The organism is Mycolicibacterium aichiense (assembly GCF_010726245.1).
GTDB lineage: Bacteria > Actinomycetota > Actinomycetes > Mycobacteriales > Mycobacteriaceae > Mycobacterium > Mycobacterium aichiense.
Genome location: NZ_AP022561.1, coordinates 5,019,080 through 5,131,550, shown reverse-complemented (window position 1 = coordinate 5,131,550; position 112,471 = coordinate 5,019,080). Strand labels below are relative to the sequence as shown.

At 66.7% G+C, this 112,471-nt stretch carries 117 protein-coding genes and 1 riboswitch (2 of these 118 cut by a window edge); of the genes, 66 read left to right on the top strand and 51 right to left on the bottom strand.

What is annotated here, in order from left to right; all coding sequences use genetic code 11:
• The 3 genes from G6N32_RS24790 to thiC form a co-directional block, all read right to left on the bottom strand.
• Nucleotides 1-468: the 5' portion of an alpha/beta hydrolase family protein gene (locus G6N32_RS24790; RefSeq protein WP_115318475.1), read on the bottom strand. The gene continues 153 nt to the left of window position 1, outside the view; 468 of the gene's 621 nt are visible here — the first part of the coding sequence; its start codon is at nt 466-468; its stop codon lies off the left edge, out of view.
• Nucleotides 465-1,301, bottom strand: a complete 837-nt coding sequence (thiD, locus tag G6N32_RS24785; RefSeq protein ID WP_115318476.1) for a bifunctional hydroxymethylpyrimidine kinase/phosphomethylpyrimidine kinase — start codon at nt 1,299-1,301, stop codon at nt 465-467. Before thiD ends, G6N32_RS24790 begins: the two co-directional genes overlap by 4 nt.
• Nucleotides 1,298-2,863, bottom strand: coding sequence for a phosphomethylpyrimidine synthase ThiC (gene thiC, locus G6N32_RS24780; protein WP_115318477.1), 1,566 nt, complete (start codon nt 2,861-2,863; stop codon nt 1,298-1,300). Before thiC ends, thiD begins: the two co-directional genes overlap by 4 nt.
• Nucleotides 2,855-2,965: riboswitch (TPP riboswitch) on the bottom strand. Its footprint overlaps the gene before it by 9 nt.
• Nucleotides 2,966-3,099: 134 nt before the next feature.
• Here thiC and G6N32_RS24775 point away from each other — a divergent pair.
• Both G6N32_RS24775 and G6N32_RS24770 read left to right on the top strand, forming a co-directional pair.
• On the top strand, nt 3,100-3,951 hold the full coding sequence (locus G6N32_RS24775; protein WP_115319039.1) for a hypothetical protein: 852 nt from the start codon (nt 3,100-3,102) through the stop codon (nt 3,949-3,951).
• 226 nt (nt 3,952-4,177) lie between these two features.
• Complete coding sequence (locus G6N32_RS24770; RefSeq protein ID WP_115319040.1) at nt 4,178-5,884, top strand: MFS transporter; 1,707 nt, start codon at nt 4,178-4,180, stop codon at nt 5,882-5,884.
• Here the strand turns inward: G6N32_RS24770 and G6N32_RS24765 are convergent.
• The 3 genes from G6N32_RS24765 to G6N32_RS24755 form a co-directional block, all read right to left on the bottom strand.
• Complete coding sequence (locus tag G6N32_RS24765) at nt 5,841-6,221, bottom strand: hypothetical protein (protein ID WP_147291985.1); 381 nt, start codon at nt 6,219-6,221, stop codon at nt 5,841-5,843. The two genes, G6N32_RS24770 and G6N32_RS24765, sit on opposite strands and share 44 nt — an antisense overlap.
• 58 nt (nt 6,222-6,279) lie before the next feature.
• Nucleotides 6,280-6,564 (bottom strand): hypothetical protein, encoded by a 285-nt coding sequence (locus G6N32_RS24760; protein WP_147291986.1) that lies wholly within the window; start codon nt 6,562-6,564, stop codon nt 6,280-6,282.
• 108 nt (nt 6,565-6,672) lie between these two features.
• Nucleotides 6,673-8,130 carry an ICP22 family protein gene (locus tag G6N32_RS24755; protein ID WP_115318479.1) on the bottom strand — a complete coding sequence of 486 codons (1,458 nt, stop codon included), beginning with the start codon at nt 8,128-8,130 and terminating at the stop codon, nt 6,673-6,675.
• Between the two features lie 152 nt (nt 8,131-8,282).
• Between G6N32_RS24755 and G6N32_RS24750 the strand changes: the two genes are divergently transcribed.
• Entirely contained in the window at nt 8,283-9,302 is a 1,020-nt protein-coding gene (locus G6N32_RS24750) for an NADP-dependent oxidoreductase (protein ID WP_115318480.1), read from the top strand.
• Here the strand turns inward: G6N32_RS24750 and G6N32_RS24745 are convergent.
• Genes G6N32_RS24745 through G6N32_RS24735 form a run of 3 tightly spaced genes read right to left on the bottom strand, consistent with a single transcriptional unit; the run spans nt 9,299 to nt 11,633 of the window.
• Entirely contained in the window at nt 9,299-10,111 is an 813-nt protein-coding gene (locus G6N32_RS24745; protein WP_115319041.1) for an exodeoxyribonuclease III, read from the bottom strand. The two genes, G6N32_RS24750 and G6N32_RS24745, sit on opposite strands and share 4 nt — an antisense overlap.
• 18 nt (nt 10,112-10,129) lie before the next feature.
• Nucleotides 10,130-11,035 (bottom strand): N-acetylglutamate synthase, CG3035 family, encoded by a 906-nt coding sequence (locus G6N32_RS24740; protein ID WP_115318481.1) that lies wholly within the window; start codon nt 11,033-11,035, stop codon nt 10,130-10,132.
• 4 nt (nt 11,036-11,039) lie between these two features.
• The gene (locus tag G6N32_RS24735) at nt 11,040-11,633 is read right to left on the bottom strand and encodes a peptide deformylase (protein ID WP_115318482.1); all 594 of its coding nucleotides are present in this window, start codon (nt 11,631-11,633) and stop codon (nt 11,040-11,042) included.
• A gap of 125 nt (nt 11,634-11,758) precedes the next feature.
• On the opposite strand from G6N32_RS24735, the gene G6N32_RS24730 reads away from it, so the two are divergent.
• The 7 genes from G6N32_RS24730 (at nt 11,759) to G6N32_RS24700 (ending at nt 16,067) form a co-directional block, all read left to right on the top strand.
• Nucleotides 11,759-12,067: a nucleoid-associated protein NapA gene (locus G6N32_RS24730; RefSeq protein WP_047328743.1), complete on the top strand. Its 309-nt coding sequence runs from the start codon at nt 11,759-11,761 to the stop codon at nt 12,065-12,067.
• Between the two features lie 40 nt (nt 12,068-12,107).
• A complete protein-coding gene (locus G6N32_RS24725; RefSeq protein ID WP_115318483.1) occupies nt 12,108-12,569 on the top strand; it encodes a LytR C-terminal domain-containing protein in 462 nt (153 codons plus the stop codon).
• Between the two features lie 10 nt (nt 12,570-12,579).
• Nucleotides 12,580-13,326 carry a superoxide dismutase[Cu-Zn] gene (gene sodC, locus G6N32_RS24720; protein WP_115318484.1) on the top strand — a complete coding sequence of 249 codons (747 nt, stop codon included), beginning with the start codon at nt 12,580-12,582 and terminating at the stop codon, nt 13,324-13,326.
• Nucleotides 13,307-14,455, top strand: coding sequence for a glutamate--cysteine ligase (locus tag G6N32_RS24715; protein WP_115318485.1), 1,149 nt, complete (start codon nt 13,307-13,309; stop codon nt 14,453-14,455). The genes sodC and G6N32_RS24715 overlap by 20 nt, the downstream gene beginning before the upstream one ends.
• Before the next feature lie 68 nt (nt 14,456-14,523).
• The gene (locus G6N32_RS24710; RefSeq protein WP_147291988.1) at nt 14,524-14,859 is read left to right on the top strand and encodes a hypothetical protein; all 336 of its coding nucleotides are present in this window, start codon (nt 14,524-14,526) and stop codon (nt 14,857-14,859) included.
• Between the two features lie 2 nt (nt 14,860-14,861).
• Entirely contained in the window at nt 14,862-15,509 is a 648-nt protein-coding gene (locus G6N32_RS24705) for an LON peptidase substrate-binding domain-containing protein (protein ID WP_115318486.1), read from the top strand.
• A 45-nt stretch (nt 15,510-15,554) separates the two neighbouring features.
• Nucleotides 15,555-16,067, top strand: coding sequence for a DinB family protein (locus tag G6N32_RS24700; protein ID WP_163789432.1), 513 nt, complete (start codon nt 15,555-15,557; stop codon nt 16,065-16,067).
• A 33-nt stretch (nt 16,068-16,100) separates the two neighbouring features.
• Here the strand turns inward: G6N32_RS24700 and G6N32_RS24695 are convergent, their stop codons facing one another.
• Complete coding sequence (locus tag G6N32_RS24695) at nt 16,101-17,000, bottom strand: LysR family transcriptional regulator (RefSeq protein WP_115318487.1); 900 nt, start codon at nt 16,998-17,000, stop codon at nt 16,101-16,103.
• 103 nt (nt 17,001-17,103) lie between these two features.
• Between G6N32_RS24695 and G6N32_RS24690 the strand changes: the two genes are divergently transcribed.
• The gene (locus tag G6N32_RS24690; RefSeq protein ID WP_115318488.1) at nt 17,104-18,066 is read left to right on the top strand and encodes a TIGR03564 family F420-dependent LLM class oxidoreductase; all 963 of its coding nucleotides are present in this window, start codon (nt 17,104-17,106) and stop codon (nt 18,064-18,066) included.
• Between the two features lie 14 nt (nt 18,067-18,080).
• On the opposite strand, the gene G6N32_RS24685 is transcribed toward G6N32_RS24690, so the two are convergent.
• From G6N32_RS24685 to G6N32_RS24650, 8 genes are all read right to left on the bottom strand, one after another.
• Nucleotides 18,081-18,986 carry an SAM-dependent methyltransferase gene (locus G6N32_RS24685; RefSeq protein WP_115318489.1) on the bottom strand — a complete coding sequence of 302 codons (906 nt, stop codon included), beginning with the start codon at nt 18,984-18,986 and terminating at the stop codon, nt 18,081-18,083.
• Nucleotides 18,983-19,333 (bottom strand): monovalent cation/H(+) antiporter subunit G, encoded by a 351-nt coding sequence (gene mnhG, locus G6N32_RS24680; protein WP_115318490.1) that lies wholly within the window; start codon nt 19,331-19,333, stop codon nt 18,983-18,985. Before mnhG ends, G6N32_RS24685 begins: the two co-directional genes overlap by 4 nt.
• A complete protein-coding gene (locus G6N32_RS24675; protein ID WP_115318491.1) occupies nt 19,330-19,605 on the bottom strand; it encodes a monovalent cation/H+ antiporter complex subunit F in 276 nt (91 codons plus the stop codon). Before G6N32_RS24675 ends, mnhG begins: the two co-directional genes overlap by 4 nt.
• On the bottom strand, nt 19,602-20,147 hold the full coding sequence (locus tag G6N32_RS24670) for a Na+/H+ antiporter subunit E (RefSeq protein WP_115318492.1): 546 nt from the start codon (nt 20,145-20,147) through the stop codon (nt 19,602-19,604). Before G6N32_RS24670 ends, G6N32_RS24675 begins: the two co-directional genes overlap by 4 nt.
• A complete protein-coding gene (locus G6N32_RS24665) occupies nt 20,144-21,745 on the bottom strand; it encodes a Na+/H+ antiporter subunit D (protein WP_115318493.1) in 1,602 nt (533 codons plus the stop codon). The genes G6N32_RS24670 and G6N32_RS24665 overlap by 4 nt, the downstream gene beginning before the upstream one ends.
• A 31-nt stretch (nt 21,746-21,776) precedes the next feature.
• On the bottom strand, nt 21,777-22,247 hold the full coding sequence (locus G6N32_RS24660) for a Na(+)/H(+) antiporter subunit C (protein WP_115318494.1): 471 nt from the start codon (nt 22,245-22,247) through the stop codon (nt 21,777-21,779).
• The gene (locus tag G6N32_RS24655; protein WP_115318495.1) at nt 22,244-25,144 is read right to left on the bottom strand and encodes a Na+/H+ antiporter subunit A; all 2,901 of its coding nucleotides are present in this window, start codon (nt 25,142-25,144) and stop codon (nt 22,244-22,246) included. Before G6N32_RS24655 ends, G6N32_RS24660 begins: the two co-directional genes overlap by 4 nt.
• A gap of 169 nt (nt 25,145-25,313) precedes the next feature.
• Nucleotides 25,314-25,706, bottom strand: a complete 393-nt coding sequence (locus G6N32_RS24650) for a hypothetical protein (protein ID WP_115318496.1) — start codon at nt 25,704-25,706, stop codon at nt 25,314-25,316.
• A 21-nt stretch (nt 25,707-25,727) separates the two neighbouring features.
• On the opposite strand from G6N32_RS24650, the gene G6N32_RS24645 reads away from it, so the two are divergent.
• Nucleotides 25,728-26,330, top strand: a complete 603-nt coding sequence (locus G6N32_RS24645; RefSeq protein ID WP_115318497.1) for a TetR/AcrR family transcriptional regulator — start codon at nt 25,728-25,730, stop codon at nt 26,328-26,330.
• Here G6N32_RS24645 and G6N32_RS24640 read toward each other — a convergent pair.
• Both G6N32_RS24640 and G6N32_RS24635 read right to left on the bottom strand, forming a co-directional pair.
• Nucleotides 26,327-26,719, bottom strand: a complete 393-nt coding sequence (locus G6N32_RS24640) for a hypothetical protein (protein ID WP_115318498.1) — start codon at nt 26,717-26,719, stop codon at nt 26,327-26,329. The genes G6N32_RS24645 and G6N32_RS24640 overlap by 4 nt on opposite strands.
• 119 nt (nt 26,720-26,838) lie before the next feature.
• Nucleotides 26,839-27,252 carry a DUF1707 domain-containing protein gene (locus G6N32_RS24635; RefSeq protein ID WP_115318499.1) on the bottom strand — a complete coding sequence of 138 codons (414 nt, stop codon included), beginning with the start codon at nt 27,250-27,252 and terminating at the stop codon, nt 26,839-26,841.
• A gap of 58 nt (nt 27,253-27,310) precedes the next feature.
• Here G6N32_RS24635 and G6N32_RS24630 point away from each other — a divergent pair, with 58 nt between their 5' ends.
• Nucleotides 27,311-27,760, top strand: a complete 450-nt coding sequence (locus tag G6N32_RS24630; RefSeq protein WP_115318500.1) for an SRPBCC family protein — start codon at nt 27,311-27,313, stop codon at nt 27,758-27,760.
• A 15-nt stretch (nt 27,761-27,775) separates the two neighbouring features.
• Here G6N32_RS24630 and G6N32_RS24625 read toward each other — a convergent pair whose 3' ends face one another.
• From G6N32_RS24625 to G6N32_RS24605, 5 genes are read right to left on the bottom strand one after another with little or no spacing between them, the layout of a single operon-like run.
• Nucleotides 27,776-29,953, bottom strand: coding sequence for an AAA family ATPase (locus G6N32_RS24625; RefSeq protein ID WP_115318501.1), 2,178 nt, complete (start codon nt 29,951-29,953; stop codon nt 27,776-27,778).
• Nucleotide 29,954: 1 nt separating this feature from the next.
• Nucleotides 29,955-30,770, bottom strand: a complete 816-nt coding sequence (locus G6N32_RS24620; protein ID WP_083118378.1) for a CDP-alcohol phosphatidyltransferase family protein — start codon at nt 30,768-30,770, stop codon at nt 29,955-29,957.
• 20 nt (nt 30,771-30,790) lie between these two features.
• Complete coding sequence (locus G6N32_RS24615) at nt 30,791-31,504, bottom strand: phosphatidylserine decarboxylase (RefSeq protein WP_115318502.1); 714 nt, start codon at nt 31,502-31,504, stop codon at nt 30,791-30,793.
• A 44-nt stretch (nt 31,505-31,548) separates the two neighbouring features.
• Complete coding sequence (gene moeA, locus G6N32_RS24610; protein ID WP_115318503.1) at nt 31,549-32,745, bottom strand: molybdopterin molybdotransferase MoeA; 1,197 nt, start codon at nt 32,743-32,745, stop codon at nt 31,549-31,551.
• Nucleotides 32,745-33,668 carry an SDR family NAD(P)-dependent oxidoreductase gene (locus tag G6N32_RS24605; RefSeq protein ID WP_115318504.1) on the bottom strand — a complete coding sequence of 308 codons (924 nt, stop codon included), beginning with the start codon at nt 33,666-33,668 and terminating at the stop codon, nt 32,745-32,747. The genes moeA and G6N32_RS24605 overlap by 1 nt, the downstream gene beginning before the upstream one ends.
• A gap of 57 nt (nt 33,669-33,725) precedes the next feature.
• Between G6N32_RS24605 and G6N32_RS24600 the strand changes: the two genes are divergently transcribed.
• The 10 genes from G6N32_RS24600 to G6N32_RS24555 all read left to right on the top strand — a co-directional run bounded on the left by G6N32_RS24600 (nt 33,726) and on the right by G6N32_RS24555 (nt 46,681).
• Complete coding sequence (locus tag G6N32_RS24600) at nt 33,726-34,538, top strand: HAD-IIA family hydrolase (RefSeq protein ID WP_115318505.1); 813 nt, start codon at nt 33,726-33,728, stop codon at nt 34,536-34,538.
• Nucleotides 34,539-34,660: 122 nt separating this feature from the next.
• Nucleotides 34,661-35,140, top strand: a complete 480-nt coding sequence (locus G6N32_RS24595) for an SRPBCC family protein (RefSeq protein ID WP_115318506.1) — start codon at nt 34,661-34,663, stop codon at nt 35,138-35,140.
• 295 nt (nt 35,141-35,435) lie between these two features.
• Nucleotides 35,436-38,138 (top strand): phosphoenolpyruvate synthase, encoded by a 2,703-nt coding sequence (locus tag G6N32_RS24590; RefSeq protein WP_232077314.1) that lies wholly within the window; start codon nt 35,436-35,438, stop codon nt 38,136-38,138.
• Nucleotides 38,135-41,455 (top strand): AMP-binding protein, encoded by a 3,321-nt coding sequence (locus G6N32_RS24585; RefSeq protein WP_115318507.1) that lies wholly within the window; start codon nt 38,135-38,137, stop codon nt 41,453-41,455. The genes G6N32_RS24590 and G6N32_RS24585 overlap by 4 nt, the downstream gene beginning before the upstream one ends.
• Nucleotides 41,452-41,697: an acyl carrier protein gene (locus tag G6N32_RS24580; protein ID WP_115318508.1), complete on the top strand. Its 246-nt coding sequence runs from the start codon at nt 41,452-41,454 to the stop codon at nt 41,695-41,697. Before G6N32_RS24585 ends, G6N32_RS24580 begins: the two co-directional genes overlap by 4 nt.
• The gene (locus tag G6N32_RS24575; RefSeq protein ID WP_115318509.1) at nt 41,694-42,743 is read left to right on the top strand and encodes an SDR family oxidoreductase; all 1,050 of its coding nucleotides are present in this window, start codon (nt 41,694-41,696) and stop codon (nt 42,741-42,743) included. Before G6N32_RS24580 ends, G6N32_RS24575 begins: the two co-directional genes overlap by 4 nt.
• Nucleotides 42,740-43,561: a nucleoside-diphosphate kinase gene (locus G6N32_RS24570; protein ID WP_115318510.1), complete on the top strand. Its 822-nt coding sequence runs from the start codon at nt 42,740-42,742 to the stop codon at nt 43,559-43,561. The genes G6N32_RS24575 and G6N32_RS24570 overlap by 4 nt, the downstream gene beginning before the upstream one ends.
• On the top strand, nt 43,558-44,475 hold the full coding sequence (locus tag G6N32_RS24565; RefSeq protein ID WP_115318511.1) for an AfsA-related hotdog domain-containing protein: 918 nt from the start codon (nt 43,558-43,560) through the stop codon (nt 44,473-44,475). The genes G6N32_RS24570 and G6N32_RS24565 overlap by 4 nt, the downstream gene beginning before the upstream one ends.
• On the top strand, nt 44,472-45,383 hold the full coding sequence (locus tag G6N32_RS24560; RefSeq protein WP_115318512.1) for a UbiA family prenyltransferase: 912 nt from the start codon (nt 44,472-44,474) through the stop codon (nt 45,381-45,383). Before G6N32_RS24565 ends, G6N32_RS24560 begins: the two co-directional genes overlap by 4 nt.
• Before the next feature lie 14 nt (nt 45,384-45,397).
• Nucleotides 45,398-46,681 (top strand): glycosyltransferase, encoded by a 1,284-nt coding sequence (locus G6N32_RS24555; RefSeq protein ID WP_115318513.1) that lies wholly within the window; start codon nt 45,398-45,400, stop codon nt 46,679-46,681.
• Here G6N32_RS24555 and G6N32_RS24550 read toward each other — a convergent pair.
• The 4 genes from G6N32_RS24550 to G6N32_RS24535 all read right to left on the bottom strand — a co-directional run bounded on the left by G6N32_RS24550 (nt 46,678) and on the right by G6N32_RS24535 (nt 51,204).
• Nucleotides 46,678-48,015, bottom strand: coding sequence for a cytochrome P450 (locus G6N32_RS24550; protein WP_115318514.1), 1,338 nt, complete (start codon nt 48,013-48,015; stop codon nt 46,678-46,680). The two genes, G6N32_RS24555 and G6N32_RS24550, sit on opposite strands and share 4 nt — an antisense overlap.
• Before the next feature lie 18 nt (nt 48,016-48,033).
• Complete coding sequence (locus G6N32_RS24545) at nt 48,034-49,728, bottom strand: DEAD/DEAH box helicase (protein ID WP_115318515.1); 1,695 nt, start codon at nt 49,726-49,728, stop codon at nt 48,034-48,036.
• A gap of 74 nt (nt 49,729-49,802) precedes the next feature.
• Nucleotides 49,803-50,291 carry a cupin domain-containing protein gene (locus G6N32_RS24540; RefSeq protein WP_115318516.1) on the bottom strand — a complete coding sequence of 163 codons (489 nt, stop codon included), beginning with the start codon at nt 50,289-50,291 and terminating at the stop codon, nt 49,803-49,805.
• 16 nt (nt 50,292-50,307) lie between these two features.
• Entirely contained in the window at nt 50,308-51,204 is an 897-nt protein-coding gene (locus G6N32_RS24535) for an SDR family NAD(P)-dependent oxidoreductase (RefSeq protein WP_115318517.1), read from the bottom strand.
• Nucleotides 51,205-51,306: 102 nt separating this feature from the next.
• Here G6N32_RS24535 and G6N32_RS24530 point away from each other — a divergent pair, with 102 nt between their 5' ends.
• The 3 genes from G6N32_RS24530 (at nt 51,307) to G6N32_RS24520 (ending at nt 54,653) form a co-directional block, all read left to right on the top strand.
• Nucleotides 51,307-51,864, top strand: a complete 558-nt coding sequence (locus G6N32_RS24530) for a TetR/AcrR family transcriptional regulator (protein WP_115318518.1) — start codon at nt 51,307-51,309, stop codon at nt 51,862-51,864.
• 189 nt (nt 51,865-52,053) lie between these two features.
• Nucleotides 52,054-53,679: a chaperonin GroEL gene (gene groL / locus G6N32_RS24525; RefSeq protein WP_115318519.1), complete on the top strand. Its 1,626-nt coding sequence runs from the start codon at nt 52,054-52,056 to the stop codon at nt 53,677-53,679.
• 140 nt (nt 53,680-53,819) lie between these two features.
• The gene (locus G6N32_RS24520) at nt 53,820-54,653 is read left to right on the top strand and encodes a DUF559 domain-containing protein (RefSeq protein WP_115319044.1); all 834 of its coding nucleotides are present in this window, start codon (nt 53,820-53,822) and stop codon (nt 54,651-54,653) included.
• 65 nt (nt 54,654-54,718) lie between these two features.
• On the opposite strand, the gene G6N32_RS24515 is transcribed toward G6N32_RS24520, so the two are convergent.
• Complete coding sequence (locus G6N32_RS24515) at nt 54,719-55,087, bottom strand: pyridoxamine 5'-phosphate oxidase family protein (RefSeq protein WP_115318520.1); 369 nt, start codon at nt 55,085-55,087, stop codon at nt 54,719-54,721.
• A gap of 73 nt (nt 55,088-55,160) precedes the next feature.
• Here G6N32_RS24515 and G6N32_RS24510 point away from each other — a divergent pair, with 73 nt between their 5' ends.
• Complete coding sequence (locus tag G6N32_RS24510; protein WP_115318521.1) at nt 55,161-55,985, top strand: SDR family NAD(P)-dependent oxidoreductase; 825 nt, start codon at nt 55,161-55,163, stop codon at nt 55,983-55,985.
• On the opposite strand, the gene G6N32_RS24505 is transcribed toward G6N32_RS24510, so the two are convergent.
• Both G6N32_RS24505 and G6N32_RS24500 read right to left on the bottom strand, forming a co-directional pair.
• On the bottom strand, nt 55,974-56,534 hold the full coding sequence (locus G6N32_RS24505; protein WP_115318522.1) for a carboxymuconolactone decarboxylase family protein: 561 nt from the start codon (nt 56,532-56,534) through the stop codon (nt 55,974-55,976). The two genes, G6N32_RS24510 and G6N32_RS24505, sit on opposite strands and share 12 nt — an antisense overlap.
• Nucleotides 56,531-58,261 (bottom strand): N-acyl-D-amino-acid deacylase family protein, encoded by a 1,731-nt coding sequence (locus G6N32_RS24500; RefSeq protein WP_115318523.1) that lies wholly within the window; start codon nt 58,259-58,261, stop codon nt 56,531-56,533. Before G6N32_RS24500 ends, G6N32_RS24505 begins: the two co-directional genes overlap by 4 nt.
• A 41-nt stretch (nt 58,262-58,302) precedes the next feature.
• On the opposite strand from G6N32_RS24500, the gene G6N32_RS24495 reads away from it, so the two are divergent.
• Genes G6N32_RS24495 through G6N32_RS24475 form a run of 5 tightly spaced genes read left to right on the top strand, consistent with a single transcriptional unit; the run spans nt 58,303 to nt 61,556 of the window.
• Complete coding sequence (locus G6N32_RS24495; protein ID WP_102805252.1) at nt 58,303-58,713, top strand: VOC family protein; 411 nt, start codon at nt 58,303-58,305, stop codon at nt 58,711-58,713.
• Nucleotides 58,714-58,724: 11 nt separating this feature from the next.
• Nucleotides 58,725-59,249, top strand: a complete 525-nt coding sequence (locus G6N32_RS24490; RefSeq protein ID WP_272871117.1) for a mycothiol transferase — start codon at nt 58,725-58,727, stop codon at nt 59,247-59,249.
• A 44-nt stretch (nt 59,250-59,293) separates the two neighbouring features.
• Complete coding sequence (locus G6N32_RS24485) at nt 59,294-59,812, top strand: phosphatase PAP2 family protein (RefSeq protein ID WP_115318524.1); 519 nt, start codon at nt 59,294-59,296, stop codon at nt 59,810-59,812.
• Nucleotides 59,813-59,830: 18 nt separating this feature from the next.
• The gene (ppk2, locus tag G6N32_RS24480; RefSeq protein WP_115318525.1) at nt 59,831-60,688 is read left to right on the top strand and encodes a polyphosphate kinase 2; all 858 of its coding nucleotides are present in this window, start codon (nt 59,831-59,833) and stop codon (nt 60,686-60,688) included.
• Between the two features lie 28 nt (nt 60,689-60,716).
• Complete coding sequence (locus G6N32_RS24475) at nt 60,717-61,556, top strand: hypothetical protein (protein WP_115318526.1); 840 nt, start codon at nt 60,717-60,719, stop codon at nt 61,554-61,556.
• On the opposite strand, the gene G6N32_RS24470 is transcribed toward G6N32_RS24475, so the two are convergent.
• From G6N32_RS24470 to G6N32_RS24445, 6 genes are all read right to left on the bottom strand, one after another.
• Nucleotides 61,553-62,260, bottom strand: a complete 708-nt coding sequence (locus tag G6N32_RS24470) for a hypothetical protein (protein ID WP_115318527.1) — start codon at nt 62,258-62,260, stop codon at nt 61,553-61,555. The two genes, G6N32_RS24475 and G6N32_RS24470, sit on opposite strands and share 4 nt — an antisense overlap.
• A 692-nt stretch (nt 62,261-62,952) precedes the next feature.
• On the bottom strand, nt 62,953-64,455 hold the full coding sequence (locus G6N32_RS24465) for a putative alpha/beta hydrolase (protein ID WP_115318528.1): 1,503 nt from the start codon (nt 64,453-64,455) through the stop codon (nt 62,953-62,955).
• Nucleotides 64,452-64,751 (bottom strand): DUF2563 family protein, encoded by a 300-nt coding sequence (locus G6N32_RS24460; RefSeq protein ID WP_115318529.1) that lies wholly within the window; start codon nt 64,749-64,751, stop codon nt 64,452-64,454. Before G6N32_RS24460 ends, G6N32_RS24465 begins: the two co-directional genes overlap by 4 nt.
• 70 nt (nt 64,752-64,821) lie before the next feature.
• Nucleotides 64,822-66,816, bottom strand: coding sequence for a prolyl oligopeptidase family serine peptidase (locus G6N32_RS24455; protein WP_115318530.1), 1,995 nt, complete (start codon nt 66,814-66,816; stop codon nt 64,822-64,824).
• 24 nt (nt 66,817-66,840) lie between these two features.
• Nucleotides 66,841-68,673: a flavin-containing monooxygenase gene (locus G6N32_RS24450; protein ID WP_172507239.1), complete on the bottom strand. Its 1,833-nt coding sequence runs from the start codon at nt 68,671-68,673 to the stop codon at nt 66,841-66,843.
• Nucleotides 68,674-68,729: 56 nt separating this feature from the next.
• A complete protein-coding gene (locus G6N32_RS24445) occupies nt 68,730-70,028 on the bottom strand; it encodes an NAD(P)/FAD-dependent oxidoreductase (protein ID WP_163789430.1) in 1,299 nt (432 codons plus the stop codon).
• A 94-nt stretch (nt 70,029-70,122) separates the two neighbouring features.
• Here G6N32_RS24445 and G6N32_RS24440 point away from each other — a divergent pair, with 94 nt between their 5' ends.
• The 10 genes from G6N32_RS24440 to G6N32_RS24395 all read left to right on the top strand — a co-directional run bounded on the left by G6N32_RS24440 (nt 70,123) and on the right by G6N32_RS24395 (nt 78,236).
• On the top strand, nt 70,123-71,175 hold the full coding sequence (locus G6N32_RS24440) for a 2,3-butanediol dehydrogenase (RefSeq protein WP_115318532.1): 1,053 nt from the start codon (nt 70,123-70,125) through the stop codon (nt 71,173-71,175).
• Nucleotides 71,172-71,951: an acetoin reductase gene (locus tag G6N32_RS24435; protein WP_115318533.1), complete on the top strand. Its 780-nt coding sequence runs from the start codon at nt 71,172-71,174 to the stop codon at nt 71,949-71,951. The genes G6N32_RS24440 and G6N32_RS24435 overlap by 4 nt, the downstream gene beginning before the upstream one ends.
• 23 nt (nt 71,952-71,974) lie before the next feature.
• Nucleotides 71,975-73,264 carry a GAF domain-containing protein gene (locus G6N32_RS24430; protein ID WP_115318534.1) on the top strand — a complete coding sequence of 430 codons (1,290 nt, stop codon included), beginning with the start codon at nt 71,975-71,977 and terminating at the stop codon, nt 73,262-73,264.
• A 10-nt stretch (nt 73,265-73,274) separates the two neighbouring features.
• The gene (gene adh / locus G6N32_RS24425) at nt 73,275-74,798 is read left to right on the top strand and encodes an aldehyde dehydrogenase (RefSeq protein ID WP_115318535.1); all 1,524 of its coding nucleotides are present in this window, start codon (nt 73,275-73,277) and stop codon (nt 74,796-74,798) included.
• Entirely contained in the window at nt 74,798-75,349 is a 552-nt protein-coding gene (locus G6N32_RS24420) for a DUF779 domain-containing protein (protein WP_115318536.1), read from the top strand. Before adh ends, G6N32_RS24420 begins: the two co-directional genes overlap by 1 nt.
• 29 nt (nt 75,350-75,378) lie before the next feature.
• Nucleotides 75,379-75,657: a putative holin gene (locus G6N32_RS24415; RefSeq protein ID WP_115318537.1), complete on the top strand. Its 279-nt coding sequence runs from the start codon at nt 75,379-75,381 to the stop codon at nt 75,655-75,657.
• Entirely contained in the window at nt 75,650-76,204 is a 555-nt protein-coding gene (locus tag G6N32_RS24410) for a hypothetical protein (protein WP_115318538.1), read from the top strand. The genes G6N32_RS24415 and G6N32_RS24410 overlap by 8 nt, the downstream gene beginning before the upstream one ends.
• A gap of 4 nt (nt 76,205-76,208) precedes the next feature.
• Nucleotides 76,209-77,603: a dihydrolipoyl dehydrogenase gene (gene lpdA / locus G6N32_RS24405; RefSeq protein ID WP_115318539.1), complete on the top strand. Its 1,395-nt coding sequence runs from the start codon at nt 76,209-76,211 to the stop codon at nt 77,601-77,603.
• Nucleotides 77,600-77,869, top strand: a complete 270-nt coding sequence (locus G6N32_RS24400; RefSeq protein WP_163789428.1) for a hypothetical protein — start codon at nt 77,600-77,602, stop codon at nt 77,867-77,869. Before lpdA ends, G6N32_RS24400 begins: the two co-directional genes overlap by 4 nt.
• A gap of 94 nt (nt 77,870-77,963) precedes the next feature.
• On the top strand, nt 77,964-78,236 hold the full coding sequence (locus tag G6N32_RS24395) for a hypothetical protein (RefSeq protein ID WP_115318541.1): 273 nt from the start codon (nt 77,964-77,966) through the stop codon (nt 78,234-78,236).
• A gap of 5 nt (nt 78,237-78,241) precedes the next feature.
• Here the strand turns inward: G6N32_RS24395 and G6N32_RS24390 are convergent, their stop codons facing one another.
• Both G6N32_RS24390 and ramB read right to left on the bottom strand, forming a co-directional pair.
• On the bottom strand, nt 78,242-78,778 hold the full coding sequence (locus G6N32_RS24390; RefSeq protein ID WP_115318542.1) for a carboxymuconolactone decarboxylase family protein: 537 nt from the start codon (nt 78,776-78,778) through the stop codon (nt 78,242-78,244).
• The gene (ramB, locus tag G6N32_RS24385) at nt 78,778-80,202 is read right to left on the bottom strand and encodes an acetate metabolism transcriptional regulator RamB (RefSeq protein ID WP_115318543.1); all 1,425 of its coding nucleotides are present in this window, start codon (nt 80,200-80,202) and stop codon (nt 78,778-78,780) included. Before ramB ends, G6N32_RS24390 begins: the two co-directional genes overlap by 1 nt.
• Nucleotides 80,203-80,325: 123 nt before the next feature.
• Here ramB and G6N32_RS24380 point away from each other — a divergent pair, with 123 nt between their 5' ends.
• The 4 genes from G6N32_RS24380 to G6N32_RS24365 all read left to right on the top strand — a co-directional run bounded on the left by G6N32_RS24380 (nt 80,326) and on the right by G6N32_RS24365 (nt 84,651).
• Nucleotides 80,326-81,141 carry an acyl-[acyl-carrier-protein] thioesterase gene (locus G6N32_RS24380; protein ID WP_115318544.1) on the top strand — a complete coding sequence of 272 codons (816 nt, stop codon included), beginning with the start codon at nt 80,326-80,328 and terminating at the stop codon, nt 81,139-81,141.
• A 272-nt stretch (nt 81,142-81,413) separates the two neighbouring features.
• Nucleotides 81,414-82,700: an isocitrate lyase gene (aceA, locus tag G6N32_RS24375; protein WP_115319047.1), complete on the top strand. Its 1,287-nt coding sequence runs from the start codon at nt 81,414-81,416 to the stop codon at nt 82,698-82,700.
• 73 nt (nt 82,701-82,773) lie between these two features.
• Complete coding sequence (locus tag G6N32_RS24370) at nt 82,774-83,640, top strand: 3-hydroxybutyryl-CoA dehydrogenase (protein WP_115318545.1); 867 nt, start codon at nt 82,774-82,776, stop codon at nt 83,638-83,640.
• A 135-nt stretch (nt 83,641-83,775) separates the two neighbouring features.
• Nucleotides 83,776-84,651: a cyclopropane mycolic acid synthase family methyltransferase gene (locus G6N32_RS24365; RefSeq protein WP_115318546.1), complete on the top strand. Its 876-nt coding sequence runs from the start codon at nt 83,776-83,778 to the stop codon at nt 84,649-84,651.
• A gap of 13 nt (nt 84,652-84,664) precedes the next feature.
• Here G6N32_RS24365 and G6N32_RS24360 read toward each other — a convergent pair whose 3' ends face one another.
• Both G6N32_RS24360 and G6N32_RS24355 read right to left on the bottom strand, forming a co-directional pair.
• Nucleotides 84,665-85,522: a polyphosphate kinase 2 family protein gene (locus G6N32_RS24360; protein ID WP_115318547.1), complete on the bottom strand. Its 858-nt coding sequence runs from the start codon at nt 85,520-85,522 to the stop codon at nt 84,665-84,667.
• A gap of 22 nt (nt 85,523-85,544) precedes the next feature.
• Nucleotides 85,545-86,945 carry an ICP22 family protein gene (locus G6N32_RS24355; protein ID WP_115318548.1) on the bottom strand — a complete coding sequence of 467 codons (1,401 nt, stop codon included), beginning with the start codon at nt 86,943-86,945 and terminating at the stop codon, nt 85,545-85,547.
• A gap of 197 nt (nt 86,946-87,142) precedes the next feature.
• Between G6N32_RS24355 and G6N32_RS24350 the strand changes: the two genes are divergently transcribed.
• Nucleotides 87,143-88,057, top strand: a complete 915-nt coding sequence (locus G6N32_RS24350; protein ID WP_115318549.1) for a DUF4344 domain-containing metallopeptidase — start codon at nt 87,143-87,145, stop codon at nt 88,055-88,057.
• Here G6N32_RS24350 and G6N32_RS24345 read toward each other — a convergent pair.
• Nucleotides 88,050-88,748 (bottom strand): TetR/AcrR family transcriptional regulator, encoded by a 699-nt coding sequence (locus tag G6N32_RS24345; RefSeq protein ID WP_115318550.1) that lies wholly within the window; start codon nt 88,746-88,748, stop codon nt 88,050-88,052. The two genes, G6N32_RS24350 and G6N32_RS24345, sit on opposite strands and share 8 nt — an antisense overlap.
• A 110-nt stretch (nt 88,749-88,858) precedes the next feature.
• Between G6N32_RS24345 and G6N32_RS24340 the strand changes: the two genes are divergently transcribed.
• The 6 genes from G6N32_RS24340 to deoC all read left to right on the top strand — a co-directional run bounded on the left by G6N32_RS24340 (nt 88,859) and on the right by deoC (nt 92,785).
• Nucleotides 88,859-90,193: a DUF445 domain-containing protein gene (locus G6N32_RS24340; protein WP_232077311.1), complete on the top strand. Its 1,335-nt coding sequence runs from the start codon at nt 88,859-88,861 to the stop codon at nt 90,191-90,193.
• 92 nt (nt 90,194-90,285) lie between these two features.
• Nucleotides 90,286-90,678, top strand: coding sequence for a helix-turn-helix domain-containing protein (locus G6N32_RS24335; protein ID WP_036343176.1), 393 nt, complete (start codon nt 90,286-90,288; stop codon nt 90,676-90,678).
• Between the two features lie 64 nt (nt 90,679-90,742).
• Nucleotides 90,743-91,357: a heparin-binding hemagglutinin gene (locus tag G6N32_RS24330; RefSeq protein WP_115318551.1), complete on the top strand. Its 615-nt coding sequence runs from the start codon at nt 90,743-90,745 to the stop codon at nt 91,355-91,357.
• Between the two features lie 53 nt (nt 91,358-91,410).
• Nucleotides 91,411-91,686, top strand: coding sequence for a DUF2516 family protein (locus G6N32_RS24325; RefSeq protein WP_172507268.1), 276 nt, complete (start codon nt 91,411-91,413; stop codon nt 91,684-91,686).
• Nucleotides 91,687-91,709: 23 nt separating this feature from the next.
• Nucleotides 91,710-92,102, top strand: a complete 393-nt coding sequence (locus tag G6N32_RS24320; protein ID WP_115319050.1) for a DUF2599 domain-containing protein — start codon at nt 91,710-91,712, stop codon at nt 92,100-92,102.
• Entirely contained in the window at nt 92,102-92,785 is a 684-nt protein-coding gene (deoC, locus tag G6N32_RS24315) for a deoxyribose-phosphate aldolase (RefSeq protein WP_163789426.1), read from the top strand. The genes G6N32_RS24320 and deoC overlap by 1 nt, the downstream gene beginning before the upstream one ends.
• Before the next feature lie 3 nt (nt 92,786-92,788).
• Here deoC and G6N32_RS24310 read toward each other — a convergent pair whose 3' ends face one another.
• From G6N32_RS24310 to G6N32_RS24290, 5 genes are read right to left on the bottom strand one after another with little or no spacing between them, the layout of a single operon-like run.
• Entirely contained in the window at nt 92,789-93,724 is a 936-nt protein-coding gene (locus G6N32_RS24310; protein ID WP_410432202.1) for an LmeA family phospholipid-binding protein, read from the bottom strand.
• Nucleotides 93,721-94,542 carry a carbon-nitrogen hydrolase family protein gene (locus G6N32_RS24305; protein WP_115318553.1) on the bottom strand — a complete coding sequence of 274 codons (822 nt, stop codon included), beginning with the start codon at nt 94,540-94,542 and terminating at the stop codon, nt 93,721-93,723. Before G6N32_RS24305 ends, G6N32_RS24310 begins: the two co-directional genes overlap by 4 nt.
• A gap of 4 nt (nt 94,543-94,546) precedes the next feature.
• A complete protein-coding gene (locus G6N32_RS24300; RefSeq protein ID WP_115318554.1) occupies nt 94,547-95,368 on the bottom strand; it encodes a class I SAM-dependent methyltransferase in 822 nt (273 codons plus the stop codon).
• The gene (locus G6N32_RS24295; protein WP_115318555.1) at nt 95,325-95,837 is read right to left on the bottom strand and encodes a DUF2505 domain-containing protein; all 513 of its coding nucleotides are present in this window, start codon (nt 95,835-95,837) and stop codon (nt 95,325-95,327) included. The genes G6N32_RS24300 and G6N32_RS24295 overlap by 44 nt, the downstream gene beginning before the upstream one ends.
• A 22-nt stretch (nt 95,838-95,859) precedes the next feature.
• The gene (locus G6N32_RS24290; RefSeq protein WP_115318556.1) at nt 95,860-96,366 is read right to left on the bottom strand and encodes a DUF2505 domain-containing protein; all 507 of its coding nucleotides are present in this window, start codon (nt 96,364-96,366) and stop codon (nt 95,860-95,862) included.
• A gap of 5 nt (nt 96,367-96,371) precedes the next feature.
• On the opposite strand from G6N32_RS24290, the gene G6N32_RS24285 reads away from it, so the two are divergent.
• From G6N32_RS24285 to G6N32_RS24275, 3 genes are all read left to right on the top strand, one after another.
• On the top strand, nt 96,372-97,460 hold the full coding sequence (locus G6N32_RS24285) for a UDP-N-acetylmuramate dehydrogenase (RefSeq protein WP_115318557.1): 1,089 nt from the start codon (nt 96,372-96,374) through the stop codon (nt 97,458-97,460).
• A gap of 119 nt (nt 97,461-97,579) precedes the next feature.
• The gene (locus G6N32_RS24280; protein ID WP_115318558.1) at nt 97,580-98,536 is read left to right on the top strand and encodes a hypothetical protein; all 957 of its coding nucleotides are present in this window, start codon (nt 97,580-97,582) and stop codon (nt 98,534-98,536) included.
• Between the two features lie 75 nt (nt 98,537-98,611).
• Complete coding sequence (locus G6N32_RS24275; RefSeq protein ID WP_115318559.1) at nt 98,612-99,985, top strand: L,D-transpeptidase; 1,374 nt, start codon at nt 98,612-98,614, stop codon at nt 99,983-99,985.
• Here G6N32_RS24275 and G6N32_RS24270 read toward each other — a convergent pair.
• Nucleotides 99,969-100,718, bottom strand: coding sequence for an SDR family NAD(P)-dependent oxidoreductase (locus tag G6N32_RS24270; protein ID WP_115318560.1), 750 nt, complete (start codon nt 100,716-100,718; stop codon nt 99,969-99,971). The two genes, G6N32_RS24275 and G6N32_RS24270, sit on opposite strands and share 17 nt — an antisense overlap.
• Before the next feature lie 195 nt (nt 100,719-100,913).
• Here G6N32_RS24270 and G6N32_RS24265 point away from each other — a divergent pair, with 195 nt between their 5' ends.
• The 6 genes from G6N32_RS24265 (at nt 100,914) to G6N32_RS24240 (ending at nt 106,949) form a co-directional block, all read left to right on the top strand.
• Complete coding sequence (locus G6N32_RS24265) at nt 100,914-102,245, top strand: ROK family protein (protein WP_232077308.1); 1,332 nt, start codon at nt 100,914-100,916, stop codon at nt 102,243-102,245.
• A 52-nt stretch (nt 102,246-102,297) separates the two neighbouring features.
• Nucleotides 102,298-103,593: a D-inositol-3-phosphate glycosyltransferase gene (gene mshA, locus G6N32_RS24260; protein WP_115319052.1), complete on the top strand. Its 1,296-nt coding sequence runs from the start codon at nt 102,298-102,300 to the stop codon at nt 103,591-103,593.
• Complete coding sequence (locus G6N32_RS24255; RefSeq protein ID WP_115318561.1) at nt 103,590-104,156, top strand: type III secretion system chaperone family protein; 567 nt, start codon at nt 103,590-103,592, stop codon at nt 104,154-104,156. The genes mshA and G6N32_RS24255 overlap by 4 nt, the downstream gene beginning before the upstream one ends.
• A 24-nt stretch (nt 104,157-104,180) precedes the next feature.
• Nucleotides 104,181-104,927 carry a phosphoglyceromutase gene (locus G6N32_RS24250; RefSeq protein ID WP_115318562.1) on the top strand — a complete coding sequence of 249 codons (747 nt, stop codon included), beginning with the start codon at nt 104,181-104,183 and terminating at the stop codon, nt 104,925-104,927.
• Between the two features lie 133 nt (nt 104,928-105,060).
• Nucleotides 105,061-106,266, top strand: a complete 1,206-nt coding sequence (locus G6N32_RS24245; RefSeq protein WP_115318563.1) for a sensor histidine kinase — start codon at nt 105,061-105,063, stop codon at nt 106,264-106,266.
• A complete protein-coding gene (locus G6N32_RS24240; RefSeq protein WP_083118180.1) occupies nt 106,263-106,949 on the top strand; it encodes a winged helix-turn-helix domain-containing protein in 687 nt (228 codons plus the stop codon). The genes G6N32_RS24245 and G6N32_RS24240 overlap by 4 nt, the downstream gene beginning before the upstream one ends.
• 28 nt (nt 106,950-106,977) lie before the next feature.
• Here G6N32_RS24240 and G6N32_RS24235 read toward each other — a convergent pair whose 3' ends face one another.
• Together G6N32_RS24235 and G6N32_RS24230 are read right to left on the bottom strand one after the other, a co-directional pair.
• On the bottom strand, nt 106,978-108,525 hold the full coding sequence (locus tag G6N32_RS24235; RefSeq protein ID WP_115318564.1) for a sugar transferase: 1,548 nt from the start codon (nt 108,523-108,525) through the stop codon (nt 106,978-106,980).
• Between the two features lie 181 nt (nt 108,526-108,706).
• Entirely contained in the window at nt 108,707-109,528 is an 822-nt protein-coding gene (locus tag G6N32_RS24230) for a DUF3109 family protein (protein WP_410432206.1), read from the bottom strand.
• A 51-nt stretch (nt 109,529-109,579) separates the two neighbouring features.
• Here G6N32_RS24230 and G6N32_RS24225 point away from each other — a divergent pair, with 51 nt between their 5' ends.
• The 4 genes in view from G6N32_RS24225 to G6N32_RS24210 are tightly spaced (at most 15 nt apart) and all read left to right on the top strand, a layout consistent with a single transcriptional unit that may run on beyond the window.
• Nucleotides 109,580-110,593 carry a Ppx/GppA family phosphatase gene (locus G6N32_RS24225; protein WP_163789424.1) on the top strand — a complete coding sequence of 338 codons (1,014 nt, stop codon included), beginning with the start codon at nt 109,580-109,582 and terminating at the stop codon, nt 110,591-110,593.
• Nucleotides 110,590-111,600, top strand: coding sequence for an Rv0497 family membrane protein (locus tag G6N32_RS24220; protein WP_115318567.1), 1,011 nt, complete (start codon nt 110,590-110,592; stop codon nt 111,598-111,600). The genes G6N32_RS24225 and G6N32_RS24220 overlap by 4 nt, the downstream gene beginning before the upstream one ends.
• A gap of 7 nt (nt 111,601-111,607) precedes the next feature.
• Nucleotides 111,608-112,453: a sugar phosphate isomerase/epimerase family protein gene (locus G6N32_RS24215; protein ID WP_115318568.1), complete on the top strand. Its 846-nt coding sequence runs from the start codon at nt 111,608-111,610 to the stop codon at nt 112,451-112,453.
• A gap of 15 nt (nt 112,454-112,468) precedes the next feature.
• Nucleotides 112,469-112,471: the start of a thioesterase family protein gene (locus G6N32_RS24210; RefSeq protein ID WP_115318569.1), read on the top strand. The gene runs 795 nt beyond the window's last position; 3 of the gene's 798 nt are visible here — the first part of the coding sequence; its start codon is at nt 112,469-112,471; the stop codon falls past the right edge of the window.

The following is a 112,471-nucleotide window of genomic DNA, read 5'->3' as shown; positions in this document are numbered from 1 at the left end:
CGGGTCGGCGGTGCCGTGGGTGAACACCGTCGGCGCGGTGATGTCGCCGAAGTGCTCGGTGCGCAACCGGTCCGGCTTGCCGGGCGGATGCAGGGGGTAGGAGAACGGGGTCAGCACATCGACGAGGCCGGGATTCTCGGCGACGACCATCGAGGTCTGTCGACCCCCGTAGGAATGTCCACCTGCCAGCAGCGGACCGGCAGCCAGCGATCGGGCCAGCGTGAGTGCATCGACGATGCCGGCCCGGTCGCCGCCCGCCGACCCCGACGGCGGGCCCTTCGGGCGGCGCCGGCGGTAGGGCAGGTTGTACCGGATCGAGAGCCAGCCGCGGGCGGCCCACTCGTCGCAGATCCGGATCAGCAGAGGTGACTCCCGGCTGCCGCCGGCACCGTGGGTCAGCACCACGACACCGGCCGGGGTGCCCTCCGGTTCGTGTGCGACGCCGGCGATCTCGTCGAGGTCGGTCATGACTGCAGTCGCCACAGCGCCGACACCGGGCCGTGGCCGCTACCAAGGGGATAGGCCGCGCGGAGGCACTCCGTGACCCACGCTTTGCCGAATGCCACCGCCTCGGGCATCGAGTACCCGTGAGCCAGCGCGCACGCGGTGGCCGCCCCCAACGTGTCACCGGCGCCGTGGTCGTGGCCGGTGTCCACCCGCGGGGCGTCGAACTCGTGGAAATCGGTGCCGTCGTACAGCAGGTCCGGACTGTGCGTCGATCCCCGCAGATGGCCGCCCTTGACCAGCGCCCACTGCGGGCCGAGTGCGTGCAGCGCCTTGGCGGCATCGCGCTGGGTCTGCTCGTCGACGACGTCGATACCGACCAGCAACCGCACCTCGTCAAGATTGGGGGTGACCAGACTGGCCAGCGGAAAGAGCTGGCTGCGCAGGGTCTCCAATGCCGACGGGTGCAGCAGCGGGTCGCCGTGCATCGAGGCGCAGACCGGGTCGACGACGAACGGCGTGGTACCCGCCAGGCCGAGGTCGCGCCACGTGCCCGCCACCGATTCGATGATCTGCGACGAGGCCAGCATGCCGGTCTTGGCGGCCTGCACGCCGATGTCGGTGACCACTGCTGAGATCTGACCGGCGATCACGTCGGTCGGAATTTCGTGAAACCCCTTGACACCCAATGAGTTCTGTACCGTTACCGCAGTCACGGCGACCAGTGAGTGCACCCCGAGCAGAGCGAAGGTGCGCATATCGGCCTGGATGCCCGCACCGCCACCGGAGTCAGAGCCTGCGATGGTCATGACGCGAAGCGGCGTCTGGCCGGGCGGGGTCAGGGGGAGCACATTCACGGCACTGAGTTTTCCAGAGGGATGTACACCCGGTTGCCGTGTGCGGCGAACTCCTCGGATTTGGTGTCCATGGCGTCGCGAATGTCCTGCGTGATGCGCATCGAGCAGAACTTCGGCCCGCACATCGAGCAGAAGTGTGCGGTCTTGGCGGGCTCGGCGGGCAGGGTCTCGTCGTGGAACTCGCGGGCGGTGTCGGGGTCCAGGGACAGAGCGAACTGGTCGTGCCAGCGGAAATCGAACCGGGCCCGCGACAGCGCGTCGTCGCGTTCCTGCGCACGTGGGTGGCCCTTCGCCAGATCGGCGGCATGGGCGGCGATCTTGTAGGCGATCACGCCGTCCTTGACGTCCTTGCGGTTCGGCAGGCCGAGGTGTTCCTTCGGTGTGACGTAACACAGCATCGCGGTCCCGGCTTGGGCGATGATCGCCGCGCCGATCGCCGACGTGATGTGGTCATAGCCCGGCGCGATGTCGGTGGCCAGCGGACCGAGCGTGTAGAACGGCGCCTCTTCGCACAGCTCCTCTTCGAGGCGCACGTTCTCGACGATCTTGTGCATCGGCACATGGCCGGGGCCTTCGATCATCACCTGTACCCCAGCGGCTTTCGCGATCTTCGTCAGCTCCCCCAGGGTGGCTAGTTCGGCGAATTGAGCCGCGTCATTGGCGTCGGCTATCGAACCCGGGCGCAAGCCGTCACCAAGGGAGAACGTGACGTCGTAGCGCGCGAGGATCGCGCACAGTTCCTCAAAGTTGGTGTACAGGAACGATTCTTGATGATGAGCCAAGCACCAGGCGGCCATGATCGCGCCGCCGCGACTGACGATTCCGGTGACGCGCTCGACCGTCAGCGGGATGTGGCGCAACAGCACGCCGGCGTGCACGGTCATGTAGTCGACGCCCTGCTCGCACTGCTCGATCACGGTGTCGCGGTAGATCTCCCACGTCATCCGGGTCGGATCACCCTTGACCTTCTCCAGCGCCTGGTAGATCGGCACCGTGCCGACCGGAACGGGGGAGTTGCGCAGGATCCACTCCCGGGTGGTGTGGATGTCGGCGCCGGTGGACAGGTCCATGATGGTGTCGGCGCCCCACCGGGTGGCCCACACCATCTTGTCGACCTCCTCGGCGATCGACGAGGTGACTGCCGAATTACCGATGTTGGCATTGACTTTCACGGCGAAGGCCTTGCCGATGATCATCGGCTCGCTCTCCGGATGGCGGTGGTTGGCGGGGATCACCGCCCGTCCGCGTGCCACCTCGTCGCGCACGAGTTCGGCGTCGACGCCCTCCCGCGCGGCGATGAAGGCCATCTCAGCGGTGATCTCACCGGCCCGGGCGCGCTGTAGTTGGGTGCCGCGATCGGTGACGATTCCGGGCCGGGCGGGCAAGCCGGCATGCACGTCGATCACCGCGTCGCCGTCGGTGTAGGGACCCGAGGTGTCGTAGAGGTCCAGGTGTTCGTCGTTCGACAGGTTCACCCGGCGAAACGGAACGCCGTCGCGATAGATCTTCGTGCTACCGGCGATCGGGCCGGTGGTGACGGTGGGATTGACAACAGCACTCATTACACATCTCCCTACGCCGGCATTACCCGGACAGGTTCTACGGTCGACGGCCGCTCAGCCGTCCTCTCAGCGCACTCGTTGTGCGCTCCCGTGTGGTTGGTTTCCGTCGCCAACGCTAGCAGTCAACGGTGGGGGTGAGCTGATCGAGTTTCACGTTTGGCAGCGGTCTCCTCGAACTTTGGCTGCGAAACGTGAAATTCGACGGCGGTGTCGGTGCCCGATGGCATGCTCCCGCGATGGCCGAGCGGGAGGTGTTTCTTGCCCGGGAGGCGCTGGCGGATGGCCGGCTCACCAGGAGTGAGCTGGCCCGCTGGTACCAACCGTTGTTCCGCGGTGTGTACATGCCGAAGGGCGATGTCACTCTGTGGGACCGGGCAAAGGCGGCATGGTTGGCGACCGGCCGCCAAGCAGTGATCACCGGCGTCGCCGCGTCCGGTCTCTACGGCTCGAGTTGGGTCGACGCAGACACACCCATCGAGTTGATATCGCCGCGACATGCGCGGCCGCAACGGGGTCTGGTTGTCCGTCAGGAGTCGCTCGCACCGGACGAGGTCACCAAAGTTTCGGGCATTCCCGTCGTGGCGCGCGCACGCGCGGCCTTTGATCTCGGCCGGCATCTGCGGCGCGGCGAAGCCATCGCCAGGATGGATGCGCTCATGCGAAACCAGGTTTTCTCGGCCGAAGATGTGCTCATCCTCGCCAAGCGGTATCCCGGTGTGCGCGGACTGAGGCAGTTGGGCAGCGTGCTGCCCCTGGTGGATGGTGGGGCGGCCTCGCCGCAGGAGACGCGGCTTCGGTTGCTCTACATCGACTCCGGGCTCCCGCGTCCCACAACGCAGGTCCCGGTGTTCGACGGCTGGCGGGCGGTCCGGGTTCTGGACCTGGGCTGGGAGGAATTCCGGGTCGGCTCGGAGTACGACGGCGACGTACATCGCACGGACCGTCGGGCATACGTGAAGGACCTGCGGCTGCGCCCGAAGGTGGAAAGCCTCGGATGGGCGGTCGACCACGTGATCAAGGAGGACCGCGACGACGAGATTGTCGGCCGGGCCACCAAGCTCTTGAGATCCCGCGGCTGGAGGCCATGACGGGACCGCGCCGAGTTTCACGTTTTGCAGCGGTCTCCTCGAACTTTGGCTGCGAAACGTGAAATTCGACGGATTGGCTCTCGATGATTTGTATAGCTAACATATGCGTTATTGCGCCGGAGGGCGCCCATTGCTTTTTGCTGGACGATTGCACACGAAACGAGATTTGCCCGTGACGACCGAGCTTGACCCGGCCCTGGCCGAGACCGACCGGCGCCGCCGCCGGATGGACCACGACCACCCGCACTACAAGTGGGTGGTCCTGTCCAACACGACGCTGGGCATCCTGCTGGCGTCGATCAACGCCTCGATTGTCCTGATCTCCCTGCCCGCGATCTTCCGCGGTATCGGCCTGAACCCGCTGGCTCCCGGCAACGTCAGCTATCTGCTGTGGATGCTGATGGGCTACCTGGTGGTGACCGCGGTTCTGGTGGTGCCGTTCGGCCGGCTCGGCGACATGTTCGGCCGGGTGCGGATCTACAACATCGGCTTCGTCGTGTTCACCCTGGCGGCCATCGCGCTGTCGTTCGATCCGTTCCACCTCGACGGCGGCGCGATCTGGCTGATCGCCTGGCGAGTGGTCCAGGGTGTCGGCGGCGCGATGCTGATGTCGTCGTCGTCGGCCATCCTCACCGACGCCTTCCCGGCCAATCAGCGCGGCATGGCGCTGGGCGTCAACATGGTTGCCGCCGTTGCCGGTTCGTTCCTGGGGCTACTCATCGGCGGCGTGCTCTCCGAGGTGCACTGGCAGGCGATCTTCTGGGTGGGTGTGCCGATCGGCGTCATCGGCACTCTCTGGAGCGTGCGCTCGCTGAAAGAACTGGGTGTGCGCAACCCCGGCCGGATCGACTGGGCCGGCACCGTCACCTTCGGTGTGGGCTTGACGGTCTTGCTGATCGGCATCACCTATGGCATCCAGCCCTACGGCGATTCGACGACCGGGTGGACGAGCCCGATGGTGCTGGGCTCGATCATCGGCGGCCTGGCGCTGCTGGTGGTGTTCTGCTTCATCGAGCTGCGGGTGTCACAGCCGATGGTCGACATCAGGCTGTTCCGGTCGGCGGCCTTCGGCATGGGCAACCTCGCCGGGCTGATGTCCTCGGTCGGCCGCGGTGGCCTGCAGTTCATGTTGATCATCTGGTTGCAGGGCATCTGGCTTCCGTTGCACGGCTACAGCTTCGAATCGACCCCGTTATGGGCGGGCATCTATCTGTTGCCCGCGACTTTCGGCTTCCTCGCCGCCGCACCGATCGCCGGATCGCTCGCCGACCGGTTCGGCGCCCGGCCGTTCACCGTCGGCGGCATGCTCTTGATGGCAGCCACTTTCGTTGCCTTGCTTCTGATTCCGGTCAACTTCAACTACTGGGTGTTCGCTGTTCTGGTGTTCCTCAACGGCATCGGCGGTGGCATCTTCACCGCACCCAACACCGCGGCCATCATGTCGAGCGTCCCCGCCTCGCAGCGCGGGGCCGCCTCCGGGGTGCGCTCGACGTTCTTCAATGCGGGCAACTCGCTGTCGATCGGGATTTTCTTCTCGCTGATGATCGTCGGGTTGGCCCACACCCTGCCCACCGCCATGAGCCAGGGCCTTATGGCGCAGGGTATTTCGCCCGACGTCGCCCACGACGTGGCCAACCTGCCGCCGGTCGGCAGCCTGTTCGCGGCGTTCCTGGGGTACAATCCGATCGGCGAGCTCCTGGCGCCCTACAACGCGCTGCACCAGCCCGGCGTCAATACCGAAGTGCTGACCGGGCAGACGTTCTTCCCGAACCTGATCACCGAACCGTTCCACTCCGGCTTGGTGGTGGTGTTCGGCGCCGCCGCGCTGATGATGGTGATCGGCGCGATCGCCTCGATGTTCAACCCGGGCCGCTACGGCGTCGCCGAGGTCACCGAAGACCAGGCGCCCGCGACGACGACGACGACCGAGTAGCCGGCGGCGGGGCGGTACCTTCGGCGACCCAGCGATGCAACCGTCCCGCGGTGCGCCACATTGCGGCTTGAAGTTCGGCAGGCCCGACTTCGGCCTGCGCGCATGCGGTCAGGCGGTCGGAGATCCTGGATAAGGTCAACGCGCCCATCCGGGCGGTGCGGTCCCGCGAGGCGCGCATGCTCTGCGCAATCGCCTCCCGGAACTCGAGCAGATCGCCGACCGTTCTGGACCCGCCGGTCGGCCGCTGCCGTCGATACTCTTCGATGAGCGCGTCGATACAGGTCAACGCCTGATGCGCAGTGCTTTTCGGGATCGGGATGCTGAGGTCCGAGCTCACTCTGTGAGCCCAGCACACCCGCTCTAACGGACCGTGACGAGCCGAGAACGGCTACGAATCACGAATCCGAACGGCCGACCAAGATGAGGTCACGAAGCGCGAACGCCGGGACCGCGAGTTCATCGGAGAGCTGGGCCGCGAAGGAGCGGGCGATGCGAGGACCGTCGCGCTGTTCGTCGAAGTCACCGGTCAGGTCGACGGCGATTCGGCAGCCAAACGTGTCGCTGGCCTCCACCACGTTGATGCCCTGAACGCCGGCGGGCACCGCAAGCCTCCCGGCGGCCGCACGAACGTGTTCCACCGTCGCTGCCCAATCGACGTACACCGACACAAACGACCCCATCTCGACCATGGTTGTGCCGGTAAGCGACGGTCGCCACTCGAATCGCCGAATGTTCACTCACCGGTTACCCGGGCCGGTTCCCTTGCTCCAATGCTGCGGCGTGGCCTATCACCCGTCGTGGGAGATGTCCACATTCTCCGGCTGGTCGCCGGACCGTCGCCGGCGGACCACCACGACGGTGATTGCGACGCCCGCGAGGACCACCACCGCTGCGATCCCGCCGCCGATCAGTAGCGTGCGGTTCTGGTGTTGCTGAGCCTGTGCCGGGGACGCCTGTTGCCCGGCAACGAGTTTGATGTCGTAGCCGGGTAGTGGGTCCTGAGCCGGTGGGTCGACCCCTGGCAGTAACTGGGTCCGGGAGATCTGGAACAACGCCTCGCCGTGCTCGTCCTTCGACCATTGCCCCCATGCCGGAATCTCGCCGTCGAGAAGAACTCGCGTGGAATCGCCGACGGCGGGGTCCTTACCCAGGTCCGTCAACGTGCGAACCCGGAACGGCGCGGAGGTGCCCTGGTCGAATGTCACTTGGACAAGGGCGTTCTTGATGATGTTCAGCGGTGCAGGTTTCTGCGGGGGCGCCTGCCCGGGCGCCGGCTTGAAACCGCCGCCGGAGAAGCTGCCGACCGAGATGTTGGTCGGCGGGGCTGAACCGGCTTCAGTCGAGGCGGTGAAGCTGTACACCCCGGGCCCTGGGGTGTCGATCACGGCACGCTGCAACGGCGGGACCGTGAATGTCTTTGGTGCGCCGCCAGAGTCGTACACCACCCGCAGCGGAGCCTGATATGGGTTGATGAAGACCGGGCGGTAGTACCGGTCGTAGGAAGTCCAGCGCGAGTTCCATTTCTTGACCGGACTGTTCAGCCGCCCACCCCTGGATCGGGCCGGGCGTGGAACCGCGGACTTCACCTTGTTCGCGTAGGAACGGGCACCTCTGGTGGTGGTCCTCGGGCCGACGACCCTACCGCGCCGCGCGGTGGTGGCATCGTCGCGCGGGACGTCAGCGGTGTCCGGCTGGGGCTCGGCGTCGGGCTCGTCGTCCGGGTCTGCGGTGGGACTCGGGCCGTCGTCATCCGTGCTGTGGGTCTCCGGAACGGAGGGCTCCGGGGTTTCGGTGCCGGACGGCTCCTGGGGGCCGCTGTCCGGGTGCTCGCCGTCGGGGTGCTCGTCCTCGGGGTGCTCGTCCTCGGTACCAGGTTCCTCACCCGTGGGCTGCGGCGCCTGCTCGGGCTCCTGCTGATCTTCTCCGGGCGAGTCCGGCGCGTCCTCGTCGGCGGGGTCGTCCACCTCAGGCGCATCGTCCATGCCGCCGTCGTCGACCTCGCCCGGGTCGTCGAAATCCACGCCGCCCTCATCGTAGGCGCCGCCGTCGTCATAACCGCCGCCGTCGTATCCGCCGCCGTCGTCGTAGCTACTGCCGCCGTCGCCATCGTCCGGGTCGGCGGAACTGACCGGGATGCCCGCGAACAACGTCGACATCGACAGGGCGACGGCTGCGGTGAAAGCTGCAGGCCTGTAACAGAACATTGCGGTTGCGCGGCGCACCGAGACCTCTCCTTTGAACGCCACGGAGCGGCCGTGGCACTGCCATCAAATCATCCTGGCCGCGATGATGGAACGTCTTCGTCGTTTGCTGGGCAGTGGTGGCGTGTCATGACACCGCATCGCGACTGTCCCAACTGGCCTCCGAATCGGTGCGGCCTTGGGTAGCTTCGGAGACCGTGCCCGCGCTGACGAACCGCCAGATCCTCCTTCGCCGCCGCCCCTCGGGCCTGGTGCAATCCACCGACACCGAGCTGGTCACCACACACGCACCCGATCTCGCCGAGGGGGAGGCGCTGCTGCGCACCACCTACGTTGGCCTGGATGCGGCGGTCCGCACCTGGCTGGACGACCAGCCGAGCTATCTGCCGCCGGTGCAGCTCGGCGAGGTCATCCGTGCCGCCGGCATCGGGGAGGTGGTGGAATCACGGTGCGACGCGTTCGCCGTCGGCGACATCGTCACCACGCTGACCGGTTTTCAGGACTACGCCGTCATCCGCGACGACCTGTTCAGCACACCCATCCCGGGTGAGACCGATCAGCTCGCGATCATGAGCGTGTACGGACCCACCGGTGCCACGGCCTATTTCGGGATGACCGACATCGGCCGTCCGAAAGAGGGCGAGACGGTCGTGGTGTCGGCTGCGGCCGGTGCCACCGGTTCGGTGGCCGGGCAGATCGCCAAGATCGCCGGCGCCCGCGTGGTCGGTATCGCCGGCGGCCCGGACAAGTGCCGGGCGGTGGTCGAGGACTTCGGATTCGACGCCTGCATCGACTACAAGAACGACGACATCGCTGCCTCACTGAAACAGCACTGCCCCAAGGGTGTTGACGTCTACTTCGACAATGTCGGCGGCCCGATCCTCAACGCGGTCCTCGGTCGACTGGCGCCAAGGGCTCGCGTGGTGCTGTGCGGTGTCATCTCCAGCTACCTCACCGGTGAGCATCCGGGGCCGGCCAACTACGTCAACCTGCTGGCCAAGACCGCCTCGATGCAGGGTTTCAATGCCCTGGACATGTGGGGCCGCTTCGATGAAGCCTTCGCCGATCTGCGCCGCTGGGAATCCGAGGGCAAGCTGGTGCACCGCGAAACCGTATTCGACGGCCTGGAAACGTGCGTCGACGCACTCAATGGGCTGTTCACCGGCGCCAACATCGGCAAGATGCTGGTGAAGGTCAGCGAACCATCGAGCGGCTAACGGCTCAGATCGACCAGCACCGGTGCGTGGTCGCTGGGGGAGGGATCGCCCTTCTTGCCCGGCCGGCGTTCGTCTTTCACGATCTCGGCGTGGGTCACCCGTTCGGCCAACGCCGGTGAGCCCAGGATGAAGTCGATGCGCATGCCGCGACGCTTCTGGAACGCCAGCTGGGTGTAATCCCAGTAGGTGTAGACACCGGGGCCGGGAGTGAACGGGCGCACCACGTCGGTGAACCTCGTCTCGACGATGTCGTTGAACGCCTTGCGCTCCGCATCCGACACGTGGGTGGCGCCGTCGAACACGGAGATGTCCCAGACGTCCTCGTCCGTTGGCGCGATGTTCCAGTCGCCGACCAGGGCGATCGGCGCCTGCGGGTCGTCGTGCAGCCACGATTCCGCCGTATTGCGGAGAGCGGCAAGCCATTCCAACTTGTACTGATAGTGCGGATCGGCCAGGGTGCGGCCATTGGGCACATACAGGCTCCACACCCGCACGCCGCCGCAGGTAGCCGCCAAGGCGCGGGCCTCGGCCTTGGCGTCGGCGTCCTGACCCCACGAGGGCTGGCCGTCGAAGCCGACCTCGACGTCGTCGAACCCGACGCGGGAGGCGATGGCCACCCCGTTCCACTGGTTGAACCCGCAATGCACCACCTCGTATCCGGCTTCGAGGAACGGCATGGTGGGGAACTGGTCGTCGGAGCACTTGGTCTCCTGCATGGCCAGTACATCGACGTCGGCGCGGCCGAGCCAGTCGGTGACCCGGTCCACCCTCGCGCGAATCGAATTCACGTTCCAGGTGGCCAGGCGCAAGACGTCGGCGGACATGGCCTACAGCGTACGGGGGCTCAACGACCGGGCATCGACGTAGCGGTGGTGATGATGCAGCCGAAAACCCAGCGAGTGATACAACGTGATCGCGCCCGAGTTGTCGCTCAGCACCTGCACGTAGGCCCGGTCGGCGCCGCGCTGCGCGCCCCAGTCGAGCAGGGCCAGGCACAGCCGGCGGGCATGCCCGCGCCTGCGGTGCGCGGAGTCGACATGCACGGCCGAGATGCCCAGCCAGCGGGTGCCGTCCGGCGCGGTGGTGATCGCGCCCCGACCCACCGCGGCGCCGGCCGTCGAGGCGAAGACGACCTCGCCGTCGACGACCGCCGTCAGCACGTCGGGCGGCACGTCGCGCTCGTAGCAGGCCAGCCAGGCCGCATCCGGGCTCGGCGCAAAGGTCACCGCCTCGTCTGTCTCGGTGGCGGTGACGTCGGTGACCATCACGCGGGTGTGCTTGATGCCGTCAACCCGAATCGGCAGCAGCCGCTCCGGCAGCGCGAGCCACGGCTCCAGGCCGCGCTGCGCGTACCACTCGACGATCGCGGGCAGCGCGGTGATGTTCGACGAGAAGTCTAGTGGTACAGCCGAGTTGGCGCGGCTGGTGTAGCCGCCCGCGGCCCGCAGCAGCCAGCCGTCGTGCCAGCTCTGCTCGGTGCCCGGCCATCCCAGCGCGGCCGCGTGCTCGAGGTTGCGGATCTCGGAGGTCCGTACGGGAACCACGCTGAGCTCCCGTACCGCGACCACGTCAGCGCGGCGGACCTCCACCACTCCGTCGGACTTGGTGCGCACCACGATCAGCGGTTCCTGCGCCAGCAGCTCACCGATCACGTCGGACATCGTGGGAGCGGTGCCCGCGGGCAGGCGGTAGCGGATGCTCACCCGGCTGCCGACCGGCGGCAAACTGGTCATCGGGTCAATGGCCGAACGGGTCGGGCACCTCACCGGGCGTCCACGACAGGCCGGGCACCCCCCAGCCGTTCTTCTTCACCGTCTTCTTCGCCGCGCGCGCATGCCTGCCGATCAGGTGGTCGACGTAGAGGAACCCGTCGAGGTGGCCGGTCTCGTGCTGCAGCATGCGGGCGAACAGGTCATGACCCTCCAGGGTGACCGGGTTGCCGTCGGCGTCCAGACCGGTGACTCGCGCCCACTTCGCCCGGCCCCGGGGAAACGACTCGCCGGGCACCGACAGGCAGCCCTCGTCGTCGTTGTCCGGGTCGGGCATGGTCTCGGGAATCTCCGAGGTCTCCAGCACGGGATTGATCACCACTCCGCGGTGGCGCGTGGTCTTGCCGCGTTCGTCGGCACAGTCGTAGACGAACAGCCGCTTGCCTACGCCGATCTGGTTGGCCGCCAGCCCGACTCCGTTGGCCGCGTCCATCGTGTCGTACATGTCTGCGATCAGATCGGCCAGATCGGAGGGCAGCGAACCGTCGTCAGCGACCGGCACGGGCTGCGTCGGCGTGTGCAGAACAGGATCACCCAGAATCACGATTGGTCTAACCGCCATGACCGGCAAGCTTAGTCAGCCGACGCGCGGGCTTGGCTGCCGTCCCAACCGAGACAACCGTGATTGAATGAGCGCCGAGCACAGGGAAGTCATTTGCAGGTCTTCGAAAGGGTCTACAGATCGAAATGGACGGCGCCATGGCACGGGCCGAGCGGTCCAATGACGACGCTGACCTCCCCGATGGGTTGACTCGCCGCGAATACGACGTCCTGGCTTTCGAGCGGCAATGGTGGAAGTACGCCGGCGCCAAAGAAGAGGCCATCAAGGAACTCTTCTCGATGTCGGCCACCCGCTACTACCAGGTGCTCAACGCTCTGGTAGACCGCCCCGAGGCGCTGGCCGCCGATCCGATGCTGGTCAAGCGGCTGCGCCGGCTTCGGGCGAGCCGGCAGAAGGCGCGTGCGGCGCGCCGACTCGGCTTCGAGGTCCCCTGATTTTTCTCCCGGGGCGCACCCGCTGGTTACAGTGGGCGCGATGAACGACCGCGTACCTGATTCCGCCGGGCTCCCCCTGCGCGCCATGGTCATGGTGCTGCTGTTCCTCGGGGTGATCTTCCTGCTGGTCGGCTTCCAAGCCATGGGCTCGGGCAATGACAACAGCAACGACGACACGTCGGTGCGGACGGTCACCACGACGACGTCCAAGACCTCGGCCGCGCCGGCGCCCAAGGCCGACGTGCGGGTTTTCAACGTCGGTGAAGGTGAAGGCGCCGCAAGCCGGATCGGTGACCGGCTGCGCGAAGCCGGGTGGAATGTCACCGAGACCAGCAACCTGCAGGTACCGCCGCTACCCGCGACCACGGTGTATTACGGCACCACCGACGGGGAGCAGGCCGCCGCGGAGGCGGTGGCCAAGGTGCTCAACGCGCCGGTGGCCCCGAGAATCCCGGAAATCGCCGAGCAGCCACCGGGCGTGATCGTTTTGGTGACCGGATAGGCTTCGGCTCATGGTCACGACCGTCAGCCCGCTGAGAACTGCCGCCGCCATCCTGTTCGTCGCTCCCGTCGCCGTATTGAGCGCGTGCAGCCCGAACGAACCGATCGCCTCGCAGCCCGGAACCACACCCCCGGTGTGGACCGGATCCCCGGCGCCCGCCGCCGCGGGCGAAGGCTCCCACGGCACCAGCCACGGTGAGGACACCCACGCCGCTCCGCAAGCGTCCGCGTCCAGCGCCGACACGCTGACCGCGCAGATCAAGGCCCCCGACGGCACCCAGGTCGCCGCGGCGACCTTCGAGTTCCAGGACGGCTTCGCGACGGTCACTGTGCAGACGACCGGAACCGGCAAGCTGGCGCCGGGCTTCCACGGGCTGCACCTGCACTCGTTCGCCAAGTGCGAAGCCAACTCCGTTGCTCCGACGGGTGGCGCGCCCGGTGACTTCCTCTCCGCGGGCGGCCACTTCCAGGCCAACGGTCACAGCGGACACCCCGCCAGCGGTGACCTCGCCTCGCTGCAGGTGCGTGAGGACGGCTCGGCGATGCTGGTGACCACGACCAACGCCTTCACCAAGCAGGATCTGCTGGGCGGCAACGGTACCGCGATCATCATTCACGCCGACGCCGACAACTTCGCCAACATCCCGCCGGAGCGCTACCAGCAGATCCAGGGCGGCGCGCCCGGCCCGGATGAAGCAACGATGGCCACCGGTGACGCCGGCAAGCGGGTGGCGTGCGGTGTCGTCGGCACCGGCTAAGACTCCTTCGGAGAAGCCCGGCCGGATCGACTTCGCCGGGTCACCCCGGCCGACACTCGGCGTCGAGTGGGAGTTCGCGCTGATCGATGCGGCCACCCGTGACCTCAGCAATGAGGCGGCCGAGGTGATCGCCGATGTCGGCGAGAGCCCGCACGTCCATAAAGAGCTGCTGCGCAACACCATCGAGGTCGTGACCGGTGTCTGTGACACCGTCGACGAGGCGATGGTCGACCTCAAGGGCACCCTACGCAGTGCGCGGGACATCGTGCACGGACGGGGCATGGAGCTGTTCTGCGCGGGCACCCACCCGTTCGCGTCGTGGTCGACACAGAAACTCACGGACGCGCCGCGCTACGCCGAGCTGATCAAGCGGACCCAGTGGTGGGGACGGCAGATGCTCATCTGGGGTGTGCACGTGCACATCGGGGTGTCGTCGGCGCACAAGGTGATGCCGATCATCTCCTCACTGCTCAACCAGTACCCGCATCTGCTGGCGCTGTCGGCCTCGTCGCCGTTCTGGGCCGGCGACGACACCGGGTACGCCAGCAACCGGGCGATGATGTTTCAGCAGTTGCCGACCGCGGGCCTGCCCTTCCAATTCCAGACCTGGCGGCAGTTCGAGCGGTTCGTGCACGACCAGAAGAAGACCGGCATCATCGACCACATCAACGAAGTCCGTTGGGACATCCGGCCGTCGCCGCATCTGGGCACCATCGAGGTGCGGGTGTTCGACGGGGTGTCCAATCTGCGGGAGCTCGCGGCGCTGGTGGCGCTGACGCATTGCCTGGTGGTCGACTTGGACCGCAGGCTGGAAGCCGGCGAGCAGCTGCCGGTGATGCCGCCGTGGCACGTGCAGGAGAACAAGTGGCGCGCCGCTCGGTACGGTCTGGACGCCATCATCATCCTCGATGCCGACAGCAATGAACGGCTGGTCACCGAGGACCTGGACGACCTGCTGACCCGGCTGCAGCCGGTGGCCGAATCACTGCACTGCGCAGACGAATTGGCAGCGGTCGCCGACATTCCGCGACGCGGCGCGTCCTATCAGCGCCAGCACCGGGTGGCCGAGCGCAGCGGCGGCGATCTGCGCGCGGTGGTTGACTCGTTGGTCGGGGAGCTGGACATCTAGCCCGCGTCACGACGATGCGGGCCGCACGCCCGAGGAGGAGTGGTGCAATGGACCCGAGGGAGGCGCCGATGAGGATGAGACGACTGGGACTCGCGGTGGTGGCGACGGCTGTCGTCCTGACCGGCGGCGGTTGCGCCAAAGCGATCACCGGGACCCCGGTGGCCACGCCCGGTGAGGCGGGCAAGGGCATGGTGCCGGCCGATCTGCTCACCACGACGTGCCGGGAATTTTTGACCATGGACACCGTCACCCGGCGCGAAGTGATCGTGGCGATCGGGAAAAGCGGAAATCAGCTGGTCTCGATGAACCCGCAACTGTGGGCGGGAGTGGCCAGCGCGCTGTGCGGATTCGTCGACCCCAGCGCGCCGGTCAAGGACGTGGTCATGGGGCAGGGCATCCGGTAGTCATGACCGTACAGCCGATGTTCCCGCTGCAGTCGGCGCTGCTGCCCGGAGAACCGTTGCCGCTGCGGATCTTCGAGCCGCGCTACTCGCAGCTGGTGCGAGACTGCCTGGAGATGACCGATCCCGCATTCGGAGTCGTGATGATCACCCGCGGCCTGGAGGTCGGTGGCGGTGATGTCCGCGGCGACGTGGGGGCGCTGGCCCGCATCACCGAATACGCCGACCACGGGATGGGCCAATATCAACTCGGCACCGTCATCGGTGAACGAATCCGGGTGCGTGAGTGGCGCAGCGACGACCCGTACCCGCGCGCTGACATCGAGGTCTGGCCCGACGAGCCGGGCCCTCCGGTCACGCACGAACGCATCGGTGAGATCGTCGATGCGATGCTGGCACTGTTCGAGCGGATCGTCAGCGCGCGGGGCGCGCGGTTGCGGCCCGATGCGCTCGCGGTAGAGCCCGAGGTCGCCGACGATCCGTCCCGGCACATCTACGCACTTGCCTCGCGGGTGCCGATGGGGCAGGCCGACCGGTATGCGGTGCTGGCGGCGCCGACGCTCGCCGAGCGGGTCGACGTGCTGGCCGACGCCATCGAAACAGTCTCTGCCATGGTCGAATTCCAGATCGCCTCCGACGAGAACGGGCAATAGCCGGTTCAGTTCTCTCCTGTCGGAGTGGGATGACACCATCGGTGCATGACGTCGATGGAACGGCCGATGCCGCCGCTGAATGCCGATGAGCGCACCACACTGGAGAATTGGCTGGACTTCTACCGCGTGACCTTGGCCACCAAATGCGAAGGCCTCGAGGATGACCGGTTGCGCTCCGCGTCGGTGCCGCCGTCGCCGTTGACGTTGTTGGGCTTGCTTCAGCATGCCGCGGAGGTGGAGCGGAATTGGTTCCGTCGCGTCCTTGCCGGAGAGAGCGTGCCGCCGATTTTCGGAGCAGCTGATCAGCCCGAGGGGCACGACGGTGGGTTCGCAGTGACGGCGGAGTCGTCATATCGCGCCGCCGTGGAGATCTGGCAGGACGAAGTCAGGTACGCGCGCGCGAACTGCGCTGCCCGGGCGCTCGATGACACCAGCCCCTTCATGGGCGGTGAGGTGAGCCTGCACTGGATCTACACCCACATGGTCACCGAGTACGCCCGCCATTGTGGGCACGCCGACCTGATCCGTGAATGCATCGATGGGGCCTCCGGGGTCTGAAACCCGTCCTCCGAGGCCGAAGCAGTCGGGTGCTCAGCCGGGCCGTCTGCTCGGTGTGCCCGCGGCGATATGGCTGACGGCACATTCGGCGAAAATGCTGACGAGATCGCTGGTTTCGCCTGCGCGTCGTGCCAACGCCACCTCTGCGGGTTCGACGTCGCGCAGCGGTACGGCCAGCAGGTCCGGGTGGAGGTCAGGTAGTCGACTATCGGCCGGCGCGATCAGTACGCCTGCACCGCTGGCGACGTAGTCGGCCAACTCCGCCACTTCCTCGATCACCGGCCCGTCTTCGGTCCGGCCCACAAACTGAGTTTCCGCCCGCCAGAAGGTATCCCAGGCCGCGTCGCCGGTTCGCGGCATCGGTTCGGCGGCGATGTCCGAGAGCTCGAGTTCGTCGCGCATGGCCAGTCGATGGTGGCGCGCCAGCAGCACCGCCCGCGGTTCGCGGTACAGCACGGTGACCTGGATGCCGTCGGTGGGGATGGGCAGACGTGTCACAGCGACATCCACCCGGTGATCGACCAGCGCCGGCCGCGCCCCGTTCCACGGCAGGTGCGCGGTGGTGACCTCCGCATCGGGACAACGTCGCCGCAACTCGCGCACCGCCGAGGACACGACCAGATTCGTCGTGTAGCCGATCACGATGCGCCGAGGCGCGGCAGCCGCACGGGTATGGGCCGCGGCGTCGGCGGCGGTCTCCAGCAGTGTCTTGGCGTAGCCGGCAAAAGTCGCGCCGGCCGCGGTCAGTACGCTGCCCTGAGCAGTCCGCTCGAACAGCGTTGCGCCGAGCTGCTTTTCGAGCCCGCGGATCTGCCGGCTCAATGACGGTTGCGTCATGTGCAGCGCCGCGGCGGCCCGGCCGAAGTGGCGATGTTCTGCCACGGTCACGAAGTAACGCACGACGCGCAGATCGAGATCGGCCGGACCGGGCATGGGGCAAGCGTAGCCCGCCTGACGTGGGCTCATGCTTGTCAGGCATCCGGCAATGCAGAACAGGCTTTGGACGCGAGCGCGTGAGCTCCCGCATGGTGGACCCATGACAACCGGAGTCCTGCTGACACCCGATCGTTGCACCCACCACGTCGTCGACGACACCGTCGCCCAGGCGCGCCTGGCGCGTGAGGCCGGGGTGCGGCAGGTGTGGCTGGGTCAGCAACTGGACCTTGATGCGATCGCGCTCGCGGGCATCGTGGGTGCCCTGGTGCCCGAGCTGGGGGTTGGTACCTCGGTCGTCCCGATCAACCCGCGCCATCCCCTGGTCGTCGCGGCAGCGGCGCAGACCGCCCAGTCCGCCGCACGCGGCCGTTTCAGTCTGGGACTGGGACTCGGCGTGGCAATGCTCGAACAGATTGCCTTCGGTGTGCCCACCGATCATGTGGGACAACGACTTCGGGAGTACCTGACGGTGCTGTGCGCGATCCGAGACATGGGCACGGTGAACTTCCAGGGCGCTTACCTCACCGCCGTGGACCCGCACGTGATGCCGGTCGCGTTGCCGTCGGCAGTGCCCTATCCCATCTACGTCGCCGCGATGGGGCCGCAGGCGCTGCGAGTGACCGGAGAGCTGGCCGACGGGACGCTGCCCTACGCGGGACCACGCACGCTCGACGAGGTCATCGTTCCTGCGATCACGGCGGCAGCGGCCGATGCGGGCCGGCCTACCCCGCAGGTGTTCGGGCTGGTGAATGTCGCGATAACCGACGACGTCGACAGCGCGCGGGCGGTGGCGGCCGAGACTCTGGCGATGTATGACCAGGTGCCGTCCTATCAACGGATCAATTCTCGGGAAGGGGTTTCCAGCGTCGCCGATCTCGCCCTGATCGGCAGCGCGCAGGACGTGGCCAAGGGATTGGCGCGCTACCTCGACGCAGGCGCCACCGACGTGGTGCTGATGCCGGTTCTCAAAGGCCGGGATGCGCTTGCGCGCGTGTGCGAGGTTGCCGCTGACCTACCCGCACCCCGCGCACGAGTGAGGACGTCCCGCCGTGCACCGGCTTGATCGCCGGGGCAGGTTCAGAGCTTGTGCGCGTCCAGCAGGACGGTGTCGGGCACCGGGTCCTCGAGATCGTCTGGTGCGGGCCGCTTGTAGTGCGCCATGAGGTCGACGGCCGAGGTAGCGGTGACGTCCCAGCCGCGCTCGGTCAGCCACTTCACGACGTCGGTGCGTGCCTCCATGTACCAGAGCCTGGTGACGTCGGGCAGCTCCGGACCGCCGGCCTCGGCCGCGTCCCGGCGGGCCTTTGCCATCCGCTCTTGGCGGCGAGCCAGCTGCTCGGCGGAGTAGAACGTTTCACCGAACGCCTCCACCGACAACCTGCTGCCGGGGGCGCTGAGCTGGTCGATCTGCTCGAACAGCGCGTCCTGCGCGGCGGCGGGTAGGTATGGCAGTAACCCCTCGGCCGACCATGCTGTTGGGATCGAAGAGTCAAAACCGTTCTCGCGCAGTGCGGTTGGCCAGTCGTGGCGCAGATCGACTGCCACCGCGGCGTATCCGGCTGCCGGCTTTGCCTGATGCTCGGCCAGCACCCGCGCCTTGAATTCGAGCACCTTCGGCTGGTCGATCTCGAACACGGTGGTGCCACTGATCCATGGCAGCCGCCAGGCGCGGGTGTCGAGGCCCGCGGCCAGGATCACTGCCTGGTCAAGCCCGTTGGCGCCGGCGGTCGTGAAGAACTCGTCGAAGAACTTCGTACGGGATGCGATGTAGGCGGCCATGGCCTGTGCCCGCACCGGGTCTTCGTCGAGAAACGGCGAACGCCACCCTGCCTCGACGGCGGCCTCGACGAAGAAGTGGGCATACGGGTCTACATAGAGCGGGCATTCGGCGCCGGTCTCCGTCGCCCGTGCTCGGGCCACGCTCAGCGCGGTGGCGCCAACCCCTTCGGTGATATCCCAGGTGTCGTCGTCGGTTCGGCTCACGGCTCCGGCTTCGCTCCCTCTGTCTTGTCCGCACGCATCTCGTCGACTGTCAGCCCGTCGCTGACCCGTTGTTCACGGTAGGCCAGCTGCCCGACCCGGTGCGCGATCACCGGCGCGGTGATCAGGGTGAACATCGCGGTCAGCACCAGCATGCCGACGTCGGCGTTGCCGCTGAGCCGGATGGCGGCGCCGGCCAGGACCAGCAGCAGTCCCAGCACCTGTGGTTTGGTCGCCGCGTGCATGCGGGTCAGCGTGTCCGGGAAGCGCAGGACACCGATGGCCGCAGTCAGGGCCAGTGCCGACCCGGCCAGAACCAGCAACCCCGCCAGCAGATCCGGGGTGCTCATGACTCGTCCCGCCGCGCTACGTCAGGCACCCGGAACCGGGCCACGCTGACCGATCCGACGAAGCTGATCAGCGCCAGGGCGGCCAGGCTGTAGGTGACAGTGGTGTCCAGACTGAACGCCGCCCACGTGCCGATGCCGCACATCGTCACCGCCACCAGGGTGTCGACTGCCACCAGTCGGTCCAGTGTGCTTGGCCCCATCAACAGCCGGATCATCGTTAACGCGGCAGCCGCGACCAGCATCACGCCCGAGAGCACCCATACGATTGTCATGATTGGACCCCCTCCTCGGCTTCGCTTGCCGCGGGCCGCCATTCGAAGTCCCGCTCGAACGCCGCGATCAGCATCCGCTCCAGCTGGGTCAGCTGCCGGTAGAACCGCTCCACCGAACGCGGGGAGCCGACGTCGAGCACGTGGACGTACACCAGCCGTCGTGCCTGGTCGATCTCGAGGACGATCGTGCCCGGCGTCAGATTCACGATGTTGACCGCCAGGGCCAGCACCAGATCAGACTTCAGCGCCAGGTGGCCGCGCAGCACCGCCGACAGCGGCGGCTTACCCGGCCGGATCGCCAGCCAGGCCACCTGCACCGACGACTGCGTCAACCACCATGCGACATGCAGCACCAGCCGCAGCAGCGACAACGGATGTAACCGGCCCTGAACCGGCACCGACGGCAGCGGCAGCAACAGGATGATCAACAGCGCCACAGCCAGCCCCGACAGCACGTTGGCCACCGAGACCGTGCCCCACAGCAGTAACCACACCAGCGTCAGCCACACCACGGTCCAGACCCGAAGCGCCCACGTCCTCATCGGTAACCCCCCAGCACCGCGGTGATGTACTGGGCGCGGTCGAGCACTTCGACGGCCGCACGATCGGTGTAGCCGAGAATGGGGCCCGCCGCCACCGTCAACACCAGCCCGACCGCGATCAAAGCCATTGTGGGAACCAGCATTCCGGCCGGCATCCGGCCGACGTCGCCCCGATCGTCGAACGCGACGTCTTGCGCGTAGTCGTCGAGCAGAACCGACGGTGCGGAGTCGGCGAGCGCGCCTTCGGGTGCGTCGACCCGTGCTCGCCAGAACGCCTTGGTCCACACCCGGGCCACCACGTACAGCGTCAGCAGGCTGGTCACCACCGACCCGGCGACCAGCAGCCAGGCCAGCACCGATCCGTTGGCGCTACCCGCCTCGAGCAGCGCCACCTTGCCGATGAAGCCCGAAAATGGCGGGATACCACCCAGGTTGAGGGCCGGCACCACGAACACGAATGCCAGCAACGGGCTGGCCGCGGCAAGGCCGCCGAGGCGGCGCAACGTCGACGCCCCGCCCTGCCGCTCGATCAGTCCGACCACCAGGAACAGGGTGGTCTGCACGATGATGTGATGGGCGACGTAGTAGATCGCCCCCGACATGCCCAGCCGGCTGGACAGTGCGATGCCGAACACCATGTAGCCGATGTGACTGATGAGGGTGAACGACAGCAGACGTTTGATGTCGCTCTGCGCGATCGCGCCGAGGATGCCGACGAGCATGGTCAGCAGCGCCGCGATCAGCAGCACGTTGTCCAGCCGGCCGGCGGGGAAGAGCAGCGAGTGCGCCCGGATGATCGCGTACACACCGACTTTGGTCAGCAACCCGGCGAACACCGCGGTGACCGGGGCCGGTGCGGTCGGGTAGGAATCCGGCAGCCACGCCGAGAGCGGAAACACCGCCGCTTTGATGCCGAACGCGACCAGCAGGACCGCGAAGATGGCGCTGCGGGTGCCGGTGGTGACGTCCTGCAGCCGAAGCGACAACTCCGCCATGTTCAGCGTTCCGGTCGTCGCGTAGATCAGCGCCAGTCCGATCAGGAAGATCAGCGACGACACCATCGACACCATCACGTAGGAGATGCCGGCGCGGACCCGTTCCTTGCTCGCACCGATGGTCAGCAGCACGAAGCTCGCCGACAGAAGCACCTCGAAACCGACATACAGGTTGAACAGGTCACCGGCCAGGAACGCGGTGCACACACCGGCGGACAACACCAGGTAGGTGGGCAGGAAGATCGACACCGGTTGGCGCTCGTCGCCGTCCCGGATGCCCTGCCCGATGGCGTAGAACACCACCGCCAGTAGCACGATCGCCGACACCACCAGCATGAGCGCCGAAAGGCGGTCCGCCACCAGTGTGATGCCCAGTGGCCCGAGTCCCGCATCGGTCGGACCCCAGCCGCCGACATGCAGTGCCTGGGTGCCGTCGCGGTCGGTGAGGTACAGCAGCACCGCGCAGACCGTCAGCACACCGCTCAGCGCGAACAGCGCGATCAGCCGCTGCAGCCGTGGGCGGCGGCCGGCGACGAGCGTCAGCGCGGCCGCGATCAACGGGATCAGGACCGGCAGCGGCATCAACACCCCTGCTGTGCTCATGCGCGATCCCGCTTCGCTTCTCGCGTGGCTGTCATCGCGACCCCTCGTGGCCGGGCAGGGCATCGAGTTCGTCGGGCTCGTTGGTGTCGCGCTCCGGCACGTGCTGGGGTGCGTCCTCGTCGATCGAGGCCGCTTCGGAGTCGGACAACTTGGACACCCGGGTGTCCTCGGGATCGTTGCCGACGTCCTCCTCGGTGGTCAACCGGAACGAGCGGTAGGTCAGCGCCAGCACGAACGCCGCGATCCCCATCGCGATGACGATCGCGGTCAGGATCATGCCCTGGGCCAGCGGGTCGGCTGTCGTCGTCTCGGCGCCACTGGTCCGGCCGCGGATGGGTGGATTGCCGGCTTCGCCGCCGACGGTCAGGATCAACAGGTTGACCGCGTTGCCCGTCAGCAGCAGGCCCAGCAGCATCCGGGTCAGGTTGCGTGAAAGCAACAGGTAGACACCACAACTGGTGAGACCACCAATGATGATCAGCGGAACCAGGTAGACGATCATGAGGCTTTCGCCCTCAGCGCGGGGCGGGCGGCGGTGGCCAGTTCCTCGTCGATGCGCGCGCCGAGGCTGCGCAGCACATCGAGCACCAGGCCCAGCACGATCAGATACACGCCGAGGTCGAAGAACAGGGCGGTGACAAACTTCACCGAGCCCAGCAGCGGCAGGTGCAGCGAGATGACCGCCGAGGACAACGCGGGCGCACCCAGCAGCATCGAGCCGACGGCGGTGCCGCCCGACAGCGCCAGACCCGCCCCCAGGATCTTTCCGGCGTCCAGCGGCAATGTCTCGCCGAGTTCGTAGCGCCCGCCGGCCAGGTAACGCAGCACCAAAGCCAGGCCGGCGGTCAGCCCCCCGGCGAATCCGCCGCCGGGGGTGTTGTGTCCGGTGAAGAAGAAGTACACCGACAGCACCATGATCAACGGGAAGATCAGCCGGGTCGCGACCTCGAGCACCAGCGAGCGGTTGCGCGGGTCGCGCAGTTCGCTGCCGCGCAGCCACGTGGTGTCGCCGGCCGCCGGGCTGTAGGCGAGCGCCGGTAGCGCCCCGATGTCGGGCTGGCCGGCGTCGGACACCCGCGGCGCGGAGCCGAAGCGGCGGTTGCGGAACACCAGCGACGCGACGCCGGTGGCAGCGACCACCAGCACTGAGATTTCCCCGAGGGTGTCCCAGGCGCGGATGTCGACCAGCAGCACGTTGACCGTGTTGGACCCGTGCCCGCGGACATAGGCCGCCTCGGGCAGCAGATCGGCGATCGGGGTGCCGGTGCGGGCGGCCATCGCGAACGCGGCCAGGGTGGTGACGGTGGCGCCGACGGCCAGCGCCAGCGCGATCCGGGGGAGCCGGAAGCGCGGCGATTCCTCGGCCTCGGCGGGCAGCGTACGCAGCACGAGAACGAAGATGACCAGCGTCAGGGTTTCCACCAAGAACTGGGTCAATGCCAGGTCGGGGGCGCCGTGGAAGGCGAAGATCGCGCCGCAGCCGTAGCCGGTGATGCCGACCAGCAGTACGGCCGCCAACCGGTTGCGCATCACCGTGGCGGCCACCGCGGCGGCCAGGATGAGCAGCCCGACCACCGGCTGGACCAGGGAATCCCACAGCCGGAACTCGGGACGGTCGAGCGGGCCGAACGCCAGCACCCCGACGGGGAACAACACCAGCGTCGACAGAATCACCGACTGCGTGACGGGAATCGATCCGCGCTGGGTGACGGCCGTCAGCCGGACCGAGGCGACGTCGGCGCCGCGGATGACCGCGTCGTAGATCCGGTCGGCGTTACCCAGCGGCAGCCAGGATCCCAGCTGGGCGAGGCGCAGCCGTTCGCGGCTGACGAACGCCCCGATGCCGATCGCCAGCACCAGCGCGGACAGCAGCAGCGGCAGGTTCACCCCGTGCCACAGCGCCAAGTAGTAGTGGCCGTCGTCGGCGCCGGCGGCCGGCATGGTTGCCGCGTAGCCGTCCAGTGTGGTGTCCAGCCGGCTGGGCACCAGGCCGAAGAGCAAGCCGGCCGCAGCCAGGATCGCGGGCGCCACCAGAAAGCTCACCTTCGGGCGGTGCAGGTTGGCCACCAGCGTCGTCGGCTCGTGAGATCCCTTGCGCGCGAAAGCACCCCACAGGAATCGCAGACTGTAGATCGTTGTGAACACTGACCCGGTCACCACGCCGGCGAGCACGACCGGTGCCCACGCGCCGAGCGATTGGCTGTGCGCGATGGTCTCGAAGTCGGCCTCTTTGGCGACGAACCCGAGGAATGGTGGGATGGCGGCCATGCTGGCGGTCGCTGCCGCAGCGATGACGAACAGACCCGGCATGCGATGGCCCAGCCACGCCAGCCTGCGAATGTCGCGGGTGCCGGTGGAATGGTCGATGACGCCGACGACCATGAACAGCGTCGCCTTGAACAGCGCGTGCGCACACAGCATGGCCAGCCCGGCCAGCATCAGATCCTGACCGCCGCCACCCACCATCACCGTGATGAATCCGAGTTGGCTGACCGTGCCGAACGCCAGGATCAGCTTGAGATCGTTCTCGCGGACCGCGCGCCATCCGGCCAGCAACATGGTCAGCACGCCCAGGGTGATGACGGTGGGGCGCCATCCCGGTGAGTCGGCGAACCCGGGCGCGAGCCGGGCGATGAGATAGACGCCCGCTTTGACCATTGCGGCCGCGTGTAGGTAGGCGCTGACCGGGGTCGGCGCGGCCATTGCGCCGGGCAACCAGAAGTGGAACGGCACGATCGCGGACTTGGACAGTGCGCCCACGAGGACCAGGACGACGCCTACGGCGACAGCGGTGCCGTGCGGAGCCTTGACCACCAGCTCCGAGAGCAGATAGGTGCCGGCGGAGTGGCCGAGGATCACGATGCCGACCAGCATGGCCAGCCCGCCTGCGGTGGTCACCAACAGAGCCTGCATGGCTGCGCGACGGCTGGTGGCCCGCTCCGCGTAGTGCCCGACGAGCAGGAATGACAAGACGGTGGTCAGTTCCCAGAACGTGTAGAGCAGCAGCATGTTGTCGCTGACCACCAGTCCGAACATGGCTCCGGAGAATGCGACGAGTTCGGCCGCGAAGCTGGGCAACCGGTTCTCGGTGTGTCCGTCACGGTGGTGGAAGTACTCCGCGCAATAGAAGAGCACGAGCGCCCCGATGCCCAGGACGAGCACACTCATCACCGCAGTCAGGGTGTCGAATCGCAGAGTGATGTTCATCGACAGCTCGGGCGCCCACGGGATGTTCACGGTTGGGGCCGGGCGCCCGGACTGCGGCCAGTTCAGCCCCACCCAGACCAGAGAGCCCGCCGGCACCAAAGCCAGCGGGTAGAACGCCAGCCGCCCCCATCGCCACACGAGAGCCGGCGCCACGGCGGCGGCAATCGCGTGCGCGATCAGGATGACGAGCATGGCACTCCGCTCTAATGGACGCGCGAGCGCGTCGTCGATCTAGTCGACGCCAGCGCGTCAATGATCTACCGGCCGGTCGGGGTGTCAGCCAAAGGTTTTCGGCTAGTTCCTTCGTGCAGTCTACGTGGTTGACTCGTGCGCAGAATGTCCGGTCGGGATGCCGTGGTGCTCAGCGCCGCGGCGATGGCTCTGAAAGTGCTTGTCGAGCAATACGTTTCAGCATGTTACGGACGACGACCCGGTGTCCGCCGGATCCGATCACCAAGGCGCGGTAGATCCTGCCCGTGAATCCCGGAAAGGCCGCCCAGGTCTGCGCCGCCAGCCGGGTGCCGCCGGCCGGATCGTCGTCGAGCAGGAAGATCAATCGATAGACCGAGAACGGGTGCCGTCCGGTGAGGGCGAGGCGTTCGTTTTGCTCGGCGGCCTCGAGGGCGAATCCGAACGGCACCGTCTCGGGGTCGTCGGGATTGCTGCACATCGTCCGCAGCACGGCGTGCCACGTCGCTGCCCGGTCCGCGGCGACCGTTATGGCATGCTCGTCGATATAGGGCAAACGTTCCATATAGAAGGACTGTACTAGATCGTGGCACCCCCGCGGAAGCACGAAACCGACGTCATCCTGGATGCGGCGCGCGGCCTGGTCCTCGCGGAGGGGCCTCGCGCGGCGAGCGTCGCGGCCATCGCCAAAGCCAGCGGTGCCCCGGTGGGCACGCTGTACCACCGGTTCGGCAATCGCGACGCGGTGGTCACGGCGGTGTGGCTGCGCGCCCTCACCCGCTTCCAGTCCCGGGCGATGGCTGCGGCCGGGTCGGATCCGCTGGAGGTTGCGGTTGCGATGGCCCTGGCTGCGCTCGAATTCGCGACGGAATGCAACGAGGACGCGCGCGTGCTGTTGGCGATCCGGCCCGGCGATCTCCGCGACGCCCAGCCGGACCCGGAATTCACGGCGACGCTGACGGCGATGAACGCGCCCCTGACCGACCGGGTGGCTGAGCTGGCTCGCCAGCTTTACGGTCGCGATGACGCCCGCGCTGTCGACGCCGTCACCCGGGCGGTCGTCGACCTGCCCTACGCGGTGGTGCGGCGACACGCGCACGACGAGGGGATGCCGACGTGGGCGCGGGCCGATCTGTCGGCGGCTGTTCGGGCTCTGTTGAGTGCCCGCTTGCCCGAGGATGGCGCCTAGCGCTGCATGTAGACCACCGTCTGCACGCCGTTGACATCAGGACTGCCGGTGTAGAGGACGTCGGTCGTGCCCGATGCGTTTGCCGTCATGCGGGCGCGCTTGGCGTCGGCGCTCGCGACGATGGCGATGCCGCCGGCGTCGAACACATGATCCGGATGCCGGTAGGCGAAGTTACAGTTCGCCGGACCGCCCGTGACGCGCCGTGTGCCTTTGAGGAATCCCGTTGCGCCCGAAGGGATCCGGGACGGACAGCTAGCGACGTTGGTGGTGATGTCTGCGACGAACACCAGATCGTGGTCGGTGGTGTTGGTCAGCTCGAACTCCCACCCGTCGTGGTTCGGTCCCCAGGGGTCCTGGTGATCCGGTATCACGGTCATCGTCGCGTTCATGGGTGTCCTTCTGCGCTCGAGGTATCTGCCAAGTGCCAGTAAGGATCCCGTAGACGGTGACGGCTGCGCATCAGCCGATCGGAGGGTGGGCGGGAGGAAACCGGTGTCCCCCAATCGGACTACCGGCAGAAAGTCCGCACCGGAAGCACGTGGCCCAGCAAGCCGATCGCGCCGCCCAGTATCGGCCACACCGGCCAGAAGTACGCGGTCTCGCCGGTAGTGAGGGCCACCGCCGACCAGACCGCCACGACGATCGTGACCATCGCCAGATATCCGGCAGCGTGCAGCCGCAGCGAGACTCGAGCGGCCTGCTTGCGGGCGGCCACGCGGCGGGGGTCGCTACGTCGCAGGTGGTCGACGGGAAGGTCGGCGAGGACTCGGCGTATTTCCTCGGCGTTCTGCGCGGCGAACGCCGCCTGGACACGGGTGTCGTACTCGGCGAGGTCGATGTAACCCTTGGCGAGAGCATGGGACAGCAGCTCAGCGGTGTTCTCCCGGTCGCGGTCTCCGACCCGGGCGACGGTAGTGGTCATACCGTCCAACTCTGACATGTCATAAGTGGACTGTCAACGGGTGTTGTTGAATTGGGGCATGGCTGAGCAGGACAGAATCGTCAGTGCCACCCGACGGATTTCCGCACCCGCCGCGAGGATCTTCGAATTGATCGCCGACCCGGCGCGCCAGCCGGAATGGGATGGCAACGACAACCTCGCCCAAGCGGCTCAGGGTCAACGGGTACGCGCCGTCGGCGACGTCTTCACCACGACCCTCACCCAGGGCGCGGACCGGGAGAACCACGTCGTCGAGTTCGACGAGGGCCGGCTGATCGCCTGGCGGCCCGCGCCCCCTGGCGGGGCCCAACCGGGCCACCTCTGGCGCTGGCAACTCGACGCCGCCGACGACGGCACCACCGTCGTCACGCATACCTATGACTGGACCGAGTTGACCGACCCGGAACGTCTGCCCCGAGCGCGCGCCACCACTGCGGACAAACTGGCGGCCTCGGTCGACCGGCTCGCCGCGTTAGCCGAACAGGCCTAGCGGCCCGCGGCACCGTCACCGTTCGGAAAACTCCCGCAGCGACTCCACCTGCGCCGCATCCAATGACGGCCGCACCGTCTCGCGGGCCCTGGCCACATCGGCAGCGGTGACGTCGGCGGCGTCGATCGAGCGGCGCATCGCGGTCAGGGCCGCCTCGCGCAGCAGTGCCACGCAGTCCGCCGCGCTGTATCCGTCCAGTTCGCCGGCCAGCGCGTCGAGGTCGACGTCGGACGACAACGGCACGGATTTGCCTGCAGTGCGCAGGATTTCGCGGCGTGCGTCGGCGTCGGGCGGCTCGACGAACACCAGCTTCTCCAGCCGGCCGGGGCGCAGCAGTGCCGGGTCGATCAGATCCGGCCGGTTGGTGGCGCCGAGCACGACGACGTCGCGCAGCGGCTCGATACCGTCGAGCTCGGTCAGCAGCGCGGCCACCACCCGGTCGGTGACACCGGAATCGAAGCTTTGTCCACGCCGCGGCGCCAGTGCGTCGATCTCGTCGAGAAAGACCAGTGATGGCGCGGAATCCCTTGCCCGACGGAACAATTCGCGCACGGCCTTCTCCGAGGAACCGACCCATTTGTCCATCAGCTCGGCGCCCTTCACCGCGTGCACAGACAGCCGGCCGGAACTGGCCAGTGCGCGCACCACGAATGTCTTGCCGCAGCCGGGCGGGCCGTAGAGCAGCACACCCCGGGGCGGCTCGACGCCGAGGCGGGCGAAGGTGTCGGGATGTTGCAGCGGCCACAGCACCGCCTCGGTCAGCGCCTGCTTGACCTCGACCATGTCGCCTACATCGTCGAGCGTCACCGATCCGACGGACACCTCCTCGGTGGCCGAGCGCGAGAGCGGCCGGATCACGCTCAGCGCGCCGGTGAGATCGTCCTGGGTGAGCGCAGGCGGCTTGCCGTCCTCACTGGCGCGGGCGGCGGCCCGAAGGGCGGCCTCCCGGACCAGGGCGGCCAGGTCGGCACGAACGAATCCTGGCGTGCGATCGGCGATTTCATCCAGCGTGAGACTGCCGGCCGGCACATCGCGCAGCAGCACCTCCAGCAGTGCCTTGCGGGTGGCGCCGTCGGGCAGGCTCAGGCCCAGCTCGCGGTCACACAGATCCGGTGCGCGCAGCCGCGGATCGGCCGCGTCGGGCTGCTGGGAGGTGGCCACCAGCACGACGCCGGGAGCGACGACCGCCTTGCGCAGCTCGGTCAGGATCATCGCTGACACCGGTTCGGCCGGGGCGGGCAGAAGCGCGTCGATATCGGTGATCAACAGCACGCCACCGCCGTTGGTGACGGTGGCGACCGCATCGGCAACAGCGCGCTGCCGATCCTGCGCGGCCAGGGCCCCGGTGTCAGGCCCGTCGAGCTCGACCAACCGTCGCCCGGCGCACACCGCTCGCACCAGGGTCGCCTTGCCGACCCCCGCCGGACCGGTGACCAGGACGCCCAGATTCGGCTTCGCGCCGAGCTTTTCCAGCAGCTCCGGTTGATCGAGCGCGAGTTTGAGCCATTCGGTGAGCCGGCCGGCCTGCACGTGCTGGCCCTTGAGGTCGTCGATCGACACCGCCGGGGCCTCCGGCCACGTCGTCGGCTGGCTCACCGCCGCGGTGGGCCCGGACGCACCGGCCGCCGGCGTCAGACCGTCACCCCAGGTGACCGACGAATTCGGTTGCACGCTAACGGGTCCGGCCGGATCGGTGCCGGTCACGGTCAGCAATTCCGACGTCCAGGTGATACCCACCGAGGAGGTCAGCGCCGAGCTGGCCTGGGTGGTGGACGTCCCGGGACCAAGGTCGCGCGGGAGCAGCGACACCGTGTCACCGACGGTCATCACCTTGCCGAGCAGCGCCTGGCGCAATGTCGCCGACGAGACCGACTGGGTGGCCAGCGTGGAGCCGCGCAATGTGACCGACCGTGCGCCATACACGGTGACCGGGGCGACCAGCACGGTGGTGTCCTGGCGCAGGCCGGCGTTGGACAGCGTCACGTCGTCCAGTAGCGCGGTGCCGGCCGGGACATCTGCCGGCGCGATCCCGGCGACTGCGGAGGTGGTTCGGGAGCCGGTGAGCGACACCGCATCCCACTCGCGGATGCCGAGCGCGGCGAGAGCCTCCGGATGCAGCCGCACCACACCGCGCCGGGAGTCCAGCGCGGAGGTGTTCAACCGTGCGGTCAGCGCCAGGTTGGACGGCGCCATGTCAGCGACCGGGCTTGCGCAGGCCGAGGCGGGTCGACCGGCGATTCGGCTGGCCACGGCGATCCGCGCGCCGCGCCGCGCGCCGTTGTTTGGGTGCGTCGTTCCATGCCTCCGGCCGCGCGGCGACCCAGCGTTGGCTGCGGATGGTGAACGGGATTATGACCAGGTAGCCCGCGATGATCAGCAGGACCAGGATGTACGGGAACAGCAGCAGCGCCGCCGCGGCGGCAGCGATCAGGATCAGCAGGATCGGCGCGGCGTTCGGCGGCATCTTCACAGCCTTGAGCGCCAGCGTGGGCACCCGACTGATCAGCAGGGTGGCGTTGGCGGCGAACCAGAAGCAGACAAACCACGGCGAGGTCCACCAGCCGTGGCCGAACTGCAGCATCGCGGCGAGCGGTCCGATCACGCCGACCGCACCGCACGGTGCAGGCATACCGGTGAAGTACTCGCGGGTGTAGGCGGGTCGGGTGTCGTCGTCGAGCAGTGCGTTGAATCGGGCCAGCCGCAGCACGATGCACACTGCGTAGAGCAACGCGAAGATCCAGCCGACCGGCGAGGTGGGCAACAGCGTCACATAGACCACCAGCGCCGGCGCGACACCGAAGTTCACCGCGTCGGCCAGCGAGTCGATCTCGGCGCCCATCCGCGACTGAGCGTCCAGGGCCCGCGCGATGCCGCCGTCGATGCCGTCGAGCACCGCCGCAGCACCAATCAGGGCCAGCGCGATGTGCGGCCGGCCGTCCAGCGCGAACTTGATCGAAGTCAGCCCCGCACAGATGGCCAGCACCGTCGTCGCGCTGGGCAGAATGCGCATGGCTGACGGGCGGGGTTTGATCACGGCAGCTGCGCCAACACCGTCTCGCCGGCCAGCGTGCGCTGACCGGGTTCGACCAGGATCTCCGAGCCGGCAGGCAGGTAGGTGTCCAACCGCGAGCCGAATCGGATCAGTCCATAGGTGTCGCCGATGGCGACCTGGTCTCCGGGGTGCAGATCGCAGACGATCCGGCGCGCCAGCAGGCCGGCGATCTGCACGACCACCACATCCTGTCCGTCCGGTGTGTGGATCAGCACGCTGTTGCGCTCGTTGTCCTCGCTGGCCGCCGCCAGTTCAGCCGAATGGAAACGGCCGGGCCGGAATTCCACGGCCAGCACCTGGCCGCCGACCGGAATCCGCTGCACATGAGCGTCGAGCAGCGACAGGAAGATGCTGATCCGTGGCCGCGGCCCGGGCGGCAGACCCAGTTCCGCGGGCGGTTCGACCTCTTCGACCAGACAGATCAATCCGTCGGCCGGGGCCACCACCACGCCGGGGCGGCTCGGGGGAGTCCGCGGCGGATGCCGGAAGAAACCGGCGTTGGCGGCGGCGGCGGTCAGGCCCGCGCGGCGCAGCCAGCGGTTCTTTCGGCCGACGCCGGCCACCGCCAGGCCCGCCGCGATGAACGGCAGGCCGGCGGGGTGAACAGGGGGAATGGAGGAACGCACCAGCGCGACCAGCCGCTGGGGGCCGGACTTCATGGTGTCTTCCGCGGTGCGGGGGCGTCTGGCCATCGGCGACGATTCTACGTGCGGGCTGTGGTTGTGCGGGCGCAGACCTAGGACAGGTCCCAGAGTTGGACCCGCTCGCCGGCGGCCACCTCGGTGACGTCCTCGGCGATCTCCAGAAGGCAGTTCGCCGACGCCAGCCAGCGAAGATGGTGCGATGCCGGCGGCCCATAGGTCGTGACGGTGCCCGCCTCGGCGTCGTAGACACCGCGCCGGAACTGGCGCTTGCCCTTCGGCGATGTCAGGTTGTCGGCCAGCACGGCGGTGCGCCGCGGCCGGTTCGGGTTGGCCAGGCCCATCGCCGCGCGCAGTGCGGGTCGGACGAAAACCTCGAAGGAGACCAGCGCACTCACCGGGTTGCCCGGCAGCGTGACGATCGACGTGCCGTTTGCCCGCCCGGCGCCCTGCGGCATACCCGGCTGCATCGCAACCTTGACGAAGTCCACCGCGCCCGCGCCGAACGCATCCTTCACGACCTCGTACGCGCCGGCGCTCACGCCGCCGGTGGTGATGATCAGATCGGCCTGCCCGGCGAAGCCCTCCAATACGGTGCTGAACTGGTTGACGTCATCGCTCGACGTCGGTGTCGCGACCACGTCGGCGCCGGCCTCGCGGACCGCGGCGGCCAGCATGATCGCGTTCGACTCGTAGATCTGGCCGGGCCGCAGCTCGGTGCCTGCCGAGACCAGCTCAGAACCCGTCGACATCACCAGGACCCGCAGCCGCGGCTGCACCGTCAACGAGCCCAGGCCCAGGGCGGCGGCCAGCCCCAGTGCCGCGGGGGTCACCAGCTGGCCGGCGCGCAGCACCGTGGTCCCGGCTGTCACATCTTCTCCGGCGTGCCGCACATGCTGGCCGGGTTTGGCAGCGATGCGGATCTCGACGGTGTCGATACCGGCATCGGTGGCCTCGACCGGCACCACTGCGGTCGCACCGGCGGGCAGCGGTGCGCCCGTCATGATCCGGTGCGAGGTGCCCGCCGCCAACGTCAAGGTGTCAACGCGGCCAGCCGGAATGTCCTCGGCGACAGGCAATGTGATCGGACTGTTCTCGGAGGCTCCGGCAACGTCCTCGACGTGAACCGCGTAGCCGTCCATCGCCGAGTTGTCGAACACCGGCAGCGACATCGGGGCCGCCACGTCGGCCGCGAGAACCAGGCCCTCGGCGTCTGCCAGCTCCACCGTCGCCGCCGGGCGCGCGGTGATCAGATCGGCGACGACCCGCTGATGCTCCTCGACAGTGCGCATCAGACGGGGAATTTCACGCCGGTCAGCTCCTCGGACACCGCCCAGAGTCGCTGCTGGACGTTGCGATCGTGGGACTGATTGCTGGAGCTCACCAGCTTGGGGTAGCCGCGCAGCTCACGGAAACCGTCGGGCCCGTAGTACTGCCCTCCGGTGACCGACGGGTCAGTGGCGGCCCGCAGTGTGGCCAGCGCACCCATCTCCGCGCTGTTCAACAGCAGCCCGCTGATGAGCTTGACACCGGGAAGCGAGCTGCCCGGGACGTGGCGGATCAGCTCGGTGTCCGAGACACCCGGGTGTGCCGCTACGGCAATCGTTTTCGCGCCGGCCGCGGTGAGGCGCCGCTGCAGTTCATAGGCGAACATCAGATTGGCCAGCTTCGACTGCCCGTAGGAGGCGACGCGCTCATAGCGGCGGCGCTCCCACTGCAGGTCGTCGAACGCGATCTTGGCGCGGATGTTGTGCGCGACGCTGGCCACCACGACCACCCGTGATCCGTCAACCGGCAGCAGCTTGTCCAGCAACAGCCCGGTGAGCGCGAAATGGCCCAGATGGTTTGTGCCGAACTGCAATTCGAATCCGTCGGCCGTGGTCTGCTTCGGCGGATACATCACCCCGGCGTTGTTGATGAGCAGATCGATCCGGGGATAGGCGCTGCCCAGCTCGGCCGCGGCGTCCCGCACCGACGCCAGCGAGCCCAGATCCAGCTTGTGCACCGTCACCTCGGCCGTGGGTGCGGCTCGCCGGATCTCGGCTGCCGCGGCCTCACCCTTGGCGGTATCGCGCACCGCCATCACCACCTGGGCCCCGTGCTGTGCCAGCACCCGGGCCGTGTCGAATCCGAGCCCCGTATTGGAGCCGGTCACGATCGCAATGCGTCCGCTCTGATCGGGGACGTCCGCCTCGGTCCACTTTTGTGCGCTCATGGCACGACGATAGACGGCCCAAGTTGCGGACAATCGGTGGCCGTTTACTGTCGCGGTATGGCTATCGGTGGGGTGCTGTTCGACATCGACGGTGTCCTGGTGACCTCGTGGACGCCGATCCCCGGGGCCGCCGAAGCGCTGGCGGTTCTGGCCGACCATCAGATCGCGCGGTCCTACCTGACCAACACCACCACGCGCACCCGCAGCCAGATCGCGGCGGCACTGTGCGCTGCCGGAATGGACGTCCGGCCCGACGAGGTGATCACCGCGGCGGCGCTGACCGCCGACTACGTCCGGGCCAACTACCCCGATGCGCGCTGTCTGCTGGTCAACAACGGCCAGATCACCGACGACATGCCGGGCATCGACATCGTCGAATCCGGGGTGGATGACGGTGCGGATTTCGAGGCGCCCGACGTCATCCTGCTCGGCGGCGCCGGTCCGGAGTACAGCCACCGCACGCTGAGCCGGGTGTACGAATGGATGGCCCAGGGGGTACCGGTGGTGGCCATGCATCGCAGCACCGCGTGGACCACCGCCGAAGGTCTGCGCATCGACACCGGCATGTACCTGATCGGTATGGAGGAGACCTCCGGGCGCAAGGCCACCGGTGTCGGCAAGCCCGCGCCCGCAGGCTTTCTGGCCTCCGCGGCCCGCCTCGGCGTCGACCCCGATGAGATGTACATGGTCGGCGACGACCTCAACAACGACGTGCTGGCCGCCCAGGTGGTCGGGATGACCGGCGTGCTGGTGCGCACCGGCAAGTTTCGCCAGGACACCCTGGACCGTTGGGCTGCAGACGAATTTGCGATGCAGCCCAACCACGTCATCGACTCCGTCGCCGTGCTGCCGGAGTTGCTCGGGTTGTAGCGGCGGACGGGGGTCCCCGCTTGCGCCCAACGTCACTCCAGGGTCACCGTCGACGTCGAGCGCGACGCTGGTGTGACGCTCAGTGGCGATGAGTTTCTCCGCCGCGGCGGGTCTGTCTGACTATGACCGAAATTCTGATTGTCTCCACCACCATCGACGCACCCGCGGCCGCCGTATTCGGAGTGCTTGCCGATCCGAGCACTCACCAGGACATCGACGGCACCGGCTGGGTTCGGGAACCGTTGGACGACGGCCGGGCCCTGACCGAAGCCGGACAGATCTTCCGGATCGCGATGTACCACGACAACCATCCCGACAAGCACTACGAGATGGCCAACCAGGTCACCGTGCTCGAACCCGACCGGGCGATCGGGTGGGCGCCCGGCGGGCTGGCCGACGACGGCACTATCGAACTCGGCGGCTGGACATGGCGTTACGACCTCGAGCCCCTCGGCGACGAGCAGACTCGGGTCACCCTGACCTACGACTGGTCGGGTGCCACCCCGGAAATCCGGAAGAACATCGTCTTCCCGCCGTTTCCGATCTCGCACCTTGATAATTCGCTGACGAATCTGGGCAAGCTGGCCATCGACCGGGGATGAGTCGGGCGACCGCCTCGACAGGGCCTCGCGGACCCCCACGCTCTCGACGACCGGGCCCGACGCAACGTGGATGTAAATTTGCTGCGTCTGCCAGCCGACGTGCCACTTCTGTGGTAAGCATTCAGCCATCGGTGGTCCCGAAAGGGACCATGGGCTTTACCTGTCGGGGGAACGGTCATGCCACGTGTGAATTCAATACTTTCGAAACTTGGAACCGGTAGCGCAACTCCCTCCCTAACGTCGGCACCCGATCTCATCGCTTGAGATATCGCGGAACTGACACGAAGGGCGCGCGGTGCCACTCCTGCTGACCGGGCAAGAATCCGACGAGCAGTTACGACTGCTGGCCGGCGGAAAAGCGCGCAACCTGTGTGAGCTGACCGCAGCCGGTTTTCCTGTGCCACGGTGGGCGATCCTCGGCACCGAAGCGTTCGAGAAAGCCTGTGCGGCCGCCGGCGTGAGCATCAGCCAGGTGCCGCTCTCGTTGGCCGAACGCCTTGACGAGGCGGCGTTCGCCGAAGCCGCGCTGTGCGAATTGAGCATGCCAGCCGAAATTCGGGACGCCATTGCGGGTGCGCTCGAATATGTGGGTGCCGAAACGGTCGCCGTCCGTTCGTCGGGACGGCAAGAAGACGGTGACCGCGATTCGTTTGCAGGACTGTTCGACACGTTCTTGAATGTGGCCGGGCTCGGGGCCACCGAAGACGCGGTGCGGCGTTGCTGGGCGTCGGCCTTTTCCCAGCGAGCCACCCGGTACCGCCACGTCCGCGGGCTCGACTTCGGCGATGTCGCCCTGGCGGTCGTCATCCAGCGATCGTTGACACCCCGCAGCAGCGGGGTGATGTTCACCGTCGATCCGCTCACGGGTTCGCCAGACCGGCTGGTGATCAACGGTGTGCTGGGCCTCGGGGAGGGTCTCGTCTCCGGGGCTGTCGACTCCGACTCGGTGAGCATCGACAAGGAGACCGGTCGGATCCTCGACGAAACGGTGTCCGCGAAGAGCGAGATGATGGTCGGCACAGCAGGCGGTGGAGTCGCCACAGTCGGCGTGCCGGTCGAACGCCGGCAGGAAACCAGCGTCGGAGCGACACTACGTACCACACTGTTGGACTTGGGTATTCGGCTCGAACAACTTTTCGGCTGCCCGCAGGATGTCGAGTGGGCCTGTGACGACACCAGCACCTGGATCCTGCAGTCCCGCCCGGTCACCACCCTGGATCGCGAGTTCGACCTCACCGCAGAGCATTTCGGTGAATCTACCGACGAGGTGCGCATCTGGGACAACTCGAACATCATCGAGAGCTTCGCCGGTGTCACGTCACCACTGACCTTCACCACGGCTCGCAAACTGTACGGCGACGTCTATCGGGCCTACGCCCGCAGCCTGAAAATCCCACCAGCCCAGCTCGAACAGATGGAGTCGTGGCTGCCGGTGATGCTGGGCCAGTTCCACGGCCACGTCTACTACAACCTGCTGCACTGGTACCGGATGGTGGGCATCGCGCCCGGATATCCGCTGAATCGGCGGGTCCTGGAAGTCGCGCTCGGCGTCAGCGAACCGCTCGACCGTACGACGGCAACTCAGTTGCGTCCGTTCAGCTTTGCCAATCCCGTTGAGAAGGCGGTATCGCGGGGCCGCACCACCATCGCCTACCTGCGCAGCATCAGATCCGTCGATGCCATGATCGACGACTTCGACGAGACGTTCGTCGACTTCATCGACCGCCACGGCCTGATGGACGTGTCGGCGATGGACGGAGCGTCGGCGTACCGCATGTTCCGCCAGATCTACGACGAAGTCGCCGATCTGTGGGGCCCGATGATGGTGCTCGACGCGATGTTGCTGACGATGGTCGGCTCGCTGGCCGTCCTCACGAAAGTGTTCCTGAGGGGTGCGCCGGAGTGGGTCCAGTTCGCCGTCGTCAACCCCGAGCCTGATGTGATCTCCGTCGAACCCGCCAGGGAACTGGCCGACATCGCCGCCTTCGTCGCCGAACACCCCGAACTCGGCGCCTTCATCGCGTCCGCCGAGCCCTCGGCCGCCTACGCGTACCTCGCCGAGCGCGCCGACGACGCGGGCTCGCCGGAATGGCAAGAGCTGCATTCCAAGATCGAGAAGTACATCGACCGCTTCGGGTATCGGTGTCTGGACGAACTCAAGCTCGAAACACCGGACCTGCGCCAAGATCCCGCAGGCATCTTTCATCTGCTGCGAATGGACACCGCCGGGCAGCGCGATAACACCGGGAGCTCGGTCGAGGACTACCTCGATGCGCACCTGCGAGGCCGGCGCCGAAAGGTGTTCGATGCGTTGCGACGGAAGGTCCAACGTGCGGCGACGCACCGTGAGCACCTGCGTTTCTGCCGCACTCAAGGCTTCGGCATCCTGAAATCGCTTGTGCGGGTGATGGGTCGGGAGTTGGAGCAACGGGGAACGATTCACCACCGGTCCGACGTCTTCCAGTTACGTATCGACGAGCTGTTCGATCTGTACGAGGACGCAATGACCGCGGCCGCCGCCCAATCCGCGATCCGCCGCCGAAAACTTCTGCAGGACAGCTACTCACGGTTCGCCGCACCCGCCCGGTTCACCACAACCGGATCCGACTACTCAGAGCGCGAGCTGACACAGGCCGGCTGGCGGCTGGCCGAAGAGTCGACACATGCGCCCGCCGGAACGGTGCTCACCGGAACGCCGTCCAGTCCGGGTGTGGTGACCGGCCGCGCGGTCGTGGTCGACAAGCCGCAGGACTTCTCCAGCGGCATCCTGGTGGCATACCGGACCGATCCGGGCTGGGCGTCGGCCCTGCCGTTCGCGTCCGCGCTCCTCATCGAACGCGCCTCCCCCCTCACCCACGTGGCAATCATCGCCCGCGAACTCGGAGTGCCGACCGTCGTGCAGATCGACGGTCTGACCGCAGCGGTTCGCACCGGAATGACGGTGAGCGTCGACGGAGCCACTGGCCGGGTGGTCCTGGTGGAAGAGCCCGGACCATGAACGACGTCGATCGCATCCGCGGCTGGTTGATGGAACCGCGGGACCACACCGGGATCCACCTGGCCAATGACAAGAGCGGCTGGGACTTCGTCACCTACCGCGTGCTGGCCGACAATGCGCGACGCATCGCCCGCCGGCTGATCGACGACGGTGTCCGCCCGGGTGACGTCGTCAGCGTGTTGATGCCGACCTCCGACCTGTGCTTGTCGACGATGTTCGGGGTGTTGGCCGCGGGTGCCACACTCACCCCGATCGTCCCGCCGATGTTCCAACCGCCCGATCAGTACACCGCCCACCTGCGCGGCATCCTCGGAGCATCGGGCTGCCGCGCGATGGTGGTGTCGTCGGCATTCGTCGAGCTGGCGCGCCGTGCGATCACCGGGCTTGCTCGCGAGCCGAAACTGGTTGCGATCGAGGGTGTTCCGGAGTGCGACCTCTTGGCAGAGCTCGCCGAACCCGCCCCCGCCGTGTTGCTGCAGATGACCTCGGGTTCGACGAGCGCTCCGCGTGGCGCCAGTATCAGTTGGCACAGCCTGGCCACCAACCTCGATGTGATGGAGGAACTCTGCGGGATGGCCGACGGCCAGGTCGGTGTCTCCTGGCTTCCGCTCTATCACGACATGGGGCTGATTGGGGTGCTCTTCCAGGCGATGACACGTCAGCGCCATCTGCAACTGATGCGTCCCGACCAGTTCATCCGCGATCCACTGCGGTGGCTGAAAGCCACCGCCTCCTCGCAGCACACCGCATCTCCGTCGTTCGGGCTGGTGTACACCAGCACCAGGCTCACACCGGATGATCTCGGTGACATCGATCTGTCAGGGCTTGCGACGCTGGTCGTCGGGGCCGAGCCCATCAATCCGGCACATCTGCGGGCGTTCACCGAACTGACTGCGGGCCATGGCTTTTCCCCGGAAGCGTTCATGCCCTCATACGGTCTTGCCGAGCACACGTTGTTCGCCACCTCGCACCGTCTGGGCGACCCGCACCGGATGGTCCGGGTGGACCGGACCACCCTGCGCCACGGCCATCCGGTTCGGGTGCTCGCACGCGTGACGGGCGACATCACCGCCGACACCGGTAGCGATTGGGTGGTGTCGGTCGGCAGGGCCGCGCCGGGACATGCGGTCTGGATCGCCGACGAGTCCGGTGACCGGCTGCCTGACGGGGTCTTGGGCGAGATCGTCTTGTCCGGGCCGTCGGTGGGGTTGGGCTACCACGGGGATTGCGACAGCACCACCCGGTTCGTCGGTGACGAGCTGCGCACCGGTGACGCCGGATTCCTGCTCGACGGCCAACTGCACGTACTGGGACGGTTGGGGACGAGCCTGAAGATCAACGGGCGCAGTATCTTCACCGAAGACCTGGACGTGACCATCGCCGAGGCGATCGGGATCGCCCCGAGTCGCGTGGTCGCCGTCGCGGTCAACGAGACCGAGCGGCCCGGTGTCGCGGTCTTCATCGAACACATGAAGGTGACCCCCGAGATGGTCACCGCCGCAATCCGATCCCTGCAGGCGAACGTCGGTGAGCAAGCCCCGTTGTGGCTGATCAGTACACCGCGCGGAACGCTGTCCCGGACGTCGAGCGGCAAGCCGCGTCGGGCGCACATGTGGCAACAGTGGCGCGCGGGCCGATTCACCAGGTCGAGATTGCTCGCCATCAGTGGCACGAACCGAGACGTGCGGGGGCTCCAACGGGTCCGCGCACTGTTCGAGAAGGCCCGCGAGCTCGCCGTGATTCCCGATGATGCGACAGTGCATTTCGAGGGATCGCTCGCCGAGGGTTTCGGCAATGAAGGCTCCGACATCGACTTCCTGCTGTTGGTGCCCGGCGCTGAACAGCCGGTGATGCCCACGGTTCTGTTCGTCGACGGTCGCCGAGTGGAGATTCGGGCCCAATCGCACGAGCAGATCCGCCAACGGCTGCTGAAGGTCAGACGGGCGATCGACACAGGTTCGGTGGCCGGGGTGTCCGAGGACCTGCTCAACCGGGTTCAGCGGTTCCTGCGCGGCATCCCGCTGTACGTCGGACCCGACTACGCGCAGCTCCTCGACATCGTCTCCTACGCCGAGCTCACCACCTTGCTCAGCTCATGGTGGCGCAGGCGGGCCGGCGGATGCCTGCGACATGCTGTCGCGCTGGCCCTGCTCGGTGACGGCTACGAGGCGATGCGGTGGGCCCGAGAAGGCGTTGCGCAGCAGATGAAAGCGTTCCTCGCCGCGCGTGGTGAGGGGTACATCGAGATCAAGTGGCTGCCGGAGCAGATCGCCCGGCTCTCACGCGACGCCGACGCGACCGTCGCGGCACTGCTGGATGACTACGAAACCCTCGACGCGACAGCCGCTTCAACGGATTCGAACCGGGGCGTCGTCGAGCGGGCGTTGGCACTGGCCGTGCGATTGGGCGGTCCGAGAATCGCGCTCGATCCCACGAACGTCGTACTACGCCGGGTGCCAGGAGTCACCACCTGGCCCATCGGAACCGCCACCCATGTCGTGCGCGACAAAACCGACGTCTTCGTCCTGTCCGCCGACTGCGCGCAATCGTGGCGGAAGGTGATCTTCGGTGAGTCGATCGCCACCACCCAGGCTGCCGTGAATCACATCGCACTGTTCGTCGACTACGGCCTCGTCGGACTGGCCTGGCGGAGCGGGGCGGTGATCACACCGGTGGCGGCGATGTGCGCACCCGGCCGGCCGCTCACACCGCTGCCGTCCACCCAGCGCCCGGCGGTCACGATCGATGGCGCGATCACTGACCGGGACATCGTCCGATCCCCTCTGGGCGCACGGGCTTTCGCCGAGTGCGCTGGGGCGTTGTTGTTGGCCAACATGGTGCTCGAGAACGCTCGCGAAGATTTCAGCGGTGCGGTGAAGGACGGGCAATGGCGGGTCGCGTCACTGTGCGGGAGACGGATCGTGACCATGGCCGTCCGAATCCTGGCCAGCGCCTGGGGAATCACCCCGCTGCCTGCTGATCCGGTGCTGGTGAGCAGGCTGGACACGCTGATACCTGAGCACCCCCGGTTGGCTCAGACCGCCCGCGGCCTCAGCGAGCTCTCCATCGCCGACGAGGATGACGCAGGGTCGGTGCACCAGGAACTCGATGCGTTCGTTGCCGAGGTGCGCAAGGTCACCTGCGGCGAGAACTTCCCCTCGTCGTTCGCCTCGAGGGAAGAGTGGCAGCGAACCATCCGGTACGGATATCACTGGCTGCGCATGGGCGGATACTTCGACGCCTATGTCGAACTGGACGAGATCCGCGATCTGCTGACCACCGGCGGAGCCCAACCTGCAGCGAGGCCGACGTCATGAGCGACATCGGCGATGAGGTTCTGGCGCTGGTCGCGGCGATGGCCCCCGACACGGCCGGCGAGCCGGGCCTGAGCAGCTCCCTGATCGGCGATCTCGGATACACCTCGTTGCGACTGCTCGAGCTGTCGATCGCCGTCGAGCGCGCCTTCGAGCTGCCGCAGCTCGACCAGGAGGCGCTAGCCGGCGTCGCGACCGTCGGTGATTTGGTGAATCTCGTTCAATCCCAGAAGGAATCGACATGAGCGCCACCGTGTTGGTCACCGGCGCCGCCGGACACGTGGGCGCCGGCGTCATCGCCCGGCTGTCCCGCCGCGGGCGCACCGTCGTCGCGCTGACCCACGATCGCCCGGTCGCCGCCGCGCGAGTGCTGACCGGTGACGTCCGCAGCGAAGACTTCGGCCTCGACGAGCAGACCGTGTCGGAACTCGCGAACGAGGTCGACGTGGTGGTGCATTCCGCCGCGGTCACCGACTTCGGGCTGCCGGAGCAGCGCTACACCGAGATCAACGTTGACGGGACGGCCAATGCCGTGGCCTTGGCGCGCCGCCTGGATGCCGGCCTGGTCTATGTGAGCACCACCTACGTGTGCGGCGAGACCGAAGGGGTCTTCTACGAGGACCAGCTCGATATCGGCCAGCGGTTCAGCAACGCCTACGAACACAGCAAGTATCGGGCCGAACAACTGGTCGCCGAAGCCGGACTCCCGTCGGTGATCGTCCGCCCCGGCATCGTGACCGGCGAGTACCGCACCGGGAACACCGGGGTCTACAAGCACATCTACCAACTGCTCAAGGTGATCGTCGAGGGCAGGCTGCGGACGCTGCCCGGAAACTACTCCGCGACATTGGGATTGGTCCCGATCGGCCACGTCGCCGACGTCGTCGCGGCCGCGGTGGAGAAGTTCGACGACAACATCGGACGGACATTCCATGCCGTCGGCGCCAACGCCCTTTCGCTGCGCACCGTCTCCGATGTCCTTGCCGAGTATCCGTCCTTCTGCATTCCTGATTTCGTGCCGCCCAGCACGTTCAGCGAGTCTGATCTCGACGACATCGAGCGCCGCTATTTCGATAAAGTGGGGATCCTCTACACGAGCTACCTGCGGCGGCGTCTGGAGTTCGACAGCACCAACACCCGTGAGCGACTCGGTGTCACGCCGCCTGCCATCGGTCCCGGCTACTTCCGCCGCCTTCTCGACTCCTGCTTACGCACTGGCTATTTGGGGCGGCCTGAGCCGTCGGTCGCCGAGGTGCTGGCCCGGTTGCAGGCCACGAGGAGTTTCGCATGATCCGCACAGGCAGCCGGTATGACTCGGACACCTACTTCATCGAGACGTGCGATGCACTCGCGGCGATGAACATCGACCGTGCCACGTTCGCCCACGAGCATGCGCTGATGCTGCTCAAGCCCGATGCGGCCGTCACCGCAGCGATGGGATCGGCCATCACCTGGCTGCTCGATCACGGCTATCGCATCGTCGGGGCGTATCCGGTGCAGCTGACGTATCTGCATCTACGGGCGTTGTGGTACTTCAACTGGCACCGCGCGACCGCCGAGCGTCGCCGGGTTGCGGACCGTCTCGCCGGACTGTCACCGTCGCTGGTCCTCGTCGTCGGTCATCCCGACGATGAGCAGCCGGTCTCGGTCCGGCTCACGGCGGACAAAGGCCCCGCCGACCCGGCGCAGCGGCAACCTCATCACCTACGGCATGCGCTGGCGGCCGGAACCTATTTGCTGAACAAGGTTCATACTCCCGATGACCCCGACGATGTGCTGCGGGAGATGAGTATCTACTTTCCCGATCCGCAACTGAGCGAGGTGATTTCTGCGTGCGTCCAAGGCGCCGATGCAACAGCAGATGCCGTTCGCATCGTCGACGGTATCGAGTCCGGCCTTGACCGCAGATGCGGTGACCTCACCGCCGCGCAGGACGCCGTCTGGCAATGCCTTGGGGTCGGTGGGTGGGATCGACCCCGAACCGGTGAGGAATGGCTGGCCGCATTGGCGGATGCAGACAGACGAGGCATTGACGTCGATCCGTGGTTCCGGATCGTGATCGAGTCCTCCTATCTTCCGATGCACCGACAGGGAGGTGACGGGATATGAACGGGGAGAGGTATTCTCAGACGATTCGCCGAGAGTTGGTGCACAAGCGCGCGGTCTCCGAAGTGTTGGTCACCGCGATGGGCGGACGGCGGGACACCTGGACGGCACATGCCCAATTGCCTCGGCTGCACAGCTTCCACTCCGATGGATTAGGGCGGCAGCGTTCGTACTACGATCCGCTGCTCGTTCTGGAGGCGTTTCGGCAGGCGTGCATCGCGGGCAGCCACTTGTTCTATGAAGCACCGCCGGACGCCCGGCATACCGTGCGGCTCTACGAGCTGGCTGTGGTCGACTTCGACCATCTGGCGTGCGGTGCCGAGATGCTGGATCTGGAACTGAACATGGCGGTGCAGAAGGAATTTCGCCGTGACGGCCACGAGGCGGTGCATGGTCTGGAGGTCCGTGCCGTAGTGGCCCATGAGGGCACCAAGACGATGGAACTGTCGGCCGCGTTCAACTGGATGCCGGTGGAGAAGTGGGACCGGATGCGGGCCGGTGCGAGTTGGGATCCGGGGCCGCAGCCGGTTCCGGCCGATCCTCGGTCGGTCGGGCGGACACGGATCGAGAATGTGGTGATCGGTGCCCCAGTCCACGTGGCTGAAAGTGGCGCGGCGAGCGCGCCGCTCGTGGTGGACATCAGTCACGCGACTCTCTTCGACCATCCCCTCGACCACCTCCCCGGCGGACTCATCATCGAGGCCGCCCGACAACTGTCCCTGGTGATAGCCGATTCGCACGCGGAAGATCTCGTAGGTCCGGCGTGGCTGAGGATCGGATTTCAGTCGTTCGCCGAAATGGATTCGGTGAGCACGGTGTCCATGACGCGCGACGGCCCCGACCCGCTGACGTTCCGGGGCGACATCACCCAGTCGGGTCAGACCAGGGCCACCATCGAACTGGCATTCATGGAATGACGGTCCTGCGGCGGACAGGCGGTATCGGCGCGTTCCTGGTCGAACGTTGCCTGCCCGTCTATCCCGTCTATCTGGCGCTGTGGGTGATCGCGGTCGAGTCCATGGTCGTGGTCGTCGGGCAGTCCTCCGGCCCGTGGCGGCTTTCCTGGGATACCGCGCTGAAGATTATGGCGCTCAACGCCGCCGGTGCCTTCCTGCGCATGGTCGACGACCAGAAGGATCTGGATTACGACCGGGTGCACAACCCGGACCGACCACTCGTCCAAGGCCGGATCAGCACCCGGGAGTTGCGGATCGCGATGGTCCCGGCGGCCGCGGTGGCCGCACTGCTGGCGGCGATGGTCTCGGGTTGGACAGCCGTGTTCGTCGCGCTCATCCTCGGCTACAGCCTTGTCCTGTGGTGGTGGGAGTCGCGGGTTCCGGTGGTACGCGACAACCCATTGGTGAACCTGGCGGCCGCATGTCCCGCACAGTTCCTGGCAACGGGTTTCGCGATGACGGGGCGGCCGGGTGTCGGAGATGCGTCCTGGGGACAGCTGGCCGCCGTCCTGCTGGTGTTCACCACCGCATTCCTGCATGTGGAGTTGGCGCGCAAGACCACCCGGGTGGCAGCAGCCGATGACCTGCGGTCGTATTCACGGGTCATCGGGCCGACCGCGAGCGGCGGCATGGTTCTGGTTCTCGGGGTGTCGGCCGTGCTGGTGGAGATGCTACTCACCTCGCCGTGGAGTTGGGCGGGGCACTGGTGGCCGATCGCCTGGTTGCCCGCCGTCGCGGCGGTGTTGCCGTGCCTGTCGGCGTGGATCTTCTTCGTGCGGCGGGTAGAAGTCCACCCCCGAGGATTGCCAACGCTTTTCGTGATCGTGTTCTACCTCGCCATCGTCGGGCAGGGTTTGGTCTACCACTAGAAAGGGGCCCTAGAGTGCGGATCCTCATACCGCTGGTCGGCAGTCGCGGGGACGTTCAGCCCGGGGTGGCGCTCGGCTTGGAACTCGAGCGCCGCGGCCATGACGTGATCATCGGGGCACCACCGAATTTCGTCGACTTCGTCGCCAGAGCCGGTTTGACCGCGCGCCAGTTCGGCCCCGATGTCCATGCGTTGTATTCGTCGCCGGAGGGCCAGAAGGCATTGGCGGCGGGCAGCACCTTCAAGCTGATGTCGATGGTGTCGAAGCAGATGTCGGAATACGCCGACCGGATGGACGACGAGCTGATCGACATCTCCACGGGAGCGGAGATGATCGTCTGCACCACCTTCAGTGAGGACCGCTCAGCGATCGTGTCGGAGTCCCTGGGTATTCCGATGGTGACACTGCACACCTACCCGTGCCGCAAGAACAGTCTGTACGCGCCGCCGGGCTCGGTGCCGGCCAACTGGAAGGTGCCCGGCGTTGTCAACCGCGTGGCGTGGTCCGCGATCGAGCGACTGCGGACCGTGGTGTTCGGCAAGTATCTCAACAACCTCCGCGGCAAGCTCGGCCTACCCCGATCGTGGGCCAGTACGGAATCGATTCTCGCGGGGCGCAATGTCCCCGAACTGCAGATGTACGACCCCGCGTTCGTGCCGGGCCTGGCCGAAGAGTGGGGCTCGTCGCGGCCGATGGTGGGTTTTCTGTGGCTGCCGCAGTCAGCCCGGGCCGCGATCGGCGAGTCGGCCGAGGACCACGCCGAGGTGCTCCAGTGGATGGACGCCGGCACGCCGCCGATCTTCTTCGGCTTTGGCAGCATGCCCATTCTGGATTTCGGATCGGTGCTCGGCATGATCGAGCGCATCTGCCAACGAACGGGCGAGCGGGCGCTGGTCAGCGTCGGCGGCGCCCACCTGAGCCCCGAACTGCGGAACACCTCCGCCAACGTGAAGGTCGTCGACGCGCTGGCTCATGACCTCGTCTTCCCGCACTGCAAGGCGGCCGTCCACCACGGTGGCATCGGCACGCTCTTCGAGAGCCTGCGGGCTGGGCTGCCGACGCTGGTGTGCTCGGTGTCGTTCGATCAGCCGGTCTGGGGACACCAGGTCGAAAGGCTCGGAGTCGGAGCGCACATTCCGTTCACGAAATTGCGGGCCGATACGCTCGGTGCCGGGATCGATGCCATCCTGGATCCGGACATGCGTTCTCGGGCAGAAGCTTTCGGCGCGCGCCTGCACGCGACCGGCGACGGTGTGCCGCGGGTTTGCGACATCGTGGAGAAAACGGCGGCCGGCTAGCCGGGCGTTCGGGGCGTGAAGACCACCGGCAGCGACGCTGGGGACAGCACGAAGTCCTTGGCTTGCGGCTTGACCTCGAAACCGGCGGGCAGCCGGATGTCCCACCGCGAGAACAGCGCCGCCGCCTGCAGGGTGATCGACAACAACGCGAATTGGCTTCCGGGACAATGCCGTTGACCCAAACCGAACGCCATCATGACGTCGCGGTCCACCGAGTCGGATTCCCAGCGGTCTGGGTCGAAGGTCGAGGCATGGGGGAAATACTGGTCCTGTAGGTGCACCATCAATGGGCTGAACAAGATGTTGGTGCCATCGTCGAACTCCACCGAGCCGATGCGTACCGGCCCGTCGGCGGTGAGGATGCTGATCCACGGCGCCCACAACCGCAGCGTCTCGGTGAGTACATTGCGCAGGTAGCGCAATGCCGGCACATCGCCCACTTCCACTGGGCGAGAACCGACTACGGAGTCCAGTTCGTCGCGGATCTTCGCGGCGATACCGGGGGCGCGGCTTGTCTCGTAGATGAGCCAGGAGAACATCGACGACTGGGATCCGATGCTCGCCGCCAACGCCAGCAGCAGTTCGTCGACGAGGTCGTCATCGGACAGCGTCGCCCCGGTCTCCTCATCGACGTGATGCAGAAGTGCCGACAGCATGTCACCCTCGTCGGGTGTATGGCGCCGGCCCTCGATGAGTGACCTCAGTGCGGAGCGGACACGCCGTGAATCGGAGATGAATCGGCGGTTGGCCAGCACCCGCAACTGCCTCGCGGTCTTGGGCAGGGCGCCGCGAATGATGACTTCGCTGAGCAGCCAAGGGGTTCGCTCGCGGATGACGTCGATCTCCTCGGCGTCGGATTGGGCGCGGAACAGAGTTGCCAGCATGGTGCGCATCACCAGCTGATGCACGCTGGCCCGCAAGTCGGTCTGTGCGCCGCCGACACGTGAGCCCGACCAGTCGTCGGCGATCGCAGCGACGGTGAGCCCGTACTCGCCCAGGCGGCGCTGCCGAAAGACCGGGGCGATCAGTCGGCGGCGAAGGTCGTGTTCAGGTCCGCTGAGGACATTGGTCGCGCCGCTGACCAATTCGTGGATGGCCTCGCGCATCGGCTCGCGGTGGAACGCCCCGGCGCGGCCCAGGCTGACGTCGCGGATCAGCTCCGGGGTGGTGAGCAGGTAGGAGGCCCGCGGCCCCAGATACACCCGGACGATCGGACCGATGCCGGCGGCGCGCAGCAGCAACTCGCGGGGATCACCGGTGACCATGTGGGCGTGGCCGATCACCGGCAGACGCCCTGGCGCCGTGGGGATTCCAGACAGGCCGGCTGGCGTCATGGCGGCAGCGTAACCGGTTTACGACGAGGTCAGGCTGCGAACGGCTTCGATGCGGGCCTTGAGCTGATCGGTGGTGGCGGCGGCCACCGGTGGTCCACCGCAGACCCGGCGCAGTTCGTTGTGGATCTGTCCGTGTGTCTTGCCGGTGCGGTGGTGCGCCAGCGACACCAGGGCGTTGAGTTCGCGGCGCAGATCCCGTAGCTGGCCGTGCGTGGTCAGCCGGGGTACCTCGCCGCTGGCGGTGCGCTTTTCGATCTGTTCTTCTTGCCTGCGCCGCAACAGATCTCGCATCGACTCGGCATCGAGCAGGCCGGGAATGCCGAGGTAATCGGCCTCCTCGTCACTGCCTGCCGGCGTCGCGGTCCCGAACGACGACCCGTCGAAGATGACCTGGTCGAGCTCGGCGTCGGCGCCGAGGTACTCGATCTTGTTCTCGCCCTCGTCGGGCTCGTCGCGGTTCTGCTTGGCCAACTCCGCCTCGAGCGGATCGTCCTCGAGGTTCTCCCGGTGCGGCTTGCCCAGCACGTGATTGCGCTGAGCTTCCATCTCGCTGGCGAGCAGCAGCAGGTTGGGCACCGACGGCAAGAAGATGCACGCGGTCTCACCGGGCCGCCGGGACCGCACGAACCGGCCGATCGCCTGGGCGAAGAACAGCGGAGTCGAGGCGCTGGTGGCGTACACGCCGACCGCCAGGCGCGGCACGTCGACACCTTCGGACACCATCCGCACCGCGACCAGCCAGCGCGAGGTGCTCGCCGAGAACTGGGAGATGCGATCGGAGGCGCCCTTGTCGTCGGAGAGTACGACGGTGGGTGCTTCGCCGGTGATCTTGAGCAGCAGGTCGGCGTAGGCGCGGGCGGCGGTCTGATCGGAGGCGATGATCATGCCGCCGGCGTCGGGGACGTGTTCGCGGAGCCCGCGCAGCCGGGTGTCGGCCGCGGCGATCACCGCGGGCATCCACTCACCGGCCGGGTTGAGGGCGGTCTTCCACGCCCGCGCGGTCTGCTCGGCCGTCAGCGGCTCACCCAGGCGCGCCGCGTGCTCCTCACCGGCACTGTCCCGCCAACGGGCCTCCCCGGAGTACGCCATGAACATGACCGGGCGCACGACGCCGTCGGCCAGCGCGTCGGAGTAGCCATACGTGTGGTCGGCCTGGGATCGGGCGAAGCCGTCGGGCCCGACCTCATAGTTGATGAACGGGATGGGGCTGTCGTCGCTGCGGAACGGGGTCCCGGTCAGCGACAGTCGCCGCGTCGCGTCGTCGAACGCCTCCCGGATGGCGTCGCCCCAGGTTTTGGCGTCACCGCCGTGGTGGATCTCGTCGAAGACGACGAGCGTCTTGCGGTTCTCGGTGCGCACCCGGTGTCGAGTGGGGTGGCTGGCAACCTGGGCGTAGGTGACCACGACGCCGTGATACTCCGCGGACGTCTGCGAATTCGAGTTGGAGAACTTGGGATCGAGCGCAATGCCGTGCCGTGCGGCGGCCTGCGCCCACTGGATCTTGAGGTGCTCCGTCGGGACGACGATCGTGACGGCTTCGACGGTGCCCTCGGCGAGGAGTTCCGCGACGATCCGCAGGGCGAAGGTGGTCTTACCGGCTCCAGGGGTCGCGACAGCGAGAAAATCGCGCGGCTTGGCGGCCAGATACTTGACCAACGCCCGTCGCTGCCAGCCCCGTAACGCCTGGGTGCTGGGCGCATCAACTGCCCGCACCCCTGGGACTCCTCTCGGTCGAGATGGACTCTAGTGCAAGCAGATCCGCCCGCGCACTTCGATCCGGCGTGTCGTCAGACCAAGAAATTGTCGTTGCGAATGAAGAACTCGCGGCGTTCGTCGTCGGTCAGCTCGCCGAGCTTGGGCAACCCTTCGAAATAGAACTCACGAGGTGCACCGGGAGCAAACAACATCAAGATCGCGGCGGGTTCGTCGGACTGGTTCCCGAAACCGTGGATGCCGCCGGGCGGGACGTAGAGGTAGTCGCCTTGCTCGCCGACGGTCCAGTCGCGGCCGTCGAACAATTGGATCCGGCCGGACAGCACGAAGAAGGACTCCGACATGGCCTTGTGGAAATGCGGCCCGGGGCCACCCGCCTGGGGACCGAGGTCGACCCGGTACAGACCGAAGTCGCCGCCGGTCGATTTCTCGGTGGCCAGGTAGGTGTACTTGACCGGGCCGACTTCGAAGTCTGCCGGGGTCTCGGCCTTGCGCAGGGTGGCGCTGATCTCGCCGTCCCCGTCGTACCGCGGCGGTGGATAGGGCGGCACGTGCAGCGACATGGCTACATTGTGCCGGTCACCCGAGGGGGTACACCACGCCCGTCAGCTCTTCGGACACCGCCCACAACCGCTTCTGCGCCGCGACGTCATGCGACCGGCGATTGGAGGAGACGAGCTTCGGATAGCCACGCATCTGCAGCACTCCGCCGGGTCCGTAGTACTGGCCGCCGCGCACGGTCGGGTCGGTGGCGGCGCGCAGCTGCGGCAGTGCGCCCATCTCGGAGCTCTGCACCGTCAGTCCGAAACCCCACTCGACGATCTTGGGGAGGTTGCGGCCCAGTTCGGTGGCCGAGCTTCCCGGGTGGGCCGCGACAGCGATGGTGTCGGTCGCGGCAAGACGCTTCTGCAGTTCGTAGGTGAACAGCAGGTTGGCCAGTTTCGACTGGCCATAGGCGCGGGTGCGGTCGTAGCGGCGTTCGGACTGCAGATCGTCGAAGCGAATGCTGCCGAAGCGGTGGCCGTTGCTGCTGATCGTGACGATCCGCGAGGCCGGCGCAGCGAGCACCCGGTCCAGCAGCAGGCCGGTGAACGCGAAATGGCCCAGGTGATTGGTGCCGAACTGCAGCTCGAATCCGTCCTGGGTGGTCTGCTTGGGCGTCATCATCACGCCGGCGTTGTTGATCAGCAGGTCGATGCGGTCGTGCCGGGCGCGCAGCTCGTCGGCGGCGGCACGGATGGACGCCAGCGAGGTGAGGTCGAGCTCCTGCACGCTGACGTCGGCCCCGGGGTAGCGCCGCACAACGAGGTCTGCGGCGGCCTTGCCCTTGTCGAGGTTGCGGACTGCGAGAACTACGTGCGCGCCTTTGGCTGCCAGCGCGCGGGCGGTTTCGTAGCCCAGCCCGGTGTTGGCGCCGGTGATGACGACCGTCCGGCCGGTCTGGTCCGGGATGTCGGCGGAAGTCCAGGGTGCCATGCAGTTCTCCTCGGTTAGACTGGCTAACCGGAGCGTGCGCCCCGGTTTTATCCGACTATACGGAACGCGCGCCCCGCTTTGTCAACGCAGGAGAGGTGTGAGGTGGGTCTGAGCTGCCGGCCGCTACGTGCCGATGCCGCGCGCAACCGTGCCCGCGTGCTGCAGGTTGCCTACGAGGTGTTCGCCGAGCAGGGGCTGGCCGTGCCGATCGATGAGATCGCCCGGCGCGCCGGCGTCGGCGCAGGCACCGTCTACCGGCACTTCCCGACCAAGGAAGCCTTGTTCGAAGCGGTCATCAGCGATCGGGTGCGACTGGTCGTGGCGCGAGGGCGGGAGCTACTCGCTGCCGATCCGTCCACCGCACTGTTCGAGTTCCTCCGCGAGACGGTGCGCTCCGGTGCTGCCGACCACGGGATGGTCGAGGCGCTGGCGCGGTACGGAATCGACCTCGACTCCGCGGCGCCCGGCGCCGAAGCGGAGTTTCTCGAGGTGCTGGGGGAGATGCTGGTGGCGGCGCAGCAGGCGGGTGCCGCCCGCGCAGACGTCGGCGTCGCCGAACTGAAGGCACTGCTGGTCGTGTGCAAGAGCGGCCAGGAATACGGCGAGGACGTCGCCGACCGGATCACCAACGTCATCGTGGCCGGTTTACGCGCCGGGTGAACGGCTGATCCACTTCTTGCACTCGCCTAGGTCGAGTGCTAAGAATGTGTTTGGCACTCGCGACCGGTGAGTGCTAGGTCGGGACGGTGAGGCCGGGGCCGCGCACGCGGAGCACTCTCCAGCCGTCCGTCGCGGGCACTGCACCCGACCGAAGACGTGCCATCCCCAAACCGGAGGATTCACTTCGCAATGTCCAAGATCATTGCTTACGACGAAGAGGCCCGCCGCGGCCTCGAGCGGGGCCTGAACGCCCTCGCCGACGCGGTAAAGGTGACGCTGGGCCCCAAGGGTCGCAACGTCGTCCTGGAGAAGAAGTGGGGCGCCCCCACGATCACCAACGATGGTGTGTCCATCGCCAAGGAGATCGAGCTCGAGGACCCGTACGAGAAGATCGGCGCTGAGCTGGTCAAGGAAGTCGCCAAGAAGACTGACGATGTCGCGGGCGACGGCACCACCACCGCCACCGTGCTCGCTCAGGCTCTGGTTCGCGAAGGTCTGCGCAACGTCGCTGCCGGCGCCAACCCGCTCGGCCTGAAGCGCGGCATCGAGAAGGCCGTCGAGAAGATCACCGAGACGCTCCTCAAGAGCGCCAAGGAGGTCGAGACCAAGGACCAGATCGCGGCCACCGCCGGGATCTCCGCGGGCGACCAGACCATCGGTGACCTGATCGCCGAGGCCATGGACAAGGTCGGCAACGAGGGTGTCATCACCGTCGAGGAGTCGAACACCTTCGGCCTGCAGCTCGAGCTCACCGAGGGTATGCGCTTCGACAAGGGCTACATCTCGGGTTACTTCGTGACCGACGCCGAGCGTCAGGAAGCGGTCCTCGAGGATCCGTACATCCTGCTGGTGTCGTCGAAGGTCTCGACCGTCAAGGACCTGCTTCCCTTGCTGGAGAAGGTCATTCAGTCGGGCAAGCCGCTGCTGATCATCGCCGAGGACGTCGAGGGCGAAGCCCTGTCCACCCTGGTGGTCAACAAGATCCGTGGCACCTTCAAGTCCGTCGCCGTCAAGGCCCCGGGCTTCGGTGACCGCCGCAAGGCCATGCTGCAGGACATCGCGATCCTGACCGGTGGCCAGGTTGTCAGCGAGGAGGTCGGCCTCTCGCTCGAGACCGCCGATATCTCGCTGCTGGGTCAGGCCCGCAAGATCGTCGTCACCAAGGACGAGACCACCATCGTCGAGGGTGCCGGTGATTCCGACGCCATCGCCGGCCGGGTGGCTCAGATCCGTGCCGAGATCGAGAACAGCGACTCCGACTACGACCGCGAGAAGCTGCAGGAGCGCCTGGCCAAGCTGGCCGGCGGTGTTGCGGTGATCAAGGCCGGAGCTGCCACCGAGGTGGAGCTCAAGGAGCGCAAGCACCGCATCGAAGATGCCGTGCGCAACGCCAAGGCCGCTGTCGAGGAGGGCATCGTCGCCGGTGGTGGCGTGGCTCTGCTGCAGTCGGCTCCGGCTCTGGACGAGCTGTCGCTCTCCGGTGACGAGGCCACCGGTGCCAACATCGTGCGCGTCGCGCTGTCGGCTCCGCTGAAGCAGATCGCCTTCAACGCGGGCCTCGAGCCCGGCGTTGTCGCCGAGAAGGTTCAGAACTCGCCCTCCGGAACCGGCCTCAACGCCGCGTCCGGCGAGTACGAAGACCTGCTCAAGGCCGGCGTTGCCGACCCGGTGAAGGTCACCCGCTCGGCGCTGCAGAACGCGGCGTCCATCGCGGCGCTGTTCCTCACCACGGAGGCCGTCGTCGCCGACAAGCCGGAGAAGGCCGCCGCACCTGCGGGCGACCCGACCGGTGGCATGGGCGGTATGGACTTCTAAGTCCCTGTACGAAAGAAGCCCCGGCTCGCTTGGCGAGCCGGGGCTTTTTCGTTATCCCCAGTGTGGGCTTTATGCACAGAATTTGGTGAATTCCCGTGCGCAGCACCCACAGTCGCGAAGCGGACTGTGATCGTGTCGAGGTGCAACCCTTCATCGGAAGTGCCGCGGTGCGCCGCGGTGACGTCACCCGACGTGCGCTTATCCGCAAGCACAGAGCGATCTACCGCGACGTTTACCTTTCCCGCGACATTGAACTGACTGCGCAATTGCGTGCGCGGGCCGCATATCTGGCAACAGGAGCCACGTTATGCGGCCTATCAGCCGCAGCCGCATTCGGTACTAAGTGGCTTGATCCTTCGGCGCCAGCGGAGATCATTCGCGCAGACCGCCATGCCCCGCGCGGCATTGTCGTCCACACGTGGGCACTCGCGTCCGATGAGACGTGCCTGACGAGAAGCATGTGGGTGACGACAGCGGCCCGCACCGCGTTCGATATCGGCCGATACATGAATCCCCAGCGGGCCATCCCGATTGTGGATGCTCTGATGAATGCCACCGGCCTCGAGCAGGCTGCTATCCGAGCAGTGGCTGATCGGCACCCAAGCGCTCGCGGGGTTTCGCGACTGCGGTCGATATTGCGACTCGTTGATGGAGGTGCGGAATCCCCGCAGGAGAGCCGGCTGCGACTGCTGCTCGTCGAGGCAGGGTTGCCGCGTCCGGAAACACAGATTGAGTTTCGGGATCTGCACATTCGCGTGGACATGGGTTGGCGGGAATGGAAAGTCGCCGTCGAATACGACGGCGTCCAGCATTGGACCAATCGTCGTCAACGAGCTTGGGACCTCGAGCGGATCGCGCAACTGGAAGCTGTCGGGTGGGTCGTTGTTCGGGTCAGCGCCGACATGATGAAGCGACCGGAGATCATCGTTGAACGCGTGGCCAGCAAGCTGCGCGCGGCGGGCTGCCTCATTTAGCGGCGAGTGTGGGCCTTGTGCACGGTTATTCGCCGATTTGCGTGCAGGAAGCCCACACTCGCGGCTCAACCCAACGGCACGCAGTCGTCGCCGCAGCCGGATGCCGTGGCCACACCCGGGACCGCAGGGCGGTGCAACACCGCTCGCTGCGGGATGACCCGCAGCCGGTCGTCGGCGAACTCGCCGCGGCCGTCGACGATCAAGCTGTACCCACCCGGCTCTCGCGGCGGCCACACCATCGTGACATCGGGGTGCGCCAGCGCGTTGCGCCGCGTGCTGTTACCCACCGAACCGATGTCGAGCACGCCCGCGACGAGCCGAGGGTCCACTGCCACGGTGTGCGCGCGGTGCTCGTCGCTCACGGTGATCAGGTAGCCGAACGGGTAGTCGTCCAGCGTGCCGGCGAGCTGATCGAGATCCACCTTGACGCTCATGGGGCGACGATACTGCCGCCGATCCGCCGAAACCCGGGGAATACCGCCGCGGTGCCCTAGGGTTGCCAACGAAATGCCGCTGCCTACGCCGTCTCCCACGTCCACCGCCGTCGTCACCGGCGCTTCCTCCGGCATCGGCGCAGACCTCGCCAGAGAACTCGCCGCCCGCGGGCACGGGGTCACCCTCGTCGCCCGCCGCGAGGACAAGCTCAGAGAATTGGCCGCCGAACTGCACGACAAGGTCCGCGTCGAGGTCATCGCGTGTGACGTCGCCGACGCTGACGCCCGTGCCACCCTTTTCGACGAGGTCGAGCGACGAGGCCTGACCGTCGACATTCTGGTCAACAACGCCGGCATCGGCGTGGTCGGATCGGTCGCCACCGCACCCGTCGCGGACGAGATCGCTCAGGTACGCGTCAACGTCGAAGCCGTCATCGACCTCACCTCACGCGCTGTCCAGCAGATGGTGCCGCGCGGCCGCGGTGCGATCCTCAACGTCGGTTCGACCGCAGGCTTCCAACCGTTCCCGGGCCAGGCCGGCTACGCCGCCACCAAAGCCTTCGTCCGCAGCTTCACCGCCGGGCTGCGCGGCGAGCTCGCCGGCACCGGTGTGACCGCTGCGGTCCTACACCCCGGCCCGGTGCGCACCGAATTCCTCAGCGCCGCCGGGATGGACGAACGCGAATTCGCCGACGCCTTCCCGAAATTCATGTGGATGCCGTCGCGGACCGTCGCGAAGATCGGCATCGACGCGCTGGCCGGCGACCGCGGCGACGTCATCGCAGGCATTCAGAACGTGATCAGCACCCGGATCTTCCAGGCACTGCCGCATCGTGTGCTGCTGCCGCTGCTGAGCAAGAGCCACCCCGCGCTCAAGCGCGACGCATCACGGCGCTGACGGCCACGGCCGCATCCAGCCCTCGACCGGCAGGTCGAGCCCGTTGCACAGCGTGCACACGGTCCGGTACCAGCCGACGGCGATCAACAGTTCCATTCGCTGCTCGTCGTCGAAGCTCTCACCCAGCGCAGCCCAGGTGGACGCCGACCACGAGCCGGTGCGCTCCAGCTCGTCGACGGCCTCGATGAGCACCCGCTCCGCAGCGCTCCAGCGCGCGTCGTCAGCAGGACCGACCGCCAGTGCATCGGCCTCCTCACCGGACACCCCGGCGATCGGTCCCCAAAACGCGGCCTGCCCGCCCCACTCGTAGGCGCAGCGCACCAGCCCGCAAATCCGCAGGATCGCGATCGTGCGGACGCGCGGTGGCAACCGGGTGTCGACGTAGAGGGACTCACCCATCTTGCGCAGCTTGCGCGCCATGTCGGGGTGCCGCTGCAGACACCGCACCAGCAGCAACGGCTCGTAGGTGCGATCGGGATGGCCCCAACTCCCGATGTCGGCGGCGTCGGCGTCACTCCACGGTTGAGCCAGCGGCGCTACCCGGCTCACAGGGCGGGTGCGGGAGCCGCTTGCCGTCCGCGGATCAGCTTGCCCGGCAGCGCCGACGTCGGCACCCCGTTCTCCGAGATCACCTCACCGGCGACGATCGTCGCGACATAGCCGTCCGCGGTCTGGTCGAGCCGCCGCCCGCCCGCGGGTAGGTCGGCCTTGACGGTGGGCTGGTGCAGCCGCAGCGCATCGGCGTCGATCACATTGACGTCGGCTTTGTAGCCCACTGCCAGCCGGCCGCGGTCGGCCAGCCCCGCGATGCGGGCAGGCACCGATGTCAGCTCCTGGATCACTCGTTGCACCGACAGTCGACCCGACGGCCTGTCGCGCACCCAGTGCGTCAGCATGTAGGTGGGAAAGCTTGCGTCGCAGATCATTCCGTAGTGTGCGCCGCCGTCGCCCAGGCCCAGGACGACATCGTCGCGCTGGATCAGTTCGGCCACCGTGTCCAGTGAGTTGTCCCGGAAGTTGGCCAGCGTCACCAGCAGCATGGCGTGACCGTCGTCGTCGAGCAGCCGGTCGTAGGCCTCCTCGAGCGGGCTGACGCCGCGTGCGGCGGCCCGTGCGCCGATCGAATCCTCCGGCGACGGTTCATAATTCGGCGGATCACCGAGCGGGAACATGTAGTTCCACGCCTGCGCGGCGAACATCAGCGGGTGGCCGTCGCTGGCCGGCTTGTCGTTCAGGATGCGTTCGCGCACTTCGGGTTTGCGCATCTCGGCGACGCGCTCGGCCAGCGGCAGATCGGCGATCTCCCGGTATGCCGGGTACATGACGAACGGGTTGCCGGACAGGTCCAGACCGAGAACCAGGCCGATCGGTCGCGGGAAGATCTGTCCCGTGACGTCGCCGCCATTGGCGTTGGCCTTCTCGACCATCCGCAGTGCGTCGAGGTGAATCGGCGGGCCCGCGTTGCCGATCGCGAGCGTGAAGGTCACCGGCAGCCCTACGTCGGAGGCGACGTCGAACACCGCGCTGAGTGCACCCTCGTAGTCGCCGGCCATCAGATCTGGCACGAACTGCAGCAGTCCGCCGCCGGCGTCGTCGACACCCCGAGCGATCGCCTCGATCTCCTCGTACTGCGCCTCGTAGCTCGGAATCGGTTGGCCACCAGATGTTTTATGCAGGGTTAGGCGTGACGAGGCGAAGCCCAGCGCGCCCGCGCGAATAGCCTCCTCGGCCAGCTTGCGCATCATCGCCAGGTCCTCGGGCGTGGGCAGCTCGCGGTTGACGCCGCGCTCGCCCATCACGTACACCCGCAGCGGGGAGTGCGGCAGGAACGCCGCGACGTCGATGTCTCGCTGTCGGGAATCCAGTGCGTCGAGGAATTCCGGGAAGGTCTCCCAGGTCCACGGCAGTCCGTCGACCATCACGACGCCGGGGATGTCCTCGACACCGGCCATGACGTCGACGAGCGTGTCGTGGTCTTCTGGGCGACAGGGCGCGAAGCCGACGCCGCAGTTACCCATGACGGCGGTGGTCACCCCGTGAGCCGAGGACGGCGTCATCCGATCCGACCAGATCGCCTGCCCGTCGTAATGGGTGTGCAGGTCGACGAACCCGGGGGTGACGAGGAGGCCGGTGGCGTCGATCTCGCGCTCACCCTTCTCGGGGACGGTGCCCACCGCGGCGATGACGCCGTCGGACACCGCGACGTCGCCGGGGTAGGGCTCCCCGCCCAGCCCGTCGACGATCGTTCCGTTGCGGATGACCAGGTCATAGCTCATACCGACGACATTACGTCGCAACCCCCTGTCACGATGGAGGTGTGATCGATCATTTCGGAATCAACTGTGACAACTACGCCGAATCCCAGGAGTTCTACGACAAGGTGCTGCACGTCTTGGGCTACCACCGGGTGATGGATTTCGGTGAGGCCATCGGTTACGGCACCGACGGCAAGCCCTCGTTCTGGATCGCCGACGCGTCCGCCGGTGACGCCACCGGACCCAACCGGGAGGTGCACATCGCCTTCGCGGCCAAGGACGCCGAATCGGTCCAGGCGTTCTTCCACACCGCCCTGGCGCTCGGCGTCGAGCCGCTGCACGAGCCGCGACTATGGCCCGAGTACCACCCCGGCTATTACGGCGCCTTCGTTCGCGACCCCGAGGGCAACAACGTCGAAGCGGTCTTCCACGGCGCCCAGCCTGAGGCCCAGACCCCGACGAACTCCGCGTAGCGTCTGACGTTATGGCCGACTCACTGTCCGACGCAGATGCCGCCCGCGAACTCCTGCGGGACTCGTTCACCCGCATCATCGAGCACGTCCAGGACATCACCGACGATCTGACCGAGGAACTCTCGTTCTTCCGGCCGACCTCGACGGCCAACAGCATCGCGTGGCTGGTGTGGCACAGCGCTCGGATCCAGGACGCGCAGCTCGCTGATATCGCCGGAACCGAGCAGGTGTGGTTCAGCGGCGGATGGGTGGACCGCTTCGACCTGGACCTGCCCCGCGACGCGCACGGCTATGGCCACACCCCCGAGGAGGTCGGCAAGGTACGGGTGCCCGCCGACCTACTGGCCGGCTACTACCACGCCGTGCACAAGGTCACCCTGGAGTACATCGCCAGCGTCACCACCGAGGAACTCGCCCGCGTGGTCGACAAGAACTGGACTCCGCCGGTAACGGCAAGCATGCGGTTGGTCAGCATCATCGACGACTGCGCCCAGCATCTGGGTCAGGCGGCGTACGTGCGGGGCATCGCCCGCTGATCACTACCGCGGTCCGGTGGTGGCCGCCGGTCGGGCTGGCCGTGATGGCGCTGCTCGGTTGGGCTGTCGGGATGGGCTCGACCGCGGTCGACGACTGGTTCCAGCAAGCCCACGGCAGCTGGCTGGGACGACTGCTGTTCTTCACCGATCAGCGCACGATTTCGGTGATTCTGGTCGGCGCGCTGGCGTTGGCCGTCTATCGGCGCCAGTGGCCCCTGGTCGCCGCGGTCGTAGTGAGTCCTGTTGCGGCCATCTGGCTTTCGCGCCTCTTCAAGGAGATGTTCGGTCGGCAGAAGGGTGGCGGGCTCGCCTACCCGAGCGGCCACACCACGCTGATGGTGGTGGTGCTCGGCATGGTGCTTCTTGTGGTGGGTGCGCAGCTGTATGTCGTGGCGGTCGCTGTCGTCTGGGTGCTGCTCGGGATGGTCGGTCAGGCGGTGACCTATCACTACTTCACCGACGCCGTCGGCGGGCTCCTGCTGGGCAGCGTGATCGCCTGCCTGGCCGCCGCGCTCGTCGGCTGGAACCGCCGTTCACCCCGGCGTCACCCCCGGTTTCCTTGACGCTGCTAATTTCCGCGCGTGTCACTAGACAGCCACGGCTACACGGTTTTCGACGACGACGATGACGACCCGGTGCTGCTCGACGCCGCCGGTTTGGCCGTCGACACCTGGCGGGAGAACTATCCGTACGAACATCGGATGTCGCGCAACGAGTACGAGGAGCAGAAGCGGCTCCTGCAGATCGAGCTGCTGAAGCTGCAGAAGTGGAGCCAGACGAACGGGCTGCGGCACGTCCTGGTGTTCGAGGGGCGCGATGCAGCCGGCAAGGGCGGCACCATCAAGCGCTTCATGGAGCACCTCAACCCCAGGGGCGCTCGGGTGGTGGCGCTGGAGAAGCCCACCGAGAAGGAACGCACTCAGTGGTACTTCCAGCGCTACGTCAACCACCTGCCCGCGGCTGGCGAGATCGTGATGTTCGACCGGTCCTGGTACAACCGCGCCGGGGTGGAACGGGTGATGGGGTACTGCACGCCCAAGCAGCACGCCGAGTTCATCCGGCAGGCCCCGTTGTTCGAGCAGATGCTGGTCAACGACGGGATCAGCCTGACCAAGCTGTGGTTCTCGGTGTCCTCGAGCGAGCAGCGCACCCGGTTCACCATCCGCCAGGTCGATCCGGTCCGCCAGTGGAAACTATCGCCGACGGACCTGGCGTCGCTGGACAAATGGCACGAGTACACCTCGGCCAAGGAAGACATGTTCGCCTGGACGGACACTGAGATCGCGCCGTGGACGGTCATCAAGAGCAACGACAAGAAACGCGCGCGGATCAACGCGATGCGCCATGTGCTGAGTAAGTTCAACTACGACAACAAAGACCATGAGGTGGTCGGCCAGCCCGACCCCTTGATCGTGGGCCGCGCAACTCACTCCGACTGAGGCGTCGCGTCCCCGCAGAGGAGGACGCGTGCGGTTCGCGACGACGCTACTGATGTGGCTCGTCACGACGCTCTTGTTGGCGGTCGCCTTGCCTGCGGCCTGGGTGCAGCAGCACCTGGTCGACGAGGACGGCTACGCGGCGCTGGCGCAGAGGGCGGCGGCCGATCCCGGACTGCAGTCGGCGATGGCCTCGGAGCTGACCTCGCAGGTGGGTCGATTGGGTACCGGCGTGAACACCGGAACCGTGAGTCTGGTTGCGGCTGCCTACACCGCGAGTTCGACCTTCCCGGGACAGTTCGCGCAGGCGAATCGCTTCGCGCACCGCTGGTTGTTCACCGACCGGGTCCGCTCGAGTGTCGATTCGCAAGGCCGGTGGGTGATCGACGCCGCGCCGATGCTGTCGGACGCCGCGTTCAAAGAGACGCTCAGCGACTACAACGTCACCTTGCCGTCCTCGATACCAATCCCGTTGACCGACAACGCACCTGCGGCGTTACGGCCCGGTGCGTTGCGTCCGGTCGCGACCTTCGGCCCGTGGGTGAGTGTCGGTGCGGCTGTGGTGGCCGGGATGTTCGCGCTGCTCACCCTTTTCGTGGCTCGCAGTCGCGGCAAGATGCTTGTGGGGCTCGGGGTGTCAGCTCTGCTGGTGGGGGCTTCCGGTTGGGCGGCAATCGAATTCGGCCGCAGACGCCTGGATGCGGTGTTGAACAACTCGTCCGGTGACATCCGGCGGATAGCCGAGGTGATGATCGGCACCGCGCAGGACAGCATGCATCAGTGGCTGAATATCACTTTGATTGTCGGGGGCGGGCTCGTCATCATCGGGGTGATCGTCTCGCTCCTGGTGAGCCTGGCCAAGACGAATTAGTCGGACGGCTCGTCGTCCTCTGCGCGGTAATGCCGGGCAACGGGGTCGCGTAAGCCGTATCCCATGGGGCGGATGGTGCCGATTCGATAGCCGATGAGGTAGAGGATCGGTGGCAGGAACGCCATCGAAACCGACAGTGCCGCAGCAACGATGGCTTGTGTGTTCTGGCCTCGCGCCTTCGGCAGTTTGCGTGTCGCATCGTCGATCCCGGAGACGAGGGCTCCCAGGCAAATCAGCCCAGCGGCCGGCAGGGTCTTCGCGTCCCACCCCGCTAACGCGCCTCCGAGACCGAAGAACGCAACTATCGCAACGAACAGCCACCATGTTTTGGACGCGGTGATGCGACCGGGATAGCTGTCCCGTGGTGGCATCGACGGTGGCTCGTCGGGATCGATCTCAGAGGGATCGGGAGCGCTGTCCTGCATCGAGAAGGCGTGGTTGCGTCCGCGGATCCTGATGTAGGACGTCTTGAAGTACGCGTGCAGGACGGTGACAAAAGCGATGCAGAGTGCCGCGGCCACAACAACTTTCCATCCCCGGCCTGCCAAGCTCAAGGAGATGAAGGCGCCGCCGAGCAGCGAGCCGAACCAATACACCCAACGCTCATACTGACGGTCTTTGACGAACGCGGTGCCGAGCCAGGCGCCGACGAGCAGTGCTGCCCCGGCGATAAAAAGCCAGTGCGACCAGGTTTCAAGAGTCATGGTCGACGGAATGGGTGCCGCTGCCTCTGCCAGTAGGGTGTCGGAGCCCGACGGCGTAACCGAGTGCGTACGCGGCAATCGGGGCCAGCCACAGCAGAATCGAGGCTACGACGATCACAGCTGCTTGAACGCGCTGGCCCCGGGCTGGGCCCAGTCCGCGAGACGCATCATCGAGTCCCGAGATGGCCCCGAGCGCAGTGAGTACGACTGCAACGGCCATCGTCTGCCATCGCCAGCCTCCGAGGTAAACGCCGACGCCAGCGGCTGTCGTGAGGATGGCGAAGATCCACCAGACTGTTCCTGCCGTTACTGGACCGGGATAGTGGTTGGCTGACAGCTGAGCGGGTGCGCCCTCGCCGGAATCTGGGTCTTGACCTGAACTTCTGTCCGTCAACGTCAACGCGAAGGTCCGCCGGCCGATCTTCAAGTACGGAGTGGTGAGCCAGGCCCAGAAGACCACCGCGAATGAGAAGCCCACGAAGGTGATGACGGTCGTCTTTAGGCCAAGTGGTAGTAACGACACCGCTGCGCACGCGACCGCTGAAATCCAGCCCAACCAGTAGACAAGTCTCTTGGCCTCAACAGAATCTGCGCGGGCGATGCCTGCTGTAGTCGCAAGTATGAGTACAAGTGCGACCACGAACAATACAGTTGACCAAGCAGGAAAATGGGCCGCGGTCGCGGAAATGGGCTCACTTGTCGAATAGTCCACCCGTTGCACCTCCAATCCATTTACCAAGTTCGCCGGTCGCTATACCGGCCACCAGAGCAGCCGCAAAGGTAGCCTCGGGACCAGCGACGGACGAAACCGCGATCGCGGTGCCCCAGGCACCCAAACCGCCCAGTGCAGTGCCGCCCGCGAATTCTCCGATCGCCTGCCCTGCAGGCTTGCCGTGCTTGATGTCCTCGTACGTCAGTACGGCGTCGAATATTGTGGCGGCTCGACCTGTGTACTTGCCGAACTCTGAGATGGCCTTCACATCTGAGAGTGACATTCTGTCGAAGTCATGCGCGTTTACCGGCAGGCCTTTGGCGTATCCACCAACTCCGGCGGAAAACCCGCTCATGAGATCGGTGTTCTGCTGGACAAGCTCGTTCCAGGGTATGCCGCTGGAGGCCTTGGAAATCAAGGCCTCCGCACCTTCCTTTGATACGCCCTCGCGCTGAAGCATGTCGAGAGCTCGCTGAGTGACCAGGACCCGTCCATGCTGCTCACTGTCATCGAGCAGTTGCGTCACTTGGTCGGGTGTCAGCGGGTTCGTGCCGAACGCCCCTTGCTCCAGCTTCTGTTGCCACTCGAGACGCGTCCGTGCTCGGCTTCTTGCGTCGCCTCCAACCATCGGGTCGGTCGGCAATGGCCCCGTGAAGTGAGCCATCCGGAAATCATCGAGCCGTTCACCGGCCAACCGACGAGCGTCCGCGTCCGCGCTGGGATTCGTCGCAGTGGCGAAGTCGCGCAAACGTGCTGCGGCGTCCGCCTTTTCCGGTGTCATCGGGCCGTCGCTGTTGACCAACGCCTCGTCTTTGGCGCGCTGATTCGCGTCGTAGTAGTCGGTGGATTCGCGGCCCCGCTGCTCGGCTCCGGGCTCCCCGTCACCGTCGACGTCCTCAATCGGCGCGGGATCGTAGCCGTGCTCGGCACGCAGGTCGGTCAAGGTCGCATTCAACTTCGTACCGTAGTCGTCGCGCAGGGCCTCGACTTGGTGTAGCACCCCGGAGGTCACGGTGATCGCGTTGTCCTCTAGCGCGGAGGTGTCCTGGTCGTGCGCCAGCGCTTGATCGATGAGTGCGTCGATGTAGTGCAACTGGGTGTTGAGGTTCTCCACTTGCATGCCTGAAAAGCGCTGTGTCTCAGCGAGAGTTGCCGCGATGTTCGACAGGTCCACGCCGATGGCCGGCAGTTGGTCACGCTGGACCATCAGCCGGGTCGTAGCGCGTTGAACCTCGGCGCTGTCATTGATCGGATGTTCGCCGTTCTCGCGGTTCCACGAAGCTTGAAATCGCTGCTGTGCCTGTGCGAACTCCGAGTACGTCTCGGCTGTACAGGCGCCCGCGCTGTAGAACGCCCGGCCGAGGTCGTTGATCGCCCCCGGGTCCCCACTTTGCAGGGTCTGGTCTACCTGCCACGGATCGCCGCCGGCCTCACCGATGAGGGCGCCGATGCTGATGTGCTTGAGGCTCGGATATTCGGTCACAGCACCGAACGCAGGGCCTCGGCATTGCGTTCCTCCATCTCCACGAACACTGAAGCCGTCTTATGGCCCTTGTCGCCGAGGACCCCAAGCCGGTTTTCGTGATCGCGTAGCCGCTGGATGTGGTTGCTGTGCGCATCGGAGAGTGCGCCGTGAAATGACTCGGCAGCAGCGAAACTGCCGAAAATGCCGGCGCCGACTGTTGCCCGACTGAGCTGGTCAGCGCCCTCCATCGCAAAGGACGCAGCGTTGTAGGACCGGTTCGCCCCGGAGCGCATCTCATCGACATCGACCTGCACCGGACACCCCCTAGTGAGTTAGCTGTTAGCTTGAGGGTACTCGATAGTCCACGCTGGTCAACTCACCCAATCAGCCCAGCATCCGGTGCAGGAACGAGTAGCTCAGCGCCGACTTGAACGCCGTTTGCGCATTGTCCGCCGCCCCGGCGTGGCCGCCCTCGATGTTCTCGTAGTACCAGACCGGATGCCCGGCAGCCTCCAACGCGGCCGTCATCTTACGGGCGTGGCCGGGGTGCACCCGATCGTCGCGCGTCGACGTGGTGATCAGCACGGGGGGATACCGCTTGTCGGGCGAAATGTTCTGGTAGGGCGAGTACTCCGAGATGAATGCCCAGTCCTCGGGCTCGTCCGGATCGCCGTACTCCGCCACCCACGACGCGCCGGCCAGCAGCAGATGGAACCGCTTCATGTCCAGCAGCGGCACCTGGCACACCAGCGCACCGAAAAGCTGCGGGTACTTGGTCAACATGATGCCCATCAGCAGGCCGCCGTTGCTGCCACCCTGTGCACCCAGCTGTTCGACGGTGGTAATACCGCGGGCGACGAGATCGCTTGCCACCGCTGCGAAGTCCTCGGCTACCTTGTGCCGGCCCTCGCGCATGGCCTGGGTGTGCCAGCCCGGCCCGTACTCTCCGCCGCCGCGGATGTTCGCCAACACATACGTCCCGCCCCGCGACAGCCACAGCCGCCCCAGCACCCCGTCGTAGCCGGGAGTCCGTGACACCTCGAATCCGCCGTAGCCGCCCAGCAGCGTCGGGCCCGGCGCCCCGTCGTGCTTGTGCCCAACGACGAAGTAGGGGATGGCGGTGCCGTCGTCGGAGGTGGCGAAGTGCTGGGACACCTCAAGGTCGGCGGCGTCGAAGAACGATGGCGCCCGCTTGATCTCGGTGAGCTCGCCGCCCGCCGTGCCGTGCAGCAGTCGCGACGGCGTGATGAAATCGCTGGAATCCAAGAAGATTTCGTCGCCGTCTGGATCGGTGGCAACGATGACGGTGTTGTCCCCGACGCCCGCGACGGGTTCACGGGTCCAGGATCCCGGTGTCACGATCTCGACCCGACTGGCGACGTCGACCAGACTGACCAGCAGCAGGCGATCGAGAGTCCACGAGTATTGGTGCAGGCTGGGATGCTCGTCAGGTTCGAATACAACCGCTAATTCTGCTGTCCCCGCGAGGAATTCGTCGTACCCGGCGGCGAGCAGCGACCCGGCGCGGTATGACGCGCTGCCGGTGTCCCAGTCGCTGCGCAGTTCGATCAGCAGCCACTCACGGTGCACCGACACGCTGGCATCGGTCGGGGCGTCAATGCGAATCAGCTCGCCGCCGCGAAGCTCGTACACCTCGTCATTGAAAAAGTCGATCGCACGGTGCAGCATCGTGCGCTCATATCCGGGTGTGCGGTCGGCCGAGGCCCCGACGATCACGTCGGTGACCGGTCCGGTGAACACTGTCTCCGCCTCGGTCAGCGGCTGGCCGCGTCGCCACCGCTTGACCACCCGCGGATAGCCGGACTCGGTCATCGAATCGGGTCCGAAGTCGGTTCCCACCAAGACCGTGTCGTGGTCCTCCCACGACACCTGCGACTTCGCTTCCGGCAATGTGAACCCGTCAGCGACGAATTGTCGTGTGATCATGTCGAATTCGCGTACAATCGCCGCGTCCGAGCCGCCCGGTGACAGACTGACCAGCGCCCGTGTGTAGTCCGGCTCGATGACGTCCGCGCCCGCCCACACCCACTTCTCACCGTCGGCGGCGGCAAGAGCGTCGACGTCGATGACCACGTCCCAGTCGGGTTCCTCGGTGAGGTAGCTCTCCAGCGTGGTCCGCTGCCACAGCCCCCTTGGGTTCTCGGCGTCGCGCCAGAAGTTGTAGAGATACTCACCGCGCCGGCGCACGTATGGAATCCGCGCGTCGGTGTCGAGAACCTCGAGCGCCTCGGCGCGCATCTCCTCGAACCTCTCGTCGCTGAACTCGGCGACGGTCGGATCGTTGTGCTTGCGCACCCATGCGAGCTGGTCTTCACCGGCGATTTCTTCGAGCCACAGGTAAGGGTCGTCTTCGGCCATGCCCTCTATTCTGCGGGCGGGGCCTCAGCTGAGGTGATGCACCTCCTGCAGCCCGTACACCGGGGTGGGAATTCCTTCGTAGCGAGCCTTGAGTTGCAGCGCCAAATACAGCGAATAATGCCGCGACTGGTGCAGATTGCCCCCGTGGAACCAGAGGTTCTCCTGTTGCGTGGGCTTCCACATGTTGCGCTGCTCGCCCTCCCAGGGTCCGGGGTCTTTCGGGGTGTCCGACCCCAGCCCCCACACCTTGCCGACCTTGTCGGCCACCTCCTGGCCGATCAGGTCGGCAGCCCAGCCGTTCATCGACCCGTATCCGGTGGCGTAGACCACCACGTCGGCGGGCAGTTCGGTGCCGTCGGCGAGCACCACCGAATCCTCGGTGAGCCGATCGACCTGGCCGTGAGCCAGCTTGATCCTGCCGTCGGCCACGAGGTCGCAGGCGCCGACGTCGATGTAGTAGCCGGATCCGCGGCGCAGGTACTTCATGAACAGCCCGGATCCGTCTGCACCCCAGTCCAATTCGAAGCCGGCTGCTTCGAGCCGGGCGTAGAACTCCTTGTCGCGCTCCCGCATCTGGTCATAGAGCGGGATCTGGAACTCGTGCATGATCCGATACGGCAGCGACGCGAACGTGAGATCGGCCTTCTCGGTGGTCATGCCCGCCGCCAGCGCGCGTTCGGAATACAGGTCACCCAAACCGATGTCCATCAGGGTGTCCGACTTGACGATGTGCGTTGACGACCGCTGGACCATCGTCACGTCGACGCCGTTCTCGTACAGCGCCTTGCAGATGTCGTGGGCGGAGTTGTTCGAGCCGATCACCACCGCCTTCTTGCCCACGTACGGGTCAGGGCCGGGGTGGGCACTGGAGTGATGCTGATCGCCGCGGAAGATGTCCTGCCCCGGCAGCACCGGCACGTGCGGCTTGCCTGACATGCCCGTCGCGAGCACCAGGTGGGTGGGGTGCAGGGTCAGCCGCTCACCGTCGCGGTCGACCTCGACGGTCCACTGCTTGTCCGCCTCGTCGAAGGTTGCCGACAGGCAGGTGGTTTTCGGCCAGTACGGCACCTCCATCACCCGGGTATAGAACTCCAGCCAGTCGCCGATCTTGTCCTTGGGCGCGAAGACCGGCCAGTTCTGTGGGAACGGCAGGTACGGCAGGTGGTCGTACCAGACCGGGTCGTGCAGGCACAGCGACTTGTACCGCTTGCGCCATTGGTCCCCGGGCCGCTCGTGGCGGTCGACGACGATGGCGGGCACCCCGAGCTGGCGCAGCCGCGCACCCAGTGCGATCCCGCCCTGACCGCCACCGATCACCAACGTGTACGGCTGCACCGTCCGGCCCAGGGCCGCTTCCTCTTCGGCGCGCTTCTCCGCCCACGACCGGGCATCGGGGTCCTCGCCGTGAACCGCCCCCAGCACCCGGGAGGCGCCCTTGCGCTCCTCGTGTCCCTTGAGTTCCTGCAGCGCGGTCAGCAGCGTCCACGCCTGCTCGGTCCCGGAGTCGCTGGTGAGCCGCAGATGTCCGATGCCACGTCCTGCGGCGGTCTCGAACTCGATGAACGCCGACGTGACATCGCCGTCGACGGTGGGCTCCTCACGAGTGCGGAAACCGGACGGCTCAGCGTCGGGCAGGCGGGCGCCGAGCATCTCGGCGATCTGATCGCGGCCCTCCATCGTCTTGATGTTCCAGGTGAATGACACCAGGTCACGCCAAAAACTGTCGACGGCGAACATGCCGGCGACCCGGTCCACGTCGCGGTCGGCCAACGCAGCTTCGAAGTCGGCGAGCCAGGCATCGACGCGCTGCTGCGCAGTCAACTCACCGGCGGTCTGGGGTTCGAGAGTGGAAGTCATGTGAGCCACACCACACCCGATGCGCACGGTCTGGCAAGAGTTGCGAGCCGTTGCAGTCAGCCGTCGAGCGGTCCCGGCGGGCCGGTACGGGTCGACCGGGCGCGATGGATCTCGTTGCGGAGTGCCACCGCGATCTCCCGCCCGGTCGTCCGGATCTCACGGGGTCGCCTGCGGACGGCTCGACCGAGGGCGAGGGCGAGACGTCTCGGCGCGAGAAGCTGTCTCGGTGCGACCTCGTGGTTGAGGACCCTCATGAGGGTTCTGCGCGCCTCCGGGTCCCCGGAGATGTCGCGGAGGACCTCGGTGACTACCGGGGTTGGCGCGCCGGGGGCGCCGAGGTCGGAGGCGAACCAGTGCATCGCATGAGCGTCGCGGTCACGCCACCGCCACCACCGCTGGTTCGCGACATCGAGGCTGGACGCGTCGGAGAAGTCAGCGGGCAGCATCTGGTCGAGGTGCTCGGCCTGGCACAGCGCGTCGGCGATGCCTTGGCCCGGTGTGAAGTCTTTGAAGTGTCCGGCGTCACCGATCAGCACCCAGCCGGGTCCGGCCGCCTGGCGAAAGTAGCCGTGCCATTTGGCCATCACGCGCAGGGGACCGACCCGGCGGGCGCCGGCCAGGACATCGGCGAGCTCGGGCCAACCGGCGAGTGCGGCACGGAACGCCTCATCCCGGCGGGCGCCGCTGTCGGTGCCCGCCGCGACGCAGACCATGTACAGGCCGTCATCGGTGGGGCTGGCCAGGTAGGCGTTCTCGCCGAGACGCGCAAGGCGCAGGCGCCCCTCCCGATCCGCGACACCCTCGAAGTACCCCCACACCGGCACTCGACCCATCGGGGTGACCGAATACTCCTTGGCATCAACATCATTCGCGACGTGTGAGGACCGGCCGTCGGCCCCGACCACCAATCGCGCGCGAATCGGCCCGTGGTCGGTCTCGATGCCTGCGACCCGCTCGCCGGCAGTGATGAGGCCGGTCACCTTCACTCCGGTGCGCACGTCCGCGCCCGCGGAGGCGGCGGTGTCCACGAGGACGGTGTCGAGCGTGACCCGCCGTACGCACAGCCCGGGCAAAGGGAACGTCGACTCGTCGAACTCACCCTCGATGCGCACATCGTCGTTGACCATCGTGAAGCTGCTGATGGTCGCGGCCCCTGCCGACAGGACCGCGTCGAGGGCACCGATCCGCGCAAGCGTCGCGGCTCCGCGCGGCTGGATGATGTGGGTCGACGGTGTCTCGGATGGAAACCGCGCCTTGTCCACGACGCAGACGCTCAATCCCCGACGTGCCAGCATTGCGGCCAGCGGAGATCCGGCGCATCGCGCTCCGACGATGGCGACGTCGAACACCTTCATGCAGAAACCACCCTCCCCGTACGCAACGTACCAACCGTGGCTGCAACCCCCTGCAACTCTTTCGGATGTGGTCGCCGTCACATAGAACTGCGGCATGAAGGCAGCTGTGTATTACGGACCGAACAAGATCGAGATCGACGACGTCGCCGAACCCGATCCGCGGCCGGGCACCGTCAAACTCAAGGTCGGCTTCAATGGGATCTGCGGCACCGACCTGCACGAGTACTACGCCGGGCCGATCTTCATCCCGACCCAGCCGCATCCACTGACCGGCGCCGAACTGCCACTGACCATCGGTCATGAATTCTCGGGCACCATCACCGCGGTCGGCGACGGGGTCACGGGCTGGGCGGAGGGCGACCGTGTCGCCGTCGAACCGATCTACAAATGCGACCACTGTGCACCGTGCCGCGCGGGCAACTACAACGTCTGCCAGCAGATCGGCTTCCACGGTTTGATGTCCGACGGCGGGATGGCCGAGTACACCGTGGTGCCGACCAGCATGCTGCACAAGCTGCCGGGCAACGTCTCACTGGAACTCGGGGCGCTGGTCGAGCCGATGTCGGTGGCCTACCACGCCGCCACCCTGGGTGACGTCGGCCCCGGCGACACCGCGATGGTGTTCGGTGCCGGGCCGATCGGCATAGGACTGTGGTTTGCATTGCGCGGCAAAGGACTTGACGACGTCCACGTTGTCGAACCCTCGCCGACCCGGCGTGCCGCCATCGAGACGCTGGGCGCGAGCACACTGGATCCGGCCGCCCTCGACATCGCCGGTTTCATCGCCGAGCACACCCGCGGTCGCGGTGCCGATGCGGTGTTCGATGCCGCCGGCGTCACCCCCGCGGTGGCGACGGCGCTGGCCTGCGTGGGTTCCCGCAAACCCATGATCAGTGTCGCGATCTATGAAAAGCCCTTGGAGACACCACTTCTCAATCTGGTGATGAACGAGTCCCGCATCCAGGGCTCGCTGTGCTACACCGGCGCCGATTTCGACGCGGTCATCGCGCTGATGGCCGACGGGAAGTACGACACCACCGGTTGGGTGACCCGGATCCCGATCGACGACGTGGTCGACGAGGGATTCGAGGCGCTGCACGCCGGCACCAAGATGAAAGTCCTCGTCGACCCGAACGGAGAATCATGAGCCTGAACGGAAAGGTTGCACTGGTCACGGGTGCGGCACGAGGCATCGGACGCGGCATCGCGCTGCGGCTCGCCCGCGACGGCGCTGACCTGGCCCTGGTCGACGTGCGACCCGATGGTATCGACGCCGTCGCCGCCGAGATCAGCGAGATCGGCTGCAAAGTAACCACATTCGTCGCCGACGTCAGCGATCGGCTACAGGTCTTCGCCGCCGTTGACCATGCCGCCTCGGCGCTAGGCGGATTCGACATCATGGTCAACAACGCCGGGATCGCACTCGTCGGGCCGATCGCCGACGTCACGCCAGACCAGATCGAGAAGCTCTGGGCGATCAACGTCAACGGCGTGCTGTGGGGCACTCAGGCGGCCGTCGCCATGTTCAGACGGAACGGCACCAAGGGAAAGATCATCAACGCTTCCTCGATCGCCGGCCATGACGGCTTCGCGATGCTCGGCCCCTACAGCGCCTCCAAGTTCGCCGTACGTGCGCTGACTCAGGCCGCCGCCAAGGAGCACGCCGCCGACGGCATCACCGTCAACGCGTACTGCCCAGGTGTGGTCGGCACCGATATGTGGGTGGAGATCGACAAGCGGTTCGCCGAACTGACCGGAGCGGCCGAAGGCGAGACCTACGAGAAGTTCGTCGGTGGTATCGCGCTCGGCCGCGCGGAAACCCCCGATGACGTGGCGGGCTTCGTCTCGTATCTGGCCGGCCCGGACGCCGACTACATGACCGGCCAGTCGGGTCTGATCGACGGCGGCCTGGTCTACCGCTGAGATGCGGAGCACAATCGGCAGTAATGCAAGGGGTGTACGTGCCTGAGCCCGCAGTCGCGCTCGGGGAGGACCCGCGCAACTATGCGCGGCTGATGTCGGCTGTCTACGACGCGACGATGGCGGGCCATCGCGCCCCCGCTCGCCCGCGCGATGTCATCGGCGAATCGTGGCACCGGCTGATGTCGGCCGGCGTCGACCCCGACCGCCGCGCCCAGCCCGTCGTCGAAGCAGGCGGACTGGAGGCGCTGCGCCGGGCGTCGGGGTTGATGGCTGTCCTCGACGAGGTGTCCCGCGGGCTGGAATCCCTGGTCGCCGACGGCACCAACATCCTCGTCGTCGCCGACGCGCAAGGCCGGGTGCTGTGGCGGTCGGGCTCGCCCGCGGTCCTCAACAACGCCGACCGGCTGGGCTTCATCGAAGGCGCGCACTGGGCCGAAGGAGAAGTCGGCACCAACGCCATCGGCACCGCGCTGGTGTCCAACCGCGCCGTGCAGGTGTTCTCCGCCGAGCATTTCCTGCGCACCCATCACTCCTGGACGTGTGCGGGCGCACCCATCCGCGATCCGCGGACCGGTCAGGTGATCGGGGTGGTCGACGTGTCCGGCCCCGCCGCGACCGTGCACCCGACGACCGTGGCGCTCGTCGATGCCGTCGCTCGGCTCGCCGAGTCGCACCTTCGCGAACAACACGACCGCACCCTGAACCGGCTGCGCATGGTCGCGGCGCCGATCCTGGCCCGGATCGGCAAGCCCGCGCTGGCCGTCGACGCCGAGGGCTGGGTGGCGGCCGTGGACTCGCTGCCGCTGCATCACCGCATCCTGTTACCCGACGACATTGCGGCAGGCCGCTCGTGGATCCCCACCTTCGGTATCTGCGATATCGACGTGTTGCCCGGCGGGTGGCTGGTTCGGCCGACTGACGACGACGACGCACCCGCGTTGGCGCAGGCATCGTTGGACTTGACCGTCGCCGGCGCACCGGCGTTGGACATGACCGGACAGTTTGGGCGCTGGCGCCACGACGTCTCGCTGCGGCACGCCGAGATCCTGCTGATCCTGGCGCGTGATCCCCGCGGGCGTTCGGCGCCCGAGTTGGCCGCCGACCTCTATGGTGATCGTTCCCGGGTCGTCACGGTTCGTGCCGAATTGTCCCGGCTGCGCAAGCAGTTCGCCGGTCTGCTTGCCGCCCAGCCGTACCGCTTCGCCGGTGGAATCGAGGTGACCGTGCGCTACCCCGCGGACCTCTCGATGGTGTTGCCCGCGTCGACCGCACCCGCGGTTCGCGCCGTTCGTATCAATGCAAGTGACTCATAGAGGAGTACCGATGCCAGTGTTCGCCCGCCCCGGAACGTCGGGTTCTGCCATGTCTTTTCAGTCTCGCTACGAGAACTTCATCGGTGGTGAGTGGACTGCGCCGGTGGGCGGTCAGTATTTCGAGAACCGCACGCCGGTGACGGGTGAGGTGTTCTGTGAGGTGGCGCGGTCGACGGAGGCTGATATCGAGAAGGCGTTGGATGCCGCGCATGCTGCCGCGCCGGGGTGGGGTAAGACGTCGGCGGGGGAGCGGGCGGTGATCCTGAACAAGGTCGCCGATCGTATCGAGGCGAACCTGGAGTCGATCGCGTTGGCCGAGTCGTGGGATAACGGTAAGCCGATCCGGGAAACCCTGAATGCCGATATCCCGTTGGCGGTGGACCACTTTCGGTATTTCGCCGCCGCGATCCGCGCTCAGGAAGGCGCCTTGTCCCAGATCGATGAGGACACTGTCGCCTACCACTTCCACGAGCCGCTGGGTGTGGTGGGACAGATCATTCCGTGGAACTTCCCGATCCTGATGGCGGTGTGGAAGCTGGCGCCGGCACTGGCCGCCGGTAATGCGATTGTGCTCAAGCCTGCCGAGCAGACCCCGGCCTCGGTGCTGTATCTGATGTCGTTGATCGCTGATCTGTTACCCGCCGGAGTGTTGAACGTGGTCAACGGGTTTGGGGTCGAGGCAGGCAAGCCGTTGGCGTCGTCGAATCGGATCGCCAAGATCGCGTTCACCGGGGAGACCACCACGGGCCGGTTGATCATGCAGTACGCGTCCCAGAACCTGATCCCGGTCACCCTGGAGCTCGGTGGCAAGAGCCCGAACATTTTCTTCTCCGATGTGATGGCCGCCAACGACGACTACCAGGACAAGGCGTTGGAGGGGTTCACGATGTTCGCCCTCAACCAGGGCGAGGTCTGCACGTGTCCGTCGCGCAGCCTGATCCAGGCCGATATCTACGACGAGTTCCTGGCCATGGCGGCGATCCGTACCAAGGCGGTGCGCCAAGGCGATCCACTCGACACCGAGACGATGATCGGGGCGCAGGCCTCCAACGATCAGCTGGAGAAGATCCTGTCCTACATCGAGATCGGCAAAAGTGAAGGCGCCCAGATCCTCACCGGCGGGGAGCGCGCCGACCTCGGCGGAGACCTCAACGGCGGTTACTACGTGCAGCCGACGATCTTCACCGGCGACAACGCGATGCGGATCTTCCAGGAAGAGATCTTCGGCCCGGTGGTGTCGGTGACGTCGTTCACCGATTACGACGACGCGATCCGCATCGCCAACGACACCCTCTACGGCCTGGGTGCCGGAGTGTGGAGCCGGGACGGCAACACCGCCTACCGCGCCGGGCGTGACATCAAAGCCGGCCGGGTCTGGACCAACTGCTACCACGCCTACCCCGCGCACGCGGCGTTCGGCGGCTACAAGCAATCCGGCATCGGCCGCGAGAACCACAAGATGATGCTCGACCACTACCAGCAGACCAAAAACCTCCTCGTCTCCTACTCCAACAAAGCCCAAGGCTTCTTCTGATGACGGACTTCGGCGCGCAAACGAGCGCCCAGCGCACGCAACCGCGCCGGAATGACGAGACGCAGCAGGCGCCGCCGCGGGCACTGATCACCGCGGCGGCCGCCGACCTTCTGCACCGCCTGCAGCAGCGGCACGGGCCGGTGATGTTTCACCAGTCCGGCGGCTGCTGCGACGGGTCGTCGCCGATGTGTTACCCCGACGGCGACTTCATCGTCGGCGACCGTGACGTGCTGCTCGGCGTGCTCGAAGGTGCCCCGGTCTGGATTTCCGGCCCGCAGTTCGAGACCTGGAAGCACACCCAGCTCGTCATCGACGTCGTCCCCGGTCGCGGCGGCGGCTTCAGCCTGGAGGCCCCCGAGGGGATGCGCTTCCTGAGTCGCGGACGGGCCTTCACCGATGCCGAAAACCGGTTGCTGGCCAGCGATTCTCCGCTGACCGGAGCCGATTACGAGCGTGGTGCACGACCGGCTGAACGGACCGATTTGGTGGTCATCGAAGCGGCAGACGCGTGTGCAATCCCTGGTCGGCGCGCCGGAGTCGTTCAGCAATAGTCCGCGTCACTGCACGTACCCTCATAAGGGTGATACCCCTGCCTCGGGCATGGCTGCTCACAAGTGCGTTGCTGGTGGGCACCGTGACCGGTCTCATTGCGGCGGTCGTGGCCACCCTGCTGGTCAAGACACCCGTTCGCCCCGATCTGGTGGTCGGGTTGGTGGTGGCTGTTCCGAGCGTCATCGGCATGCTGCTGATCCTGTTCTCGCGCCGGCGCGCCATGACGACAGTGGGGGCGTTCATCCTGGCGATGGCGCCAGGATGGCTGGGGGCACTGGTTCTGGTTCAGGTGGTGTCCCATGGCTGAAAAAACGTCCCTCCCGTCGACCGAGCCCCACCACGCGCCGATCTTCGACACCGGCCCGCACCCTCACGCGCTCCGGTCGCTGACCGACGAACCCGAGGCGGAAGTCTCGGAGGAATCCATCGCCTTCAGCGAGTTGGAGAACTTCGACACCGACGCGTTCCTGCATCGCGTCGAGGGGTCGCTGCACGCCGAGCCGGTGGTCGTGCCCCCCGCGCCGACGGCCGTCGCCGGCAGCTACCAGTACGTGAAGCGATGGCAGTTCGTGTTCATCGTCGCCGCGGTATGGGTCCTGGCCGCAGCCGCCGGCTTGGGCTTCTACTTCTGGTGGTACACCTCGCTGCAGAAAACCCCAGCGGTGTTCTGCGTGCTCATCTACCTGATCGTCTGCTCGGTCGCCAGCATGCTGGTCTCGATGGTGCAGAACCGGCCACCGGTAACGGCGCTGGCCATCGCGCTGATGTCGGCGCCGCTGGCCTCGGTGGCCACCGCCGCGCTACTACATGGCGCCTACTACTTCGAATGGATCGCCCGTCCGACGATAGGCTGAGGTCGTGACTCACTATGACGTCGTCGTTGTCGGAGCCGGTCCCGGCGGATACGTCGCGGCGATCCGCGCGGCACAGCTCGGACTGAACACCGCCATCATCGAACCCAAGTATTGGGGCGGAGTCTGCCTCAATGTCGGCTGCATCCCGTCGAAGGCGTTGCTGCGCAATGCCGAACTCGCCCACATCTTCACCAAGGACGCCAAGACGTTCGGCATCAGCGGAGAGGCCACCTTCGACTACGGAGTCGCCTTCGACCGCAGCCGCAAGGTCGCCGACGGCCGCGTGGCCGGCGTGCACTTCCTGATGAAGAAGAACAAGATCACCGAGATCCACGGCTACGGGAAGTTCACCGGCCCGAACAGCATCGAGGTCGACCTCAACGAGGGTGGCACCGAGAAGGTCGAGTTCGACAACGCGATCATCGCGACCGGCTCGAGTACCCGCCTGGTTCCGGGCACGTCGCTGTCGAAGAACGTCGTCACCTACGAGGAGCAGATCCTGTCCCGGGAGCTGCCCAAGTCGATCATCATCGCCGGCGCCGGCGCGATCGGCATGGAGTTCGCCTATGTCATGAAGAACTACGGCGTCGACGTCACGATCGTCGAATTCCTGCCGCGCGCGTTGCCCAACGAGGACGCCGAGGTCTCCAAGGAGATCGAGAAGCAGTACAAGAAACTCGGCGTCAAGATCCTCACCGGCACCAAGGTCGAGTCCATTGACGACGACGGGTCGACAGTGACGGTCGTGGTCAGCAAGGACGGCAAGACCGAGGAACTCAAGGCCGACAAGGTGATGCAGGCCATCGGTTTCGCGCCGAATGTCGAAGGCTTCGGGCTCGACAAGACGGGCGTCGAGCTGACCGACCGCAAGGCGATCGGCATCGACGACTACATGCGCACCAACGTCCCGCACATCTACGCGATCGGAGACGTCACGGCCAAGCTGCAGCTGGCCCACGTCGCCGAGGCGATGGGTGTGGTGGCCGCCGAGACCATCGCCGGCGCCGAGACGCTGGCGCTCGGTGACTACCGGATGCTGCCCCGGGCCACGTTCTGCCAGCCGCAGGTGGCCAGCTTCGGCCTCACCGAGGAGCAGGCCCGCGACGAGGGCTACGACGTGAAGGTGGCCAAGTTTCCGTTCACCGCCAACGGCAAGGCGCACGGGCTGGGCGACCCGACCGGCTTCGTCAAGGTCATCGCCGATGCCAAGTACGGCGAACTGCTCGGCGGCCACCTGATCGGGCACGACGTCTCGGAGCTCCTGCCGGAGCTGACCCTGGCCCAGAAGTGGGATCTGACCGTCAACGAGCTGACCCGCAATGTGCACACCCACCCGACGCTGTCGGAGGCACTCCAGGAATGCTTCCACGGTCTCGCCGGCCACATGATCAACTTTTGAGACCGACGCTGATCGCCGGTATCGGCGGAATAGTGCTCGGCCACATCCTGTGGTTGATCGGGATCTCGTTGGCCACCAACGGGCAGGATGTCAGCTTCTGGGTGCTGATCTTGTCGGCGGTGATCCTCGTGGTCGCCGCGGTCGTCGGCTACCTGGCGTGGCGGGAGTATCAGCGCAAGCGCATGGTGTGGGCGGCGTTCCTGGGCTGCGTGCCGGTCTCACCGGTGATTTTCACGCTGATCGTTCTCGGGGTCACCTACCTGTAGACGTTTCTGCCAGCTGTTCGGCAGGTTCGTTTAAGGCTGCCTCAAGCATCGCGGTGTCGACTTCCTAACAGCCGGTGTCAGACAGGATCCGGCTGTGAACGGGGGGGATGTCGTCATGGCCGAGTGGCGCAATGTGTTGAGCACCAAAGTGCTGATGGCAGTGATCGGCGGTAGTGCCGTGGTCGCAATGGGTGCAGTGACCGTCGCGTTCGACGACGGCGTGCCGATGGATTCGTCGCCGGTCGCCGCGCCGATTCTGCCGGGCCCGATGACTCAGGGCGATACCGTGACCACCACGATTCCACCGTCGGTCTTGGCGACGGAGAAAGCAAAAGTCATGCACAAGGCCCAGCCCTACAAGGGGTAGCCCGCTTAGTCGGGGAAGTCCATCGGAACCCGCAGCGTGGCCAGAATCCCCGCAATCGCGTCGTAATGCCCTGCCAGCGCGCAGAATTCGATCACCTGCTCGCGGCTCAAGTGCGTAGACAGGGTCGCGAAGGTGTCATCGGACAGATCGCGATTGAGAATGAATTCGTCCACCGCCGTCAGCAGCGAGCGTTGCCGGTCAGTCAGTCCCTCGGCCGTCGGGCCCGCAAAGATCTTGTCCTGCAACACCGAATCGACGCCACGGCTGCGAGCCAGCCTGCGGTGCTGCTGAAGCTCGTACTCCGAACTTCGTAGGTGACCGACGCGCAGGATCACCAGTTCTTTGTCCCGCTTGGGCAGCTTGCCCCAATTCAGCAGCACACCGGAATACGGCAGAAATGACAGGAACAGCAACTTGTGCCGGCCCAGGACTTCGAACAGGTGCATGTGCGGAGCGCGAATCGATCGTGCACCCAGCCGGGAGATGCCCCAGTTGAGCAGGCCGAGCTCACGTCGGTCCCCGGGCGGAATACGTTGACCCATCAAGACTCCTTGACCAAATAGGGCGACACCGTGCTGCGGTGCTCATCGAGATCCAGCGCCCGTCCCAATGCCGGGAAGGCCCGCTGCGGGCAGTTGTCCCGTTCGCACACCCGGCAGCCCGCACCGATCGGTGTCGCGCTGTCTGATGACAGATCAAGACCCTTTGAGTAAACCAACCGGCCGGCATGCCGCATCTCGCAGCCCAGTCCGATCGCGAAGGTCTTGACCGGCTGACCGTAGCGCGATGCCCGCCGTTCAACCGTGCGCGCCACCCACATGTAGTTCTGCCCATCGGGCATCTGGGCGATCTGTACCAGGATCTTGCCCGGGTTCGAGAACGTCTCGTACACGTTCCACAGCGGGCAGGTGCCACCGGCGGAGGAGAAGTGAAAGCCCGTGGCGGACTGGCGCTTAGACATGTTCCCCGCCTTGTCCACCCGGACGAACGAGAACGGGACGCCGCGCATGGACGGCCGCTGCAGCGTCGAGAGCCGATGGCAGATCGTTTCGTAGCTGACCTGATAGAAGGCCGAGAGCCGTTCGATGTCGTAGCGGAAGTTCTCGGCCATGTTGTGGAACTGCCCGTAGGGCAACACCGTTGCTGCGGCGAAGTAACTGGCTAGGCCGAGCCGGGCCAGCTTTTGCGACTCCTCGCTGGTGAATTTGCCCTCGTCGACCAATTTGTTGATCAGGTCACCACATTCGAGGTACGCCAGCTCCGTGGCCATCTTGAAGACTTGCTGGCCCGACGACAGGTGATTGCTGATCTCGAGAGTGCGCGCCACCGGGTCGTAACGGTGCAGCACGGTGTCGCCCATGTCGATACGCCGGATGATGTGCACGCCGTGCACCATGGTGAGGCGGTCGGACAACTCCCGCGACAGCTCGGCGCGGTGCATCCGCATTCGGATGGTGAGATCCTCAGCGGCGGTGTCGAGTTCGTGCAGATAGTTCTGCCGTTGGTAGAAGTAGTCGCGGACTTCCTCGTGCGGCATGGAGATCGATGCCGAGCCGCTTCCCCCGGCGTTGAGGTTGAACCGATCCTCGGTGGCCGCCGCCAGTTGCGCGGTGGTGATGCGGTAGCGGCGATGCAGGTTGACGATCGCGCGGGCGATCGCCGGGTGGGTGCCGACGATATCGGCGACCTCGGTCATGTCCACGTCGAGATCGAGGTCGCGATCCATGGTCACTTCACGCAACTCGGCCACCAGCCGGGTGTCGTCCTCCGAGGAGAAGAACGTGGCATCGACCCCGAACACCTCGGTGATGCGCAGCAGCACTGCAACGGTCAGCGGCCGGACGTCATGCTCGATCTGGTTGAGATAGCTGGGCGAGATCTCCAGCATCTGTGCCAGTGCGGCTTGGCTGAATCCGCGTTCGCTGCGGAGCTGTCGTATCCGGGAGCCGACAAACGTCTTGGCCACGCGCCCAGCCTACTCACGGCTGCGAAGGAGGCTTCGCAGCGTTGCCAACGCAGTTTGGTTGGCATCCGGGAGGGCCTTTGGCATGATCGCGCTGGGACGGGATGGGAGAGGACGACAGACCAGATGACCACCAGCACCACCGACACCGGACTGGCGAAGGTGTTGATGCCGGTTCCCGATCCGCATCCCGATGTCTTCGACCGCGAATGGCCGCTGCGCGTCGGCGATATCGACCGCGTCGGCCGGTTGCGCCTGGACGCCGCCTGTCGCCATATCCAGGACATCGGCCAGGATCAGCTCCGCGAGATGGGCCACGAGGAAACGCATCCGCTGTGGATCGTCCGGCGCACCATGGTCGACCTCATCCGCCCGATCGAATACCCGGAGATGCTGCGGCTGCGGCGCTGGTGCTCGGGGACATCGAACCGCTGGTGTGAGATGCGGGTCCGGATCGACGGCCGCAAGGGCGGGCTTATTGAATCCGAGGCCTTCTGGATCAACATCAACCGAGAGACCCAGGGGCCCGCCCGCATCGCCGACGACTTCCTGGAGGGCCTGCAGCGCACCACGGATGTGAAACGGCTGCGCTGGAAGGCCTATCTGACCGCCGGCGCCCGGCACGACGCCAACGAGATCCGCGCTTTCCCCATTCGCGTCAGCGACATCGACCTCTTCGACCATGTCAACAACTCGGTGTACTGGAAGGTTGTCGAGGAGTTCCTGGCGCCGCAGCCGGAGCTCTTCGAATCACCGCTGCGGGTCACCATCGAACACGATGCGCCGGTCGCCTTCGGCGACAAGCTCGAGATCTTGCTGCACGTGTATCCGCCCGGCTCCACCGAGAAATTCGGCCCAGAGCTCGCGGACCGCACTGTTAGAACGCTCACATACGTGGTGGGCGACGAGGTCAAAGCCGTCGCATCGATCTTCGCGCTCTGAGTATCTCCGCTTAACAGTACGGGCGTACTGACCAGCGGATATCTGCTACTGGACGGTAACTTCTGAACCGGTTCAGCTGTTGGCTGCCTTCGCAACCTTTGCAGAGTTACCAGTCGGCTTGGCGAAAATTGGCACTCTTAATGGCTTGAACTGCGCTAATGGTGCGAGGCATGCTCGTATCAGCACACCAGCCAAGCCGCGTTGACGTTAACAGTTCACTCCAAGTCAAGGTGGCCAGTCGATGCAAAGAAGGAGCGCAGGCGCCCATGTCACTGTCCAACGTTGGCCAGCCGAAGAGCCCAGAAGAAATCCAGAAGGACTGGGACACCAACCCCCGCTGGAAAGGGATCACCCGTACCTACACCCCGGCCGACGTCGTCGCGCTGCAGGGCAGCGTCGTCGAGGAGGCCACCCTGGCCCGCCGCGGCGCCGAGGTGCTGTGGAACCAGCTGCACGACATGGAGTTCGTCAACGCCCTCGGTGCACTGACCGGCAACATGGCGGTCCAGCAGGTCCGCGCCGGCCTGAAGGCCATCTACCTGTCAGGCTGGCAGGTCGCCGGTGACGCGAACCTGTCCGGCCACACCTACCCGGACCAGAGCCTGTACCCGGCCAACTCGGTGCCGCAGGTCGTGCGCCGCATCAACAACGCGCTCATGCGTGCCGACGAGATCGCCAAGGTCGAGGGTGACACCTCGATCGAGAACTGGCTCGCTCCGATCGTCGCCGACGGCGAGGCCGGCTTCGGTGGCGCGCTGAACGTCTACGAGCTGCAGAAGGCGATGATCGCCGCCGGTGTTGCCGGTTCGCACTGGGAAGACCAGCTGGCGTCGGAGAAGAAGTGCGGCCACCTCGGTGGCAAGGTGCTGATCCCGACCCAGCAGCACATCCGCACCCTGACCTCGGCCCGCCTCGCGGCCGACGTCGCCGACGTGCCGACCGTGGTCATCGCCCGCACCGACGCCGAGGCCGCCACGCTCATCACCTCCGACGTGGATGACCGCGACAAGCCGTTCGTCACCGGTGAGCGCACCGCCGAGGGCTTCTACCGGGTGAAGAACGGCCTGGAGCCGTGCATCGCCCGCGCCAAGGCCTACGCGCCGTACTCCGACCTGATCTGGATGGAGACCGGCACCCCGGACCTGGAGCTGGCAGCCAAGTTCGCCGAGGGCGTCAAGAGCGAGTTCCCGGACCAGATGCTGGCCTACAACTGCTCGCCGTCGTTCAACTGGCGCAAGCACCTGGACGACGCGACCATCGCGAAGTTCCAGAAGGAGCTCGGCGCGATGGGCTTCAAGTTCCAATTCATCACGCTGGCCGGCTTCCACGCCCTGAACTACTCGATGTTCGATCTGGCCTACGGCTACGCCCGCAACCAGATGAGTGCCTACGTCGAGCTGCAGGAGCGCGAGTTCGACGCCGAGGAGCGCGGCTACACGGCCACCAAGCACCAGCGTGAGGTCGGCGCCGGTTACTTCGACCGGATCGCCACCACCGTGGACCCCACCTCGTCGACCACCGCGCTCGCGGGCTCGACCGAAGAGGGACAGTTCCACTAGATCAGCGGCCCCTGAGAGCTGACATCAGGCCCCGTCCTTATATTGGGCGGGGCCTGATGCGTGAGGAGACGAAGTGAGCAGCCAGAAGAGCATTGAACGAGTAGGTGTGGTCGGAGCCGGGCAGATGGGCTCGGGCATCGTCGAGGTGTGTGCCAAGGCGGGCGCGAACGTCGTCGTCTACGAGCCGACCGACGCATTGATCAACGCCGGACGTGACCGCGTCACCTCCTCGCTCGAGCGCGCGACGAGCAAGGGCAAGCTCTCCGAAGCCGATCGCGACGCGACGCTGGCCCGACTGACGTTCACCACCGATCTCGCCGGCCTGTCTGATCGCCAGTTGGTGATCGAAGCCGTCGTCGAAGACGAGGCCGTCAAAGGCAAGATCTTCGCCCAACTCGACGAGCTCATCACCGACCCCGACGCCGTGCTCGCGTCCAACACCTCGAGCATCCCGATCATGAAAATCGCTGCGGCGACCAAGAATCCGAGCCGGGTGCTGGGCCTGCACTTCTTCAACCCGGTTCCGGTGCTGCCGCTCGTCGAATTGGTCAACACATTGGTCACCTCCGAGGACGCCATAGCCAGGGTGGAGCAGTTCGCCGGTGAGGTGCTCGGCAAGAAGGTGGTGCGCTGCGGCGACCGCTCCGGGTTCGTCGTCAACGCCCTGCTGGTGCCCTACCTGCTGTCCGCCATCCGCATGGTCGAGGCCGGCGTGGCCACCATCGAGGACGTCGACACGGCAATCGTCGCGGGCCTCTCGCACCCGATGGGACCACTGCGTCTGTCGGACCTGATCGGCCTGGACACCATGAAGCTCATCGCCGACTCGATGTACGACGAACTCAAGGACGCGCACTACGCGCCGCCGCCATTGTTGCTGCGCATGGTCGAGGCAGGACAGCTCGGTAAAAAATCCGGCCAGGGGTTCTACAGCTACTGAGCGCGCCGCCTCGCCCGCCGCTTGTGCATTTCCTTCGTTGATTGGCTAGGCTCCTGGGTTTGGTCGGGGGGCCGCGCAGCAACATCGCATTCCGCGGCAACCGACCGTGCACACAAGCGTTGGAGGTAGCTGTCGATGGTCGATGTGGATACGGATCTGACTCCTTACTACGAGGAATCACAATCCATCTACGACGTCTCAGACGACTTCTTCGCCCTGTTCCTGGGCCCGACCATGGGCTACACCTGCGGCTACTACGAGCGCGACGACATGACGCTCGACGAGTCCCAGGCCGCCAAGTTCGACCTCGCGTTGGCCAAGCTCAACCTGCAGCCCGGCATGACACTGCTCGACGTCGGATGCGGCTGGGGCGGGGCCCTGGAGATGGCGGTGCAGAAGTACGACGTCAACGTCATCGGGATCACGCTGAGCAAAAACCAGTCGGAGTTCGCCCGTAAGCGCCTTGCCAAGCTCGACACCAACCGCTCGATCGAGGTGCGGCTGCAAGGCTGGGAAGAGTTCGACGAGCCGGTCGACCGCATCGTGAGCATCGGAGCGTTCGAGGCGTTCAAGGTCGAGCGCTACCCGCTGTTCTTCCAGAAGGCCTACGAGCTGCTTCCCGACGACGGCCGCATGTTGCTCCACACGATTTTGGCGCACACCCAGAAGTTCTTCCGGGACAACGGGATCAAGGTCACGATCAGCGACCTGAAGTTCATGAAGTTCATCGAGCAGGAGATCTTCCCGGGCGGACGGTTGCCCGCCGTGGAGGACATCGAGCAGCTTGCCCTCGATTCGGGCTTCACCCTCGAGCGCATTCACCTGCTGCAGCATCACTATGCCCGCACGCTGGACATGTGGGCGGCCAAGCTGGTCGCCAACCGGGACGAGGCCGTCGCGATCACGTCGACGGAAATCTACGACCGGTACATGAAGTACCTGACCGGCTGCGCGGACTTCTTCCGCCGCGGCATCACCAACATCGGCCAGTTCACCCTGGTCAAGGGCTAAGGCTCAGGCCGGCTTAAGCCTCCGCCAGTTTCTTCTTCTCCGCCTCGACGTCGAAGTCGGCGGGCGGCCACTCCAGCTTCATTCCCTTGAGCGCCTCGATCAACAGCTCGTTGATGGCCAGCCGGGAGTACCACTTCTTGTCGCAGGGGATGACGAACCACGGGGCGTAGTCGGTCGAGGTCCGGTCGAGCATCGCCTGATAGGCCTCTTGGTACGCCGGCCACAGCTTGCGCTCGGCGACATCGCCCGGGTTGTACTTCCAATATTTGTCCGGCCGTTCGAGGCGTTCGGAGAGCCGCCGCTTCTGCTCGTCGAGGGAGACGAACATCGCGCACTTGACGATGGTGGTCCCGGAGTCGACGAGCTCCTTCTCGAAAGCGTTGATCTCGTCGTAGCGCGGCTCCCAGACGTCGCGTGGAACCAGTTCGTGCACCCGCACGACCAGGACGTCCTCGTAGTGAGACCGGTCGAACACCCCGATGTTGCCTGCCGCGGGCAGCGCTTTGCGAACGCGCCACAGGTAGTGGTGGGCGCGCTCCTCCTCGGACGGCACGCCGAAGCTCGTGTAGTGGATACCCTGCGGATTACCCGCTCCGACAACGTGTTTGACGGTGCCGCCCTTGCCCGCGGTGTCCATGCCCTGCAGGACGAGCAGCAGTGAGCGGTTGTCGCCGGCGCGACCGTTGGCGTAGAGCATCTCCTGCAGGCCGGCGAACCGCTCGTTGCGTTCGTCCTGCAGCTCTTCCGAGCCGTCCTTGCCGTCGGAGTAACCCGGGGTCGAATCGGTGTCGATGTCGGCCACCTTGTCACCCGGACTGAACCGGAGGACCTTGCGCGGCTCATGGGTCCATTGCGACGGCAGATCACTCATAGCCGACGAGACTAACCCTCGATCACCCGCCGGTGCCGCGGCGCCGCGAAACCACCATGAACCCGACCACGGCCAGTGCCAGTACGCCGGCCGCGACGGCCACACTGATCAGGACGGTCCGGTTCTTGTCGATCCACGACGTCGAGTGTGACGCGGCGGTGAGCTTCACGTTGTAGCCGGGCAGCGGCTCCTGGGCCGGGCGCTGAATGCCGGGAAGCAGCTGCGTCTGGTTGATGACGAACAGTGCGTCGCCCTTGTCGGTCTTCGACCATTCGCCCCAGGCCGGGACCTCCTCGTCGAGCAGCACCTTGGTGGTGTTGTTGACGGCCGGATCCTTGCCCAGGTCGGTGAGCGACGACACCCGGAACGGTTCGGACTGTCCCCGGTCGAACTTGACCTGAACCAGCACGTTCTTCTGAGTGTTCACCGGCGCCGGCTTCTGCGGCGGCGGCTGGCCGGGGCCCGGCTGGTAGCCGCCGCCAGAGAAGCTGCCCACCGACAGGTTGGTGGCCGGACCGGACGCCGGACGCGTCATGGCGGTGAAGTTGTAGGTGCCGGTATTGGGGACGTTCAGCGCAGCCCGCTGCAGCGGAGGGACCGTGAACACCTGGGTGCTGCCGCCGTAGTCGTACAGCACGCTCAGCGGCGTGCGGTACGGATTGGTGAACACCGGACGGTAGAAGCGGTCATAGGTGATCCAGCTCGAATTCCACAGTGTCACCGGGCTGCTCAGGGTCATGCCGGTGGTCATGGTCGAGGTGCTCACCGTCGACGAGACCGACTCCTGGTAGGTGGTGACCTCCTCGGACGTCACCTCGGTGGACGTGGTGGTCTCGACCTCGGATGCCAGCGCTGTGGTGATGTCCTCCTGGGATACCTGCGGCTCTGCCGGTTCGGCGAGTCCGCCTGCGGTCGTGGGCTCCTGCGTGCCGGGCGCCTCGTTCGTTCCGCCGCCGGGCGCAGGTGCCGGGGTGCCGGGCGCCTCGTTCGTTCCGCCACCGGTGGGGGCTTCGCCGCTGCCGGGCTCTGCGGGCATTCCGCCCGGTGCTTCGGGGGTGCCGGCCGGGTCCTCAGCTGGGGCGCCGGGGGCCGGTTCGGCCCCGCCGGGCTCGTCGTGCAGCCCGCCGCCCGGCATGTCGATGCCGCCCGGCTCGTCGTGAGGAGCTCCGGCAGGCGGCTCGGGGGCGGCCGGTTCCTGCTGCATCCCGCCGTCCGAGGGCTCCTCCATGCCGCCACCGGACGGAGCCTCGGGTGCGCTGCCCCCGTCGTCACCACCGCTGTAGCTGCTGCCGCCACCGTCGTCGTCGCCGAAGGGGTCCGCGGCACTGACCGCGGTACCAGCAAACAGCGCCGACGTCGATATCGCGACGGCGGCGATCACCGCCGCCGGCTTACGGAATTTTGCGGTGCTGTCGTTGTCCACCCCGGCCTCCCTAGACCCTTATGACGCGAAACCATTCCGCCCGAGGACATATCTCATGGGCAGCCCCGAAGGATTGTTCTACATGATTCGCAGCACTTTCATGGGAGGTTGGGTTTCCTGCGCTCGTGCGCGTCCGTTTTCGTGGCCGGACAGTTAACATCATCTGGCTTGTGTGCGGATGAGCCTCGGGGGGATTGGTGCGGGCACGAACCTGGTCGACCGGTGTAGCGGTGCTGGCCTTCGCGGTTGCTGCCGCCGGTTGTGGACACGACACCTCAGCCACATCGACGTCGGAGTCAGTGGTCTCCCCGTCGACAGCTCAGGCGTCTCCCACGCCGACGGGACAACAGGACATCAATGACAACGGTGTACCGGACTCCTCGGCTGACGACACGGACTGGCCGGGCAAGATGACAGCGACCTACGAGGACGCCACGTCGCCGGAGGCGGTGACCGGTCGCGACCTCCTCAAGAACGACCATCTCCTCGAGGATCTGGCCGACGGCATCAACGAGTCGCTCAAGCTGCCGTTCGACATCCCGTTGATCGGCAAGCAGTGCGGCACGGCCAACGCCTACTGGAGCCCCGACGCCAAGTCGGTCACCATCTGCTACGAAGACGCCGCCGACGCGCTGACCATCTACACCAAGGCCGGTGACCCCGACCCGAAGGCGTCGGCGATCAATTCCGAGATCGCGACGTTTTATCACGAGACCGGACACATGGTGATCGACATCTACGACCTGCCGGCGACGGGGCGCGAAGAGGACGTCGCCGATCAACTGGCCGCCTACATCCTGCTGGCACCCGGCCCCGACGGGAAGATCGACCCGGAATCGGTCCAGGCGGTCAAGGACTTCGCCCGCGAGTTCAAGGGATACAGCGAGCAGCGGGGCGGCGAGATCGACGAGGGTCAGCTCGCCGACGTGCACACCCTGGATCTGGCCCGGATGTACAACCTCGAATGTTGGGTCTACGGCGCCGATCCCGCGGGCAACGCCGATCTGGTGAGCAGTGGCGCGCTGCCGCAGGACCGCGCCGACGGCTGCGAGGACGAGTACAACAAGCTGAGCAGCTCCTGGGATACCTTGCTGGGCCCGTATATCAAATGAGCGGCGGCAGCGTCGGCGACGGATGCGGGCCGGAATTGAAGCGTTTCAGCGATCCGCCAGCCTCGACGATGCCGCACAGGGCGTTCCAGCACAGCATGGTCAGGTAATCGATCAGCTCGTCGCTGCTCATCCGCGGGCTCGACATCCACGAGTGGGTGGCCAACTGCACGCCGCCGACGATCAGATAGGCCCAGGGCTCGACGCCGCCGGTGTCCATCCCGGCCCGCTTCATGCGCCTGCGGAGCACCACCGCGAGCATCCTGGCGATGATTTGCTCCGAGTCGGCGATGACTTTGGTTTTGCTGGCGGAACTGTTTGCCATCACGAATTGATACGTTGCGGGCTCAGCCGCGACGGTGTCCACGTACACCCGGATGATCTCGCGGGTGAGGTCGAAACCGTCCATGTTCGATGACAGGGCGGCGGCCATGTTGGGGATGAGGGTGGTTTGCGCGAAGCGCATCATCACCGCGGTGGTGAGGTCGTTCTTGTCGACGAAATAGCGGTACAGCACGGTCTTCGAGACACCGATTTCCGCAGCTATCTCGTCCATGCTCACGTCGCGGCCACGCTGGCGCACGGCCTCGAGTGCGCCGTCCACCAATTCGGTGCGGCGCTCGACCTTGTGCTGATGCCACCGTCGCTTGCGACCGTCGGTCTTGGCCCGGGTGCTGTCCAGGCCATGGCTCATATTTTGTGCCACTATCGCGGAGTCCGTTCCCCTCGTTCGCAACGATTCTACGGTCTGACCAGAGGGCACCGTCACATTAACTGGGTCGCGCGATAGCGGATGATGGTGGAGTGGCAGCCAAACACCGCCTCCCGGCGTTGCCGACGGAGGCAGTCCGCACAGGTTCCTCCCTTGCGGAATCGTTCGCCGGAGCCGACCCGGAGGCGGACGCACAACGAGCACGTGGCCTGCGCCGGATGAAGGCGGTGGCGCTGAGCTTCCTGATCGGTGCGACGGTGATCTTCTTGGCCTGTCGCTGGGGCCAGGCCCACGGCGGCCCGGCCTGGATCGGGTACGTCGGAGCCGCCGCCGAGGCCGGAATGGTCGGCGCGCTGGCCGATTGGTTCGCCGTCACCGCGCTGTTCCGTCACCCGCTGGGGCTCAAGATCCCGCACACCGCGATCATCAAGCGTAAGAAGGATCAGCTCGGCGAGGGTCTTGGCACCTTCGTGCGGGAGAACTTCCTGTCACCGGCGGTGGTGGAGACCAAGCTGCGCGACGCCGAAGTGGCCGGGCGCCTTGGCAAATGGCTATCCGAACCGTCACACGCGGAGCGGGTCGCCACCGAGGCAGGCACCGTGTTGCGGGTCGTGGTGGAACTGCTCAACGACGATGACATCCAGCAGGTCATCGATCGCACGATCGTGCGTCGTCTCGCCGAACCGCAGTGGGGGCCGCCGGTGGGCCGGGTGCTGGGGCAGCTCCTGGCGGAGAATCGGCAGGAAGCCCTCATCCAGCTGTTGTGCGACCGCGCTTTCCAGTGGGCGCTCAATGCCGGCGACACGATCGAGCGGGTGGTCACCCGTGACTCACCCAGCTGGTCACCGAAATTCGTCGACCAGCTGGTGGGGGACCGGATCCACCGCGAGCTCATGGACTTCACCGACAAGGTGCGGCGCGACCCGAATCACGAACTGCGGCAATCGGCGAACCGATTCCTGTTCGAGTTCGCCAGCGATCTGCAGAACGACGATGCGACGATCGCTCGCGCCGAGGCGGTCAAAGAGCAGCTGATGGAACGCGACGAGGTCGCGCGTGCGGCCGAGACGGCGTGGAAGACGTTGAAGCGCTTGGTGCTCGAGGGTGTCGACGACCCGTCGAGCACACTGCGAACCCGCGTCACCGAGTCGGTGATGCGGATCGGGGAGTCGCTGCGCGACGATGCCGAGCTGCGCGACAAGGTGGACAACTGGATCGTGCGCGGGGCGCAGCACCTGGTCGGCCAATACGGTGCGGAGATCACCACGATCATCACCGACACCATCGAGCGCTGGGACGCCGACGAGGCCAGCCGTCGCATCGAATTGCACGTCGGACGCGACCTGCAATTCATCCGGATCAACGGCACCGTGGTGGGCTCGCTGGCCGGCTTGATCATCTACACCGTGGCGCAATTACTGTTCTGACCTGCGCTAGCACGAGTGCTTGCAAAAGCTAGCACCCCCGCGTAGGGTGGCGTTCGTACGCACCGGACACCCATCGCGACGGGAGGGAACTCATGGCGCAAGACGGCGATCTTCAGGCCGTGGTGTCCAACGCCGCGCATGACATCGGTGGCTTCATCAGGGCGCAGCGTGAAGCAGCTCAGGTTTCGGTGCGGCAGTTGGCCGAGAAGGCCGGTGTCAGCAACCCGTACCTCAGTCAGATCGAACGGGGACTGCGGAAGCCGTCTGCGGAGGTGCTGAGCCAAATCGCCAAGGCGCTGAGGCTGTCGGCCGAGGTGCTCTACATCCGGGCGGGAATTCTCGAGCCCGGGGAGGCGAGCATGGTGCACGACGCGATCATCGGCGACACCGTGATCACCGAGCGTCAGAAGCAGGTACTGCTCGATATCTACACCTCGTTCTGTCAGCAGAACGAAGCTGCCCGTGAGGAGCTCATCCCTGAGTAACAGACCAGCAACTGACGAAAACCTCTGACTGACAACAACATTCAATTCGAAAGGAGCCACTACGATGGCTGAGAACAACCCCAATGTCGAAGACCTCAAGGCCCCGCTGCTCGCTGCGGTCGGCGCTGCCGATCTGGCCCTTGCCACCGTCAACGAAATCCTCACGACCCTGCGTGATCGTGCCGACGAGGCCCGCACCGAGGCCAGCACCCGCGTCGAAGAGCGTCGCGCCGCGCTGACCAAGCTGCAGGAAGACCTGCCGCAGCGCGCCGAGGAGCTGCGCGGCCGGCTGTCCAGCGAGGAACTGCGCAAGGCGGCGGAGGGCTACGTCGAGTCGGCCACCGCGACCTACAACAGCCTCGTGGAGCGCGGCGAAGCCGCCCTGGAGCGCCTGCGCAACCAGTCCGACCTCAAGGACGTCGCCGCTCGTGCCGAGGGCTACGTCGACCAGGCCGTCGAGCTGACCCAGGAGGCCCTGGGCAACGTGTCGTCGCAGACTCGTGCCGTCGGTGAGCGCGCCGCCAAGCTGGTCGGCGTCGAACTGCCCGCCAAGGCCGCCCCCGCCAAGAAGGCCGCCCCGGCCAAGAAGGCGCCGGCCAAGAAGGCCGCCCCGGCCAAGGCTGCGGCCAAGAAGGCCCCCGTCAAGAAGGCGCCGGCCAAGAAGGTCACCCAGAAGTAAGCAGAAGCAATTCGTCGTAAGGACAAGACCCGCCTACGCTTGTAGCCGTGATGCTGCAAGGTGTGGCGGGTCTTGTTCTTCAGGTCGTCTTCTGGGCGGTCACCGCGGTGACCATCTATGCGTTCGTCAATGCGGCGATGCAGCGGCCGGATGCGTACACCGCGGCCGAGAAGCTCACCAAGCCGGTATGGCTGGTGATTCTCGGTGTCGCGGGTCTGCTGTCGCTGTTCCTGGGAGTCACGGGCGTGGCGATCGCCGCCGTGGCCGCCGGCGTCTACCTGGTGGACGTGCGGCCCAAGCTGCTCGAGGTCCAGGGGAAGTCGCGCTGAGCGCTCGACGCCGTCTGGCCGCGGTGCTCCTGGCCGTCCCGGCCGGGCTGAGTCTGGCCGCCCCGGCCGCTGCCGCGCCCACTCCCGCTCCGCCGTATATCGACCACGTCACCTGGGCCGACTGGGGCGATCTGAAGAGCCTGCGGGTCTATCCCACGCCGGCCGGCCGTGCGGTGGCCGGTCAGTTGCTCAAGCCGCAGACCGACATCGACGAAGCCTGGGGTGAGGTGCTGGCCCTTGCACCCGAAGCAGACCTGCCCGGGATGCGGGACCAGTTCGTCTGCCACTTCCGGTTCGCGGAGTTCGGTCACCCCGGCAAGTCCAGCTGGAATCTGGAGCCATGGCGGCCCGTTGTCGACGACCAGACGATGACCGAAGCCGGCTGCAACCCGGGTGGGCTCGAGGAGCCGTTCTGATGCCTACCCGAGGTGAGGTCGCCGCATTGGTCGACCACACGCTGCTCAAACCGGAAGCCACCGACGCTGACGTGATTGCGCTGGTCGACGAGGCCGTTGCCCTCGGCGTGCTGGCAGTCTGTGTGTCCCCGTCGATGGTGTCCGTCGCCGTCAAGGCCGCGAGCACGCACCCCGAGAGCCTGGTCGTCGCCGCTGTCGCGGGGTTCCCGTCGGGCAAGCACCTGCCGGCCATCAAGGCGCAGGAGGCTCGGGCGGCGGTCGACGACGGTGCGACCGAGATCGACATGGTCATCGATGTCGGGGCCGCCCTGGCCGGTGACATCGCCCAGGTGGCGGCCGACATCGCGACCGTCCGGTCCGCGGTGCCCGGAGCCGTCCTGAAGGTCATCGTCGAATCGGCCGCCCTGCTGAGCTTGGCCGACGACAACACGCTGGTCGCGGTGTGCCGGGCCGCCGAGGAATCCGGCGCCGACTTCGTCAAGACCTCCACCGGATTTCACCCCGCGGGCGGCGCATCAGTGGTCGCGATCGAGATCATGGCGGCGACGGTGGGCGGCCGCCTCGGCGTCAAAGCCAGCGGCGGTATCCGCACCGCCGAGCACGCCATCGCGATGCTCGACGCGGGCGCGACCAGGCTGGGCCTGTCCGGGACGCGAGCGGTGCTCGACGGGCTGCCGGTCTAGTTTCTAGACCCCGGCGAAGCAGGGATCCTGCTGGCCGTTGGGGATGGTCGCATTCTGGGTGACGAACTTGGCCGTGACGCCCTCGTCGGTCACCGCGACGCTGTCCGCGTGGATGCCCATCGGCAGGTTCTTCGTCAGCGTCGACATGAAGGCATCCAGCGCCGGCTGCACGGTTTCCCGCGGCAGCGTGAAGCCCAGGCCGGTCAGATTCACCACCTGCAGGGTGAGGCCGCCGTTGGAGATCGCCGGTTTGGTGGTGATGGAGCCCATTGCGCTCTGCAGCTCGATCGTGCCGTCAGACGGGCTCGTGCTCACACCGCTGACCAGGCTGCCGAAGAACGGGATGGCGTTCTGCACGGTCTCCTTGATGCCGTCCTTGGTCCAGGCGATCGTGGCGTCCAGCGAGCCCATCGTGCCGGCCGAGTTCGCGGTCTGGTCAATCCGGATGTCATCGAGCCACAGGTCGAGCTTCATGCCCTTGGCGCCGCGAATCTGATTGCCCGCGGTCTGGACGTGGATGTCGCTGTAGTGCCGCGAGAGATGCTGCAGTAGGAAGGGCCGCGCCCCGAACGAGACATCGGCCTGGTCCTGCACCACGCAGGAGACGGCCCGCGACACCACGGTGTCGGCTTCATGGCGGACATAGAGTTCGGTGCCCAGCAGACCGGCGATCACCACGGCCACGACGATGACCAGCACCAGCACGATCGACAGCGGGTCGCGCAGGAAGCCCCGCTTACCCTCTTCCGGCTCCTCGCCGGGCGGTGTCTGCGACGGCGGTGGCACATGGGGAATGTGCTGGGTCGGCGCATCGGCTGGGCCGCCCGGTCGGGGGATGTACTCGGTGGGTGTGCCTTGACCCGGGGAGGCGGCCCATGCCGGCGTGGTCGGGTCGCCGGGGCCGAAGGGATTATTGGGGCCCTGTGGCGGATTCGTCACCTGGGCGATTCTGCCTTATCAATCTGAGCGAACTCTGAGCGGTTACGCAGCACCGCGAGGGTTTCCCGGGTCGGCGCGACCCGATCGATGTCGATGTCGGTCACCAGAAGCTGCGGATCGTCGCCCGCCGCGGCGACCACTTCGCCGAGCGGTGAGGCCACCACGCTGCCCCCGACACCGGTCGGCGCCTTGGTCGACGTCGCCAGCTCGTCGCCCGGGTAGCCCTGGTCGACGGCGGCGACAAAAGACTGTGAGTCCAGCGCGCGAGCGCGGGCCAGCAGGGTCCATTGCTCCAGCTTGCCGGGACCGGCGCCCCACGAGGCGTGCACGGTGATCAGCTGGGCTCCGCGGTCGGCGAGCTCGGCGTACAGCGCGGGAAACCGAACGTCGTAACACAGGGTGATGCCGACGCCGACGCCGTCGACGGTGATCACGACGGGCTCCCGGCCGGGGGCTACCGCCTCGGATTCAGCAAATCCGAACGCGTCGTACATGTGGATCTTGTGATAGTGCGCGTCGACGTCTGGCCCCGTCGCCAGGATCGTGTTGGTGACCCGGCCGTCGGGGGCGGGAGTGAACATCCCGGCCAGCACGGTGATGCCCGCACTGTGCGCGATGCGGCGCACCTCGTCGGCCCAGGGGCCATCGAGTGGTTCGGCCACCGGGGCCAGCGGCACACCGAAGCGGCACATCGTGCCTTCGGGGAAGGCCACCAGCCGGGCACCGGCGTCGGCGGCGCGACGGGTGTAGTCCTCGACCAGCTTCAGGTTCACGGCCGGGTCGGTGTCCGACAGCAGCTGGGCCAGCGCAATCCGCATGCGCTCAGCCTACGTCCGGCGCGACCGTCGACCATCCGACGGTGAGCACCGCATCGCGGACGGAGCGCCGCTGCGCCTCGATGGGAGCACCGGCCGCCCGCAGTTCCGCGAGCATCGCGCGCCAACGATCACGCGGTCCGAACACCGAATGCCCGGCTGCGCTCGCCCAGGCACGGTCCGCCGACGACAGCAGGTCGTGGATCGGCTGGCCCGGAACATTGTGGTGGATAAGCACTTTCGGCAACCGCTCGGCCAGGTCGGACGGGCGGTCGATATGCCGGGGGTCGCACGCCAGGGTCAGGCTCACCGGACCGTCACGGTCCAGCAGCACCCAGCAGCAGCGCCGCCCGAGCTCGTCGCAGGTGCCGTCAACGATCAGGCCGCCCGGCGCCAGTTGGGTCCGCATCTGCGTCCAGGCCTGGTCGACCGCCTCTTCGGGGTACTGCCGCAGTACGTTGAACGCCCGCACCAGGACCGGATGCAGGCCCGCGAGTTCGAATCCACCGACCCTGAACTCGACCCCGTCGACGTCGGGCACCACCCGTTGCGGGTCGATCTCCAATCCGACGACCCGCACGTCGGGCCGGACCGCACGAAGCCGTGTGGCCAATTCCAGTGTGGTGACCGGTAATCGGCCGTATCCCAGGTCGACGATCACCGGGGCGGTGGCCGACTCCAGCGCCGTGCGCACCCGGGGGCAGTTGACCATCCAGCGATCGGCGCGCCGCAGCCGGTTGGCGTTGGTGGTGCCGCGGGTGGGAACACCCACCGGCCGTGGTGGTCTAGTGATGGCCGGCGATCCAGTCGCGGGTGAAATCCCGTTCATTGTCGAACAATCCGCGTAGACCGTCCAGCACCCACTTCTCGATCTTGCCGCCGAGGAGTGGCACGTTGACCTTGCAGAGGCTGCGCAGGCGCAGTTCGCTTCCCGCGCCGGTCTGTTGCAGCACGTAGGTGCCGTCGAAGTCCAGCGGAGCGGCGGGTACCAGTGCCCGGTAGTGACCGTCGGCTGAATTCTTCGCGGGGTCGAACGGGTCGAAATGCTGTTCGCGGGTGATGGTGAGCCGCAACGGAACCACCGCGGCGATCATCGACGGCATATCGCGGCGCGACACGGTGTGGGTGAACACGATGTCGGTGCCGTTGGCGTCGGAGTGGAAATGCGTCATCTCTGAATCCGTGTGCTGCTGATGCTCGGCGACCAGGTCTTCCCAGTACTCGCGGCTGGTGAAGCTCTGATACAGCTCAGCGACGGGCTTGTCGAGCCCGATGACGTAGTCCATGCGGCGGGACATGAGCCCAACGGTACCTGTGACGTCAGCTGTTCTCGGCGATCCACCTGGTGGTGAACTTCTGCTCGGCGATCAGCAGGTCGACCAGTTGGTGGCCGATGAAGTTCTCCACCTTTCCGCCCACCAGGGGGATGCGAACCTCGACTGTGGCGCGAAAAGCCAAGTGCGCCTGCAACTCTGCCGGTGTCAGCTGAGCGCTTCCGGTCAACGACACCGGCGCGCCCGGGATGGTGCCGCTGACGCTGGCTTCGGCTGTGCCGTCGACCAGTCCGGTCCAGCTCTCCGTTCGCCGGATTTCGAGGTCGCCGTGGTGGAACTGGGTGACCACGGCCGGCAGCCGGTCCACTCTGAGCACCTGGGTGGTCGCCACGTCGACGCCGCCGTTGGCCGTCAACCGAATGGAGTCGAGCGACGCGTGGTCGGCGCCGGAATCGGCCAACCGCGCCAACCAATACTGCTCGTCGCGCAAAGCCTGGTGCACTTGTTCGACGCTGCCCTCGTAGGCGGTGGCCATGTCGAATGAGCGCGGCATAGCTGGTGAGGCTACCGTTACGGGCCGTGGCAGCTGGGAACTCATACGGTGGCGCGGCGGTTGCCGAGAACGTGCCGCTGGCTCCCCTGACCACCCTGCGGGTCGGTCCGGTCGCGCGTCGCGTGGTCACCTGCACCAGCACCGACCAGATCGTGTCGACGTTGCGCACCCTCGATGCCCACTCCGACGGCCCGGTTCTGGTGCTGGCCGGGGGTTCCAACGTGGTGATCGCCGACGACCTTTCCGAGGTCACCGTCGTGCTGCTGGCCAGCCGAACCATCAGCGTCGAGGGCGGGTTGCTTCGGGCCGACGCCGGCGCGGTCTGGGACGACGTCGTGGTTGCCGCCGTCGCGGCGGGGCTGGGCGGGCTGGAGTGCCTGTCCGGGATCCCGGGATCGGCCGGTGCCACCCCGGTGCAGAACGTCGGCGCCTACGGCGTGGAGGTGGCGGACTACCTGACCCGGGTCCGTTTGCTGGACCGGCGCAGCTCGTTGGTGCGGTGGGTCGCCGCGGCGGACCTGGGTCTCGGTTACCGGCACAGCGATCTGAAGAACTCGTCCGACGCGGTGGTGCTGGAGGTGGAATTCGGCCTGACCACGGACGGCCGCTCGGCGCCGCTGCGGTATGCGGAGCTGACGGACGCGCTCGGCGTTCCCGCGGGGGAGCGGGCCGCACCCGCCGACGTGCGCCAGGCGGTGCTGGCGTTGCGTGCCCGCAAGGGCATGGTGCTCGACGCCGATGACCACGACACCTGGAGTGTCGGATCGTTCTTCACCAATCCCGTTATCCTCGCGGAGCAATTCGACGAACTGCAGAGCCGCTGGGACGGTCCGGTTCCGCACTACCCGGCTGACGACGGGGTCAAGCTGGCGGCCGGCTGGCTGGTCGAAAGCGCCGGTTTCGGGAAGGGCTTTCCCGGCCCGGACGGCGCGCCGTGCCGGCTGTCGACCAAGCACGCGCTGGCGCTGACCAATCGCGGCGGTGCGACGACCGCCGACGTGCTGGCGCTGGCGCGCACGATCCGCGACGGTGTGCGGGACCGCTTCGGCATCACTCTGGTGCCGGAACCGGTGCTGGTCGGCTGTTCGCTGTAGCCACTTCCGACGCCGGTTCACGAATATTCTGATAATTAACCCGCGCGACGAAAAATGGGGAGAATGGTGGGTGTCAGCCCGCCTACGGGTTTGCTTAGATCATCTACGGGGGATGTGAAATGGCTACTGCCAGCACCAAAACTGTCAATCGGGGCCGCAATCGCTCATTGGGCGTCAAGACGTGGCTGGGCGCCGGGGCGCTGACCCTGGGCGTGGGCGCCGCGCTGGCCGGCGCGACTGCGGTCGCTTCGGCTGACACCGGCGGCCATTCGGCGTCGGGTTCGGCTTCCTCGAGCTCGTCCACCAAGTCTGACGCCGGACCCAAGCGCACCGTGGCCGCCTCGGCCCGCACAGTCGCCAAGGTGACGACCGCTCCCTCGAGTGCGGCGGTCTCGAAGCCGGCCGCCGGCGTCAAGCCCGCACGCAAGACCGCCGGCGCCAACGCGAGCCTTCCGCCGATCAACCAGACCATCGACACGCCGTTCGGTCCGATCTCGTTCGTCGCGAACGTGACCGCACCGACCCCGCCTGACAGCGGGCCGGTGGCGATCGACGTGACCGCCAAGACTCCGCTCGGCGGTGCCAAGTTCTCGATCGGCGGAACGTCGACGTTCTCGGCGACGCCCACGCCGACCAGCACGACGGCATTGACCGATGGGACCCTGCAGCTGCCGCCCGCGGTGGCATTCGCCGCCAGCGCGGCCGGGGCGTTCGTCGGCGCCGGGCTCAGCGCGGCCGACAGCCTGAACACCTTCGTCAATGCGGCACGCAGCGGCAACATCGCGGGGGCGTTCGTCGCCTGGGCCGCGGCCGCGCCGAAGTTCACCAACGCCCTGCTGTTCGGCACCAGCACCCTCGACCTGCCGATCCCGACCGGTGGAACAGGTCCGGCGATCGTGGCGCACATTCCCGTCGGCGGGTTCTTCTCCCCGGCTCGGTCGCTGTCGGTGACCTGGGACGAGTTCAGCACCGTTCAGTCCGGCGTGACGATCACGCTGGCCGCCGGTGACATCGTGTTTGCGGGATCGAAGTTCGGCGGCGCCGCACCGGCGTTCCTGGCGATCTTCGGGCTCTGATCTCGGGCAGGTGGGGCGAAGCCCACACTGCGCCGATTGGCAGCCGGGCGGCTGGGTTCCGTATCTTGGATTGACGTGAGCCCAGCCGACCGACCGCCGATCAACCGGCGACGCGCTTTGACAGCGCTGGCGGTCGGCGTTGCCGCGCCCAGTGCGCTTGCGGCCTGCATGACCACCCCTGGCAAACAGGCCGAGAAGCAGGGACCCCCGCCGAAGGCTTCGCTGAACTTCAGCCCGGCCAACGACGCCACGGATGTGCTGCCCACGACCCCGGTGAGCCTCGAGGTCAAGGACGGCTGGCTGCAGCACGTCGCACTGAGCAATGTCGACGGCAAGCCGGTGGCCGGCGCGCTCAACCGCGATCGCACAGCATTCACGGTCACCGAGCCGCTGGGGTACGGCGCGTCCTACACCTGGACCGGTTCGGCGGTCGGACGCGACGGGCAGGCTGTGCCGATCGCGGCGGCGTTCACCACGATCAACCCCACCAAGCAGGTCAACGGCCAGTTCCAGTTGTCCGACGGGCAGACCGTGGGTGTGGCCGCGCCGATCATCCTGCAGTTCGACGCCGCGATCGACGACGAGCACAAGCCAGATGTCGAAAAGGCGCTCACGGTCACCACCACGCCGCCGAACGAGGGCAGCTGGGCCTGGCTGCCGGACGAGGTGGGCGGCTCACGGGTGCACTGGCGGACCAAGGAGTACTACCAGCCCGGCACCAAGGTCCACGTCGACGCCAAGCTCTACGGCGTGAAGTTCGCCGACGACTCCTTCGGCGCGACCGACTCCACCCTGGACTTCGAGATCGGCCGCCGTCAGGTGGTCAAGGCCGATGCGACGTCGCACCGCATCCAGGTCATCACCGACGAGGGCGTGATCATGGACTTCCCGTGCAGCTACGGCGAAGCCGACAAGCCCCGCAACGTGACCCGCAGCGGCATCCACGTCGTCAGCGAGAAATACGCCGACTTCTACATGACCAACCAGGCCGCCGGATATTCGAATGTCCATGAGCGCTGGGCGGTTCGGATCTCCAACAACGGCGAGTTCATCCACGCCAACCCGGCCAGTTCCGGCGCGCAGGGCAACACCAACGTCACCAACGGCTGTATCAACCTGTCCACCAGTGATGCCGAGCAGTACTTCGGTACCGCCGTCTACGGCGACCCGGTCGAGGTGACCGGCACGTCGATCCAGCTGTCCTATGCCGACGGCGACATCTGGGACTGGGCGGTGGACTGGAACGAGTGGAAGTCGATGTCGGCGCTGTCGGACACGCAGCCGGAGACCAGCATCCCGAGCACCGCACCGGCCACCCCGACCGACGCACCGACCTTGTCGGGAACGCCCACGACGACGACCCCGAGCCCGAGCACGTCCAGCTCGTCGTCGAGTTCGACGACCACGACCGCCCCGACAACGACGAGTTCGGCTACGACCGGCGGTTGAACCGGCTGGCGCTGGCCTGATCTCGGGGCCGCAGCACGATCTGGTCCAGGTTGACGTGCGACGGCCGTGACGCGACGAAGCCGATCACCTCGGCGACGTCGGCGGCCACCAGCGGGGTGATTCCCGAGTACACCGCGTCGGCGCGCTGTTCGTCGCCGCCGAAGCGCACCAGTGAGAACTCCGTCTCCACCGCCCCAGGCGCAATTTCGGTGAGCCGCACCGGTTTTCCCAGGAGCTCGCCGCGCAGAGTCCGGTGCAGAGCACCTTGCGCGTGCTTGGCGGCGGTGTATCCGCCTCCGTTGTCGTAAACCTCGAGCGCGGCGATCGAGGTGACGGTGACGATCAATCCGTCACCGGATTCGACGAGCTTGGGCAGCAATGCCCGCGTCACCCGCAATGTCCCGAGGACGTTGGTCTCCCACATCCAGCGCCAGTTGTCCAGGTTCGCCTCGGCGATCGGTTCCAGGCCTTTGGCGCCGCCGGCGTTGTTGACCAGCACATCAACCCGCGGCAGGCGCTCCGCCAACCCGGCGACGGCGGCATCGTCTGTGACGTCGGCCACAATCGCGGTACCGCCGATCTCGTCGGCCAGCCGTTCGATGCGATCCGCCCTGCGCGCCACCGCGACCACGTGAAAGCCAAGGGCGGCAAGAGTTTTGGAAGTCGCCTCGCCGATGCCGGAGCTCGCCCCGGTCACTACCGCTACACGGGAATGGGCGTCTGGAGTGATCATCGAACCAACTCTAGTAACTGTGCTAAATTCCCCAACGTGATCCGAATCGGTCTGACCAGTTGTCTGGTCGCGCACACCGCGTGTTGTTGTCACGCGACTCGCTGCGCCTGACCCGACCGGACTTTCTTCTCTCGTCCCGCTCACGTCGCCAGGTGTGGCATAAGCCCCCACCCGAAGACTCGAGAAGGACACCCAATGCGTACCGTCGCCCTTTCTTCCCGCGATCCGCTCCGCAGTTCAACCCATGACGCGGCCCGCGTCGGCACCCATGACGCGGCCCGCGTCGCTGCGCGCCCGCATCCGCTGCGGACCCGCCACCACATCGTGGCCCCGTCACTGCGGATCCCCGATGCGGCTGCCGCATCGGTCTTCGCAGCCGTCCGCCAGCGCGGCGCCATCGGCCGCGATGTGATCGCCCAGGTCACCAACCTGTCGATCGCAACCGTGAACCGCCAGGTCACCGCCCTGCTGGACGCCGGGATCCTGCGTGAGCGGGCCGACCTCGCCGTGTCGGGCGCGATCGGCCGCCCGCGCGTCCCCGTCGAGGTCCACCACGAGCCGTTCCTCACCCTCGGTATCCACATCGGCGCGCGCACCACGAACATCGTCGCGACCGACTTGCTCGGCCGCACCCTCGACGCGGTCGAGACCCCGACGCCGCGCGGCGGTCAGGCCGCCGCACTGGCGTCGTTGGCCGGCAGCGCCCGCCGTTACCTGAGCCGCTGGCATCGCCGCCGTCCGCTGTGGATCGGTGTGGCGATCGGTGGCGTGGTCGACAGCGGCACGGGCCACGTCGACCACAGCCGGTTGGGCTGGACACAGGCCCCCGTCGGTCCGGTGCTGGCCGAGGCGTTGGGTCTGCCGGTGTCGGTGGCATCCCATGTGGACGCGATGGCCGGCGCCGAACTGCTGCTCGGGCTGCGTCGGACGCCCGCGCAGGCGTCGAGCAGCCTGTACGTCTACGCGCGTGAGACCGTCGGTTTCGCGCTGGTGATCGGCGGCCGGGTGCACAGCCCGATCAGCGGTCCCGGCACCATTGCCGCGCTGCCGGTGACCTCCGAATTGCTCGGCGGCAGTGGGCAATTGGAGTCGACGGTCAGTGACGAGGCGGTGCTGGCCGCGGCCCGCAAGCGTGGCATCGTGCCGGGCTCCGGGCCCGGTGCGTCGATGACCACGCTGCTGCGCACCGCCCGCCAGGGCGATACACCGGCCGCGGTCGGTGCCCGGGAACTGCTGGCCGAGCGGGCCCGTGTTCTGGGCGGCGCGGTGGCGTTGCTGCGCGACATGCTCAACCCCGACGACCTGGTGGTCGGCGGCCAGGCCTTCACCGAATACCCCGAGGGCATGGAGTTGGTCGAGGCCGCGTTCGCCGGGCGGTCGGTGCTGCCGGGCCGCGATATCCGGGTGACCGCATTCGGGAACCGGGTGCAGGAGGCCGGCGCCGGGATCGTCTCATTGGGCGGCCTGTACGCCGACCCGATCGGTGCGCTGAGACGGGCGCAGAACCGTCGCGAAGCAGCGGTGTAAAGATGGAGGCGTGCGGCACGCCCGGGAACTGAGCGACAGCTCGACCGATGCGATGCCGCGGCGCGTCGCGGTGTTGTCGGTGCACACCTCTCCGCTGGCTCAGCCCGGGACCGGTGACGCCGGCGGGATGAACGTCTACGTACTCCAGACCGCGCTGCACATGGCGCGGCGCGGGGTAGAGGTGGAGATCTTCACCCGGGCGACGTCGTCGTCGGATCAGCCGCTGGTCCGGGTGGCGCCCGGGGTGTTGGTGCGCAACGTCGTGGCAGGGCCTTTCGAGGGACTCGACAAGTACGACCTGCCCACCCAGCTGTGCGCGTTCACCGCCGGTGTGCTGCGCGCCGAGGCCAACCACGAGCCCGGCTACTACGACATCGTGCATTCGCATTACTGGCTTTCCGGCCAGGTCGGCTGGCTGGCGCGGGACCGATGGGCGGTGCCGCTGGTGCACACCGCCCACACGCTCGCAGCGGTGAAGAACGCCGCACTGGCCGACGGTGACTCGCCGGAGCCACCGCTGCGTGCGGTCGGTGAACAGCAGGTGGTCGACGAGGCCGACCGGTTGGTCGTCAACACCGAAGATGAAGCGCACCAACTCATTTCGCTGCACAACGCCGATCCCCGGCGGATCGATGTGGTCTACCCGGGCGTCGACCTGGAAACGTTCACCCCCGGTGACCGGCGCACCGCACGGGCGGCGCTGGGCCTGCCCGACGGCGAGCGTGTGGTCGCCTTCGTCGGGCGCATCCAGCCGCTCAAGGCGCCCGATGTGTTGTTGCGCGCCGCCGCCCGGCTGCCCGGGGTGCGGGTGTTGGTGGCCGGCGGGCCGTCGGGCAGCGGCCTGGCCACCCCCGATGCGCTGGTGGGTCTTGCCGCCGAACTGGGTATGGCAGACCGGGTGACCTTCCTTCCGCCCCAGTCGCGCGAGCAACTGGTCAACGTCTACCGCGCCGCCGATCTGGTCGCCGTGCCGAGCTATTCGGAGTCGTTCGGTCTGGTCGCGGTGGAGGCGCAGGCGTGCGGTACCCCGGTGGTCGCCGCCGCGGTCGGCGGGTTGCCGGTGGCGGTGGCCGACGGTGTCAGCGGCGCGCTGGTCGACGGCCACGAGCCCGGCCGGTGGGCCGACGCGATCGCCGGGCTGCTGGCCCGCGACCCCGACGAACTCAGCCGAGCGGCCGTCGCGCATGCACAGGGCTTCTCCTGGGCACACACCGTTGACGGACTGCTGACCAGCTACGGCCACGCGATCGACGACTACGCCTCCGCCCGGCACCGCCGCGCGGCCGGTGACGCGCTGGCCAAGCGCAACGGGCGGCGCTGGTCCATGCGGCGGGGTGTGCGGTTATGAGTGGCGAGCGAGAAGCCGAAGGCGGATCGCGCATCGGCTCCGCCGAGGTCCATCAGGTCATCGAGAAGGCGCTGGACGAGCACGGGCTGGTCTACACCCGTCACGAAGGCGCCCATGGCGGGTTGCCGGGACTGATCGTCGAGCTGCCGGGGGAGCGCAAGCTCAAGACCAACACCCTGCTGAGCGTCGGCGAGCATTCGGTGCGCGTCGAGGCGTTCGTCTGTCGCCAGCCCGACGAAAACCACCAGGGTGTCTACCGGTTCCTGCTCAAGCGCAACCGCCGGCTCTACGGGGTGGCCTACACGCTGGACAACACCGGCGACATTTATCTGATCGGGCGGATGGCGCTGGAGTCGGTGACCGCCGACGAGCTGGACCGCGTGCTCGGCCAGGTGCTCGAGGCGGTGGACACCGACTTCAACACCCTGCTGGAACTGGGTTTCAAGTCCTCGATCCAGAAGGAGTGGGCGTGGCGGGTGTCGCGAGGCGAGTCGTTGAAGAACCTGGCGGCCTTCGAGCACTTGATCGACGACGAGGTGAACGGGAACGGCCGCGACCACTGATCGGTGTCGTGAGAGTATTTCGGCATGGCTGACTCCACACTGATCCTGCTGCGGCACGGCGAAAGCGAATGGAACGCGCTGAACCTGTTCACCGGCTGGGTGGACGTCGATCTCACCGACAAGGGTCGCGCTGAGGCGGTGCGCGGCGGCAAGCTGATGGCCGAGCAGGGGCTGCTGCCCGACGTGCTCTACACCTCGCTGCTGCGCCGCGCGATCACCACCGCCCATCTGGCGCTGGACGCCGCCGACCGGCTGTGGATCCCGGTAACCCGCAACTGGCGGCTCAACGAGCGGCATTACGGCGCGCTGCAGGGCCTCGACAAGGCCGAGACCAAGGAAAAGTACGGCGAGGAACAGTTCATGCTGTGGCGGCGCAGCTACGACACCCCGCCGCCGCCCATCGAGAAGGGCAGCACGTACAGCCAGGACGCCGACCCGCGCTACGCCGACATCGACGGCGGCCCGCTGACCGAATGTCTGGCCGACGTCGTGGCCCGCTTCGTGCCGTATTTCACCGAGACGATCGTTCCGGACCTGCGGGCGGGCAAGACGGTGTTGATGGTCGCGCACGGCAACTCACTGCGGGCCCTGGTGAAGTATCTGGACAACATGTCCGACGCCGACGTCGTCGGCCTGAACATCCCGACCGGCATTCCGCTTCGCTACGACCTGGACGCCGATCTGAAGCCGCGGGTGCCGGGCGGCACCTACCTGGATCCCGAGGCCGCCGCCGCAGGCGCGGCCGCGGTCGCCAGCCAAGGCGCCAAGTAACTACGGTGTTCGCCCCGGATTTGGCAAACGCGAGGTAAACGGGGGCGGAATACATGCGCGCTGAGAGTGTGACGTGTACCGATTCGGCCGCACGCTGCTGGGATGACGTTCACCGGATGCGTACCCTTTTCCTGTGAGTGTTGGCTCGGTGGCAATACTGGCCACCGCCGCGGCGCTGGTAGCGCTTGCTTGCGGACTCGGAATCGGGGCCGCACTCACCCCACGGATCATCGAGCGCAGGCAGCGTCGCGCGATCACCGAGGCCGGCATCACCGTGTCACAGATGCTGCAGCACGTCGTATCGCTGGCGCCGATCGGGATGGTGGTCGTCGACTCCCATCGCGACGTGGTGTTCATCAACGACCGCGCCACCGAACTCGGCATCGTGCGGGACCGCCAGCTCGACGAGCGGGCCTGGACGGCTGCCCAAACCGTGCTGGCCACCGGTGAGGGCGTCGAGGTCGACCTCTCCCAGCCGCAGCGCGCGGCGGCCGGCCGGTCGGGGCTGTCGGTCCGCGGGCACGTGCGGCTGCTGAGCAAGCAGGATCCGCGCTTCGTCGTCGTCTATGTCGACGACCAGTCCGAGCAGGCCCGCATGGAGGCCAGCCGGCGCGATTTCGTGGCCAACGTCAGCCATGAACTCAAGACCCCGGTGGCCGCGATGGGCGTGCTGGCCGAGGCGCTGCTGGAGTCGGGTGACGATGCCGAGACCGTGCGCCACTTCGGCAAGAAGATCCTCACCGAATCTCAGCGGCTGGCCAACATGGTCCGCGAGCTGATCGAACTGTCCCGCCTACAGGGCGCCGAGCCGCTTCCCGACCTCGACAGTGTCGACGTGGACTCCGTTGTCAGCGAGGCCATTTCGCGACACAAAGTGGCTGCTGACAATGCCGACATCACGGTGACCACCGATGCGCCGAGTGGTTTCCGGGTCTTGGGCGACCAGTCGTTGTTGGTCACCGCGCTGGCCAACCTGATCTCCAACGCGATCGCATACTCACCGGACGGATCCAAGGTGTCGATCAGTCGCCGTCGTCGCGGCGACAACATCGAGATCGCCGTCACCGACCGGGGTATCGGGATCGCCCGCGCCGATCAGGAGCGGGTGTTCGAACGGTTCTTCCGGGTCGACAAGGCCCGCTCGCGGGCCACCGGCGGCACCGGCTTGGGGCTGGCCATCGTCAAACACGTGGCGGCCAATCACAACGGCAGCATCCGGCTGTGGAGCCAGCCGGGCACCGGCTCGACGTTCACCCTGTCCATCCCCGCCTATCCACATACCGATGACGACGAACCGGCCGACCTATCGGCCATTGACGAGGAGGCACTACGCCAATGACCAACGTGTTGATCGTGGAAGACGAAGAATCGCTGGCCGACCCGCTGGCTTTCCTGCTGCGCAAGGAAGGGTTCGAGGCCACTGTGGTCGGCGACGGCCCGTCCGCGCTGGCCGAATTCGACCGGTCGGGGGCCGACATCGTGCTGCTCGATCTGATGCTGCCCGGCATGACCGGCACCGACGTCTGTAAGCAGCTGCGGGCCCGCTCCAGCGTGCCGGTGATCATGGTGACCGCCCGTGACAGCGAGATCGACAAGGTTGTCGGTCTGGAACTCGGCGCCGACGACTACGTGACCAAGCCGTACTCGGCCCGCGAACTGATCGCCCGCATCCGCGCTGTGCTGCGCCGTGGCAGCGATACCGAGGATTCCGGTATCGGCGACGCGATCCTGGAGGCCGGTCCGGTCCGGATGGACGTCGAGCGGCATGTCGTGACCGTCGCCGGCGAACCGATTACCTTGCCGCTCAAGGAATTCGACCTACTCGAGTACCTCATGCGCAACAGCGGACGGGTCCTCACCCGCGGTCAGCTCATCGACCGGGTCTGGGGTGCGGACTACGTGGGGGATACCAAGACCCTCGACGTCCACGTCAAGCGTCTGCGCTCGAAGATCGAAGGCGATCCCGCCAACCCGGTGCATCTGGTCACCGTGCGCGGTCTGGGTTACAAGCTCGAGGGCTAACCGCCCGACCGCGTCCGGGCGGCTGGGTCTAGTAGGCCCCTTCGCCGCTCAGGACCGTCTTGATGGTCTTGGCGATGATCATCAGATCGCGGATGGGCGACCAGTTTTCGATGTAGCTGAGGTCGAGGCGGACGGCGTCCTCCAGGGGGAGGTCCGACCGTCCGCTGACCTGCCAGAGCCCGGTCAGCCCGGGCTTCACCGTCAACCGCCTACGGACCAGGTCGTCGTACGAGTCGACCTCGCGGCGCACCTGCGGGCGCGGCCCGACCACGCTCATGTCGCCGCGCAGCACATTGATGAACTGCGGTAGTTCATCAATGCTGTACTTGCGAATGATCTTGCCCACCTGGGTGATCCGAGGGTCGTTCTTGTCTTTCCAGAACACCGGATCGCTACCGGCGGCGGCGATCATCGCCGGCGCTTCGGTGTCGGCGCCGTCGACCATGCTGCGAAACTTCAGCATCTTGAATGTGGTGCCCTTGAACCCGATTCGCTCCGAGGCATAGAACACCGGCCCGGGTCCGGACAGCCGCACCGCGAGCGCGGTGAGGAAGAACACCGGTGCCATCACCGTCATCGCGGCCAGGGTGAACACGACATCGAACACCCGCTTGGCCGCCGAGTTGGCGCCCTCGTACTGGGGCTTGGTCACCTCGAACATCGCCATGCCTGCGACGGGTCGGCTGTGCAACCGATCTTCGGCAATGTCCACCAATCCGGGGGCGATCATCAGGTCCACACCGAGTGAATCGAGTTCCCAGATCAGCCGGCGGATCTCGGTGGGACGCAGATGATCGGTGGCGGCCAGCGCGACGGTATGGGCATCCGTGCGGCGGACGGCGTCGGCGATGGCCTGGTCGATTCCCACGATCGGGATGTGGAGGCCGTCGACGTCGATGCCGTCGACCTTCGCGGTCGGTCCGGCGGGGGTGCAGATTCCCACCACGCGGTAACCGGCACCGGGATCTCGCACGAAGTTGGTGGCGACCTCGACGGCGGTCCTCGCGCTGCCCACGACGAGCACTGAGATCTGGTGCTCGGCGCGTCGGAGTTCGGCGGCCGCCACCTGGCGCCAACACATCCGGCCAACCAGGAGGCCGAGCAGGCCGGCTGCGAACACAATCGCGAGATAGGTTCGCGACACACTGACGTCCAGGAGTAGCGCACCGATCGCGATCAGGCCGAAGAGTTGAAGCGTGGCGAGGATGACGGTCATGTATTCACCGACATCGCGGCCCACCACCCGGCGGGCGCGGTATCCGGTGAGACCCAGCGCGGCCATCCATAAGGCGGCCAGGGCCGCGGAGCCCACGGCGTAGGTCAACAGGGCAACGGGATCGCCGGCGAACAGCGTCACGGTCGCGACTGCCAGGATCAGGCAAATGACGGTGGCGTCGGTCGCGATCAGCCGTTTGGAGTGGCGGAAGCGCCGGGCCTCGCGCCGCGAGGCCTGCGCCTGCTGCCACAGCGGCGGAATGCTGCTCTCGTCAAATAACGCTGAGGTTGAGTTTTGGCGAAGATCTTCGGGGCAGTTGTTACCGACTGAGATCTGATTATCAGACTGTTCAGCCAACACAGCGAAGATCCGCTCCCATAGTCACCGAACTGCTATTAACTGCACCGTAACCCTACTTAGGGCGCGAGGCAACCTTAAGAGCGGATGACGAACATCACGAGTTTTGTGCAGAGTGATGCAGAATTAGCAAATATTGCTACTACTACACGGCGTGGCTGGTCGCCGGGGAGGTATCTCTGCGCTACTGCGCAGCGCGAGTTGCCGGATGGATGGCGATCAGCGGGAATCCACCACGGCGCCGGCACATCGCCGCCAATTCCGAGTACGCCTTCTCGCCGAGCAACTCGGTCAGCTCGGGGGCGTAGGACTGCCACACCTGCTTGGCGCCGACGTGGGCTGCCGGGTCACCCGTGCAGTACCAGTGCAGGTCGGCCCCGCCTTCGCCCCAGCCGCGCCGGTCGTATTCGGTGATCGTGGACTTCAGGATCTCCGAGCCGTCCGGCCGGGTGATCCACTCCTGAACCCGCCGGATGGGGAGCTGCCAGCACACCTCGGGCTTCATGGTCAGCGGCTCGACCCCGAGCTTCAGTGCCTTGGTGTGCAGCGCGCAGCCGATGCCGGTAGGGAATCCCGGCCGGTTGAGGAAGATGCAGGCGCCTTTGTACTTGCGGGTGCGCAAGCTCGGTTTGTCGTCGAACTCGTCCATCTCGAGGTAGCCCTTGCGGCCCAGTCCCTTGTCCCGGAACTGCCAATCCTCGTCGGTCAGGTGTTTGACGGCGTCATCCAGATTGGCGCGGTCGTCGTCGTCGGACAGGAATGCCCCGTGCGAACAGCAACCGTCATCCGGTCGGCCCTCGACGGTGCCCTTGCAGGCCGGCGTGCCGAACACGCACGTCCAATTCGACAGCAGCCAGGTCAAATCCGCGGCGATCAGATGTTCCGGGTTGTCCGGGTCGTAGAACTCCACCCACTCGCGGGGGAAGTCCAGGTCGACTTCGTGCACGTGCGCATCTGTCACAGCGCCCAACCGTAGTCCAAGTACGCGCCACCTTCGCGCTGGCATTTGCCCCATGTCGCAGGTGCTGCGCAGGGAACGCAGGCTAGTTTTGTTCACGTGCGATTAGGCGTGCTCGACGTGGGCAGCAACACAGTTCATCTGCTGGTGGTCGATGCCCACCGCGGCGGGCATCCGACTCCGATGAGCTCGACCAAGGCCGCGCTGCGGCTCGCCGAGGCGATCGATGACTCCGGCAAGCTCACCCGCCGCGGTGCCGACAAGCTGATCGACACCATCGACGAATTCGCCAAGATCGCGGCCAGCTCGGGCTGCGCCGACCTGATGGCCTTCGCCACCTCGGCGGTGCGGGACGCCAAGAACTCCGAGGACGTCCTGGCGCGCGTGCTCGCCGAGACCGGGGTGAACCTGCAGGTCCTGTCCGGTTCCAACGAGTCGCGGCTGACCTTCCTGGCGGTTCGCCGTTGGTACGGCTGGAGCGCGGGACGCATCATCAACCTCGACATCGGCGGCGGGTCGCTCGAGCTGTCCAACGGTGTCGACGAGGCGCCCGAGGTGGCGATGTCCCTGCCGTTGGGCGCAGGCCGGCTCACCCGCGAGTGGCTCCCGGACGATCCGCCGGGCCGCCGCCGCGTCGCGATGCTGCGTGACTGGCTGGACAACGAGCTGGCCGAAGCCAGTGCCTTTGTGCTGGATGCCGGCGCCCCCGACCTCGCGGTCGCGACATCGAAGACCTTCCGGTCGCTGGCGCGGCTCACCGGCGCGGCCCCGTCGGGTGCCGGCCCCAGGGTCAAACGGACGCTGACCCTCAACGGCCTGAGGCAGCTCATATCTTTCATCTCTAGGATGACCACGACAGATCGTGCCGAGTTGGAGGGAGTCAGTGCCGAGCGGGCGCCACAGATAGTGGCCGGTGCTCTGGTGGCGGAGGCGAGCATGCGAGCACTGTCATTGGAATCCGTGGACATCTGCCCGTGGGCGCTGCGTGAGGGTCTCATCCTGCGCCGACTCGACAGTGAAGCTGACGGAACTGCCCTGGTGGAAACCGCCGTGGGGGATGCTGGAAGCAAGAATTTTGATCGGTCGACTGCCCGATCGAGAGGCACACGATGACAGCACCAGAGGACAGCGAGAACAGCCGGCCCATCTCGGTGGCCGAGCTGCTCGCCAAGAACGGGACGATCGGCTCACCGCCGGTCGGGGGGCGTCGCCGTCGTCGCCGCGGCAACAGTGATGCCGTGACTGTCGCCGAACTGACCGGCGAGATCCCCATCATTCGGACCGGCGAGATGCCCGTCGTGCGTGAGGACCCCGTCCTGCATGAGGACGAGGTCGCCGAGGAGCCGGTCGAGCAGGAGCTGGCTGTTCAGCCGCCGGCCGCCACCAACGGCGCGGCCGCCGCGACCGAGGTGGTCGAGGACGACCAGGCAGCGGAACTCCACGAGGAACACCAGGACGAGGCGAAGGAACGCCCGTTCGATGGGCCGCCGCCACGCTCGGACAGCCCGCTACCGCGGCGCGAGCAGCGCCCGGAACGCAGCTATGACCCGCGCCCGCTGCGCAGGCCCGAACCCACTCCCGCCGACGAATCGGACTCCGACGCCGAGCAGATGGCGTTCGACCCGGTCGACGAGGCGGCGCCGGTGCTCGACCTGACCGCTGACGAACATGTCGACGAAGCCGTCGAGTTGCAGTCCTATCTGCGGTCCTCCGCCGGCGCCTTGTTCAGCGGCCAGACCGTCGCCGACGACCTCGCCCGCCGCGGTGTGGCAGAAGACGAGCACGACGGCGACGCGGCGTCGGCAGACCGCGACGTCCAGGCGGACCACGCCGAGGACCGGCCACGCGAAGGCAAGCTCACCGCACTCTGGCGCGGGCTGCTGGTGGCAGGGCAGTCGATCCTTGCCGTGGCATTCGGTGCCGGGCTGTTCATCGCGTTCGACCAGCTGTGGCGGTGGAACAACATCGTCGCGCTGGTGCTTTCGGTCTTGGTCATCCTCGGTTTGGTGGTGGCCGTCCGAATCGTCCGTAAAACCGAGGACATCGCCAGCACGCTGATCGCAGTGGCGGTCGGTGCGCTGGTGACGCTCGGGCCGCTGGCGCTGTTGCAATCGACCTGATTCTTCAGTGCGCCCAGCCATCAAGGTCGGTCTGTCGACGGCCTCGGTCTATCCGCTGAGGACCGAGGCCGCGTTCGAGTACGCAGCCGAATTGGGTTACGACGGAGTCGAACTCATGGTGTGGGCCGAAACCGTGAGCCAGGACATCGGCGAGATCGCCAAGCTGTCCCGGCGGTACAACGTGCCGGTGTTGTCGGTGCACGCGCCGTGCCTGTTGATCTCCCAGCGGGTGTGGGGCGCCAATCCCATCCCGAAGCTGACCCGCAGCGTGCAGGCCGCTGAGCGGCTCGGCGCGCAGACCGTCGTGGTGCATCCGCCGTTCCGATGGCAGCGCCGCTACGCCGAGGGCTTCAGTGAGCAGGTCGCCGAGTTGGAAAGCCGCAGTGACGTTCTCGTTGCGGTGGAGAACATGTTTCCGTTCCGTGCCGACAGGTTCTTCGGCTCCGGCGACCCGTCGATCGAGCGGATGCGCAAACGCGGCGGCCGCCCCGGGGTGGGCATTTCGGCGTTCGCGCCGTCCTATGACCCGCTGGATGGCAACCACGCGCACTACACGCTGGACCTGTCCCACACCGCGACGGCGGGCACCGACGCCCTGGAGATGGCCGACCGGATGGGTGAGGGTCTGGTGCACCTTCATCTGTGCGACGGCAACGGTGCCTCGACCGACGAACACCTGGTGCCCGGCCGGGGAACCCAGCCGACCGCGGAGGTGTGCCAGATGCTGGCCGCAAGTGACTTCACCGGGCATGTGATCCTGGAGGTCACCACCTCGGGTGCGCGTACCAAGGCCGAGCGCGAGGCGCTGCTGGTCGAATCGCTGCAGTTCGCGCGCACTCACCTGTTGCGTTGAGCGAGAAAGGTATTGATG

Bases quoted from the DNA above. Each gene is read 5' to 3' on its own strand.
- thiC (WP_115318477.1), bottom strand. From the start codon at position 2,863: ATGAGTGCTGTTGTCAATCCCACCGTCACCACCGGCCCGATCGCCGGT.
- G6N32_RS24775 (WP_115319039.1), top strand. From the start codon at position 3,100: ATGGCCGAGCGGGAGGTGTTTCTTGCCCGGGAGGCGCTGGCGGATGGC.
- G6N32_RS24770 (WP_115319040.1), top strand. From the start codon at position 4,178: ATGGACCACGACCACCCGCACTACAAGTGGGTGGTCCTGTCCAACACG.
- G6N32_RS24760 (WP_147291986.1), bottom strand. From the start codon at position 6,564: ATGGGGTCGTTTGTGTCGGTGTACGTCGATTGGGCAGCGACGGTGGAA.
- G6N32_RS24740 (WP_115318481.1), bottom strand. From the start codon at position 11,035: ATGACCAGTTTGCCGCCGGTCGGCAGCCGGGTGAGCATCCGCTACCGC.
- G6N32_RS24735 (WP_115318482.1), bottom strand. From the start codon at position 11,633: ATGGCGGTTAGACCAATCGTGATTCTGGGTGATCCTGTTCTGCACACG.
- G6N32_RS24730 (WP_047328743.1), top strand. From the start codon at position 11,759: ATGGACGGCGCCATGGCACGGGCCGAGCGGTCCAATGACGACGCTGAC.
- G6N32_RS24725 (WP_115318483.1), top strand. From the start codon at position 12,108: ATGAACGACCGCGTACCTGATTCCGCCGGGCTCCCCCTGCGCGCCATG.
- sodC (WP_115318484.1), top strand. From the start codon at position 12,580: ATGGTCACGACCGTCAGCCCGCTGAGAACTGCCGCCGCCATCCTGTTC.
- G6N32_RS24710 (WP_147291988.1), top strand. From the start codon at position 14,524: ATGAGGATGAGACGACTGGGACTCGCGGTGGTGGCGACGGCTGTCGTC.
- G6N32_RS24705 (WP_115318486.1), top strand. From the start codon at position 14,862: ATGACCGTACAGCCGATGTTCCCGCTGCAGTCGGCGCTGCTGCCCGGA.
- G6N32_RS24700 (WP_163789432.1), top strand. From the start codon at position 15,555: ATGACGTCGATGGAACGGCCGATGCCGCCGCTGAATGCCGATGAGCGC.
- G6N32_RS24695 (WP_115318487.1), bottom strand. From the start codon at position 17,000: ATGCCCGGTCCGGCCGATCTCGATCTGCGCGTCGTGCGTTACTTCGTG.
- G6N32_RS24690 (WP_115318488.1), top strand. From the start codon at position 17,104: ATGACAACCGGAGTCCTGCTGACACCCGATCGTTGCACCCACCACGTC.
- mnhG (WP_115318490.1), bottom strand. From the start codon at position 19,333: ATGAGCACCCCGGATCTGCTGGCGGGGTTGCTGGTTCTGGCCGGGTCG.
- G6N32_RS24675 (WP_115318491.1), bottom strand. From the start codon at position 19,605: ATGACAATCGTATGGGTGCTCTCGGGCGTGATGCTGGTCGCGGCTGCC.
- G6N32_RS24670 (WP_115318492.1), bottom strand. From the start codon at position 20,147: ATGAGGACGTGGGCGCTTCGGGTCTGGACCGTGGTGTGGCTGACGCTG.
- G6N32_RS24665 (WP_115318493.1), bottom strand. From the start codon at position 21,745: ATGAGCACAGCAGGGGTGTTGATGCCGCTGCCGGTCCTGATCCCGTTG.
- G6N32_RS24660 (WP_115318494.1), bottom strand. From the start codon at position 22,247: ATGATCGTCTACCTGGTTCCGCTGATCATCATTGGTGGTCTCACCAGT.
- G6N32_RS24655 (WP_115318495.1), bottom strand. From the start codon at position 25,144: ATGCTCGTCATCCTGATCGCGCACGCGATTGCCGCCGCCGTGGCGCCG.
- G6N32_RS24650 (WP_115318496.1), bottom strand. From the start codon at position 25,706: ATGGAACGTTTGCCCTATATCGACGAGCATGCCATAACGGTCGCCGCG.
- G6N32_RS24640 (WP_115318498.1), bottom strand. From the start codon at position 26,719: ATGAACGCGACGATGACCGTGATACCGGATCACCAGGACCCCTGGGGA.
- G6N32_RS24635 (WP_115318499.1), bottom strand. From the start codon at position 27,252: ATGACCACTACCGTCGCCCGGGTCGGAGACCGCGACCGGGAGAACACC.
- G6N32_RS24630 (WP_115318500.1), top strand. From the start codon at position 27,311: ATGGCTGAGCAGGACAGAATCGTCAGTGCCACCCGACGGATTTCCGCA.
- G6N32_RS24625 (WP_115318501.1), bottom strand. From the start codon at position 29,953: ATGGCGCCGTCCAACCTGGCGCTGACCGCACGGTTGAACACCTCCGCG.
- G6N32_RS24620 (WP_083118378.1), bottom strand. From the start codon at position 30,770: ATGCGCATTCTGCCCAGCGCGACGACGGTGCTGGCCATCTGTGCGGGG.
- G6N32_RS24615 (WP_115318502.1), bottom strand. From the start codon at position 31,504: ATGGCCAGACGCCCCCGCACCGCGGAAGACACCATGAAGTCCGGCCCC.
- moeA (WP_115318503.1), bottom strand. From the start codon at position 32,745: ATGCGCACTGTCGAGGAGCATCAGCGGGTCGTCGCCGATCTGATCACC.
- G6N32_RS24605 (WP_115318504.1), bottom strand. From the start codon at position 33,668: ATGAGCGCACAAAAGTGGACCGAGGCGGACGTCCCCGATCAGAGCGGA.
- G6N32_RS24600 (WP_115318505.1), top strand. From the start codon at position 33,726: ATGGCTATCGGTGGGGTGCTGTTCGACATCGACGGTGTCCTGGTGACC.
- G6N32_RS24595 (WP_115318506.1), top strand. From the start codon at position 34,661: ATGACCGAAATTCTGATTGTCTCCACCACCATCGACGCACCCGCGGCC.
- G6N32_RS24585 (WP_115318507.1), top strand. From the start codon at position 38,135: ATGAACGACGTCGATCGCATCCGCGGCTGGTTGATGGAACCGCGGGAC.
- G6N32_RS24580 (WP_115318508.1), top strand. From the start codon at position 41,452: ATGAGCGACATCGGCGATGAGGTTCTGGCGCTGGTCGCGGCGATGGCC.
- G6N32_RS24575 (WP_115318509.1), top strand. From the start codon at position 41,694: ATGAGCGCCACCGTGTTGGTCACCGGCGCCGCCGGACACGTGGGCGCC.
- G6N32_RS24570 (WP_115318510.1), top strand. From the start codon at position 42,740: ATGATCCGCACAGGCAGCCGGTATGACTCGGACACCTACTTCATCGAG.
- G6N32_RS24565 (WP_115318511.1), top strand. From the start codon at position 43,558: ATGAACGGGGAGAGGTATTCTCAGACGATTCGCCGAGAGTTGGTGCAC.
- G6N32_RS24560 (WP_115318512.1), top strand. From the start codon at position 44,472: ATGACGGTCCTGCGGCGGACAGGCGGTATCGGCGCGTTCCTGGTCGAA.
- G6N32_RS24550 (WP_115318514.1), bottom strand. From the start codon at position 48,015: ATGACGCCAGCCGGCCTGTCTGGAATCCCCACGGCGCCAGGGCGTCTG.
- G6N32_RS24540 (WP_115318516.1), bottom strand. From the start codon at position 50,291: ATGTCGCTGCACGTGCCGCCCTATCCACCGCCGCGGTACGACGGGGAC.
- G6N32_RS24535 (WP_115318517.1), bottom strand. From the start codon at position 51,204: ATGGCACCCTGGACTTCCGCCGACATCCCGGACCAGACCGGCCGGACG.
- groL (WP_115318519.1), top strand. From the start codon at position 52,054: ATGTCCAAGATCATTGCTTACGACGAAGAGGCCCGCCGCGGCCTCGAG.
- G6N32_RS24515 (WP_115318520.1), bottom strand. From the start codon at position 55,087: ATGAGCGTCAAGGTGGATCTCGATCAGCTCGCCGGCACGCTGGACGAC.
- G6N32_RS24510 (WP_115318521.1), top strand. From the start codon at position 55,161: ATGCCGCTGCCTACGCCGTCTCCCACGTCCACCGCCGTCGTCACCGGC.
- G6N32_RS24500 (WP_115318523.1), bottom strand. From the start codon at position 58,261: ATGAGCTATGACCTGGTCATCCGCAACGGAACGATCGTCGACGGGCTG.
- G6N32_RS24490 (WP_272871117.1), top strand. From the start codon at position 58,725: ATGGCCGACTCACTGTCCGACGCAGATGCCGCCCGCGAACTCCTGCGG.
- G6N32_RS24485 (WP_115318524.1), top strand. From the start codon at position 59,294: ATGGCGCTGCTCGGTTGGGCTGTCGGGATGGGCTCGACCGCGGTCGAC.
- G6N32_RS24470 (WP_115318527.1), bottom strand. From the start codon at position 62,260: ATGACTCTTGAAACCTGGTCGCACTGGCTTTTTATCGCCGGGGCAGCA.
- G6N32_RS24455 (WP_115318530.1), bottom strand. From the start codon at position 66,816: ATGGCCGAAGACGACCCTTACCTGTGGCTCGAAGAAATCGCCGGTGAA.
- G6N32_RS24450 (WP_172507239.1), bottom strand. From the start codon at position 68,673: ATGACTTCCACTCTCGAACCCCAGACCGCCGGTGAGTTGACTGCGCAG.
- G6N32_RS24445 (WP_163789430.1), bottom strand. From the start codon at position 70,028: ATGAAGGTGTTCGACGTCGCCATCGTCGGAGCGCGATGCGCCGGATCT.
- G6N32_RS24440 (WP_115318532.1), top strand. From the start codon at position 70,123: ATGAAGGCAGCTGTGTATTACGGACCGAACAAGATCGAGATCGACGAC.
- G6N32_RS24435 (WP_115318533.1), top strand. From the start codon at position 71,172: ATGAGCCTGAACGGAAAGGTTGCACTGGTCACGGGTGCGGCACGAGGC.
- G6N32_RS24430 (WP_115318534.1), top strand. From the start codon at position 71,975: ATGCAAGGGGTGTACGTGCCTGAGCCCGCAGTCGCGCTCGGGGAGGAC.
- adh (WP_115318535.1), top strand. From the start codon at position 73,275: ATGCCAGTGTTCGCCCGCCCCGGAACGTCGGGTTCTGCCATGTCTTTT.
- G6N32_RS24420 (WP_115318536.1), top strand. From the start codon at position 74,798: ATGACGGACTTCGGCGCGCAAACGAGCGCCCAGCGCACGCAACCGCGC.
- G6N32_RS24410 (WP_115318538.1), top strand. From the start codon at position 75,650: ATGGCTGAAAAAACGTCCCTCCCGTCGACCGAGCCCCACCACGCGCCG.
- G6N32_RS24390 (WP_115318542.1), bottom strand. From the start codon at position 78,778: ATGGGTCAACGTATTCCGCCCGGGGACCGACGTGAGCTCGGCCTGCTC.
- G6N32_RS24380 (WP_115318544.1), top strand. From the start codon at position 80,326: ATGACCACCAGCACCACCGACACCGGACTGGCGAAGGTGTTGATGCCG.
- G6N32_RS24365 (WP_115318546.1), top strand. From the start codon at position 83,776: ATGGTCGATGTGGATACGGATCTGACTCCTTACTACGAGGAATCACAA.
- G6N32_RS24360 (WP_115318547.1), bottom strand. From the start codon at position 85,522: ATGAGTGATCTGCCGTCGCAATGGACCCATGAGCCGCGCAAGGTCCTC.
- G6N32_RS24345 (WP_115318550.1), bottom strand. From the start codon at position 88,748: ATGAGCCATGGCCTGGACAGCACCCGGGCCAAGACCGACGGTCGCAAG.
- G6N32_RS24335 (WP_036343176.1), top strand. From the start codon at position 90,286: ATGGCGCAAGACGGCGATCTTCAGGCCGTGGTGTCCAACGCCGCGCAT.
- G6N32_RS24330 (WP_115318551.1), top strand. From the start codon at position 90,743: ATGGCTGAGAACAACCCCAATGTCGAAGACCTCAAGGCCCCGCTGCTC.
- deoC (WP_163789426.1), top strand. From the start codon at position 92,102: ATGCCTACCCGAGGTGAGGTCGCCGCATTGGTCGACCACACGCTGCTC.
- G6N32_RS24305 (WP_115318553.1), bottom strand. From the start codon at position 94,542: ATGCGGATTGCGCTGGCCCAGCTGCTGTCGGACACCGACCCGGCCGTG.
- G6N32_RS24300 (WP_115318554.1), bottom strand. From the start codon at position 95,368: ATGAACGGGATTTCACCCGCGACTGGATCGCCGGCCATCACTAGACCA.
- G6N32_RS24295 (WP_115318555.1), bottom strand. From the start codon at position 95,837: ATGTCCCGCCGCATGGACTACGTCATCGGGCTCGACAAGCCCGTCGCT.
- G6N32_RS24290 (WP_115318556.1), bottom strand. From the start codon at position 96,366: ATGCCGCGCTCATTCGACATGGCCACCGCCTACGAGGGCAGCGTCGAA.
- G6N32_RS24280 (WP_115318558.1), top strand. From the start codon at position 97,580: ATGGCTACTGCCAGCACCAAAACTGTCAATCGGGGCCGCAATCGCTCA.
- G6N32_RS24270 (WP_115318560.1), bottom strand. From the start codon at position 100,718: ATGATCACTCCAGACGCCCATTCCCGTGTAGCGGTAGTGACCGGGGCG.
- G6N32_RS24265 (WP_232077308.1), top strand. From the start codon at position 100,914: ATGCGTACCGTCGCCCTTTCTTCCCGCGATCCGCTCCGCAGTTCAACC.
- mshA (WP_115319052.1), top strand. From the start codon at position 102,298: ATGCCGCGGCGCGTCGCGGTGTTGTCGGTGCACACCTCTCCGCTGGCT.
- G6N32_RS24255 (WP_115318561.1), top strand. From the start codon at position 103,590: ATGAGTGGCGAGCGAGAAGCCGAAGGCGGATCGCGCATCGGCTCCGCC.
- G6N32_RS24250 (WP_115318562.1), top strand. From the start codon at position 104,181: ATGGCTGACTCCACACTGATCCTGCTGCGGCACGGCGAAAGCGAATGG.
- G6N32_RS24240 (WP_083118180.1), top strand. From the start codon at position 106,263: ATGACCAACGTGTTGATCGTGGAAGACGAAGAATCGCTGGCCGACCCG.
- G6N32_RS24230 (WP_410432206.1), bottom strand. From the start codon at position 109,528: ATGCCAGCGCGAAGGTGGCGCGTACTTGGACTACGGTTGGGCGCTGTG.
- G6N32_RS24220 (WP_115318567.1), top strand. From the start codon at position 110,590: ATGACAGCACCAGAGGACAGCGAGAACAGCCGGCCCATCTCGGTGGCC.